Raw genomic sequence first — 115,343 nt, 5'->3', positions numbered from 1 at the left:
GCCCTGGGTCGCCTTTCCGCGCAGCGGGCCCTCGTCCAGCGAGGAGAGGAAGACGGCTCGGCGGTCGAGGGCGGCCCTGCCGGTCGCCAGGGTGTAGGCGACGTCGGCAGCCGGGACCTCCGGGTGGTCGCGGAGGAAGGTCTTCAGGCGGGTGACCTGGGTGTCGAGCGCTTCGGGGGTGCGGGCGGAGACGACCCACGGCAGCACGGCAGCGGGGGTGACCTCGCGGTCGTCCACCGGAGGGGCCTGCTCCAGGACCACGTGGGCGTTGGTGCCGCTGAAGCCGAACGACGACACGCCCGCCCTGCGGGGGCGGCCCGTTTCGGGCCAGGTCACCGACTCGGTGAGGAGGCGGCCGTTTCCGGCCGTCCAGTCGACGTGGGGGTTGGGCTCGTCGGCGTGGAGGGTCTTGGGGAGCACGCCGTGGCGCATCGCCTCGACCATCTTGATGACGCCGCCGATGCCGGCCGCCGCCTGGGTGTGGCCGATGTTCGACTTCAGGGAGCCCAGGTAGAAGGGCAGGAGGCGGTCTTTCCCATAAGTCGCGAGCAGGGCTTGGGCCTCGATCGGGTCGCCCAAGGTCGTGCCGGTGCCGTGGGCCTCGACCACGTCGACGTACGACGGGGCGAGCTGGGCCACGTCGAGGGCCTGGCGGATGACCCGCTGCTGCGACGGGCCGTTCGGGGCGGTCAGGCCGCTGGAGGCGCCGTCCTGGTTGACCGCCGAACCGCGTACCAGAGCAAGAATGGGATGGCCGTTGGCCAGGGCGTCGGAGAGGCGTTCGACCACGACGACCCCGGCGCCCTCGCCCCAGCCGGTGCCGTCGGCGTCGGCGGAGAAGGCCTTGCACCGGCCGTCGGAGGCGAGGCCGCGCTGGCGGGAGAACTCGACGAAGGCCGCGGGAGTGGCCATCACGGTCACGCCACCGGCCAGCGCCAGTGAGCACTCGCCGCGCCGCAGCGCCTCGACCGCCAGGTGCAGGGCGACCAGCGACGAGGAGCAGGCCGTGTCGACGGTGACGGCCGGGCCCTCCAGGCCGAAGGTGTAGGAGAGGCGTCCGGACACGACGCTGCCGGCGTTGCCGGTGCCCAGATATCCCTCGACGCCGTCGGGGACGGCGCCCAGCCGGGTCGCGTAGTCGTGGTACATGACCCCGGCGAACACGCCGGTCGCCGAGCCCTTCAGGGAGTGCGGGTCGATTCCGGCGCGTTCGAACGCCTCCCACGACACCTCCAGCAGGAGCCGCTGCTGCGGGTCCATCGCCAGGGCCTCGCGCGGGCCGATGCCGAAGAACTCGGCGTCGAACTCCTCGGCGCCGTGCAGGAAACCGCCCTCGAACGAGTAGGCGGTGCCCGGGTGGTCGGGGTCGGGGTGGTGGAGCGTGGCCAGATCCCAGCCCCGGGTCTCCGGCGGCAGCGAGATGCCCTCACGCCCCTCGGACACGAGCCGCCACAGGTCGCCGGGCGAGCGCACGTCACCCGGGTAGCGGCAGCCCATGCCGACGATCGCGATCGGCTCCCGGTCGGCGGCCTCGAAGTCCTGGAGGCGGCGACGGGTCTGGTGCAGGTCTGCCGTCACCCGCCGGAGATAGTCTCGGAGCTTGTCCTCGTTAGACATGGGAACCCTCTGCGATCGTCGGGGTGACTAGCTGAATTCCTTGTCGATGAAATCGAAGAGATCATCGTCGGTGTCACCGATGAGCTGCTCCGAGGTCTCGACTTCGGCGGGGGCGAGGCGGGCGAGCAGCGCCTGGAGGTGCCCGGCGATCCCGGCCCGGTCGATCTCGTCGGCGGACATCGCGGCGAGGTGCAGTTCCAGGCGGTCGAGATCGGCCAGGGCGGGGGTGCCGCCGGGGCCGTCGTCGGTCAGGCGGGCCGACAGGTGCCCGGCCAGGCCGAGCGGCGACGGATAGTCGAACATGACCGTGGCGGGCAGCCGGAGCCCGGTGGCCGCGCCGAGCCGGTTGCGCAGCTCGACCGCGGTGAGCGAGTCGAAGCCCTGCTCCATGAACGGGCGCCCCGGCTCCACGGCCGACGGTCCGGCGTGGCCGAGCACCCCGGCCACGTGGGTGCGGACCAGTTCGAGCACCAGCCGGTCGCGCTCCCCCTCGGGCAGTCCGGCGATGCGGTCGCGGAACCCGGAGGTCTCGGCCCGCTTCCTGACCGGCCGGGCCAGCCCACGCAGGATCGGCGGTGCCTCGTCGGCCGGGCCGAAGGCGATCCGGGCCGGGACGAGCAGCGCCCGGTCGGCCCCGAGCGCGGCGTCGAACAGGGCCATGCCCTCTTCGGTCGTGAGCGGGGCGACCCCGGCGCGGGCCATCCGGGCGAGCGCTGCGTCGTCGAGGTGGCCGGTCATGCCGCCGTCCTGGCGCCACAGGCCCCAGGCGAGCGAGAGGCCGGGGAGCCCCTGCGCGCGGCGGTGTTCGGCGAGGGCGTCGAGGGCGGCGTTGGCGGCGGCGTAGTTGGCCTGGCCGACCGCGCCCATGACCCCGGCGAGCGAGGAGAACAGCACGAACAGGCCGACGTCTCCGGCGAGCTCGTGCAGGTTGACCGCCGCCTGGACCTTGGGGCGCCAGACGGTCTCCAGGCGCTCGGGGGTGAGCGACTCGATGACGCCGTCGTCGAGCACCCCGGCCAGGTGGATCACGCCGTCGATCGGGTGGCGGGCCAGCAGACCGGCCAGTGCGGTGCGGTCGGCGACGTCACAGGCGGCGATCGTCACCGCCGCGCCCAGCGCCGTCAGTTCACCGTGCAGTTCGGGGGCGTGGCCGGTGCGGGAGACCAGGACGAGGTCGCGTACACCATGGTTGCGGACCAGGTGGCGGGCCAGGGCCGCGCCGAGCGCGCCCGTGCCGCCAGTGATGAGGATGCGGCCGGTGACCTGCCCGGGAGCGGCTGCCGCGCGGGCGAGCCGGGGCACGAACGCCGCGCCGTCGCGGAACACCACCTGCGGTTCGCCGGCCGGGATCGGCCCGTCGCCGTCGACCAGCACGAACCGGCCCGGATGCTCCGACTCGGCGGCCCGCACGAGCCCCCAGACGGCGGCGGCGTCGAGGTTCCCCGCGAACGCACCCCGCGTGGCGACCACCAGCGGGCCGTCGCCGGAGTCGAGCAGCCGGTTCTGCACCTCGGCCAGCGCCTCGGACGCGGTCGCCGGGTGGATCGTCGTCGCGGTCAGCGTCTCGGCCGGAGCCGCCGGGATCCAGTCGACCTGGAACAGCGCGTCGGGGGCGGCGATCCGGCGCAGGGCCAGCGCGCCGATGGAGACGACGGGCCGCCCCTCGGTGTCGGCCAGGTCGATGGCGTAGGTGTCGTCGGCGGTCGCCGCGATCCTCACCCGGGCGGCGGTCGCACCGCGGGTGTGCAGGGCGACGTCGGTCCAGGAGAACGGGAGGCGGGCGGGGCCGCCGGTGACGGCGATCGTGTGGAGGGCGGCGTCGAGCAGGGCGGGGTGGAGGCCGAAGCCGCCCGCCTCGCCGTCGAGGGCGACCTCGGCGAACAGTTCGTCGTCGCGCCGCCAGACCGCCTGGAGTCCCTGGAAGACCGGGCCGTATTCGAGCCCGGCGGCGGCGAGACCGTCGTACACGCCCTCGATCGTCACCCGCTCGGCGCCCGGCGGCGGCCAGACGGTCAGGTCGGCGCCGAGCGCGGCGGTGGCCGGGGCGACGACGCCCGAGGCGTGCCGGGTCCAGTCGTCCCCCGTGCGTGAGTGGATCGCGACCGCGCACCGCCCGGCGCCGTCGGGCGCCTCCTTGGAGATCTGGATCTGTACGGCTCCCGCCTGAGGCACGACCAATGGCGCCTCAAGGGTCAGTTCCTCCACCAGATCGTCGAGCAGCATCTCGACCAGCGCCGCGCCCGGGACCACGGCCTGGCCCATGACCAGGTGGTCGGCCAGCCACGGGTGGGTGCTCAGGGACAGGCGTCCCGAGGTGACACTGCCGCCGTCGGCGAGGTCGATCTCGGCGCCGAGGAGCGGGTGGGATCCGGGGGTGGCGGCGGGCTCGCCGGTGGGCCAGAAGGTCGTGCGCTGGAAGGCGTAGGTGGGGAGGTCGACGCGCGGGGTTTCGACGACGGGCCAGGTGACCTTCGCACCGTGGGTGTGGAGGGTGGCGAGGGCGGTGTGGAAGTCGGCGATCTCGTCGCCGTCGCGCCTGGCCGTGGGGACCAGGAGGGCGGGGTCGTCGAGACAGTCGGCGGCCATCGCGGTGAGCACCGCGTCAGGCCCGACTTCCACGAACGCGTGCCCGGCCAGCCGCTCGATCGTGTCCTTGAAGTGGACCGTGTCCCGGACGTGCCTCACCCAGTAGCCGGCGTCCCTGCCGCCCTCGAACGGGATGACCGGTTCGTTGTAGGTGAGTGATTCGCAGACCTGGCGGAACTCTTCGAGCATCGGGTCCATCAGGCGGGAGTGGAAGGCGTGCGAGACCTTGAGGCGCTTGGTGGTGGCGAAGCGGGCGGCCTCGGCGAGAACGGCGTCTTCCGGGCCGGCGATGACGACGGAGCGGGGGCCGTTGATGGCGGCGATGTCGACATTTCCCGAAATTTCGCCTGACGTGGCCTGTATGGCGACCATCGCCCCACCGCCCGGAAGCGCCTGCATCAACGAGGCACGGGCGGACACGAGTGTGCAGGCGTCCTCCATCGACAGGATCCCGGCGACATGGGCGGCCGCGATCTCCCCGATCGAGTGCCCGGCCACGACCTCGGGCCTGACGCCCAACGACTCCAGGAGGCGGTAGAGCGCCACCTCGAACGCGAAGATCGCAGGCTGCGCGACCCCGGTCTCATCAAGAGATCCGCTGCTGTCGGCTTTCCCAGAGAGGTGGCCGTTGACCAGGTCGAACGTCTCGGCGAACACGGGGAAGCGGTCGTAGAGGCCGCGCCCCATGCCCGTCCGCTGCGCACCTTGGCCGGTGAAGAGGAAGGCCAGGCGGAGCTCTGGACGTACACGACCCCGGACCACGCCCGGAGCCTCGCCACCCGCCGCGAGGATGTCGAGAAGGTCGAACCTGCCGGCGGGCACGGCGGCCCGGTATTCGTGGTGGGCCCGGGTGGTCAGGAGCGCCTGGGCGACCCCGTTCGGGGAAGCGTCGGCGGGCAGGTGGTCGCGGAGGCGCGCGGCCTGAGCTCGCAACGCCTCGGGCGACTTGGCCGAGAGCAGCCACGGAACATCAACGGGCGGCATATCCGAAACGGGCGCCTTATCCGGCCCGGTCGACATGCCAGAAGCGGGCGTCATGCCGGAAGCGGGCGGTGCTTCCAAGACGGCGTGGGCGTTGGTCCCGCTGAAGCCGAACGACGACACCGCGGACCGGCGCGGGCGGCCCGTCTCGGGCCAGGTGGCCGCCTCGGTCAGGAGCGCCACCGATCCGGCCGACCAGTCGACGTGCGGGGAGGGCTCGTCCACGTGCAGGGTCTTGGGCAGGACCCCGTGCCGCATCGCCATGACCATCTTGATCACGCCGCCGACGCCAGCGGCCGCCTGTGTGTGGCCGATGTTCGACTTCAGGGAGCCCAGCCGGAGCGGTTCGGGGCGGTCCTGACCGTAGGTCGCGAGGAGGGCCTGGGCCTCGATCGGGTCGCCCAGGGTGGTGCCGGTGCCGTGGGCTTCGACGGCGTCGACGTCAGCGGGGGCCAACCCCGCGTTGTCGAGCGCGGCCATGATCACTCGCTGCTGCGAGGGGCCGTTGGGCGCCGTCAGGCCGTTGGAGGCGCCGTCCTGGTTGACCGCCGAGCCGCGCAGGACCGCGAGCACCGGGTGGCCGTGGGCGAGCGCGTCGGAGAGACGTTCGACGAGGAGCATGCCCGCGCCCTCCGACCAGCCCGTACCGTCGGCTCCGGCCGCGAACGAGCGGCAGCGGCCGTCGGCCGAGAGGCCGCGCTGGCGGCTGAAGTCGAGGAACGCCGCCGGGGTGGCCATCACGGTCACGCCACCGGCCAGCGCCATCTCGCACTCGCCGCTGCGCAGCGCCTGGGCGGCCCAGTGCAGGGCGACCAGCGACGACGAACACGCCGTGTCGACGGTGACCGCCGGGCCCTCCAGCCCGAAGACATAGGAGACGCGACCGGACACGACGCTGGCCGCGTTGCCGGTGCCGAGGTAGCCCTCGCTGCCGTCGGGCAGCGCCGACAGCCGTGAGGCGTAGTCGTGGTACATCACGCCGGTGAACACGCCGGTCCGCGAGCCGCGCATCGCGCGCGGGTCGATCCCGGCCCGCTCGAACGCCTCCCACGAGGTCTCCAGCAGGAGCCGCTGCTGCGGGTCCATGGCCAGCGCCTCACGGGGCGAGATCCCGAAGAACGCCGCGTCGAACTCGCCCGCGTCGTGCAGGAAACCGCCCTGCTTCGTGTACGTCTTCCCGACCCGCCCGGGATCGGGGTCGTAGAGCGCGTCCACGTCCCAGCCCCGGTTGGCCGGGAACTCGGTGATGCCGTCGTGCCCCCCGGCGACCAGCCGCCACAGGTCCTCGGGCGAGGCGACCCCGCCGGGGTAACGGCAGGCCATGCCGACGATCGCGATCGGCTCGTCGGACGCGACGGTCTTCGTGCGGACCCGCTCCTGTGACTCGCCGAGCAGCTGCTTCTTGAGGTAGGCCGCGAGTAGTTCGACGGTCGGGAAGTCGAACACCAGCGTCGCCGGCAGCCGCAGCCCGGTCGCCGCGTTGAGCCGGTTCCGCAGCTCGACCGCGGTCAGCGAGTCGAACCCGAGCTCGGTGAACGCCTGGTCGACCCGGACCACGGCGGCGTCCCGGTGCCCGAGCACCAGCGCGACCTGCGTCCGGACCAGCGCGAGCACCTCGGCCTCGTCGGCGGGCGGCTTGACGGCCGTGTTCTTCACCGCCCGGCGCGGCCGGACCAGGCTCCGGAGCAGCGCCCCCGCCACTCCCCCACCGGCGGCCAGCGCGGCCGGGTCGATCTTGGCGGGGATCAGCACCGCCTCGTCCGAGGCGAGCGCGGCGTCGAACAGGGCGAGCCCCTCGTCGTCGGTCAGCGGCGCGATCCCGGCGCGGGCGATGCGCTCGCGGTCGTCGTCCGTCAGGGTCCCGGCCATGCCGGACTCCCACAGGCCCCAGGCCAGCGAGACGGCGTGCCGCCCGGCCGCGCGGCGCTCCTCGGCGAGCGCGTCGAGGGCGGCGTTGGCGGCGGCGTAGTTCGCCTGCCCCGCCGCACCGATCACCCCGCCGATCGAGGAGTACAGCACCAGGAACCCGTCGCCGACGAGCTCGGCGAGGTTGCGCGCGGCCTCCGCCTTGGGTCGCATGACCCGCGCCAGCCGCTCGCCGTCGAGCTGCTCGATCACGCCGTCGTCGAGAACACCCGCCGCGTGTACGGCCCCCGCCAGACGTCGCCCTCCTATGGCTCGGTTCAAGGCGTCCCGGTCCGCGGCGTCGCAGGCGATGACCGTGACCTGGGCGTCGACCCCGAGTTCGACCGCACCGCCCGACCTGGAGACCAGGATGAGCTCCCGGACTCCGTACCGCTCGACCAGATGACGAGCCACGACGCGCCCGAGCGCCCCGGTCCCACCGGTGACGAGCACCGGCCCGTCGACGGGCGTGGGGACCCCCGCCGGAACCGACGCCCTGACCAATCGGGGAGCGTGGGCGACGCCGTCGCGGAAGGAGACCTGCGGCTCCCCCGCCGGGATCGGCCCATCGCCGTCGACCAGGACGAACCGCCCCGGGTTCTCGGTCTCGGCCGACCGGACCAGACCCCAGACGGCGGCGTCGGCGCTGTGCACGGCCAGCCTGGCCGTGGTGTCCGCCCGCAGTCGTTCCTGTACGAGCTGGAGAGCATCATGGGCGGATGCCACCGTCACGTGGTCGACGTCGGTGTCGGTCTCGCCGGTGACCGGGACCCAGGTCAGGCGGTAGAGCGAGTCGACCGGGCGGTGCGTGAGGGCGCGCAGGGTGAGCGAACCGACGGTCGCGACCGGGTGGCCGTGCTCATCCCAGACGGACAGGCCGATCGTGGTGCCCTCGGCGCGAGTGAGACGTACCCGAAGAGACCGCGCGCCCGCCGTGTGGAGCGACAGGTTCGACCAGGAGAACGGCAGACCGGCCAGGTCGTCGAAGAGGGCGACGCCGTGCAGGGCGGCGTCGAACAGGGCGGGGTGCAGGCCGTATCCGTCGCCGCCGGGAAGGGAGACCTCGGTGTAGACGTCGCCGTCGCGCGACCAGGCGACGGTGACGCCCCGGAAGGCCGGGCCGTAGTCGAGCCCGCCGCGCGACATGCGGTCGTAGAGGTCGTCGAGCTCGATCGGCACTGCACCCTCGGGCGGCCAGACGCCGATGGGGGTGCCGTGGGGCGCCTCGGCGGCGAGCAGGCCGGTGGCGTGACGGGTCCACGGGTCGTCGTCGGAGATCCGGGAGTGCACGGTGACCGTGTTCCGCTCGGACACCGCCACCTGGACCTGCACCGCGCCCCTCACGTAGAGGGGCGTCTCCAGCGTGAGCTCCTCGACGAGCGCGCAGCCCACCTGGGCGGCGGCGTGCAGCGCGAGCTCGGCGATGGCAGTGCCCGGTACGACGACCTCGCCGCCGACGACGTGATCGGCCAGCCAGGGGTGGAGGTGCGTCGACAGTCGCCCGGTGAGGATCAGCCCGCCGTCGGCGACGGCCACCGAGGCGCCCAGCAGCGGATGCCCGGTGGCGGCGAGCCCCGCCGCCGTGACATCCCCGGCACCGGCGGGGGCCTCCAGCCAGTAGGGCTCGTGCTCGAACGGGTAGGGCGGCAGAGCGACGCGACGGCCTGTCGTGGGCCAAGTGACCTTGACGCCCGTGGTGTGCAGTCTGGCCAGGGCGGCGACCAGGGCGTCCCGCTCGGGCCGCCCCTTGCGGATGGCGGGCACCGCACCGTCGATCAGCGCGGCGAGGACCGCGTCGGGCCCGACCTCGACGAACGTGGTCACCCCCGCGCCGGCGAGCGATTCGGCGGTCTCGGCGAAGCGCACGGTGTCACGGACGTGCCGGACCCAGTAGCCGGGGTCGGTGACGTCGGCCGTTCCCGGGCCGGAGACGATCGGGATGCGCGGCTCGTGGAAGCTCAGCCCTTCGACGATCCGGCGGAAATTCTCCAGCATCGGGTCCATGAGGCGGGAGTGGAACGCGTGCGAGACGGTGAGCCGCTTGGTCTTGCGGCCCATCGCGCTCAGGCGCGCAGCCTCGGCCTCAACGGCGTCTTCTGACCCTGAAATGACCACTGCCTGCGGGCCGTTTATGGCGGCGATGTCCACGTCGGGCGAAATTTCGGCATGTGCGGCCTGAACGGCGACCATCGCACCGCCTGCCGGAAGCGCCTGCATCAGCGCGCCCCGCGCCGTCACCAGCGTGCAGGCGTCCTCCAGCGAGAGGACCCCGGCGACGTGAGCAGCGGCCAGCTCACCGACGGAGTGCCCGGCCAGGTAGTCGGGCTGAACGCCGAACGACTCCAGCAGCCGGAAGAGAGCGACCTCGAAGGCGAAGAGCGCGGGCTGCGTAACCCAGGTCTCATCGAGCCGCTCACCAGCGAAAACCGCCCCGGCGACATCGAGACGACCAGGCCCGGATGGAGAACCCTGGCCGCCCCCATCAGAGCCACCGGCCACGCCGGACACGCCCGCGTTAAAAGCGCCATCCACACTGGCCGTGCGTAGATCTGAGGTGCCAGCCACACCAGGAGTGCCTTCGCCGACGCCACCGGCGACACCCGACGCGTCTGGGCCGAAGACCGGGGTCTGGCCGAATGTCTCAACGCCGAAGCCGCCATTGGCGCCCATTACTTCTGGGCCGACGATCCCGGACGAACCGCCATAGCTGCCATCCACGACTGACGTGGCCGCCTCCAGCTGTTCGCGGACCGTGTCGAAGGCTTCGGCGAAGACCGGGAAGGCGTCGTAGAGTTCGCGGCCCATTCCAGCGCGCTGGGCGCCCTGGCCCGTGAACAGGAAAGCGATCTTCGAGTGGCCGGCCGTGCCAGTGACGACATCCACGTGATCGTCGCCGTGGGCCAGGGCCTCCAGGGCTGCGCGGATTGCGGCCCGGTCGGTGGCGGTGACGACGGCGCGTTCGCCCAGTAGCGGGCGGGTGGCAAGGGTGTGCGTGAGGTCGGCCAGAGCGGCCTCTTCCGCCAGAGCGGCCAGGTTGCGCTCTTCGGCCAGAGCTCCCTGGAGTTGCTCGGCCTGTGACCGCAGGGCTTCCTTGGTTTTGGCCGACAGGAGCAGGGGCGTACCGGAAGAGGAAGTGCCTGTGGGTTCGGGGGCCTGTTCGATGATCGTGTGGGCGTTGGTGCCGCCGATGCCGAAGGACGAGACGGCGGCGCGGCGGGGCTGGCCCGTTTCGGGCCAGGGGGTGGGCTCGGTGAGGAGTTCGACGGCGCCGGCCGACCAGTCGACGTGGGGAGAGGGCTCGTCGACGTGCAGGGTGCGCGGGAGAACTCCGTGGCGCATCGCCATGATCATCTTGATGACGCCCGCCACTCCGGCGGCGGCCTGGGTGTGGCCGAGGTTCGACTTCACCGAGCCCAGCCGCAGCGGGTGGGGACGGGTCCCGCCGTACACCTCGATCACGGCCTGGGCCTCGATCGGGTCGCCGAGGACGGTGCCGGTGCCATGAGCCTCGACCGCGTCGACCTGGTCGGGGCGCAGCCCGGCGCCCGCGAGGGCCTGCCGGAGGACCCGTTGCTGAGACGGGCCGTTGGGGGCGGTGAGGCCGTTGGAGGCGCCGTCCTGGTTGACCGCCGAACCTCGGACGATGGCGAGCACCTCGTGGCCGTTGCGCACCGCATCGGACAGCCGCTCCACGAGCAGCATGCCGACGCCCTCCGACCAGCCGGTGCCGTCGGCCCCGGCCGCGAACGACTTGCAGCGGCCGTCGGCGGCCAGGCCCTTCTGGCGGGAGAAGTCGACGAAGGTCGACGGGGTGGACATCACGGTCGCACCGCCCGCCAGCGCCATCGTGCACTCCCCGCGCCTGATCGCCTGCACGGCCAGGTGCAGCGCCACCAGCGACGACGAGCACGCCGTGTCGACGGTGACCGCAGGCCCTTCGAGCCCGAAGGTGTACGCGATCCGCCCCGACGCCACGCTCCCCGAGTTCCCGGTGCCGAGATACCCCTCGACCCCGTCGGGCAGCGCGGGCAGCCGGGAGGCGTAGTCGTGGTACATGATCCCGGCGTACACCCCGGTCATCGAGCCCTTCAGCGCCGCCGGATCGATCCCAGCCCGCTCGAACGCCTCCCACGACGCCTCCAGCAGAAGGCGCTGCTGCGGGTCCATCGCGAGGGCCTCACGCGGCGAGATACCGAAGAAGGCGGCATCGAAGCCGGGGGCGTCGTGCAGGAAACCGCCCTTCTTCGTGTACGTCTTCCCGGTGCGCCCAGGGTCGGGGTCGTAGAGCGCGTCCACGTCCCAGCCCCGGTTGACGGGGAACTCGGTGATGCCGTCGCGGCCCTCGGCGACCAGCCGCCACAGATCCTCGGGCGACCGCACCCCGCCGGGATAGCGGCAGCTCATGCCCACGATGGCGATGGGTTCGTCCGTGTCGGTGGCCGTGCGTGTCTCGACCTGCCTGCGCGTACCGGAGAGCTTCTCCTCCAGATGCGCCGCCAGCGCGGCGGGCGTCGGATAGTCGAAGACCAGCGTCGCCGGAAGCCGGATCTCGGTGACCGAGGCCAGCCGGTTGCGCAGCTCGACCGCGGTCAGCGAGTCGAACCCGAGGTCCGAGAACGCCCGATCGGGCGCGACGTCGTCGCCGTCACGATGCCCGAGCACGAGCGCGACCTGCGCCCTGACCAGCCCGAGCAGATCCCCGGTCGAAGGCGACGCTGCGGCGACCTGACGGCGAGCGGGGCGCACCAGCCCCGACAGCAACGCTCCCGGCACTCCCCCGGCGGCGTGCAGCACCGTGGCATCGATCCGGGCCGGAACCAGCAGCGCCCGGTCACTGACCAGAGCGGCGTCGAAGAGGGCGAGGGCGTGATCGGCGGCCATCGGAGCGACCCCGTTACGGGCGATGCGCGCCCGGCCGGCGGCGTCGAGCCCGGCGACCATGCCGTGGTCCCACATGCCCCAGGCGAGCGAGACCGCGTGCCGTCCCTGCGCGCGGCGGCGGGCGGCGAGCGCGTCGAGGGCGGCGTTGGCGGCGGCGTAGTTCCCCTGCCCGGCCGCGCCGAGCACTCCGGCGACCGAGGAGAACAGTACGAACAGCGGCACGTCGGGCAGCACCTCGTCGAGGTTCCGCGCGGCGGTGGCCTTGGCGGCCAGCACGGCGTCGAGCCGTTCGGGGGTCAGCGCCGAGACCAGCCCGTCGTCGAGCACTCCGGCGGCGTGGATCACCCCGGCGACGTTCTCCCCGGCGAGCAGCGCCGCGAGAGCGCCCTTGTCGGTGACATCACAGGCGGCGGTCCGCACGCCGAGCCCTGAGGGTCCCCCACCCGTGCGGGAGATGAGCAGCAGATCACCGACACCCTGAACGTCGATGAGATGCCGCACGACCAGCCCCGCCAGCGCCCCCGACCCTCCGGTGATGACGATGACGCCATCCCCGAAAACAGGACGCGCCTGCGACACCGGCACCCGGACCAGCCTGGGCACGAAGACCTTGCCGTCCCGGAGGAAGACCTGCGGCTCCCCCTTCGGCACCCGCACCAGCCCACCGGAACCGCCGTCGATGAGCCTGGACCGACCAGAGCTGTCGTCAGGCGAACCGGCGACCAGACCGTCGATCAACGCGGAACGGCCGGAGTCCCTCTCGGTGGCCAGGCCGTCGACCTGCGCGGACCGACTGGAGCTCCCCTCGGCTAGGCCCTCGTACCGACCAGAGGTCGGCTCGGTGGCCAGGCCGTCGATCAAGGTGAAGCGGCCGGGGTTCTCGGCCAGGGCCGTGCGGACCAGGCCCCAGGCGGCGGCCTGGTCGGGGTCGGTCTCCGCGCCGTCGGTCACCAGGGCGAGGGTGCCCGTTCGGGGTAGCCAGTCGTGGATGAGCGCGAGCGCCTCGTGGGGCGTGCCGACGCGGGCGGCGGTCGCCTCGACGTCCTCCGTGGTGGTGACCTCGACCAGGTCGACGCCGAACATGGTGCCCGGGGTGCCGCCGAGCTGTTCGGCCGTGACCGGGCGGAGCATCAGCGCGCCGACGGTGGCGACGGGGCCGCCGTCGAGGTCGGTGACGTGCAGGGAGACGGCGTCGGTACCCGCCGGGGAGAGGCGCACCCGCAGGGCGCGGGCGCCCGTCGCGTGGAGGGTGACGTCGTTCCAGGAGAAGGGCAGGTGCCCCCGCGACGGGTCGCGGACGAACCCACCCAGACCAATGGCGTGAAGAGTCGCGTCGAGAAGGGCCGGGTGGAGCCCGTAGCCCCGCGCGTCGACGTCGTCGGGCAGGACGACCTCGGCCCAGATGTCGTCGCCCACCCGCCAGGCGGCGCGCAGCCCCTGGAACGCCGGGCCGTAACCGAGCCCGACGGCGGCGGCGTCGTCATAGAGGGAGGTGAGGTCGATCGGGTCGGCCTCGGGCCGGTCGGCGGGCCGCGTCGCGGCGGGTTCCGCCGACAGGACGCCCACCGCATGGCGGGTCCACTCAGCGGTGTCGTCGCCACGGGAGAAGATCGCCACTTCGGTGCCGGACACGGTCACCTGGACCGACACGCCGCCCTGCTCCGGCAGGATCAGCGGCGCTTCGAGGGTGAGCTCGTCGAGCACCCCGAAGCCCGCCTGGTCACCGGCCCGGGTCGCCATCTCGACGAACGCGGTGCCCGGCAGCAGAATCCGGCCGTGGATGACGTGGTCGGCCAGCCACGGCTGTGTCCGCACCGACAGCCGCCCGGTGAGCACGGTCCCACCCCCGGCGAGCGCGACGGCCGCGCCGAGCAGCGGATGCCCGGCGGCGTCCAGCCCCAGCCCGGCGACGTCACCCGCACGGGCCGTCGGAGCGGGCCAGTAGCGGCGCCGCTCAAAGGCATAGGTCGGCAGCTCGACCCGGGGCCCCGCCGGATAGACGGCGTCCCAGTCGACCGGAGCGCCGGAGACGTGCAGCCGGGCGAGCCCTTCGACGGCCGCCCGGGCCTCCCGCCCGGCCAGCACGAGCGGAATCCAGGCGTGCTCGCCTTCGACGCACTCCTGCCCCATCGCGGTCAAAACGGCCTCGGGCCCGATCTCGACGAACCGGGTGACCCCTTCGGCCTCCAGCCAGGAGATCCCCTCGGCGAACCGCACCGCCTCCCGGACATGGTCGACCCAGTAGCCGGGGTCGGCGACGTCGGCGAGCTGCCCGGAGACGATCGGAATCTCCGGCTGGTTGTACGTGAGCGACTCCGCCACCCTGCGGAAGTCCTCCAACATCGGGTCCATCAGCCGCGAGTGGAACGCGTGCGAGACCGTGAGCCGCTTGGTCTTGCGCCCCATCGCGGTGAACCGAGCAGCCTCGGCGTCCACGATGTCCTCGGGCCCGGAGATGACCACCGACTGCGGACCATTAATGGCGGCAATGTCCACGTCAGGCGAAATTTCGCCATGTGTGGCCTGTACGGCAACCATCGCGCCCCCGGCCGGAAGCGCCTGCATCAGCGCACCCCGAGCCGTCACCAACGTGCACGCGTCTTCGAGCGACAGCACTCCAGCCACATGCGCGGCAGCGATCTCGCCAATGGAGTGCCCGGCCAGGAAGTCGGGCCGCACCCCCCACGACTCGGCCAGCCGGTAGAGGGCAACCTCGAACGCGAACAACGCCGGCTGCGTCACCCAGGTCTCGTCGAGACTTTCCCCCGTCGCGATGGCAGCAGCCACATCCAGACGCGCACGAACCGACCCCGATACGCCAACACCTGCGTCGCCGATTGCATCCGCGCCGGGAACCGCATCATCAGGCCGGGTATGAATTGACCCGGAAACACCGACACCCGTGTCACGGAACGCATCCGCACCCGAATTCTGGCCACCCGGCCGGGCACGAACCGACTTGTACACACCGACATCAGCGTCGCCGACCGCATCAGCACCCCGGACCTCACCATCGGGCCGGGCATGAGCCGACCCGGAAACACCGACATCCGCGTCGCCGATCGCATCCGCACCCGAATGCCGACTATCCGGCTGGGCGTGGGCCGATCCGGAAAGGCCGGCCAGCGCGGCCACGTCGAGCTGGGCGCAGACCTCGTCGAAGGCCTGCGCGAAGGCGGGGAAGGTCTCGTGGAGTTCGCGGCCCATGCCCGCCCGCTGGGAACCTTGGCCGGTGAAGAGGAAGGCCATGCGTCCGGCGGTAGCCGTACCGGAAATGACCGAAGGTGCGGTGCGGCCAGCCGCGACGGCGGCGAGCCCCTCGCGGAGCTCTTCTTCCGTGGCGCCGACCACGACGGCGCGCTCGGTGAGAGCGGCCCGGGTGGTGGCCAGAGCGCGGGCGAGGGCGACCGCGCGCCCCGGCGGCAGCGTGGCAGGGCCGACGCCCGGAATCCGCGCAGCTGTGCCCGGCCCTATCACCCGGTCCGCTCCGGTCGCCCGGTCCGCTTCAAGTGCCTGACCCGCTCTAAGCGCCAGGTCTGCTTCAAGCGCCAGGTCTGCTCCGAGCGCCTGGTCCGCGCCGATCGCGCGGTCTGCCTCAAATGCCTGACCCGCTCTAGGCGCCAGGTCTGCTTCAAACGCCCGGTCCGCTTCGAGGGCCTCGGTCAGGCGGGCGGCCTGGTCGCGGAGGGAGGTCGCGGTCGCGGCTGTGATGGGCCAGGCCAGGGGGCCGGTGAAAGGCGGGGCCGCGACAGGGTCTGCGGATGGGGCCTGTTCGATGATGGTGTGGGCGTTGGTGCCGGAGATGCCGAACGATGAGATGCCCGCACGCCGGGGAGCGCCCGTCTCGGGCCAAGGCGCGGCTTCGGTGAGGAGGTCGATCGAGCCCGAAGACCAGTCGACGTGCGGGGTGGGGGCGTCGACGTGCAGGGTGCGCGGGAGTACACCGTGGCGCATGGCCAGGACCATCTTGATCACACCGGCCACGCCGGCCGCCGCCTGCGTGTGGCCCAGGTTCGACTTGATCGAGCCCAGCCCCAGGGGGCGGGGCCGGTTCTGGCCGTAGGTCGCGAGGAGGGCCTGGGCCTCGATCGGGTCGCCCAACGCGGTGCCGGTGCCGTGGGCCTCGACGACGTCGACCTGTGCAGCGTCGAGACCGGCCGAGGCGAGCGCCTGGCGGATCACCCGCTGCTGGGACGGGCCGTTCGGGGCGGTGAGGCCGTTGGAGGCGCCGTCCTGGTTGACCGCCGAGCCCCGGACGATCGCCAGCACGTCGTGCCCGTTCGCCCGCGCGTCGGAGAGGCGTTCCAGCACCAGCACGCCGACACCGTCGGAGAACCCTGCCCCGTCGGCCTGGGCCGCGAAGGCCTTCGAGCGGCCGTCGGCGGCGAGACCGCGCTGGCGGGAGAACTCCAGGAACAGGCCCGGCGTGGCCATCACGGTCACCCCGCCCGCCAGGGCAAGGGTGCACTCGCCCTGCCGCAGCGCTTGCGCGGCCATGTGCAACGCGACCAGCGACGACGAACAGGCCGTGTCCACCGTCACGGCGGGGCCTTCCAGGCCGAGCGAGTAGGACACCCGCCCGGACAGCACCGACGCCGTGTTGCCGGTGCCGACGTAACCACCCTCGGCCTCGGGGCCGTCGAGCAGCAGGTTCACATAATCCTGGCCGTTGGTCCCGGCGAAGACGCCCGTGGACGAACCCTTCAGCGACGACGGGTCGATCCCGGCCCGCTCCAGCGCCTCCCACGACGTCTCCAGCAGCAAGCGCTGCTGCGGGTCCATCGCCAGCGCCTCACGCGGAGAAATACCGAAGAACGCCGCGTCGAAATCGGCCGCTCCGGACAGGAAGCCGCCTTCGAGGGAGTGGGAGCGCCCGGCGAGGTCGGCCAGGTCCCAGCCACGGTCCTCCGGGAACGGACCGATGGCGTCGCCGCCGTCGGCGAGGAGCCGCCACAGGTCCTCGGGTGAGGCGACGCCGCCGGGGAACCGGCAGCTCATTCCGACGATCGCGATGGGATCGCCGTCCACGGCGCTCACCTGGGCGACCGCAATCCCATCATCACTACCGAGCAGTTCGCCGGTCAGATGCCGGGCCAGCGCAGCCGGGGTCGGGTAGTCGAAGACGAGCGTCGAGGCCAGGCGCAGGCCGGTCGCGGCGCCGAGGCGGTTGCGCAGTTCCACGGCGGTGAGCGAGTCGAAGCCGAGTTCCTTGAACGCCCGGTCGGCCGCGACCGCGTCGCGGCCGGTGTGTCCGAGCACGCCGGCGACGTGGGTGCGGACCAGGTCGAGCAGGCGCCGTCCGGTCTCGGCCGCCGGGAGGCCGCGCAGGGCGGAGACGGCGTCGTCCTGGGCGGCGGCGAGGATGCGGCGCATCTCCGGCAGGTCGGTGAGCGACGGGACGGGACGCGCGGAGGCGAAGACGTGGGTGAGGTTGTCCCAGTCGATGTCGGCGACGGCCAGGAAGGTCTCGTCGGCGTCGATGGCCTGGCCGAGGATCGTGAGGGCCGCCTCGGGGTCGAGGGACTTGGCGCCGCGGCGCTTCATCTGCTCCTCGACGACCCCGCCGTCGGCCATGCCGCCGCCGCCCCAGTGTCCCCAGCCGATCGAGGTGGCCCTGAGGCCGAGCGAGCGGCGGTGCAGAGCGAGGGCGTCGAGGAAGGCGTTGGCGGGGGCGTAGTTGCCCTGACCGGCGACGCCGAACGACCCGGCGAACGAGGAGAACAGGACGAAGAACTCGACGTCGCCGACGAGTTCGTGCAGGTTGACGGCCGCGTCGGCCTTCACGCGCAGCACCCGGTCGACCTGGTCGAGGGTGAGGTCGTCGACGACGGCGTCGTCGAGGATCGCGGCGGTGTGGACGACGCCGGTCACCGGGTGCTCGGCCAGCAGCGCGGCGAGCTGGTCGCGGTCGGACACGTCGCAGGCGACCACGGTCGCGCCGAGTTCCTCCGCCAGTTCGGCGGCGCCCGGCGCGGCGGGGCCCGACCGGCTGACCAGCAGCAGGCCGGTCGCCCCGCGCTCGTGGAACCAGCGGGCCACCTGCGCGCCGAGCGCACCCGTGCCGCCGGTGATCAGCACGGTGCCCGAGGGGGTCCGCACCGGCAGTTCGCGCCGTCCGAGAGGGGCGCGGGTCAGGCGCCGGGCGGTGACGCCGGTCGTCCCGATGACGAGTTCCTGCTCGGCCGACTGGGCGATCACCGACGCGAGGCGTTCGGCGGCCCGGTCGTCGAAGGTTTCGGGGATCTCGACGACGCCGCCCCAGCGCTGGAGGTGCTCCTGCGCGACGACCCGGCCGAAGCCCCAGACGAGCGCCTGTTCCGGCGCGTCTCCCCTGGTGACGCACCACAGCGGGGCGTCTATCCCGGTCGCGCCGAGTTCCTGGACGAGCCGCAGGGTCGCGGCGAACGCGGCGGGTGTCGAGGGGTGGCCGGGCTCGCGGGAGTCGTCCAAAGCGGCGAAGGAGATCACTCCGGCGAGGCCGTCGCACGGCTCGGTCACCAGGTCGACGTGACGGCCGAGCGTCTCCACCAGGCCGGGCTCACCGCCGACGACGAGGACGGGCCCGGCGGGACGGCCGGTGAACACGACCGGCTTCCACGTGACGGTGTAGCGCAGCTTGTCGGTGCCGCTCACCCGCCTGCGGCGGCGCCGCCACTCGGACAGCGCCGGAAGCGCGTCGCCGAGCCCGCCCGTGACCTCGACGTCGAGGGCGGCCAGGGCGTCGAGGTCGGCGGTTTCGACAGCCTCCCAGAAGGCGGCGTCCTCGACGGCCACGACGGGTTCGGCCGGGGTGGGCCAGTAGCGCTGCCGCCGGAACGGGTAGGTCGGCAGGTCGACCCGGGCGCCGCCGTGGAAGGCGGCCGTCCAGTCGACCCGCGCCCCGGCGGCCCACGCCTCGCCGAGGGAGGCGTAGAAGCGGGCGAGCCCGCCGTCGTCGCGGCGCAGGGTGCCCACGACGGCGGGGGCGTCGTCGATCTCCTCCAGGGTCTCCTGGATGCCGACGACGAGCCCCGGATGCGGGCTGACCTCGACGAACGCGCTGAACCCCTGGGCGGCGAGCGCCCGCACGGCCTCCTCCAGCCGCACGGTCTTGCGCAGGTTCTCGTACCAGTACTCCGCGCCCATGCACGACGTGTCGAGCCATTCGGCGGTCACCGTCGAGAACAGCGGCACCTCGGAAGCGCGCGGCGAGATCCCCGCCAGCGCGGTCAGCACCGCCTCGCGGATCTCCTCCACGTGATGCGAATGCGACGCGTAGTCGACCGGGAGAATCCGGGTGCGCGCGTCGATGCGATCCCGCAGCTCCTCCAGCGCCTCGACATCCCCCGACACCACGACCGACGAAGGCCCGTTGACGACGGCGACGCTCAGCCGGTCGTCCAACGCCAAAGCCGAGGCGGGCAGCGCGACCGACATCATGCCGCCGCGCCCGGCCAGCGGACGCAGCGCTCTGGCCCGCAGCACCACCACGGCAGCCGCATCAGCCAAGGTCAGCGCCCCGGCCACACATGCGGCGGCGATCTCACCCTGCGAATGACCGACCACGGCTGCGGGCGTCACGCCATAGGACTTCCACAGCTCGGCCAGCGACACCATCACCGCCCACAACGCCGGCTGCACGACCTCCACGTTCTCCAGCGAACCGCCGCGCACCACGTCCAGCAGCGACCAGTCCACATAGGGCGCGAGCGCCTCGGCGCACTCGGCCATCCGGGCCGCGAACACCGGCGCGGTGTCGAGCAGTTCCGCCGCCATCCCGGCCCACTGCGACCCCTGGCCGGGGAACACCATGACCACGCGGCCGTCACCGGAACCGGTCACCCCGCGCGCGACCTCGGCGCCGTCGATCAGCACGGCCCGGTGGTCGAGCATGGCGCGGGTGGTGACCAGCGAGTGGCCGACGTCGGCCAGCGGCGCCCGCACACCCCGCAGCCCGGCGGCGATGTCCCGGAGGGCCTCGGGCGAACCCGCCGACACGATCAGCGGCACCACCGGCCCGGCGACCCCGGGAGCGGCGGGCGCCACGGCGGGGGCCTCTTCGATGACGGTGTGCGCGTTCGTCCCGCTGAAACCGAACGACGAGATCCCGGCCCGGCGCGGGCGGTCCCCGGCGGGCCACGGCACCGGCTCGGTCAGCGGCGCCACCGATCCGGCGGTCCAGTCGACGTGCGGTGAGGGGGCGTCCACGTGCAGGGTCTTCGGCAGGAGACCGTGCTTGAGCGCCAGGATCATCTTGATGACCCCCGCCACACCGGCGGCGGCCTGGGTGTGGCCGATGTTCGACTTCACCGAGCCCAGCCAGAGGGGCGTCTCCCGCTCCTGCCCGTACGTCGCCAGCAGCGCCTGCGCCTCGATCGGGTCGCCCAGGGTGGTCCCGGTGCCGTGGGCCTCGACGACGTCGACGTCCTGGGAGGAGAGCCCGGCGTTCTCCAGGGCGGCCCGGATGACCCGCTGCTGCGAAGGACCGTTGGGCGCGGTGAGCCCGTTGGACGCGCCGTCCTGGTTGATGGCCGAGCCGCGCACGACCGCGAGCACCGGGTGGCCGTTCGCTAGGGCGTCCGACAGCCGCTCCACCAGCAGCACGCCGACGCCCTCGCCCCAGCCGGTGCCGTCGGCCGCGTTCGCGAACGCTTTGCAGCGCCCGTCGGGGGCCAGGCCGCGCTGCCGGGAGAAGTCGATGAACGCCCCGGGCGTCGACATGATCGTCACCCCGGCCGCCAGCGCGAGGGAGCACTCCCCCGACCGCAGCGACTGGACGGCCATGTGCAGCGCCACCAGCGACGAGGAGCAGGCCGTGTCGACGGTGACCGCCGGGCCCTCCAGGCCGTAGGTGTAGGCGAGGCGGCCCGAGGCGACGCTGGCCGCGTTGCCGGTGCCGAGGTAGCCCTCGACGTTCTCCTCGCCGTCGAGCAGGAGGTTGACGTAGTCCTGTCCGTTGGTGCCGACGAAGACCCCGGCCCTGCTGCCCTTCAGCGACTCCGGATCGATCCCCGCACGCTCGAACGCCTCCCACGACGTCTCCAGGAGAAGACGTTGCTGCGGGTCCATCGCCAGGGCCTCGCGGGGCGAGATGCCGAAGAACTCCGCGTCGAACCCGGCGACGTCGTCGAGGAAGGCACCCTTGTCGACGTAGGAGGTGCCGGGCGCGTCGGGGTCGGGGTCGAACAGCGACGCCAGATCCCAGCCGCGGTCCCGGGGGAAGCCGGTGACCGCGTCCGCGCCGTCGGCGACGAGCCGCCACAGGTCCTCCGGCGACCGGACTCCGCCGGGGAACCGGCAGGCCATCGCGACGACGGCGATCGGTTCCCTGGCAGCGTCCACGAGCCGCTTGTTCTGGCGGCGGAGCCGTTCGGTCTCTTTCAACGAGGAGCGCAGGGCCTCAACGACCTGGCGATCGGGCGTAGTCATCATCAGCTCCACACGTCGGGCGTCATCATGAGTCGGTGGTTTCGAGCGCCATGCGGATGAGCGCCTCGGTGTCCATCTCGTCGATCAGCTCGGAGTCGTCGGTCTCCTCGGCCGCGCGCCCCTCGGCGAGCCGCAGCAGCGTCTCGGCCAGCCCCGCCTCGCGCAGCCGCGCGAGCGGCAGGCTGAGCAGGGCCGCGCGTAGGCGCGCGTCCTCGGGGTCCTCGGCTTCGAAGAGCAGCCCGAGAATGTACGAAGCCAGCGCGGCCGGCGTCGGGTAGTCGAAGATCAGCGTCTTGGGCAGCGGCCGTCCGGTCGCCCGGCGCAGCCGGTTGCACAGGTCGACGGCGGTGAGCGAGCTGAAGCCCAGGTCCTTGAACGCCCGGTTCGGCCCGATCGCCGAGGCTCCCGCGTGCCCGAGCACGGCCGCGGCCTGCGCCCTGACCAGGTCGAGCACGGCGCGCTCGCGGTCGTCGGTGCCCAGCGGGGCGAGCCGCTCGGCCAGGCCGGGGCCCTCGTCGCGGGCGGCCGGGGTGAACAGCCCGGAGATCAGCGGGCTCGGCCGGGCCGCGGTGAAGGCGGGGCCGAACACGTCCCAGTCGACGTCGGCGACGATCGGGGCCGCGTCGTCGCGGTCGATCGCGTGCCGCAGCGCGGTCAGCGCGGTGTCGGGGTCGAGCCCGGTCATCCCCGCCCGCCCGAGCCGGTCGTGCCCCGCGGCCATGCCGCCGCCCGCCCACGGGCCCCACGCGATCGAGGTCGCGACCTCGCCCCGGGCGTGCCGCTCGGCGGCCAGGGCGTCGAGGTAGGCGTTGGCGGCGGCGTACCCGGCCTGGCCGGCCGAGCCGATCGCGCCCGCGACGGAGGAGAACAGCACGAAGGCGGTGAGGCCGGAGGTCAGTTCGTCGAGGTTGCGGGCCGAGGCGCACTTGGCCGCATGGACGGTGGCCAGCCGCTCCGGGGTGAGCGCGTCGATGACGCCGTCGTCGAGCACGCCCGCCGTGTGGAAGACCGCCCGGACGTCGTGGTCGGCCAGCAGCGCCGCGAGGGCGTCGCGGTCGGCGACGTCGCAGGCCACGACGGTGGCGCCCAGCTCGGCGGCGAGGTCGGCCGCGCCCGGCGCCTCCGGCCCCGAACGGCTGACGAGGAGGAGGTCGCGGGCGCCCTGGTCGTACAGCCACCGAGCGACCCTGCGCCCGATGGCGCCGGTGCCGCCGGTGACCAGCACGGTGCCCTCGGGCCGCCAGTCGCGCACGGCCCGCGTCGGCACGCCCTTCTCGATCCGCCGGACCCGGATGCCGCCGGGCCCGATGGAGATCTGGTCCTCACCGGCGGGATCGGCCAGCACGTCGGCCAGCCGCTCGGCCCCACCGGTGAGGTCGATCAGACCGCCCCAGCGTCCGGGGTGCTCCAGGGCGGCGGCGCGGCCGAGACCCCAGACCATGGCCTGCTCGGGGTCGGTCGCGGCGTTCCTGGTGACACACCAGAGAGGGGCCTCGATGTCGGCCTGGAGGAGATCGAGGGTGGCGGTGACCGTACCGGAGGAGATGATTCCGGCCAGGTCGGCGGTGGGCGTCGTGACCACCTCGGCCCCCGCGTCCGCGACGACGGCGGCGAGCTCGGGGTCGGTGACCAGCCACTTTCCGGAGAGCGTGCCGGTGCCCGGCTCGAACGGCGCCCACACCACCCGGTGCCGCAGCGCCTCGGAGCGGTCACGGCGGCGGGCCGGGAGCCGGTCGATGAGGGCGCTGATCGGCTCGTCCGGGGAGAGCGCGTCGACGGCGTCCCAGAACTCGTTCTCGACCGGCGCGAGCCAGTAGGAGCGGTGCTGGAAGGCGTAGGTCGGCAGCGGCACGCGGGCGGCCTCGGGGAGCACGGCGTCCCAGTCGAGCCGCACTCCGGCCACGTGCAGCCCCGCGACCAGCAGGGCAACCGATTCCGTCTCTGTACGACCCTCGCGACACCCCGGCAGCCAGTGTGCCCCCTCGCCGGTGACGGAGTCGGGGCCGATGGCCGTGAGGATCGGCGCGGGCCCGATCTCGACGAAGGTGGTCACACCCTGCCGCTCCAGCTCGGCGATCGCGTCACCGAAGCGGACCGTGGCGCGCACGTGCTCGACCCAGTAGTCAGGCGAGCCGGGCCGCGCGCCCACGATCGGGATGCGGGGTTCGTGGTAGGTGACGCTCTCGGCGACGAGCCGGAAGTCGTCGAGCATCGGGTCCATCAGGCCGGAGTGGAAGGCGTGGGAGACCTTGAGCCGCTTGGTCTTCCCGAACCGGGCGGCCTCGCGGAGAACGGACTCTTCGTCTCCGGCGATGACGACCGCCTGGGGCCCGTTGACGGCAGCGATATCGACATCAGACGAAATTTCGCCCGGCGTGGCCTGTATGGCGACCATCGCCCCTCCGGAGGGAAGCGCCCCCATGAGCGCGGCCCGCGCGGTGACCAGCCGACAGGCATCCGGCAGCGACAGCACCCCCGCGCAGTGTGCGGCGGCGAGCTCACCCACGGAGTGCCCGGCGAGGAACGCGGGAGTGACCCCCCACGACTCGACCAGCCGGAACAGCGCGACTTCAAAAGCGAAAAGCGCAGGCTGCGTGTACGTGGTGTCGTCGAGCCCCTCCCCCGAAAGGATCACCCGGGGGATGTCGGGGTCGAGATGGTCACAGACCGCGTCGAACGCCTCGGCGAACACGGGGAAGGCGTCGTAGAGCTCACGCCCCATCCCGGCCCGCTGCGCCCCCTGCCCGGTGAACAGGAACGCCACCCCACCCGTCGCGACCTCGCCCTCCAGCGGAGCCATCCCGGCCGCGACCGCCCGCAGCCCCTCGACGAGGCTCGCGGTGTCGGCCCCGACGACGGCTGCCCGATGCGCGAACCCGGTCCGGGTAACGGCCAGCGAGTAGGCCACATCGGCCGGCACAAGGCCGGTGACCTGCTCGGCCAGCTTGGCGGCCTGCTCCCGCAGCGCCTCCGGGGTCCGCGCCGAGAGCACCCACGGCACCACTCCACCGTCCGACGAACGGTTCGATTCGGTCGCCGGGGCTTCTTCGAGGATGGTGTGGACGTTGGTGCCGCTGATCGCGAAGGACGAGATCGCCGCACGCTTCGGCCTGCCCGTCTCGGGCCAGGCGACCGGATCGGTCAGCAGGTCGATGGCGCCTTCGGTCCAGTCGACGTGGTCGCTGGGGCGGTCGATGTGGAGGCTGGCGGGCACGGTTCCGTACCGCATGGCCTGGATCATCTTGATCACGCCGCCGACGCCGGCGGCGGCCTGGGTGTGGCCGACGTTCGACTTCAGGGAGCCCAGCAGGAGCGGGTGCTCCCGGTCCTGGCCGTAGGTCGCGAGGAGCGCCTGCGCCTCGATCGGGTCGCCCAGCGTGGTCCCGGTGCCGTGCGCCTCGACGACGTCCACCTCGTCGGGACGCACCCGCGCGTTGGCCAGGGCCTGCCGGATGACCCGCTGCTGGGCGGGGCCGTTCGGGGCGGTCAGGCCGTTGGAGGCGCCGTCCTGGTTGACGGCCGAGCCTCTGACGACGGCGAGCACCTGGTGGCCGTTGCGAACAGCGTCGGAGAGGCGTTCGACGAGGAGGACGCCGACGCCCTCGCCCCAGCCGGTGCCGTCGGCGGCGTTGGCGAAGGGCTTGCAGCGGCCGTCGGTGGCCAGCCCACCCTGCCGGGCGAACTCGGTGAACATGCCGGGCGTGGCCATCACGGTCACCCCGCCCGCCAGCGCCAGATCGCACTCGCCCTGCCGCAGCGCCTGCACGGCCAGGTGCAGCGCCACCAGCGACGACGAACACGCCGTGTCGACGGTCATCGCCGGACCCTGGAGCCCGAAGGTGTAGGCGACCCGGCCGGAGACCACGCTCGTCGCACCACCGGTCAGCAGGTGGCCTTCGAGGTCGCCCCCCGCTCCGGCGCCGTAACCGCTGGTCGCGGCGCCGACGAAGACGCCGGTCTCGCTGCCCTTCAGTGTCTCGGGGTCGATCCCGGCGCCCTCGAACACCTCCCAGGAGGCTTCGAGGAGGAGCCGCTGCTGCGGGTCCATCGCGAGCGCCTCGCGGGGGGAGATGCCGAAGAAGTCGGCGTCGAAGGCGTCCGCGTCGTGGAGGAAACCGCCGTTGAAAGCGAGCCCGGGGTCCCAGCCCCGGTTGACCGGCATCCCGCCGACCGCGTCGCCGCCTTCGGCGACCAGCCGCCACAGGTCGTCGGGAGTGCGTACCCCGCCGGGGTAGCGGCAGCTCATGCCGACGATCGCGACCGGTTCGTCCAGGACGGTGGAGGCGGTGGCCCGCGCGACCGGCGCGGGCGCGCCGACCAGGCCGATCGCCAGGTAGGCGGCCAGCGCGTTGGGGGTCGGATAGTCGAAGACCAGCGTCGCCGGGAGCCGCAGGCCGGTGGCCGCGTTGAGGCGGTTGCGCAGCTCCACCGAGGTGAGCGAGTCGAAGCCGAGTTCCTTGAACGCCTTCGCGACCGGCACCGCCTCGGCCGAACCGTGCCCGAGCACGGCGGCGGCCTGCGCGCGGACCAGCTCGGTGAGATGGTCGTGCCGGTCGGCCTCGGCCAGCCCCGCCAGCTTGGTGGCGAGCGAGGAGCCGTCTCCGGCGGCGGCGGTCGCCCGCTTGGCCGTCGGCCGGACCAGCGCCCGCATCAGGTGCGGAACCGGACCTTCTCGCAGTCCGCGCAGGTCGAGGTGCATGGGAATCTGGTGCGGCGCACCCGACCGGACGGCCAGGTCGAACAGCGCCAGCCCGTCGGCGTGTGAGAGGGCGGCCATCCCACCCCGGGTGATGCGCCCCCGCCCGTCGGCGCCGAGCGCCTCGCCCATGCCGCCCGACCACAGCCCCCACGCGAGCGAGCTGCCGGCCAGGCCGTGGGCGTGCCGGTGCGCGGCCAGCGCGTCGAGGACGGCGTTGGCGGCCGAGTAGTTGCCCTGTCCCGCCGACCCGAACACTCCGGCCGCCGAGGAGAACATCACGAACAGCGGTACGTCGCCGAGCAGCTCGTGCAGGTGCCGCGCGGCGTCGGCCTTCGGCGCGAGTACGGCGTCGAGCCGCTCCGGCGTCAGCGATTCGACGACCCCGTCGTCGAGCACCCCGGCGGCGTGGACGACGCCCCGGATGTCCTCGGCCTGGACGAGTTCTTCGAGCTGGGCGCGGTCGGAGACGTCACAGGCCCGGGTCCGGACCCCTTCGAGGTCGCAACGGCCCGACCGGCTGACGAGCAGCAGGTCGGTGAAGCCCTGGTCGAGGAGGTGGCGGGCGAGCACCTGGCCGAGTCCCCCCGTGCCGCCGGTGATCAGGACGGTGGCGTCCTTGTCGACGTACGGGATCGTGAGCACGACCTTGCCGATGTGGCGGGCCTGGGAGACGAACCGGAAGGCGTCCTTGGCCTTGCGCACGTCCCAGGTCGTGATGGGCGGCGGTGTGAGCACCCCGGCTTCGAAGAGGCTTTTCAACTCAGAGAGGAGCTCTTGAGTGCGCTCGGGACCGGCCTCGACGAGGTCGAAGGCCAGATATCCGGGGATACCGTCGCGGATGTCGGTCTTGCCCATCTCCAGGAACCGGCCGCCCTCGTTCAGCAGCCCGAGTGAGGCGTCCACGAACTCGCCCGCGAGGGCGTTCAGGACCACGTCGACCTTGGGGAACGTGTCGGCGAAGTCGAGCGTGCGCGAGCTCGCGACCCCCGCCAGCCCTTCGAGCACGTGCTGCTTCGACTCGGACGCGGTGCCGTAGACCTCGGCGCCCAGGTGCCGGGCGATCTGGACGGCCGCCATGCCGACCCCGCCGGCGGCGGCGTGCACGAGCACCTTCTCGCCGCTCTTGACCTGGGCGAGGTCGGTGAACGCGTACAGGGCGGTGAGGAAGACCAGAGGGATCGCGGCCGCGGTCTCGAACGACCAGCCGTCGGGTATCCGGGCGACGGTCCGGGCGTCGGTGACGACGCGCGGCCCGAAGCCGCCGTTGGCCATCCCGAACACGCGGTCGCCCACGGCGACGGAGGTCACGTCGGGGGCGGCCTCAAGCACGACCCCGGCGACCTCGCCGCCCAGCGGCCCGGCCTCTCCCGGATACATCCCCAGCGTGTTGAGGACGTCGCGGAAGTTCAGCCCCGCCGCCCGCACCCCCACCCGCACCTGACCCGATCGCAACGCAGCATCCCCCTCGGCGGCCGCGGCCAGCACGAGGCCGTCGAGCGTGCCCTTCGAGGCGATTTCCAGACGCCACCCAGCCTTGCCGTCCGGAGGCGTCAACCCCACCCCAGGGACACCATTGACCCGCCCCGGCGTCACCCCTGCACGCACCAGCCGCGGCACCAGCACCCGCCCGCCCCTGACGGCGACCTGCGGCTCGTCCCCCGCGAGGAGTGGAACGTCGTCGGTGTCGACGAGGACGAACCGCCCCGGGTTCTCGGTCTGCGCCGACCTGACCAGCCCCCACACGGCGGCGGCGTCGAGGTCGTCGACATCCTCGTCCGGTACGGCACACACGGCGCGCCGCGTCACGACCACCAGCGGTGTCCTACTGTCCCGGGCCAGCCAGTCGCGGACCGTGGCGAGCGCCTCGTGCGCGGTGCGCGGCTCGGCGACGACGCCTTCGAGGGCGGTGGCGACGGCGGGCACCCAGTCGAGCCGGTACATCGAGTCGGCGGCCGTCTCGACCGTGGCCGGGGGCCGGGTGGTGAGGCGGTCGATCGTGATGACCGGTTCGCCTCGGCCGTCGGCGGCCTCGACCGTGCCGTCCTTGGTGAGCCTGACGCGAAGGGTGGTCGCGCCGTCGGCGTGCAGCGTGACGCCCTGCCAGGAGAAGGGGACCCCGGGCTCGGCGCCGAGGAAGGCGGCGGCGTGGAGTGCGGAGTCGAGCAGCGCCGGGTGGATGCCGAACCCTTCGGCCTCGTCGAGCCCGACCTCGGCGAAGACGTCGTCTCCCCGTCGCCAGGCGGCTTTCAGCCCCTGGAAGGCCGGGCCGTAGTCGAAGCCGTCGAGGGTGGCGTAGAAGGTTTCGATGTCCAGAGCGGTCGCGCTGTCGGGCGGCCAGGTCCTGAACGAAGTCCCCTGGCCGGTTTCCGGGCTCAGTGAGCCGGTGGCGTGCCTGGTCCAGACCTCGGCTTCTGTACGTGTATGGATCGCGACCGCGCCATCCGCGTCGACCGTGACCTGAAGCCGCACCGCACCCGTGGCCGGGACCACCAGCGGGGACTCCAGCGTGAGCTCCTCGATCCGGGGCAGCCCGGCCTGGACGCCGGCCCTCAGCGCCAGCTCGGCGAAGCCGGTACCTGGGAAGATCACCCGGCCGCCGACGACGTGGTCGGCCAGCCAGGGGTGCGACTGGAGGGAGACGCGGCCGGTGAGGAGGTGCCCGCCATCGGGGAGGGCGACGGCGGCGGCGAGGATCGGGTGGTCGGCGTCGGCCAGGCCCATGGCCTCCGGGTCGCCGGATTTCACGACGGGCTCGGGCCAGTAGCGGCGGTGCTGGAACCGGTAGGTGGGGAGGTCGACCCTGGTCCCTTCGAGGTGCCAGTCGACGTCGGCGCCCGAGGCGTGGATGGCGCCGAGCCCCTCGTAGAAGGCGGTGACCTCATCGCGGCCGGGCTTGGCCAGCGGAACCCAGACGTTCTCACCGGAGGCCATCGCGGTGAGCACCGGCCGGGGACCGACCTCGACGAACCGGGTGACCCCTTCGGCCTCCAGCCACTCGACACCCTCGGAGAACCGAACGGTGTTCCTGACGTGCGCGACCCAGTACTCGGGGTCGGTGACGTCGGCGCCGACGATCGGGATCGAGGGCGCATTGAACGTGAGCCTTGTGACGACCTGACGGAAGTCATAGAGCATCGGGTCCATGAGCGACGAGTGGAACGCGTGGGAGACGGTGAGCCGCTTGGTCGTCTCGAACCGCGCCGCCTCAGCCAGAACGATGTCCTCCGGCCCGGAGATCACCACCGCCCGCGCCCCATTTATCGCGGCAATGTCCACGTCGGGCGAAATTTCGCCAGGTGCGGCCTGAATGGCGACCATCGCCCCACCAGCGGGAAGCGCCTGCATCAGCGCCCCACGAGCCTTGACCAACGTGCAGGCATCCTCGAGAGAAAGCACCCCGGCCACATGCGCAGCCGCGATCTCCCCAACGGAGTGACCGATCAGGAAGTCCGGCCGGACCCCGAAGTGCTCCAGCAACCGGAACAACGCCACCTCGAACGCGAACAACGCTGGCTGCGTGTTGCCCGTCTCGTCGAGCCCTTCACCCGAGGCGATGACATCCGCGACCCCGAGCCGCCCGGAAATATCCGCATAAATCTCCCCGAAGACCGAGAACGCAGCCGCCAGCTCCACGCCCATGCCCGCCCGCTGCGCACCCTGCCCGGAGAACATCACCGCCGTCCGACCGGCCACCGACTCCGTGGCGGTAATCGCCGACAGCCCGGCCAGGAAGTCCTCCACGGTCCGCCCGACCACAACGGCACGCCGCTCCAACGACGCCCGCAACGACAGCGAATAGGCGACATCCGCTGCGGCTGCGGTTAAAGCCTGAGCCTGGGCAGGCAACCCCGTGACGTCGACAGACCGATATCCGCCCGCTGCACCATCCCGGCCGTCATCCACCGAACCGGCCACCATGGCGGTGGCCTCTGCTGCGGCAACGGACCGACACTCACCCGCTGCGGCTTCCCGGCCAGCGGTCGGCAGGGCAGCCATCACGGCAGCGCTCTGACCGGCGGGCCGATACTCGTCCGCTGCAGCGGCCCGGCCACTGATCGGCTGGGCAGCCGTCACGGCAGTGTCCTGACCGGCGGCGGTCGCCAGCGCTGCGGCCAAGGCCTGTGCTTGGGCGTGTAGTCCGGCGGCGTCCTTCGCCGACAGGATCCAGGGCACGACTGGAGTGTCTGTCGGGTCCGCAGGTGACACCGGCTCGGTCGGCCACTGTTCGATGATCGTGTGGGCGTTGGTGCCGCTGATGCCGAAGGATGAGATGCCCGCGCGGCGGGGGCCTTCCTTTTCCGGCCAGGGCTGCTGGTCGGTGAGGAGGTCGATGGCGCCGGACGTCCAGTCGACGTGGGGTGAAGGCTCGTCGAGGTGGAGGGTCTTCGGGACGATGCCGTGGCGCATCGACTCGATCATCTTGATGATTCCGGCGACACCCGCAGCGGCCTGCGTGTGGCCGATGTTCGACTTGATGGAACCCAGGAGGACGGGGGTCTCCCTGTCCTGGCCATAGGTGGCCAGCAGTGCTTGGGCTTCGATCGGGTCGCCCAACCGGGTACCGGTGCCGTGGGCCTCGATCACGTCCACATCGGAAGCCCTGAGGCCGCCGCTGGCCAGCGCTTGACGGATCACCCGCTGCTGCGACGGGCCGTTCGGGGCGGTCAGGCCGTTGGAGGCGCCGTCCTGGTTGACCGCGGAGCCTCGTACCACCGCCAGGATTCGGTGGCCCTTCGACTGGGCCTCCGACAGGCGTTCCACGACCAGGACGCCGACGCCCTCGCCCCAGCCGGTGCCGTCGGCCGCGCCCGCGAAGGCCTTGCAGCGGCCGTCGGTGGCCATGCCCTGCTGGCGGGAGAACTCCACGAACAGGCCCGGCGTCGACATGACGACCACGCCGCTGACCAGGGCCAGGCCGCATTCGCCCTGCTTGAGTGACTGGATCGCCAGGTGCAGCGCGACCAGCGACGACGAGCACGCCGTGTCGACCGTGACCGCCGGGCCTTCGAAGCCGAAGGTGTACGACACCCGGCCCGACATGACGCTCGCGGTGTTGCCGGTCGCGACGTAGCCGGCGACGTCCTCGGCGGCGTCGACCAGCAGGTTGCCGTAGTCCTGGGAGTTGGTGCCGGTGAAGACGCCCGTGCGGGTGCCCTTCAGGGCGTGCGGGTCGAGGCCCGCGCGTTCCATCGCCTCCCACGACACCTCCAGGAGCAATCGCTGCTGGGGGTCCATCGCGAGTGCCTCGCGGGGGGAGATGCCGAAGAAGGAGGCGTCGAAGTCGCCCGCTTCGTACAGGAAACCGCCTTCGAGGGTGTGGGAGCGGCCGTCGGCGAGGGAGTCGACGTCCCAGCCTCGGTCGGCGGGGAAGCCGCCGATGGCGTCGCGGCCGGTGACGACCAGGTCCCAGAGGTCCTCGGGTGAGCGCACGCCGCCGGGATAGCGGCAGGCCATGCCGACGATGACGATCGGGTCGTCGTCGGTCGCGGTGGTGACGGTCGCGGGGATCTCGCCGGAGGTCTCGCCGAGGATCTCGTCGTGCAGCCACGCGGCGGCGACGTCGGGGGTCGGGTAGTCGAAGACCAGGGTCGACGGCAGCCGCAGGCCGGTCGCCGACGACAGCCGGTTGCGCAGCTCAACGGCGGTCAGCGAGTCGAAACCCAGGTCCTTGAACGGGCGGTCGGCGGCCAGCGTGTCGGCGGAGGCGTGCCCGAGCACGGCCGCGGCCTCCCGGCGCACGAGACCGGTCAGCAGTCGGAGCCGGTCGGCGGGGGGCAGCGCGCGGAGTTCGGTCGTGAACGTCGACTCGGTGGAGGTGGGGGCGAGCGGTTCACGTACAGAAGGAAGATCGTCGAGCAGTGGACGACGGCGCGCGGCGGCGAAGATCGGCGCGAAGGTGGCCCAGTCGACGTCGGCGACGATATGTGGCGCCTCGCCGGATTCGACGGCCTGCCGGAGTGCGGCGAGGGCGAGGTCGGGCGGCAGCAGGGGCAGGCCGTGGGCGCTGAGGAGGTCCTCGGCCTCGCCGTCGGCGACCATGCCGCCCTCGGCCCACGGGCCCCAGGCGACGGAGGTCGCGGCCAGCCCGCGCGCGCGGCGGTTCTCGGCGAGGGCGTCGAGGTAGGCGTTGGCGGCGGCGTAGGCGCCCTGACCGCCGCTCCCCCAGACCCCGGCGATCGAGGAGAACAGGACGAAAGCGTCGAGGTCGCCGCAGAGCGCGTCGAGATGGGCGGCCCCGGCGGCCTTGGCGGCGACGATCCGGTCGAACTCCTCGGGGCCGACCTGGTCGAACGGGAGATACTGACTGGCTCCCGCGGCGTGGACGACCGAGGTGACCTCGATCCCCCGCAGCAACTCTTCGACGGCCGCCCGGTCGGACACATCGCAGGCGGCGATCGTGACCCGCGCGCCGAGCGCGGTCAGTTCCGCCTCCAGCGCCTCGGCTCCGGGAGCGGACCGCCCGCGACGGCTGGTGAGCACCAGGTGCGCGGCCCCCTGAGCGGCCAGCCACCGGGCGACCCGCGCGCCGAGCGCACCGGTCCCGCCGGTGACCAGAACGGTCCCGCGCGTCCAACCGTCATCGACCCGCTGACTCGCCGGGGCGGGGGTCAGCCTGCGGACCTTGATCGCGCCCGCGCGGATCGCGACCTGGTCCTCGTCGGTGGCGAGCACGTCGGCCAGACGGGAGTGGTCGGCGCCGGTCGGGTCGGCGGGCAGGTCGATCAGGCCGCCCCACAGGTGCGGGTATTCGAGGGCGACCACCCGGGCGAGCCCTTGAACCTGCGCCTGTACGGGGGAAGTCACCTCAGCCCCCGCAGAAACCGCCCCCTGGGTGACGAACCAGATCGGCGCGGTGACGCCAAGGGTGCGGACCAGGTCGATCGTGGCGACCGTGCCCTCGGTCAGGCTGCCGTGGGGCCGCTCGTCGAGGGCCAGGAGCGAGACGATGCCGCTGATCGGCTCGGGCGGCATGGGGTCACCGGCGCTGACGCTGACGACCTGCGCACCCTTGGCCGCCAGGGCCGCCGCGACGTCGGCGCCGCGTTCGCCGACGACGACCCAGCGCCCGGTGAGTTTGGCCGGTGGGGGGCTGAAGGGCTTCCACGTGATCGTGTACCGCCACGCGTCGACGACGCTCTCCTCCCGGAGCCTGCGCCGCCAGGCGGACATCGCGTTCAGGGTGGGCAGGGCTGCGGTCAGCGAGGCATCGTCGACCTGGAGGGTGCCGGCGAGGGCGGACAGGTCGGTGCTCTCGATGGCGTCCCAGAGCCCGGAGTCGGCGGCGGTCTCCACGACGCCGGCCTCGCGGGGGGCGGGCCAGAAGGTCTCGTGCTGGAAGGGGTACGTCGGCAGGGCGATCTTCTTCGCCCCTTCGAAGAGCTTCTCCCAGTGGACGGGGACGCCGTATTCGAAGATCCGCCCGAGGGCGCTGACGAAGGCGTCCCGCTCCCTGTTCTTGGCGCAGGCCGGTACGCCATCCTCGACCAGCGCTGACAGCACGCCGTCGGGCCCGATCTCCAGGAACACATCCGCATCGGCGGCGGCGATGCCGTCGGAGAACCGGACGGTGGCTCTGACGTGGTCGACCCAGTATTCGGGGTCGGTGAAGTCGGCGTCCGGGCCGACCATCGAGGCCAGCGGGATCTGCGGCGCGTTGAACGTGAGACCGGCGATCCGCGAGCGGAACTCGTCGAGCATCGGTTCCATGAGTGCGGAGTGGAAGGCGTGGCTGACGGTCAGCCGCTTGGTCTTCTCGAACCGCGCGGCCTCGGCCAGGACCACATCCTCGGGCCCGGAGATCACCACCGACCGAGGCCCATTAATGGCGGCAATGTCCACGTCGGGCGAAATTTCGGCAGATGTGGCCTGGATGGCGACCATCGCCCCACCACGCGGCAACGCCTGCATCAACGATCCACGGGCATCGACCAGCGCGCACGCGTCAGCCAGCGACAGCACCCCGGCAACGTGGGCGGCGACGATCTCCCCGACCGAATGCCCACCGACCACCTGCGGCACCACACCGAACGACTCCGCGAGCCGATAGAGCGCGACCTCGAACGCGAACAACCCGGCCTGGGTGAAACGCGTCTCATCCAGCCCATCCCCCGAAGCCACGACCTCAGCCAGCCCCGGGAAGAACGCACAAACCTCGTCATAAGCGGCGGCGAACACCGGGAACTCCCGGTACAGCTCCGACCCCATCCCCGCCCGCTGCGACCCCTGCCCGGTGAACAACACCCCGAGCCGCACATCCCGGGCGACCCGCCCCCGCACGTCGGAGAGGTCGTTCGTCACCACCCGATGCGGATAGGTCCCCCGAGTGGCCACCAGCGAATAGGCCACATCGGCAGCCGAGACCCCCGGCCGCTCAAGGAAGCGGGAAACCCGCTCGGCCAGCGCCCGAAGAGCGTCTTCCGACTTGGCCGAAAGCACAAACGGCCCGGAAGCGCTCCCAGACACTAGGCCACCGCCGGATGAAGGCTTCCCATCCGGAACCACACGCGCGCCCGAACCGGCTGCAGACGAAACACCCGCTACCGGGACCGAACCGTCCGGCACCTCCGCAGGCGTAGGTCCCGCTTCGAGGATGACGTGGGCGTTCGTGCCGCTGACGCCGAAGGCCGATACCGCCGCGCGTCTCGGTTCTCCCGTCTCCGGCCACGCCCGTGACTCATCCAGCAGGGCGACCTCGCCCGCCGACCAGTCCACGACGGGTGTCGGCTCGTCCACGTGCAGGGTCTGGGGCATGAGGCCGTGCCGTATGGCCTGGACCATCTTGATGACGCCGCCGACACCGGCCGCCGCCTGGGTGTGGCCGATGTTCGACTTCAGCGACCCCAGGTAAAGAGGCCGAGGGCGCTCCTCACCGTAAGTGGCCAGCAGCGCCGTGGCCTCGATCGGGTCGCCGAGCCGGGTCCCCGTCCCGTGCGCCTCGACCACGTCCACCTGGTCATACGTCAACCGCGCATCCGCCAGCGCAGCACGAATCACCCGCTGCTGGGCGGCACCGTTGGGCGCCGTCAGCCCGTTGGAGGCGCCGTCCTGGTTGACGGCGGAACCGCGTACAACAGCCAGGACCTCATGCCCGGCCGCCACAGCATCGGAGAGCCGCTCGACCACGAGGACGCCCACGCCCTCGCCCCACCCCGTCCCATCGGCCGAGGCCGCGAACGACTTGCAGCGGCCGTCGGCCGCCAGGCCCCCCTGACGGCTGAACTCCACGAAGATGTCGGGGGTCGCGATCACGGTCACGCCGCCGACCAGCGCCATCGTGCACTCGCCGCGCCGTAACGACTGAACGGCCAGGTGCAGCGCCACCAGCGACGACGAGCACGCCGTGTCGACCGTCACCGCCGGACCTTCGAGGCCCAGGGTGTACGCCACCCGCCCCGACACGACGCTCGCCGCGTTGCCCACCGCCCGGTGGCCTTCGAGGCCCTCGCCGCCGAGCAGGGAGACGTAGTCGTGGGTGTTGGTGCCGACGAAGACGCCGGCCCGGACACCGCGCAGCGACGCCGGGTCGATGGCGGCGCTCTCGACCGCCTCCCAGGCGGTCTCCAGAACCCAGCGCTGCTGCGGGTCCATCGCCAGGGCCTCACGCGGGCTGATGCCGAAGAAGGCCGCGTCGAAGCCGCCCGCGCCGTCGACGAAACCGCCTTCGGTGGTCGTGGACGACACCACGTCGTACCGATAAAGACCTGAGACGTCCCAGCCCCGGTCGGTGGGGAAGCCGCCGATGGCGTCGCGGCCCTCGGAGACCAGGGACCACAGGTCCTCCGGCGAGCGGACCCCGCCCGCATAGCGGCACGCCATGCCCACGATCGCGATCGGATCGTGGTCGCGGTCCTCGGCCTCCTGGAGCTGGCGGCGGGTACGGCGCAGGTCCGTGGTCACCCACTTGAGGTGCTCCAGAAGCTTCTGCTCGTCTGCCATTGGACGTCAGCTCCTCACGACTTTCCGAACTCTTTTTGGATGATGTCGAACAGGTCTTCGGCGGAGACCTCGTCAAGGTCGTCCTCGGCCGGGGCGCCGCTCCAGCGGGCCAGCAGCGCCTGGAGCCGGGCGGTCACCTCGTCGCGTTCGGCGCCGTCGGGGGTCAGCCCGGACAGCGCGCGCTCCAGGCGCCCGACCTCGTCGAGGGCCGTGGCGGTCACGGCGGGGAAGAGCTCGCCGGTGAGCCGGGCCGCGAGCGCGGCCGGGGTCGGGTGGTCGAAGACGACCGTCGCGGGCAGCCTCACCCCGGTGGCGGCGTAGAGGTTGTTGCGGAGGTCGACGGCGGCCAGGGAGTCGAAGCCCATGTCCTTGAACGCCCGGCCAGCGTCGACCGCCTCGGTGCCGTCGTGGCGGAGCACGGCGGCGACCTGGGCGCGGACGAGATCGAGCAGCGCCTTCTCCCGGTCGGCCGGAGACAGCGGCACGAGCGTCTCGACCAGCGCGGATCCTCCGGCGGCGGTGTCCACGGCCAGGGCGTCCATGGCCGCGCGCACTTCGGGGAGGTCGCCGAGCAGCGGGCTCGGGCGGCCTGAGGTGAACGTGGGGGCGAACCGCTCCCAGTCGACGTCGGCGACGGTGATCGTGGTCTCGTCGAGGCTGAGCGCGGTGCCGATGGCGGCCACGGCCGCCGCGGGTGCCATGACCCGCAGGCCCTGACGCAGCAGATGCTCCTCGATCCCCTCGGACGCCGCCATCCCGCCCTCGGCCCAGGGCCCCCAGGCGATGGACGTGGCCGACACCCCCCGGGCCCGTCGGCGTTCGGCGATCGCGTCGAGGGCGGCATTGGCTGCGGCGTAGGCCGACTGGTAGCCGCTCCCCCAGATCCCGGAAATGGAGGAGAACAGCACGAGAGGTGTGTCCACCAGCAGTTCGTCCAGGACGAGAGCACCGGTGACCTTCGCGCCGAGCACCTCGGCGAAGATCTCCGGCGTGGTGTCGGCCAGCAGCGAGTGATGGCCGATCCCGGCGGTGTGCACGACAGCGTCCGGCGGATACGCAGCGAGCAACCGCGCGACCGCATCGCGATCGGTGACATCGCAGGCCACGACGGTCGCCCCGAGCTCTTCGGCGAGCTCGACCGCGCCGGGTGCGGAGAGCCCGCGCCGCCCGGTGAGGACCAGCCGTTCGGCGCCGTTGGCCGCCAGCCAGCGAGCGGTGTGGGCACCGAGGGCGCCGGTCCCACCGGTCACGATCACGGTCCCGCGCGGACGCCACACCGTCTCGATCCGAGGTGCGGGCGCCCGCAGCACCCGCCGGGCGAGCAGCCCCGACGGCCGGATCGCGACCTGGTCTTCGGCACCGGCCAGCGCCGCGCAGAGGTTCTCGAAATCGCGGTCACCCGGCTTCGCCGGAAGGTCGATCAGTCCGCCCCACCGAGTGGGCGCCTCCAGAGCGACCACCCGGCCGAGCCCCCATACCTGCGCCTGCTCGATATCAGGCGCCGCGTCGCCGCGTTCGGCCACCACGGCGCCCTGGGTGACGGCCCAGATCCGCGCCTCCGTCACCCGCGCGAGCCGCGCGGTGCCGTCCAGATCCAGCAGCGAGACCACCCCCGCGCACCCGCCGACAGCGGGCACCTCGCCGTCGCCGATGATCATCGTGCGGGTCCGCGCACCGTGGTCTTCCAGGGCCTGTACGACCCCCGTCACCACCCCCGACCCCGCCCGCGCCACCACGACCCACTCACCCGGCAGGAAGACCCCGCCGGATCCGGAGACCGGCTTCCAGTCGACCCGGTAACGCCAACCGTCGGCCGGATCGGCCCGCCGCGCCCGCCAGGACGCCACCGCGCCCCGCAGCCCTTCGACCTCGATGTCGAGCTCGTCCGCGAGCCCCGCGAGGTCGGCGGAGTCCCATCCCGTGTCACCGGCGGCGACGGGCTCCAGCCAGTGCCGCTGCCGCTGGAACGCGTAAGTGGGCAGATCGGCACGGCGAGACCCGCCGAAGACCGACCCCCAGTCGGGACTGACTCCATGCACGTGCAACCGGGATATGGCCGTGATCAGGGTCTCGGCCTCGTCCCGGCCCGAGCGCAGCGCGGCGACCAGAACCGTGTCATCGGCACGCTCACTGAGGCACTCGGCGGCCATGGCGGTGAGCACGGCATCGGGCCCGATCTCCAGGAACGCGGTGACCCCATCGGCCTCCAGCGCCTCGACGGCGTCCCGGAACCGAACGGTGTCGCGCACATGCCGAACCCAGTAGTCGGCATCCCGCCCGCCCGCGAACGGAATGACCGGCTCGTGGAACGTGAGCCCCGCGATGGCGCTACGGAACTCCTCCAGCATCGGATCCATCAACCGCGAGTGGAACGCGTGCGAGACCTTCAGCCGCTTGGTCGTAGCGAACCGCGCAGCTTCAGCCAGTACGACGTCCTCCGGCCCGGAGATGACCACCGACGTGGGCCCATTGATCGCCGCGATATCCACATCAACCGAAATTTCGGCATCCGAGGCCTGAACGGCCACCATGGCGCCACCGGGAGGCAGCGCCCCCATCAGCGAAGCTCGCGCCGCGACCAGCGCACACGCGTCGTCGAGGGAAAGAACCCCGGCACAGTGCGCAGCGGCCAGTTCCCCCACCGAATGCCCCGCGACGTGATCGGGCACAAGCCCCCACGACTCGACAAGCCGATAGAGAGCCACCTCAAAGGCGAAGATCGCAGGCTGCGCGACCCCGGTGTCATCCAGGTCCCCGTTGCTGATCACACCCGCCGTAGCCAACCGGTCGCGGACCTCGTCGAAGGCTTCGGCGAAGGTGGGGAACGTTTCGTAGAGGCGGGTGCCCATACCAGGGCGCTGTGAGCCTTGGCCGGTGAAGAGGAAGGCGAGCTTGCCGTCCGGCCTCGCGACGCCCCGGATCACCGACGGGTCGCCCTGGGCGATGGCGGCCAGGCCTGTGAGGAGGTCGTCTCGGGTGGAGCCGACCACGACGGCGCGGTGGTCGAGGGCGGTGCGGGTGGTGGCCAGTGCATACGCCAGGCCGGGTGCGGGGTCCTCCCCCGCGAGGTGGGCGCGGAGTCGAGCCGCCTGGGCCTTGAGGGCTTCGGCGGTCTTTCCGGAGACCGTCCACGGCTGGATCGGCAAGGTGCAGGGTTCCGGCTGGTGAGCGGGTTCGGCGGGGGCCTCTTCGAGGATCGTGTGGGCGTTGGTGCCGCTCACGCCGAACGACGACACCCCGGCTCGGCGCGGGCGGCCCGTGACCGGCCATGGCCGGCCCTCGGTGAGGAGTTCGACGCGGCCGGCGGTCCAGTCGACGTTCCCCGATGGCGCGTCGGTGTGGAGGCTGGCGGGCAGGACGCCGCCGCGCAGGGCCATCACCATCTTGATGACCCCGGCCGCGCCCGACGCCGACTGGGTGTGGCCGATGTTCGACTTCACCGAGCCCAGGTAGAGCGGGGTCTCGCGGTCCTGGCCGTAGGTGGCGAGCAACGCCTGCGCTTCGATCGGATCACCCAACCGGGTGCCGGTGCCGTGGGCTTCGACCACGTCGACATCGCGCCCCGACAGGCCCGCGTTGGCCAAGGCTTGGCGGATCACGCGCTGCTGCGACGGGCCGTTCGGGGCGGACAGGCCGTTGGAGGCGCCGTCCTGGTTGACGGCGGTCGCGGCGACGACGGCGAGGACGGGGTGGCCGTTGGCCCGCGCGTCGGACAGGCGCTCCAGGAGCAGGAGGCCGACACCCTCGCCCCAGCCGGTGCCATCGGCGGCGTCGGCGAAGGGCTTGCAGCGGCCGTCGGCGGCCAGCCCGCCCTGGCGGCTGAACTCGATGAACGCGTCGGCGGTGGACATCACGGTCACGCCACCGGCCAGCGCCAGCGAGCACTCGCCGCGCCGGAGCGCCTGCGCGGCCCAGTGGAGGGCCACCAGCGACGACGAGCAGGCGGTGTCGACCGTGACGGCGGGCCCTTCCAAACCGAGGGTGTACGCCACCCGCCCGGAGATCACGCTCGTCGCGTTACCGGTGAGGAGGTAGCCCTCCGCGCCCTCCGACGAGTCGCCGCGACCGTAGTGCGAGGTGGCGGCGCCGACGAAGACGCCCGCCTGGGTGCCGCGCAGCGACGCCGGGTCGATGCCGGCCCGTTCGATCGCCTCCCACGACGCCTCCAGGACGAGCCGCTGCTGCGGGTCCATCGCGACGGCCTCGCGGGGCGAGATGCCGAAGAAACCGGCGTCGAAGTGGTCGGCGTCGTAGACGAATCCGCCTTCGGTGGCGACGCTGCGGGCGGCCAGGTCGTCCAGGTCCCAGCCCCGGTTCCGGGGGAACGGGCCGAGCGCGTCGGTTCCGGCCAGCACCAGCTCCCACAGTTCCTCGGGGGTGCGGACACCACCAGGGAAGCGGCAGCTCATCGCCACGACGGCGATGGGTTCGCCCTCGTCGACGGCGGCGGCGACCGGCGCGGCCGGGACGGTGGCGCCGAGGAGGTGGTCGGTCACGGCGGCCGGGGTCGGGTGGTCGAACACGAGCGTGGCGGGCAGCTTGGCCCCGAGGGCGGCGCTGATCTTGTTGCGGAGTTCGACGGCGGTGACCGAGTCGACGCCCAGCTCCTTGAACGCCCTGCCCGGCGGGATCGCGTCGATCGAGGCGTGTCCGAGCACGTCGGCGGCCTGCTGCCGGACCAGGGTGAGCAGCGCGGCCCGGTCGAGCGTCACCTCGGCCGCGCAGTCCTCGACCGCGAGCGCCTCCTGCACCTCGGGCAGGTCGGCCAGGAGCGGGCTCGGGCGGCCCGAGGTGAACGAGGGCGCGAACCGCTCCCAGTCCATGTCCGCGACCGCCATGAACGTCTCGTCGGCGCCCACGACCTGCCGCAACGCGGCCAGTGCGAGCTCCGGACGCATCTCCAGCACACCCCGGCGCCGCAGCTCCTCTCCGACGTCGCCGGTGGTCATGCCGCCGCTCGCCCACGCGCCCCAGGCGATGGAAGTCGCTTTCCCGCCGTTGGCGCGGCGGTGGTGGGCGAGGGCGTCGAGGTAGGCGTTGGCCGCCGCGTAGGCGGCCTGGCCGCCGCCGCCCCAGACTCCGGAGTTGGACGAGTAGAGGATGAAGGCGTCCAGGTCGGGAAGCAGTTCGTGCAGGTGGAGGGCGCCGGCGACCTTGCCCTCGAAGGTCTCCGCGACGAGGCCGGCAGTGGTCTCGGCGATCGGAGCCGGTCGGGCGACCCCGGCCGTGTGGACCACGGCGTCGATCGGATAGGCCGCGACGAGCTCCTCGACCGCACGGCGGTCGGCGAGGTCGCAAGCTACCACGGTCGCCAGGTCACCGAGCTCGGCGACCAGGTCCGCCGCACCCGGGGCGTCGAGTCCCCGGCGCGACACCAGGATCAACCGCGAAGCGCCCTGAGCGGCGAGCCAGCGGGCGACGTGCCCGCCCAGCGCGCCGGTGCCGCCGGTGACCAGGACGGTTCCGCGCGGTGTCCAGCCGCCCGATCCGGTGGGCTTCGGCGCGTGGACCAACCGCCGCGCGAACACCCCGCCCGCGCGGATCGCCACCTGGTCCTCCGCCCCGGCCAGGACCGCGACCAGGCGGGCGGCCGCCTTCTCGTCCAGTTCCTCCGGTACGTCGATCAGCCCGCCCCACATCTGCGGGTGCTCCAGTGCGGCCACCCGGCCGATGCCCCAGAGCTGGGCGCGGGAGGGGTGGTCGACCCGGTCGGCGGAGCCGGTGGAGACCGCGCCCGAGGTGACGACCCAGATCTTCGCCTTCGGCCGCCGGAGCTCGGACAGCAGCTCCTCGACCGACGGGTTGTGCAGGATCACGCCTTCGAGGTCGCCCTCGGAGGGAAGGTCCAGCGAGAGCGACGCGGGCACCTGCCAGCGCCCCGCCGGAGCCCCGCCGACCTGCACGGGCTTCCAGGTGATCGTGTACCGCCAGCCGTCGAGCATCGCGAGCTCGTCGCGGGAGCGGCGCCAGGCGGTCAGCGCGGGGAGGACCTCGTCGAGGGCCTCGCGGGAGACGTCGAGGTCGAGGGAGCCGCTGTCGACGGCCCGCCAGAACGCGCCGTCCTCGGCGACGGCCTTCTTCCCGGCCACCGGCCAGAAGCGCTGCCGCTGGAAGGCGTAGGTGGGCAGGTCGACCCGCTCACCCGTGATCTTCCAGTCGACCCCGGCGCCCCTGACGTAGGCCTCGGCGAGGGAGGTGCGGAACCGGTCGAGGCCGCCCTCGCCGCGGCGCAGGGTGCCGGTCACGGCCGCCCCCGACTCCATCGCGTCGAGGGTCTCCTGGATGCCGACCAGCAGACCGGGATGCGGGCTGACCTCGACGAACGAGCCGTAACCCTGCTCGACGAGCGCCCGGGTGGCCTCCTCCAGCCGGACGGTGCTCCGGAGGTTCCGGAACCAGTAGTCGCCGGTCATCGTGGTCGTGTCGAGCCACGACGCGGTCACCGTGGAGAAGAACGGGACATCGCTGACACGTGGTGAAATTTCCGACAGCAGCGCGAGCAGCTCGTCGTGGATCTCCTCCACGTGATGCGAGTGCGAGGCGTAGTCGACCGGGATCACCCGGGTCCTCGCCGTCAGAGACCCTCGGAGTTCTTCGAGAGCGTCCACATCGCCCGAGACCACAACCGACGACGGGCCGTTGATCGCGGCGATCGACAACCGGTCGTCCAGCTCGAGTTCCGAAGCGGGCAGGGCGACGGACATCATGCCGCCACGCCCGGCCAGCGCCAGGATCGCCTTACTGCGGAGCGCCACGACTGCGGCGGCGTCCTCGATCGACAGCGCCCCCGCGACGCAGGCCGCGGCGATCTCGCCCTGGGAGTGGCCCACCACTGCGGCGGGTTCCACTCCGTGGGACCGCCAGAGTTCGGCCAGGGAGACCATCACCGCCCACAGCACGGGCTGGATCACGTCCACCCGTTCCGGCAGTCCGTCGCCGATCACGTCGAGGAGCGACCAGTCGACGTGGGGTTCGAGGGCCGCCGCGCATTCGGTCATCCGGGCCGCGAACACCGGTGAGGTGTCCATGAGTTCGGCGGCCATGCCGGGCCACTGCGAACCCTGGCCGGGGAAGACCATCACGACGCGGTCGCCGCCGGGGACGACCGCTCCCGTCACGGTCCGGTCGCCCAGGTCGACCGCCCGGTGATCGAGGCGGGCTCTGGTGGTCAGCAGCGAGTGGGCGACGTCGGTCGTGCGGGGAAGGGAGGTGCGAAGCCGTACAAGACCCGCTTGAAGCGCCTCGGACGACCGGGCCGTCACGATGAGCGGGACGTCGGCCTCCGCGGCGGGCGGGGGTTCCGGCGAGTCGAAGGACTCGATGATGGTGTGGGCGTTGGTGCCGCTCATGCCGAACGACGAGACGGCGGCGCGCCGCACGGGGGCGGTCCAGTCGCGGGCCTCGGTGAGCAGTTCGACGCTGCCGCCGGCCCAGTCGACGTGGGGGGTGGGCGCGTCGACGTGGAGGGTCTTCGGCAGCACGCCGTGGCGCATCGCCATGACCATCTTGATGACGCCGCCGACGCCCGAGGCCGCCTGGGTGTGCCCGATGTTCGACTTGAGCGAGCCGAGCCAGAGCGGGTCGTCGCGGTCCTGGCCGTAGGTCGCGATCAGGGCCTGGGCCTCGATCGGGTCGCCCAGGGTGGTGCCGGTGCCGTGGGCCTCGACCGCGTCGACCTCCCGGGGCGCGAGACCCGCGTCGGCGAGGGCCTGGCGGATGACGCGCTGCTGCGACGGGCCGTTCGGGGCGGTCAGTCCGTTGGACGCGCCGTCCTGGTTGATCGCCGAACCCTTGATCACGGCGAGCACGGGGTGGCCCTGGGCGAGCGCGTCGGAGAGGCGTTCGACGACGAGCAGCCCGGCGCCCTCACCCCAGCCGGTGCCGTCGGCGGCGGCCGAGAACGCCTTGCACCGGCCGTCGGCGGCGAGCCCGCGCTGCTTGGTGAACTCGACGAACGCGGTCGGCGTCGACATGACGGTCACGCCGCCCGCCAGCGCCATCGAGCACTCGCCGCGCCGCAGCGACTGGACGGCCAGGTGCAGCGCGACCAGCGACGACGAACACGCCGTGTCGACGGTGACGGCCGGGCCCTCCAGCCCGAACGCGTAGGAGAGGCGGCCGGAGACGACGGCGCCCGCGTTGCCGGTGGCGAAGAAGCTGTCGGTCTCGTCGCCGCCGGTCAGCAGGGTCGCGTAGTCCTGCCCGTTGGAGCCGGCGAAGACGCCGGTCGGGGTGCCCTTCAGGGCGAGCGGGTCGAGCCCGGCGCGCTCGAACGCCTCCCAGGCGATCTCCAGCAGCAGCCGCTGCTGCGGGTCCATCGCGACGGCCTCACGGGGCGAGATCCCGAAGAAGGCGGCGTCGAAGGAGGCCACGTCGTCGAGGAACCCGCCGTGGTGCGCCGACGACCGGCCGGAACGCAGGTCGTCGAGGTCCCAGCCGCGATCGGCGGGGAAGCCGGAGACGACGTCGCCGCCGGTCGCGACCAGCTCCCACAGGTCCTCGGGCGTGCGCACGCCGCCCGGGTAACGGCAGGCCATGCCGACGATGGCGATCGGCTCGTCGGCGGCGGTCGTCCGGACGGCGGCCTCCGCCTCGCGGCTCTGCCCCGCCAGGTGACCGGCGAGCGCCGCCACGCTCGGGTAGTCGAAGACGAGCGTCGCGGGCAGCTTCAGCCCGGTGGCCGTGGTCAGGCGGTTGCGCAGTTCGACGGCGGTGAGCGAGTCGAACCCGAGCTCCTTGAACGGCCGGTCGGGCTCGATCGTCTCGGGCGTGGCGTGGCCGAGGACCGCCGCCGTGGTGGCGCGGACCAGCGCGAAGAGCTCGGCGGGGCTCAGTTCGGTGTGCTGGTCGCCTTCGGCCTCGGCGAAACCGCTGAGCAGCGGGCTCGGACGGCCCGACATGAACGACGGCGCGAACCGGTCCCAGCGCACGTCGGCGACGGTGACCGTGGGCCGGCCGCTCTCGACCGCCTCGCGGAGCGCGGTGGTGGCCAGGCCGGGCGGCAGGCCGGTGAGGCCGCGTCTGGCCAGGTGGTCGCGGGCGTCGCCGTCGGCGGCCATGCCGATCTCGGCCCACGGGCCCCAGGCGACGGAGGTCGCGGCCAGCCCCCGGGCGTGCCGGTCGCGGGCGAGTCCGTCGAGGAACGCGTTCCCCGCGCTGTAGGCGGCCTGGCCGCCGCTGCCCCAGACGCCGGAGATCGAGGCGAACAGGATGAACGCGTCGACGTCCGGGAGGAGTTCGTCGAGGTGGGCGGCGCCCTTCGTCTTGGCGTCGACGACCCGCTGGAACTCTTCGATGGACGTGTCGCTGAGCGGGGCCATGTGGCTGACTCCGGCGGCGTGCACGACGGTGGTGATCTCGTGCTCGGCGACCAGCGCGGCCAGGGCCTCGCGGTCGGCGGCGTCGCAGGCGGCGAAGGTCACCCTCGCGCCTCTGGCCGTCAGGTCGGCGGCCAGGTCGGTGGCGCCCGGCGCGTCGGCGCCGCTTCTGCTCACCAGGAGCAGGTGGCCGGTGCCCTGGTCGGCGAGCCAGCGGGCGACGTGCCCGCCCAGTGCGCCGGTGCCGCCGGTGATCAGCGCGGTGCCGGTGGGCCGCCAGTCGCGCATCCTGCGGGGGCGCGGGGCTCGGATGAGCCTGCGGGCGAACGTGCCGTCGGGGCGGACCGCGATCTGGTCTTCGCCGCCCGCTCCCAGGATCACCGGGAGGGGGTCTCCGGTGGTGTCGATCAGGCCGCCCCAGCGGGCGGGGTGTTCGAGGGCGGCGGCGCGGCCGAAGCCCCAGATCATCGCCTGTTCGGGGTCGGTCTCGGCGTTCTCGGTGTGGATCCACAGCTTGGCCGTGCTCCCGGAATCGCCGAGCGCCTGAACCAGAGTGACGTGCTCTGCCAGGGTTCCCGTGGCGATGATGCCGTCGATGTCCCTGTACGAACTGAGCACCTCCGCCAACGCCGCCCGGTCTGTCGTGGGGGCGAAGTCGCGGAGCCAGGTGCCCGTGGCTGGAGCGGTTGCGGGGGTGAAGGGGGTCCAGGTGGTGTCGTAGCGCAGGTCGTCGGGGAGGCCGTCAGGTTCGCTGGTCAGCCAGTAGCGCTCGCGCTGGAACGGGTAGGTCGGTAGGTCCGCCTTCGGCCCTTCGCCGAGAACGGCGGGCCAGTCGACGTGCTGCCCGGCCTGGTAGAGGCCCGCGAGCAGGTCGGCGACGGTCTGCCTGCCCGCCCGGAGGGCGCTGACCCAGGTGTACGGCTCGTCGACGGCCTGCTGGGCGAGGGCGGTCAGCGTGGCGTCGGGGCCGAGTTCGGCGAACCGGGTGACGCCGCGTTCGGTCAGGTACTGAAGGTCGTCCCAGAACCGGACGGTGCCTCTGACCTGGTCGACCCAGTACCCGGCGGTGTCGCCGCCCCGGAACGGGATCGTGGCGGGGTGGTAGGTGACCGATTCGGCGACGCGGCGGAAGTCCGCCAGCATCGGGTCCATCAGCCGCGAGTGGAACGCGTGGGAGACCTTGAGCCGCTTGGTCGTGGTGAACCGCGCGGCCTCGGTCAGCACGGCCTCTTCGTCCCCGGCGATGACGACGGCGTTCGGCCCGTTGATCGCGGCGATATCGACATCGGACGAAATTTCGCCCGGCGCGGCCTGTATGGCGACCATCGCGCCGCTCTTGGGCAGCGCCTGCATCAGCGCGGCGCGGGCGGCGACGAGGGTGCAGGCGTCCTCCAGCGTGAGGATGCCCGCGACGTGGGCGGCGGCGAGTTCGCCGATGGAGTGGCCCGCCACGTGGTCGGGCGTCACGCCCCACGACTCCAGCAGCCGGAACAGCGCCACTTCGAGGGCGAAGATCGCGGGCTGGGTGTGTCCCGTCTCGTCGAGGTCCTCGCCGGTGCGGACGATCGCGTCGAGGTCGAGCCCGACCAACTCGGCGATGCGGTCGAAGGTCTCCGCGAACACGGGGAAGACCCGCAGGTCACGCCCCATGCCCACGCGCTGGCTGCCCTGCCCGGTGAACAGGAACGCCAGCGCTCCCGGCCTGGCCGTCCCGGTGGGCGCGTCGGCGGCCAGGGCGCGCAGCCCCTCGATGTCGTGGACGACCGCGCGGTGCTCATGGGAGGTCCTGGCGGCCAGGGCGCGGGCCGTCGCGGGGAGGTCGCGTTGGACGTACGGAAGCAGCTCACGGGCCTGAGCACGGAGCGCCGGGACCGTCTTCGCCGACAGCACCAACGGCACGATCGGCGCTTCAGAGGCGGGCGGCGTCTGCTGTTCGGGGGCCTGTTCGAGGATCGTGTGGGCGTTGGTGCCGGAGATGCCGAACGACGACACGGCCGCCCGTCTCACCGGGGAGGTCCAGTCGCGGGCCTCGGTGAGCAGTTCGACGGCGCCGTCGGCCCAGTCGACGTGCGGGGTGGGCGCGTCGATGTTGAGCGTGCGCGGCAGCACACCGTGGCGCATCGCCATGACCATCTTGATCACACCCGCCACACCGGCCGCGGCCTGGGTGTGCCCGATGTTGGCCTTCAGCGAGCCCAGCAGCAGGGGCCGCTCCCGGTCCTGGCCGTAGGTGGCGATGAGGGCCTGGGCCTCGATCGGGTCGCCGAGCTTGGTGCCGGTGCCGTGGGCCTCGACGGCGTCCACGTCCTGGGGCGTCAGCCCGGCGTCGGCGAGCGCCTGCCGGATGACGCGCTGCTGGGAGGGCCCGTTCGGCGCGGTCAGGCCGTTGGACGCGCCGTCCTGGTTGACCGCCGAGCCCCTGACCACCGCCAGCACGGGGTGCCCGTTGGCCGTGGCGTCGGAGAGCCGCTCGACGAGCAGCATGCCGACGCCCTCACCCCAGGCGGTGCCGTCGGCGGCGGCGGCGAACGGCTTGATCCGCCCGTCGGGCGCCAGCCCGCGCTGGCGGCTGAACTCGGTGAACATGCCCGTGTCCGCCATGATCGCGGCGCCGCCCGCGAGCGCGATCGAGCACTCCCCCGACCGCAGCGACCGGACCGCCAGGTGCAGCGCGACCAGCGAGGCCGAACACGCGGTGTCGACCGTGACGGCCGGACCTTCCAGCCCGAAGGTGTACGAGAGGCGCCCCGACGCGACGCTCGTGGTGGTGCCGGTCAGCAGGTGGCCTTCGACGCCTTCGGGCACGCGGGTGAGTCCGGTGGCGTAGCCGTGGGCGCTGAGCCCGATGAACACGCCGCCCGGCGTGCCCTTGAGCGTGCCGGGGTCGATGCCGGCGCGTTCGAAGACCTCCCACGAGGTCTCCAGGAGGAGCCGCTGCTGCGGGTCCATCGCCAGGGCCTCACGCGGCGAGATGCCGAAGAACCCGGCGTCGAACGCGGCGGCGTCGTCGAGGAACGCGCCCTTCTCGACGTAGGTCGCGCCCTGCCGGTCGGGGTCGAGGTCGAACGGGACCGACCAGCCCCGGTCGGCGGGGAACCCGGAGACCGCGTCGCGCTCGTCGGCGACCAGCCGCCACAGGTCCTCGGGCGAGCCGACCCCGCCGGGGAACCGGCAGGCCATGCCGACGATGACGATCGGGTCGTCGTCGACGCGCTTCCGCGTGACGGTCTGCTTGGGAGTCGCGCCCTGGAGGTGTTCGACCAGCGCGGCCGGGGTCGGGTAGTCGAAGATCATGGTCGCCGGGAGGCGGAGGCCGGTGGCGGCGTTCAGCCGGTTGCGCATCTCGACGCTGGTCAGCGAGTCGAAGCCGAGCTCGCGGAAGGTGCGCGCGGGCTGGATCGCGTCGGTGTCCGAGTGGCCCAGCACGGCGGCGGCGTGCTCCCTGACCAGGTCGAGCAGGTCGAGCGTCGCGGTGGGCTTCGCGGCGGCGGTGGTGCGCCGGGGGGCGACGGTGAACAGGCCTCTGAGCAGCGGCGGGACCTGGCCCGACTCGACCACCGACGGGTCGAGCTTGAGCGGCAGCAGGTGCGCCTCCGGTCGGGCGACGGCCCGGTCGAACAGGGCCAGACCTTCGTCCGGGGGCAGCGGGGCGATGCCGGTCCGGGCCATCCGGCGCACGTCGGTGGCGTCGAGCGTCTCCCCCATGCCGCCGGCCCACAGGCCCCAGGCCAGCGAGGTCGCGGCGAGTCCCTGGGCGCGCCGGAGTTCGGCGAGGGCGTCGAGCTCGGTGTTGGCGGCGGCGTAGTTGCCCTGACCCGCGGTGCCGAACGCGGCGGCGGCCGAGGAGAAGAGCACGAAGAGAGGGATGTCGCCGAGCAGTTCGTGCAGGTGGAGGGCGGCGTCGAGCTTCGGCTTGCGGACCTCCCTCAGCCGCTCGGGGGTGAGCGAGGCGATCACGCCGTCGTCGAGGATCCCGGCGGCGTGGACGACGCCCCGGATGTTCTCGGTCTGTACGAGTTCTTCGAGCCGGGCGCGGTCGGTCACGTCGCAGGCCCTCGCGCGGACGCCTTCGACGGTGGTGCGGCCGGTCCGGCTGACGAGCAGCAGGTCGGTGAAGCCCTGGCGCTGGAGGTGGCGGGCCAGCAGGGTGCCGAGCGCGCCGGTGCCGCCGGTGATGAGGACGGTGGCGTTCCTGTCGACCGGTTCGGGGACCGTGAGGACGACCTTGCCGATGTGCTTGGCCTGGGAGACGTAGCGGAAGGCGTCCTTGGCCTCGCGGACGTCCCACGCCTTGACGGGGAGCGGCGTGAGAATCCCGGCCTCGAAGAGGCCGCACAGGTCTTCCAGCAGTTCGCGGATGCGGTCGGGCCCGGCTTCGGACAGGTCGAAGGCGCGGTAGCCCGCGCCGTCGCGGATGTCGGTCTTGCCCATCTCCAGGAAGCGGCCGCCCTCGTTGAGCAGCCCCATCGAGGCGTCGACGAACTCGCCCGCCAGGGCGTTGAGGACCACGTCCACCTGCGGGAACTCGGTGGCGAAATCGAGCGTGCGGGAGCTGGCGATCCCGGCCAGGCCTTCGAGGACGTGCTGCTTCGACTCGGAGGCGGTTCCGTAGATCTCGGCGCCCAGGTGCCTGGCGACCTGGACCGCGGCCATGCCGACGCCGCCGGCCGCCGCGTGGATGAGCACCTTCTCGCCGCGCTTGAGGTCGCCGAGGTCGGTGAAGGCGTACAGGGCCGTGAGGAAGACGATCGGGATGGACGCCGCCACCTCGAACGACCAGCCCTCGGGCACCTTCGCGAGCAGGCGTCCGTCGGTCACGACCTGAGGGCCGAAACCGCCCTGCGCCATGCCGAACACCCGGTCGCCCGGTGCGAACGGGGTGTCTTCGCCCGCTTCCAGGACGACACCGGAGACCTCCGCGCCGAGCAGGCCCGCCTCGCCGGGATACATGCCGAGCGCGTTGAGCACGTCGCGGAAGTTCAGCCCTGCCGCCCGGACACCGACACGGACCTCGTTCGGGGCGAGGTCCGGGGTGTCGACGGGCCGGAAGGCGAGGCCGTCGAGGGTGCCCTTGCGGGTGATCTCCAGCCGGTGCGGGCCGTCGGGAAGGTCGAGGCCCGCTTCGACCCGGGCCAGGCGCGGGACGAAGGCGCGGCCGTCGCGGAGCCTGATCTCGGGTTCGTCGAGGCGGAGCGCGTCGTCGATGGGGGTGCCGTCGGTGTCGACGAGGACGAAACGTCCGGGCGTCTCCGACTGCGCCGACCGGATGAGGCCGCGAGATCCGGCGGTCTCCAGGGTGTCGCCCCGGCTGACGAAGACGAGCTTTTCCGGCCGGTCCCACTGCTGGAGCAGGGCGAGCGTGGTCTCGGGGTCTTCGAGGTCGACCACCACGGCCGGGGCGGCCTCGGTGGCCGGGATCGGCACCGGTCGCCAGTCGATCCGGAACAGGGAGTCGCTCCGGGGCCCGGCCGCGATCGGCCGCAGCACCAGCTCGCCGATCGAGACCACGGGGCGCCCGCTCAGGTCGGTCGCCTCGACGGCTATGGCGTCGGGGCCGGTTCTGGTCAGCTTCACCAGCAGCGACGACGCGCTCTCCGCGTGGAGGGCGACGTCGGTGAACGAGAACGGCACCATCCCGCCGCGGGCGCCCTCGCCCAGCAGCCAGGCCTGGAGGGCGGCGTCGAGCAGGGCGGGGTGCAGGGCGAACCCCTGCGCGTCGCGGGGGCCGTGGATCTCGGCGTAGACGTCGTCGCCGTCTTTCCATGCCTTCTGTACGCCCTGGAAGGCCGGGCCATACCCGAAGCCCAGGTCGGTGAGGCCGTCGTAGAAGGTGGTGACGTCGATCGGGTCGCCCGCGCGCTCCACCTGGTGAGGCGTCGCGGGGGTCGGGCTGAAGGTGCCGGAGGCGTGGCGGGTCCAAGTGTGGGTGTCGTCGGAGCGGGCGTGGATCGCGAAGGCGTGACGCCCGTCGTCGCCCGGGGCCGCCACGACGACCTGGACCTCCGCGGCCGGGGCGATGACCAGCGGGGCCTCGACGGTCAGGTCGTCGACGAGGGCGCATCCGGCGTGGGTGGCCGCCTGGATGGCCAGCTCGACGAAACCGGTGCCCGGGAACAGGACGGTGCCGTTGACGACGTGGTCGGCGATCCAGGGGTGCTTGGTCAGCGAGAGCCTGCCCTGGAGGAGGAGACCGCCGTCGGCCAGCTGGACCGGGGGGTTGAGGAGGGGACGGCGGGGCCAGAAGTTCCTGCCCTGGAAGGGGTAGGTGGGGAGGTCGACCCGGGTGCCGTGGAGGTGCCAGTCAACGTCGGCGCCCGAGGCGTGGATGACACCGAGTCCCTCGTAGAAGGCGGTGACCTCATCGCTTGCGGGTTTGGCGAGGGGCACCCACACGTTCTCACCGGAGGCCATCGCGGTGAGCACCGGCCGGGGACCGACCTCGACGAACCGGGTGACGCCTTCGGCTTCGAGGGCCTGGACGCCGTCGTGGAACCGGACGGTGTTCCTGACGTGGGCGACCCAGTATTCGGGGTCCGTGACGTCGGCCCCGATGATCGGAATCTCTGGTGCGTTGAACGTGAGCTCCGAGACGACCTGACGGAAGTCAGCGAGCATCGGGTCCATGAGCGACGAGTGGAACGCGTGCGAAACGGTGAGCCGCTTGGTCGTCTCGAACCGCGCCGCCTCAGCCAGCACGATGTCCTCCGGCCCGGAGATCACCACCGCCCGCGCCCCATTTATCGCGGCAATGTCCACGTCGGGCGAAATTTCGCCAGGTGCGGCCTGGATGGCGACCATCGCCCCACCGGCGGGAAGCCCCTGCATCAGCGCACCCCGCGCCTTCACCAGCGTGCAGGCATCCTCCAGGCTGAGCACCCCGGCCACATGCGCAGCCGCGATCTCCCCAACGGAGTGACCGATCAGGAAGTCCGGCCGCACCCCGAAGTGCTCCAGCAGCCGGAACAACGCCACCTCAAAGGCGAACAGCGCGGGTTGCGTGTTGGCCGTCTCGTCGAGTCCTTCACCGGAAGCCATGACCTCCGAGACCCCGAGCCGCCCGGAAATATCCGCATAAATCTCCCCGAAGACCGGGAACGCAGCCGCCAGCTCAACGCCCATGCCCGCCCGCTGCGCACCCTGCCCGGAGAACATCACCGCCGTCCGACCGGGTACCGGCTCGGTTGACGTGATCGCAGCCAGTCCGGCCAGGAAGTCCTCCACGGTCCGCCCGACCACAACGGCCCGCCGCTCCAACGACGCCCGCAACGACAGCGAATAGGCGACATCCACGGGCCGATGCCTGCCAACGGAGACACCCTGATCGGCGGTGCTCGCCACCACTGCGGCCAAAGCCTGGGCTTGGGCGCGCAATCCGGCATCGTCCTTCGCCGACAGCACCCACGGCACGACCGGAGCGCCTTCGGATTCCGCACTCGGTGCCACCGGCTCGTCCGGCCACTGTTCGATGATCGTGTGGGCGTTGGTGCCGCTGATGCCGAAGGACGAGATGCCCGCGCGCCGCAACCCGCCCGTCGTCGGCCACGCCATATGGGTGGTGGCGAGGTCGATCGCACCGGACGTCCAGTCGACGTGGGGAGAGGGCTCCTCGACGTGGAGGGTCCGGGGGACCTGGCCGTACCGGATGGCCTGGACCATCTTGATGATCCCGGCGACACCCGCGGCGGCCTGCGTGTGGCCGATGTTCGACTTGATCGAACCCAGGACAACCGGCGTCTCCCGGTTCTGGCCATAGGTGGCCAGGAGGGCCTGGGCCTCGATCGGGTCGCCCAGGCGGGTGCCGGTGCCGTGGGCCTCGATCACGTCCACGTCGGAGGCCCGGAGGCCACCGCTGGCCAGCGCCTGGCGGATCACCCGCTGCTGCGACGGGCCGTTCGGAGCCGTCAGGCCGTTGGAGGCGCCGTCCTGGTTGACCGCCGAACCCCGTACCACCGCCAGGATCCGGTGCCCCCGTGCCCGCGCGTCGGAGAGGCGCTCGACCACGAGAACGCCGACGCCCTCGCCCCAGCCGGTCCCGTCGGCGGCGCCGGCGAACGCCTTGCAGCGGCCGTCGGCGGCCAGGCCGCGCTGGCGGGCGAACTCCTCGAACAGGCCGGGCGTCGACATGATGGTCACGCCGCCCGCCAGGGCCAGGTCACACTCTCCCTGCCTGAGCGACTGCACGGCCAGGTGCAGCGCCACCAGCGACGACGAACACGCCGTGTCGACCGTGACGGCGGGCCCCTCGAAGCCGAACGTGTACGACACCCGTCCCGACACCGCCGACGCCGCCGCCCCGGTGACCGCGTAACCCTCAGCGCCACCGAGGCCGTCGAGAAGGGCCGCGTAGTCCTGCCCGTTGGTACCGGCGAAGACGCCCGTCCGGGTCCCCTTCAGTGCAAGGGGGTCGAGCCCGGCCCGCTCAAGGGCCTCCCACGACACCTCCAGCAGCAGCCGCTGCTGCGGGTCCATCGCGACGGCCTCACGCGGCGAGATGCCGAAGAACCCCGCGTCGAACACCCCGGCGTCAGCGACGAATCCGCCCACCTGCGCGTAGGAGGCGTCGGCGGGAATGTCCCAGCCACGGTCGGCCGGGAAGTCACCGAGCGCGTCGCGCCCGTCGGCGAGCAGGTCCCACAGGTCCTCGGGCGAGGTGACCCCGCCGGGGAACCGGCAGCCCATCCCGACGATGACGACGGGTTCGTCGTCCCGCGCGACCGTGCGGGTCTCCTCGGCGGGCGCGTCGGTCCCGGTCAGCGCGGCCGCGAGGTCGGCGGGGGTCGGGTGGTCGAAGATCAGAGTGGACGGGAGCCGCCGCCCCAGTGCCGTACTGAGACGATTGCGCAGTTCGACGGCGGTCAGCGAATCGAACCCGAGCGCCTTGAACGTGCGGGACGCGTCGACCGCCTCCCCGCTGGCATGCCCGAGCACGGCCGCGACCTGCTGACGCACCAGCCCCCGCAGCGCCTTCTCCCGCTCGGCGCCGACGAGCCCGTCGAGGCCACCGGTCGGCGTGGCGGGCGCGGCGAAAGCGGCCAGCAGCGGACTGGGCCGACCCGACGTGAAGGCGGGCGCGAACACGTCCCAGTCGATGTCGGCGATCGTGACCACCGGATCACCGTGGTCGACCGCCTGCCGCAGCGCGGCCACCGCCTTCCCGGGATCGAGCCCGGCCAGACCGCGACGGCGCAGGATCTCCTCGGCGGGCCCATCGGCCGCCATCCCCCGCCCCGCCCAGGGCCCCCAAGCGATCGACGTCGCGGGAAGCCCGAGCGCATGCCGTTCCTCGGCCAGCGCGTCGAGCCGGGCGTTGGCGGCGGCGTAGTTGGCCTGGCCGGGCGTCCCGAAGGTCGCCGCGATCGACGAGAACAGCACGAACGCCTTCAGGTCAGAAGTGAGTTCGTGCAGGTGACGGGCCGACTCGGCCTTGGCCGCCAGCACCGTCGCGAGCCGCTCGGGCGTGAGCGTGTCGATCACCCCGTCGTCGAGCACCCCGGCGGCGTGAGCAACGGCGGTCGGCGGATGCTCGGCCAGCAGCGCGGCGAGGGCGTCCCGATCGGCGACGTCACAGGCGACGACCGCCACCTCCGCCCCCAGCGCCTCCAGTTCGGCGGCGAGCTCACGAGCCCCCGGCGCCGCGGCCCCACGCCGCCCGGCGAGCACGAGCCGAGGGGTTCCGGTGGAGGCGAGCGACCGCGCGAGCCACGCCCCCAGCGCCCCGGTCCCCCCGGTGATCAGCACGGTCCCGTCGAACGCCCCGCTGTCGGCCGGCGGCGCTCCCAGGGGCGCCCGTTCGAGACGGCGTACAAGAACACCAGCGGCCTTGATCACCGCCTGGTCCTCACCGCTCGCGAGCAGCGCCCGCAGCCGGGTCCGCGCCCGCGCGTCCAGCGTGGCCGGGATCTCGATGAGCCCGCCCCACCGCTCCGGCCGCTCCAGCGCCGCCACCCGCCCGAACCCCCACACGGCGGCGTCCCCGGTCAGGCACCACAGCGGCGCGTCGACCGCGTGAAAAAGCTCAAGCACGTCCTGTACGTCGTCCAGCAGCGACACCACGCCCGTGAACTCACGCCCGTCGGTCTCGTGCATCGAGGTGGCGTACACGGCGGACGCGGGAAAAACCTCCCGCAGCCCCTCGGGCAGCGGCGAGTCGTGCACGATCAGCCAGTCACCGGCGAGCTCCGGCGCCGGCCCGTCGGCGACCGGCTTCCAGACCGCCCGATACCGCCAGTCGTCGATGACGGCCTGCTCCCGATGCCGCCGCCCCCATGCCGCGACGGTCTCCAGGTCCCCCCGCTCGACCGCCTCCCAGAACGCGGGCTCCAGCGGCTCGGCCTTACCGACCGACTCCAGCCAGTACGTCTGGCGCTGGAACGCATACGTCGGCAACTCGACCCGCTCGACATCGAGCCCGAGAAAGGCCTGCTCCCAGACGACCGGGACACCCTTGGCGTAGAGAGCCCCGAGCGCGGCGAGCAACGCCTCACTCTCCCGGCCTTTCCGACATGCCGGTACGCCATCCTCGACGAGCACCGACAGCACACCGTCGGGCCCGATCTCCAGGAACACATCCGCCTCGGCGGCGGCGACCCCCTCGGAGAACCGGACCGTGGCCCTGACATGCCGCACCCAGTACTCCGGGTCGGTGACATCGGCGTCCGGCCCGACCATAGAGACCAGCGGGATCCGCGGCACATTGAACGTGAGACCGGCGATCCGCGACCGGAACTCGTCGAGCATCGGCTCCATCAGCACCGAGTGGAAGGCGTGACTGACGGTCAGCCGCTTGGTCTTCTCGAACCGCGCGGCCTCGGCCAGCACCACATCCTCGGGCCCGGAGATCACCACCGACCGAGGCCCATTAATGGCGGCAATGTCCACGTCGGGCGAAATTTCGGCAGATGCGGCCTGCACGGCGACCATCGCCCCACCACGCGGCAACACCTGCATCAACGATCCACGGGCATCCACCAGCACACACGCATCGGCCAGCGACAGCACCCCCGCCACATGAGCGGCGACGATCTCCCCGACCGAATGCCCACCGACCACCTGCGGCACCACACCGAACGACTCGACCAGCCGATACAGCGCCACCTCGAACGCAAACAACCCGGCCTGGGTGAACCGCGTCTCATCCAGCCCCTCACCGGAAGCCACCACATCGGCCAGCCCCGGGAAGAACCCACACACCTCGTCATAAGCGGCGGCGAATAGCGGGAACTCCCGGTACAGCTCCGCCCCCATCCCCGCCCGCTGCGACCCCTGCCCGGTGAACAACACCCCGAGCCGCCGCTCGGTAGCCGCCACTCCCCCATCGACATCGAGCAGCCGGGCCAGCACCTCATCCCGATCCCGCCCGACAACGACGGCGCGGTTCTCCAGCGCCCCCCGAGTGGTGACCAGCGAATAGGCGACATCCCCAAGTGCGAGATCGCCCCGCTCCTCAAGAAAACCCCGCAACCGGAGCGCCTGCCCCCGAAGCCCTTCGGCCCCCCGCCCAGAAATCACTAAGGGCAACACCCCACCCCGAAGGCCACCAGCCTCGACTTCGACCGTCTGGCCCGACGCCCCTTGATCTCCAGCCGATTCCAGGATCAGGTGGGCGTTCGTGCCGCTGATGCCGAACGACGACACACCCGCGCGTCTCGGCTCCCCCGTCTCCGGCCAGGACACCGACTCCCGCAGGAGTTCCAGCGACCCCGCCGACCAGTCCACGTGAGGGGTCGGCTCGTCCACGTGCAGGGTCTTGGGGAGGACGCCGTTGCGCAGCGCCATCACCATCTTGATGACCCCGCCCACACCGGCAGCCGCCTGGGCGTGCCCGATGTTCGACTTCAGCGACCCCAGGTGGACCGGCCGCTCGCGATCCTGGCCGTAGGTGGCAAGAAGGGCTCCGGCCTCGATCGGGTCACCGAGACGGGTCCCCGTCCCGTGCGCCTCGATGGCGTCGACCTGCGCCGGAGACAGGCCCGCGTCCGCGAGAGCGAGGCGGATCACCCGCTGCTGAGCGGGACCGTTCGGGGCGGTCAGGCCGTTGGAGGCGCCGTCCTGGTTCACGGCGGAGCCGCGGACGACGGCGAGGACCCGGTGCCCGGCCGCCACCGCGTCGGAGAGCCGCTCCAGCACGAGCATGCCGGCGCCCTCGCTCCAGCCCGTCCCATCGGCGGAGGCGGCGAAGGAGCGGCAGCGGCCGTCGGGGGACAGCCCACGCTGGCGGCTGAACTCGACGAAGATCTCCGGGGTCGCCATGACGGTCACCCCACCCGCCAGAGCCAGCGAGCACTCCCCCGCGCGCAGCGATCGCACCGCCAGGTGCAGCGCCACCAGCGACGACGAACACGCCGTGTCCACCGTCACCGCCGGGCCCTCCAAGCCCAGGGTGTACGCGATGCGCCCGGACACCACGCCGGGAGTGGTGCCGGTCAGCAGGTGACCGTCGAGGCCCTCGGGCTCGCGGAAGCGCAGGGCGCCGTAGCTCTGGGTGACCGCGCCGACGAATACCCCGGTCCGGGTCTCCTTCAGCGACGCCGGGTCGACGCCGCCCCGCTCCAAGGCCTCCCACACCGTCTCCAGGAGCACCCGCTGCTGCGGGTCCATCGCCAGGGCCTCACGCGGGGAGATGCCGAAGAACGCCGCGTCGAAGTCGCCCGCGTCGTGCAGGAACCCGCCGTGGCGCACATAGGTCGTGCCGGGACGGGACAGCGACGGGTCGTACAGGCCGGCGTCCCAGCCGCGTCCTTCGGGGAACGCGGTGATGGCGTCGCCCTCGCCGGCGACGAGCTCCCAGAGCTCTTCCGGTGAGGTGACGCCGCCGGGGAACCTGCAGCCCATGCCCACGATGGCGATCGGCTCGCGGTCGCGGTCCTCCAGGTCCCGCAGGCGCCGCCTGACCTGGCTGAGATCGCCGGTGACGCGCTTGAGGTAGTCGCGGAGCCGCTGCTCATTGCTCATCTGGTGTCTCCTGGACGCGATCAGGCGATGCCGAGTTCGTTGTCGATGACGTCGAAGAGTTCGTCGTCGGAGAAGGAGCCGAGGTCGGCGCCGGGGCCCTGCCACTCGGCGAGCAGGTCGGCGAGCCGGGCGGTGATCCGGTCCCGGTCGGGCCCTCCGGCGTCGAGCCGCCCGAGCACGGCCTTCAGCCGGTCGAGCTCACCGAGCACCCCGAGGGCGTCGGTGGACGACCCCGTGGGGGTGAGCCGCTCGTACAGGTGCCGGGCCAGCGCCACGGGCGTCGGGAAGTCGAAGATCATGCCGCCGTCGACGGCCAGCCCGGTCGCGGCGGCCAGCCGGTTGCGCAGTTCCACCGCGCCGAGGGAGTCGAAGCCGAGCTTCTTGAAGGTGTGCGCGCCGTCGATCTCGCTCGCCGTCCCATATCCCTGTACGGCTGCCGCGTGCCCCTTCACCAGGGCGAGCACATCGTCATAGGAGGTGGCCGAAACAGGCGCGACCGGAGCTTCGGCCGGCTCGACGGCGGTCCGCTCGCGGGCGGCGCCCTCCAGCCAGTGGTCCGTGCGCTGGAACGCGTAGGTGGGCAGCTTGACCCGCCGCCCGGCGAACCCGAAGTCGACCGGAACCCCGGCGACGCGGGCCTCGGCGAGCGAGGTGAGGAAGCGCCGCGCCCCCTCGCCCCGGCGCAGCGTCGAAAGCTGCTGCGACAGAATCGGATGCGGGCTGACCTCGATGAACGGCCCGTAACCCGCCTCCGTCAGCGCGGTCACGGCGTCGTGGAACCGGACGGTCCCGCGAAGATTGGCGTACCAGTAAGAGGCGTCGAGCCCTTCGGTCCGAGCCCAGCCGACGGTGACCGACGAGAAGAACGGCACCCGCGCGGGAACCGGCTCGATGAAAGCGAGTTCGGTGAGGAGCGCCTCGCGCACCTGCTCGATCTGGGGGCCGTGGGAGGCGTAGCCGATGGGCAGCAGCCGGGCGCGAACCCCGAGCGCGACCGCTTCGGCCTCGATCTCGGCGAGCGGTTCGAGGTCCCCGGAGAGCACAACCGAGCCGGGCCCGTTGTCGACCGCGAGCCCGACCCGCTCGGAGAGATAGGGCCCGGCCTCCTCGGCCGACATCCCGAGCGCCAGCATCGCGCCCCGCCCAAGAACGGCCCGCAATGCCCGAAGCCGCGCGACGACCAGCCGGGCGGCGTCGGCCAGCGAGATCGCCCCCGCGACGACGGCGGCGGCCACCTCGCCCTGCGAATGCCCGACGACGGCGGCCGGTTCCACGCCATGAGACCGCCAGAGCTCGGCCAGCGAGACCATCACCGCCCACAGAACGGGCTGGACGATCTCGTCGTCATCGAGCTCCCGCCCCGACCGCAGCACCTCGATCAGGTCCCACCCGACGTGCGGCCGCAAAGCCTCGGCACACGCGCCCATCCGGGCGGCGAACACGGGCGAGGCGTCGAGCAGCTCGGCCGTCATCCCCGCCCACTGCGACCCCTGCCCAGGAAAGACCATGACGACCCCGGACGCGGACCCCGCCACTCCCTGCACCACATTCGGAGCGGGCACCCCGCCGGCGAGCGCCCTCAGCCCTTCGCGCAGCTCATCGCCCTCACCGACGACCGCCGCCCGATACTCCAAGGCGACCCGCGAGGTCACCAGCGAGTACGCGACGTCCCGCTCGTCGTACCCATCCACCGATGCCAGCAGCCGGCCGGCCTGGTCGCGAAGCGCGGCGGGAGTGTGGCCGGAAAGCACCCAAGCGGTCGGCCCTTCAGACCGCATGAATTCATCCGAAGCGACTGGAGGTTCGGCCACGACCACGTGACAGTTGGTGCCGCCCATGCCGAACGAGCTGACACCCGCGACCAGCCGCTCCTCCGGGAACGGCCACGATCCCGTGGACGTCTGGACCACGATGCCGGCCGGGATCGCGGGGTGACGCACCGAGTGGTTGAGGGTGGCGGGGAGTTCGCGGTGGTGGATGGCGAGGACGGTCTTGATCAGGCCGGTGATGCCGGCGCCGCCCTCCAGGTGGCCGACGTTGGTCTTGGCCGAACCCACGACGAGGGGCGGCGACCCGGGAGCGCGGGCGGCGCTCAGAGCGGCCGCCTCGATCGGGTCACCGACAGGAGTTCCGGTGCCGTGGAGTTCCACGTACTGGACGGAGGAGAACGCCACCCCGGCCCGGTCGCACGCGAGCCGGATCAGCTCCTCCTGGGCCACGGCCGACGGCACGGTCAGCCCGGCGCCCTGCCCGTTGTTGACCGCGCCGCCGAGCAGCACGCAGTAGACGTCGTCCCCGTCGGCGACCGCGTCGTCGAGCAGCTTGAGCACGACCACGCCGCCGCCCTCGCCACGCGCGTAGCCGTTGGCACGGGCGTCGAAGAGGTGGACGCGCCCGTCGGGCGACAGGCCGCCGAACTCCTGGCAGGCCAGCGCGCTGTCCGGCGACAGGTTGAGGTTCACGCCACCGGCCAGCGCCAGGGCGCACTCCCCACGGCGCAGGCTTTCGGCCGCCATGTGGACGGCCACCAGCGACGACGACTGCCCGGAGTCGACGACCAGGCTGGGACCCGACGCCCCCAGGAAGTGGGACACCCGGTTGGCGATGGCGGACCGCTGGGTCCCGGCCAGGGTGTGGCGGCCGATCAGGGTGGTGTCGCGCTGGCGGGTGAGGGTCGCGTAGTCGTCCCAGATGGCGCCGTAGAAGACGCCGGTGCGGCGCGTGCCCGGCAGGCCCGCGTCCTCCAGCGCCTCCCAGCTCAGTTCGAGCATGAGGCGCTGCTGGGGGTCCATGGCGGCGGCCTCCCGGGGGGAGATCCCGAAGAAGGCCGCGTCGAATCCGGCGACGTCGTCGAGGAAGGCCCCGGCCCGGGGAGCGGGGACGGTGTCGTCCCATCGTCCGGGCGGGACCTCGGTGACGGCGTCGACGCCGTCGCGGAGCAGCCGCCAGAAGGCCTCCGGATGGGGGGCCTGCGGTAACCGGCAGGCCAGCCCCACCACGGCGACGGGCTGGTACGTCATCACGCTCCTCGCAGGTGGGCTAGTCGCGCGTGCGGCGCAGGAACCCCGCGACGCCGATGACGGCGAACAGCAGGCAGCAGCCGCCGAGCACGCTGAAGTCGAGCCACAGCGGGATCGAGGTCACGTCGGGCACCAGAACGGCCCGCATGCCCTCGCTGACGTACGTGAGGGGGTTGGCCGCCGACAGCCACTGGAACCATTCGAGGTCGGCGATCGAGTGCCACGGATACTGGGTCGACCCGGTGAACGCGATGGGCGTGAGCAGCACCGCGAACATGATCTCGATCCGCTTGGGCTGGACCGACGTGCCGATCGCGAGCCCGATCGCGGCACCGGCCACGGCGCCGACGAACAGCACGCCGAACGCGGGCAGGAGCCCCTCAAGAGGCCACGACACGTTGGGGAACAGCAGGAAGCCGAACGGCACCATGACCAGCGCGGCGAGCGTGCCGCGCAGCCCGCCGAAGAGGATCTTCTCCAGCGCGACCGCCCAGATCGGCAGCGGCGCCATCAGGCGGTCTTCGATCTCCCGCGTGATCGCCAGGTCGAAGACCAGCGGCAGCGAGGTGGCGTAGACGCCGCCCAGCAGGGCGTTGAGCGCGATGATGCCGGGCAGCAGCACGGAGGCGAAGCCGTCGCCGGTGAAGCCGACCTCGGCGAGCACCATGCCGAAGATGAACAGCATGAAGAACGGCTGCACGATCGACTGCGCCAGGAAGTCGAACGGCTCGCGGGCCATGACGTACAGGTCGCGCCAGAGCACCGAGCCGAAGGTGCGCAGCGGGCTGGTCCGCACGTCCGGCGCGGGCGGCGGCGTGGTCTCCTCGACGCTCTCGGGCGCCGACAGCGTCGCGGTCATCTGACTTCCCGTCCGGTGATGTGGATGAAGACGTCTTCAAGGCTGAGGCGGCCGACGGCCACGTCGCGGACCTCGCGGTCCCTGTCGGCCAGCAGCCGCAGCGCGGCGGGGAGGATCTCGCCGCTGGGCAGGTCGGTGAACACCCGCACCCGGCCCTCGCCGAGGTCCTCGGCCCGCTCGACGCCGGGCAGGCCGGCCAGCGCCTCGGGCAGCCCTTCGACGTCGCCGCCGATCGTGAGGGTGACGGTGGTGGCGCCCTGGATGTCGCGGGCGAGGTTCTCGGGCAGGTCGCAGGTCAGCAGCTTGCCGTGGTCGATGACGCCGATCCGGTCGCAGAGCTTCTCGGCCTCGTCCATGTCGTGGGTGGTCACGACGACGGTGACGCCCTCGTCGCGGAGGGCCGCGACCCGCTCGTGGACGAACAGCCGCGACTGCGGGTCGAGCCCGGTCGAGGGTTCGTCGAGGAACAGCACCCGGGGGCTGTGCATGAGCGCGCGGGAAATCATCACGCGCTGCACCTGGCCGCCGGAAAGGAAATCGATTCGTGCTTTCGCCTTGTCGGTCAGCCCCATTCCCTCAAGCACGGAATCGGCCCGCCGATTTCTTTCCGCACGCGGCACGCCATGATATGCGGCATGAAAAAGGAGATTCTGCCGGACATTGAGCGACCGATCGAGGTTCACTCTCTGGGGGACGACTCCGAGAACGCGCTTGGCGCTCGTGGAATTGCCCACTACGTCGACTCCATCGATGGTGACCTGGCCTGACGTGGGCAGGACACGCGTCGTCAGCACCCCGATGGTGGTCGACTTGCCGGCGCCGTTCGGCCCGAGGAGACCGAACACCTCGCCTTTCGCGACGGAGAAACTCAATCCGTCGACGGCGGGGGGCGCGATGTTGTTATATCTCTTGACGAGATCCCTTACCACGACAGCATCGTTCACAGCGCTCAGGCTAATCGCGGTGCTCCAGGCGATCACAGCCGCCGGAATGGGGGTTAGGGGTGCCCCGGGCAGGCTTACGGGTTTCCGAGGATGCGGCGCAGAACGTCCATGTAGTTGGTGAACGCGGCGCGGCCCTGGTCGGTCAGCGACAGCCAGGTGCGGGGGCGTTTGCCCTCGTAACCCTTGGTGGCGTTGACGTAACCCGCCTCTTCGAGGGCCAGCAGGTGTTTCGACAGGAGCGAGTCGCTGACCTCGATCGTCTCCTTGAGGAAGCGGAAGTCGGCCTCGTCGGCCGCCGCCAGCGCGGCCATGATCGACAGCCGGACCGGCGCGTGGATGACGTCGTCGAGGTCGAACCTCGGGTGGGTGTGCTCCTCGGGCGGCTTGGCCGTGCTCATCGCCCGCTCCGCATCCGCAGGCTGAGGTAGATCGTCGGCAGGCCACACACCACGCACAGGGCCGTCACCAGCCAGTTCGCACTCTCCACACCGGCGATTTTAAGACCGGTCGCGACGAACGCGGGGGCGATGAACGCCACCGTCGACAGGAGGCCGATCCCGGACCAGGTGTTCGCCGGTGTCCTGATCATTCCCCGCACGCCCGAGCGCGCGGGGATGACGAACAGCCAGACCATCAGAGCGAGCCAGACCACGCTCGCCACGGCGTAGGCCCAGGCGGGGCCGAGCAGCACGGCCCACCAGAACGGGCCGGCCGCCACGCCCATCGACAGGAAGACCTTCGCGTAGGCCCGGCGCGTCTTGCGCACCGTTTCTTCGACCCGCCGAACCTCGTCGAACGCCGAGCTGGCAGACAGTTCCATTACTCCTCCTCGATTCCGGTACTCAAACCATAGCGACTACTCAACCGCCGTTCAAGTTAATGGACAGAGATCCGATCTTTTCGAGTAAATCGAAGGGTTCTTTACAGAAGTTGCCAAGCTGGACCGGTCCACCAAGGCACTCTGACCTGCAAGGTCTTGCCGACCATTCATCTGGAAGTTACCAACCGGGGGCGGAATGTTGCATTCGTGTGTCGACGGCTGTCAAGATGACGCCGAGCCGTCCGATGTTACGCGGCGATAACACCGCGGCGCTCACGTTCTTTCAGCCTGACCGAAGGAGTCCAACGTGGCCGTCTCCCGCCGGGGGTTCATGACCTCCGCCGTAACCGGCTCCGCCCTCGCCGCGGTGTCCTCGACCGGTGTGCTGTCCGCGCTCTCCAGCCCGGCACACGCGGCGAGCCCGCCCGGCGACGTGGTGGGCAAGATCACCGTCGGCTACCAGGGCTGGTTCGCCTGCCGTGGCGACGGGTCCCCCATCGACCGCTGGTGGCACTGGAGCGGACAGGACAACACCGTGCCGCCCTCGCCGTCGAACAACACGATCGTGTCGTGGCCGGACAACCGCGACTACACCCGCACCTACCCCACGCTCTACCAGAACCTCGGCAACGGCCAGACCGCCAACCTGTTCTCGTCGTGGGACCAGCAGACCATCGACACCCACTTCCGGTGGATGCGCGACTACAACTGCGACACCGCGGCCCTGCAGCGCTTCAACCCGAACGGCGCCGAAGGCCCGATCCGCGACGCCATCACCGCCAAGGTGCGGCAGGCCGCCGAGGCCTACGGCCGCAAGTTCTACATCATGTACGACGTCACCAGCTGGACCAACTTCCAGTCGGAGATCAAGACCGACTGGACGTCGAAGATGTCGGCGTACACCTCCAGCCCGATGTACGCCAAGCAGAACGGCAAGCCCGTCGTCTGCATCTGGGGCTTCGGCTTCAACGACCCCGGCCGCCCGTTCACCCCGGCGCAGTGCCTCGACGTCGTCAACTGGTTCAAGGCCCAGGGCTGCTACGTCATCGGCGGCGTGCCGACCTACTGGCGGCAGGGCATCAACGACTCGCGCGCCGGGTTCTCCGGCGTCTACCACGCCTTCAACATGATCTCGCCGTGGATGGTCGGCCGCACCGGCTCGATCTCCGGCCTCGACAGCTTCTACACCAACCTCGTCGTGCCCGACGTCGCCGACTGCAACGCCAGCGGCATCGACTACCAGCCCTGCGTCATGCCGGGAGATCTCCAGTCGCGGGCCCGCTCGCACGGCGACTTCATGTGGCGCATGTTCTACAACACCATCCGCGCCGGATCGCACGGCATCTACATCTCCATGTTCGACGAGTACAACGAGGGCAACCAGATCGCCAAGACCGCCGAGACCCAGGCCTGGGTTCCGGCCGGATCGGGCATCCTCGCGCTCGACGAAGACGGCACCTTCTGCTCCAGCGACTACTATCTGCGCCTCACCGGCGACGGCGGACGCATGCTCAAGGGCCAGATCCCGCTCACCGCGACCCGGCCGACCCAGCCGGTGGTGTCGGGCGACACCCAGGCGCCGTCGGTGCCGGGCAACCTGGTGGTGACCGCCCGCACGGCGACCTCGGTCACCCTGTCGTGGACGGCGTCGACCGACAACGTGGGCGTGGCGTCGTACACGATCAACAGAGGAGGTACGGCGGCCGGTTCGACGGCGGCGACGAACTTCACCGTGACCGGGCTGACCCCCAACACCGCCTACACCTTCACCGTCCAGGCACGCGACGCGGCCGGGAACACCTCCGGCGCGTCGAACCAGGTCTCGGCGACCACCCTCGCGCAGACCACCGCGTTCGTGGCGCTGCGGGCCCGGGTGAACAGCAGGTTCGTCACCGCCAACGCGGGTCAGGCGCTGATCGCGAACGCCACGACGGCCGGCACCGCCCAGCAGTTCGAGCGCGTCAACCTGGCGAACGGCCAGATCGCGCTGCGGGCCCGCTCCAACAACCAGTACGTCTGCGCCGACAACGCGGGCGCCGCGCCGCTCATCGCCAACCGGGCCTCGGTCGGCCCCTGGGAGACCTTCACGCTGGTGACCAACCCGAACGGCTCGGTCAGCCTCCGCGCCCAGGCCAACAACCAATATGTGTGCGCCGAGAACAACGGCGCCGCCGCGCTGATCGCCAACCGGGCGGCCATCGGCGGATGGGAGCAGTTCGACATCGTGCCCGTCTAATCGGAACTGTCGCCCGGGGCTCCTAGAGTTGCGCCCGTGGAGGCGACGGTCGAGCGGCTGGTGTTCGTCCGTGACGACGAATACACGGTCGCGCGGATGAGCGACGGCGGCGGCGGTTTCGTCGCCGCCGGTCGCGCGCTGGCGGGGGTGCAGCCCGGCGAGACGCTCCGGCTGATCGGAGCGTGGTCGGAACATCCCCGTCATGGGCGCAGGTTCGCGGTCGAGGCGTGCGAGCGGGTGACCCCGGCGACGATCCCGGCGATCCAGGCATATCTGGGGTCGGGGCTGATCCGGGGCATCGGCCCGAGGCTGGCGGCGGCGATCGTCGGGCACTTCGGCGCGGACACCCTGACCGTGATCGACGCCGAGCCCGACCGGCTGACCGAGGTGATCAACATCGGCCCGCAGCGGCGGGCCCAGATCGTCGAGGCCTGGCTGGACCAGAAAGCGGTCGCCGCCCTCATGGTGACGTTGCAGGGCTTCGGCGTCTCCCCGTTGCTCGCCGCCAAGATCTATCAGGCGTTCGGGAGCGACGCGGAAGAGGTCGTCACCACCGATCCCTACCGGCTGATCGGCCGCGTGCGCGGCATCGGCTTCGGCATCGCCGACCGCATCGCGCTCAAGTCCGGCGTGCCCGAACGCAGCCCGCAGCGCGTCAAGGCGGCGATCCTCGACCGCCTCGAATCGGCCGCCGCGCGGGGCGGCCACTGTTATCTGGCGATGCCCGCCGTGCTGGCCCAGACCGCCGAGCTGATCGAGCAGGATCCCGAGCTGGTGCGGTCGATGGTCGACGTCCTCACCGCCGAACGCCGCGTGGTCGTCGAGGCCGGGGAACAGCCCGGCAGGGTCATCGTGTACGAAAAGGAGCTGCACAGCCGCGAGGTCGCGCTCGCCGGGCACCTCCAGCGCCTGATGTCGGCCCGTTCGGGCATGCCGATGCGCCACTACGACGAAGACGCCTCGCTCCACGACGACCAGCGGGCGGCGGTGACCCTGGCGCTGACCTGCCCGGTCACCGTGCTGACCGGCGGTCCCGGCTGCGGCAAGAGCCACACGGTCCGGTCGATCGCCCGCGCGGTCCGCGCCATGGGCGGCACCGTGACGCTGGCCGCGCCGACCGGGAAGGCGGCCAAGCGCCTGTCAGAACTGACCGGCCTGCCGGCGATGACCGTCCACCGCCTGCTGATGGCCCCCGACGACGACGGCACGACCCTGTTCGCCGAGGCCCCCGCGAAGGCCGACCTGGTCGTGGTCGACGAGGCGTCGATGCTCGACCTCCACCTGGCCGTGCGGCTGACCGCCGCGATCCCCGACGGCGGCCACCTGCTCCTCGTCGGCGACACCGACCAGCTCCCCTCAATCGGGCCGGGCAACGTGCTGGGCGACGTGCTGAAGGTCCCCGAGGTGCCCCGGGTGCGGCTGACGAAGGTGTTCCGGCAGGCCGAAGGCAGCGGGATCGTCCGGGCGGCCCACCTCATCCGATCCGGCGACCTGCCCGATCTGCCCGGGGGCGGCGGGTTCTGGTTCGAGGAGGTCGGCGACCCCGAACTGGTCGCCGACCGGGTCGTGCAGCTCGCGACCGAGGGCATTCCGCGCAAGCAGGGCGTGCCGCCCGACCAGGTGCAGGTGCTCTGCCCGATGCGGCGCGGCGTGACCGGCACGGTCGAGATCGGCCGGATGCTGCAGGAACGCCGCAACCCCGCGCGGGAGGGGGTGGCCGAGTTCTGGTCGGGGCCCGAGGTGTTCCGGGTCGGCGACCGGGTCATGCCGGTACGCAACAACTACGACAAGGGCGTCTTCAACGGCGAGACCGCCACGATCACCGCGATCGACCTGCCCGGCCGCACCGCCTCCCTCCGGGTCGACGACGGCCGCGAGGTCGACTACGGCTTCGACGAACTCGACGACCTCACCCACGCCTACGCGATCAGCGTGCACCGGGCCCAGGGCAGCGAATATCCGTTCGTGGTGGCACCGCTGGTGGCCGAGTCGGGCGGCATCATGCTGCGGCGACGCCTGCTCTACACCCTGGTGACCAGGGCCCGGTCATGGGTCGTACTGGTCGGCCACCGCGAGGCCCTGGAACAGGCGGTCCACCAGCTGGGCGTGGCACGCAACACGGGCCTGGCCAGGCGACTGAACGCGTGAACGGGCACCGGCGCTCGGAGTGGCCGGGCACCGCCTCAATCAGGATTCGCCGTCACCCTGTTGCCCGTGGCGGATGAGCGGGCGTGGACGCGGGTGCCGATCGGCTCGCCCGTGGTCAGCAGGCCGGGGTCGGCGGTGGCGACGAAACGGCGGCCGTCGTCGAGGCGGGCGACGACCATGCCGGTCCGGCGGCCGTCGCGGCTGTGTCTGATCGTGTACGTCTCGATGGTGGCCTCGCCGTTCGCCTCCGAGACGGTCTCCACCTTCGGCCAGGCGTCGACCTGACTCTGGAGGTCTGACTGCTCGCGCCAGGGGGCGGGGGTGGTGGCGTACAGGCCGACCGAATATTTGCTCAAGAGGCCGCCGTTGGCGCCGACGAGAACCAGGGCGCCGGGGTGGGCGCGGCAGTAGGTCACGGTCTCGGCGATGGCGTGGAGCGAGTAGTCGTTGCCGGGGCCGCCGAAGAACGGGAGGCCGCCGGTCAGCGTGAGGGGGCAGGTCAGCGGGATCGCGTCGATGACGTTGGAGACGGCGATCGGGAAGCAGCTGTAGAGGTCGGCGGCGGCGACGTCGCCGGGGGTGGCGCCCGCCTGTTCAAGGGCGTCGGTGATCGCCAGGACCGCGGCGGGGCCGCGGCCGAGGTCGGGGCGGGCGAGGATGTCCTGTTCGCGGATGTCGGCGTGGCCCTGGAGATAGACCCACTGGTCTTCGGGGATGCCGAGACTCCGGGCCTTCCCGCTCGACATGAGCAGCACGGCGGCGGCCTGGTTCACCTTCTCCCTGGCGACCACGTAGCGCGGGTAGGGGTCGGCGATCATCCGGTTCAGGGGCGTCACCGTGACCAGCTCTTCCGCCGACCGTTCGGTGGGGGCGGCGGCATGGTGGTTGCGGGCGGCGACACGGGTGAACGGGGCGAACAGGGCACCCATGGCGAGGGCGTAGTCGTCGCGGGTCTGGCGCAGGCGGGCCCGGCGGGCGTTCTCGAAGAGGGCATATTGCGCGGTGGCGCTGGTCAGGCCGTGACGGGCGAGTTCGAGGTCGATCAGTCCGTCGAGACCGTGACCTCGATCTTCCAGGCTTCCCGGTACGTGTTCCGTGAAGTCGGGCCTGTCAGGATTCTTGGCCAGATGGGCGATCGTCGAGATGGCCTCCGCGCCGACGACCAGCGCGACCTGCGACTCCCCCGCCGCGATCGCCGCCGCCAGTTCCGTGACGAGGCGCTGCGGCGACTGGCCGCCCGTGACGTCGAGGATCGCCCGCCCCGGGTCGGCGCCGATGCGGGCCGCGACCGAGCGGGGCACGTTGTCCGACCGGCCCAGCGGGGCGACCGCCTGCGGGGTGGAGGTCTCGAACTGGCGGACCACCGCGATGGTGTCGATCGCACGGGGGTCGAGGTCGGTGATCGCCAGGGCGGCCGCCGCTGCGGCCAGGTCGACCGGGGAAAGGCCCTGGTAGGCGGGGTCGCCGATGCGTTCGGAGACCTGTGCGGCCCCGACGAGGACAGGCGTGCGGGGATCGAGCATCGGTTTCCACGCTAGCAGCCGACGCCTGACGTCACACGTGACCAGCGGAATCGTCAAGTTGACTGAAACGCCGTTCATCTCACCGCCCGGACCCCTCGGCGCTGGCCGCCCGGGAAGGCCGGTTCTGCCGGACTTTCCGGAGTTAACCTGCTGACCTTGTGAGCAGCGACCCCGGTATGCCCATTCCGGGACCCGGCCGTCCGCGCGACGCCGAGGTCGACCGGAAGGCCCTCAGAGCCGCTCTGGCCCTGTACGCCGAACTGGGCTGGGCGAAGTTCACGCTCGACGCGGTCGCCCGCCGGGCGGGGATCGGCAAGGCCGCGCTCTACCGTCGCTGGCCCAGCCGGGAGCGGCTCATCGCCGACGCCATCGACTCGGCGCTGGTCGGGCCGTCGTTCGACATCGACACGGGCACGCTGCGCCAGGATCTGCGGGAGCTCACCGGGGCGATGATGGCCCACTACCTCGGGCCCTACGGCCTGGCGGGGCTGCGGCTGATCGTCGAGGCGAAGGCCTATCCCGAGCTGTTCTCCCCCGTGACGGGGGTGATCCGGCGGTCGCGGGTGCTGGAGGCGCGGGCGATCATCCGGCGGGCCATCGCCCGGGGTGAACTGGGTGCCAACGCCTCACCCACGCTGATCCTCGACACCCTGCTCGGGGCCGTGCTGCAGCACGTCATGGCGACGCCGGAGGAGCTCCGCGAGGAGATGCGGACGCAGGCGTCGGCCTACGCCGACCGGCTGATCGAGTTCGTGATGACGGCGGCGATCGCGCTCTATCCCCCACCGGCCGACTGAAGCCGATCGTACTGTTCATCGCCGAGTTCCACCTCGGCGGCGGCCAGGTTCTCCACCAGGTGCGCCTCCGAACTCGTGCCGGGGATGGGCAGCATGTTGGACGCGCGCCGCAGCAACCACGCCAGCGACACCTGCGCCGGCGTCGCGCCGAGCTCCCCGGCGACCTCCCTCACCACGGGGTTCGAGGCGGCGACGGGATAGAACGGAACGAACGCGATGCCCAGTTTCGTGGTGCGATCGAGCACCGCCTCATGGGCACGGTCTCCCACGTTGTACGCGTTCTGCACCGCCGCGATGCCGGTGACGCGCAGCGCGGCGTCGAGCTGCGCGACGCTCACCTCGGACAGCCCGATGGCCCCGATCTTTCCCGCCTCGCGTAACTCGACCAGCGCGCCGAGCTGGTCTTCCAGCGCCACCAGCGGATCGATGCGGTGCAGGTAGAAGAGCGGGATGTGATCGACGCGCAGCCTCCGCAGGCTGAGCTCCGCCTGCTGCTTCAGATAGGCGGGATGCCCGACCGGCACCCACTCGTGGGGGGACGGACGGGTCTCCCCGGCCTTGGTCGCGATCAGCAGCCCGTCGGGATAGGGGTGCAGCGCCTCGGCGATGAGGGCCTCGTTGTCTCCGAGCGCGTAGACGTCGGCGGTGTCGATGAGCGGCACCCCGAGTTCCGCCACCCTCCTGAGCAGCCGGACGGCCGCCGGACGGTCGGCGGGGCCGTACCAGATGTTCGGATCGGCGAGCCGCATCGCGCCGAAGCCGATCGCGCCGGTCGGAATCGTCATGACAGTTCTCCCAGGTGTTCGCGCACGACTTTCTTGGGGACGCACATCCGCCAGGCGTCGACGACCAGTTCGGCCATCTGCTCCGGATCGAGCGTGTCGAGGCGGCACTCCACCCACTGGTAGCGCATGTCGACCGGGCCCGGCAGGAAGAAGGTCTCGGGCTGGGCGGCGACCAGGGCCGCACGCTCCTCCTTCGGGTAGCCGAAGCCCATCGTGGTCTCGTCGCGGGAGAACGCGACGTAGACGATGCGGCCCACCCGGAACTTGACCCGGTCGCGGATCAGGTGCTCGGTCGTGCGCGGCAGGGGTAGCGCGACCCGGCGTACGTCGTCGACGTCGACCATCGAAATCCTCCTTGAACGCGACCGTCTCGATCACCGTATCTGGGTGTACCGACAACTAAATGACGGTGTTGACCAACGCCCTGACAGGAGGCCCCTTACACCATTTACTCTTAGGAAACTTTCTTTTACATTGCTCGGAAGCCCCCCAGGAAAAGGAGAGCTTCGCATGAAGAAAACGATCTTGTCGATCGTCACGACGCTTGCCGCCGTGGCCTCGACTCTGGTCGTCCTCAGCGCCCCCGCCAACGCCCACGGTTACATCTCCTCGCCGCCCAGCCGGCAGGCGAACTGTGCGCAGGGCCGGGTGGCCAACTGCGGCCCGATCATCTACGAGCCGCAGTCGGTCGAGGGCGCCAAGGGCCAGAAGAACTGCCACGGCGGTCTGTCTCAGTTCGCGCAACTGAGCGACGAGAGCAAGCCGTGGCCGGCCACGTCGGTCGGGCAGAACGTGACCTTCAACTGGGTCCTGACCGCCCGCCACGCGACCAGCACGTGGGAGTACTTCATCGGCAACACCCGGGTCGCCGTCTTCAACGACGGCGGACGCCAGCCGGGCGCCACGGTCTCCCACAACGTGAACCTCGGCGGCTTCTCCGGACGTCAGCGCCTGCTGGCCGTCTGGAACATCGCCGACACGCCCATGGCGTTCTACAGCTGTGTCGACCTCCAGATCGGCGGTGGCGGCGGCAACCCCAACCCGACGCCGACCCCCACGCCGACCGTCACCCCGCGTCCGCCGTCGCCCACGCCCACCGTCACTCCGCCTCCGGCGGGTGGCACCTGGCGTGCCGGTGTCTCGTACGCGACCGGTTCCACCGTGACCTACGGCGGCGCCACCTACCGCTGTCTCCAGGCGCACACCTCGCTCACGGGCTGGGAGCCGCCGAACGTGCCCGCACTCTGGGCGCGCGTGTAACACCGAGCTGAACCCGAAGACCGCCGGCACGGCGCAGTCCGCGCGCCGTGCCGGCTTTGATCAACGATGAGGGATAGATGAAGCGTCTGGCAATCGTCCTGGCCCTAGTGGCCGGATGTTCCGCGGCTCCGCCGCCGCCGTCGTTCAACGCGGCCGACGTGATGTTCCTGCAGATGATGATCCCCCATCACGAGCAGGGCATCGAGATGGCGAAGATAGCCGAGGAGCGCTCAAGCCGCCCCGAGGTGAAGGCCCTGGCCTCGGCGATCCGCGCCACCCAGTCGGACGAGGCGAAGACCATGACCACCCGCCTGACCAGGTGGGAACAGCCGATGGACGCCGCCCCCGGCTCCCACGACGCCCACGGCGGCCTGCACGACACCCGCCCGTCGGACATCCTGTCGCTCAGGGACGTCCCGGCCGACCAGTTCGACACGAACTTCCTGAACCTGCTCACCGGCCACCAGCACAACGCCGTCGACATGGCCCGCACCGAGGTGAAGACCGGCCAGGACACCTCGACGAAGGATCTGGCCAAGCGCATCGAGGAATCGCGCAACGCCCAGATCAAGGAGATGCTCCGGCTCCTGTCGGCACCACAGCGTTAACCCGCCCGACAGATTGGTCGGGCACGCTCACACGCGTGAAAAGCACCCCCAGAGCCGCGCTGGCGCTCGGCGTCCTCGCCACCGTCCTGCTCTCCGCCGCCCCCGCCTCGGCCGAGGGCCCCAAGGTCGTCACGACCGACAACGAGACCCCCGTCCTGTACGACGACGACAAGGGCGGCAACGCGTCCGGCGACGACCCCGCGATCTGGGTGCACCCCCGTGACTCCCGCAAGTCGATCGTGATCGTGACGGCCAAAGAGGGCGGCCTGCGGGTGTACGACCTCACGTCCCGCGAGCTGCAGTCGCTCAAGGCGACCAAGGCACCCCGCAAGGACGCGGTCGACGGCCGCTACAACAACGTCGACATCGCCTACGGCGTGCGGCTGGAAGGCCGGAAGGTCGACGTGGCCGTCGTCTCCGACCGCTACAACGACCAGATCCGCTTCTTCGCCATCGACCCGTCGGGTTCCTCGGCGCGCAAGCCGCTGCGCGAGGTGACCGCACGCGACCAGAAGTTCCTCTTCAGCAAGGACCGCGACGAGGCCGACGAGGAGCACACCGCCTACGGCCTGGCCGTCTACCAGCCCAAGCCCGGCGTGTCCTACGCCGTCGTGACCCAGGAGGGCGCGACCACCATCGCGACCGCCCGGATCGTCGAGAAGAACGGCAAACTGGGCTACAGCGACATCAGGCGGAAGACCATGCCGGCCCGCTTCCCGCTTCCCGACGGGTCGATCTGGAAGCCGTGCGACGAGCCCGGTGCCCTTCCGCATTTCGAGGGGCTGTCGGTCGACCAGCGCTCCGGGACCCTGTACGCGGCCCAGGAGGACATCGGCCTGTGGCGCATGCAGTTGCCGCTGGGCTCCACCGAGCCGAAGCTGATCGACAAGGTGAAGAACTTCGGCATCGAGGCGACCTACGACGAGAAGACCGAGGAGTGCACTCCCGTCGACCCGAAGGCCACCGGGTTCGGCGGCGACAACCTCACGGCCGACGCCGAGGGCGTCGACATCTACTACGCGGGCGGCTCGGCCGGGTATGTGATCGTGTCCAGCCAGGGCGACGACACGTTCACGGTCTATGACCGGCGGGGGGCGAACAAGGCGCTGGGGACGTTCCGGGTGAAGGGCGTCAAGGGCGCCGACGACATCAACGGGTCGGACGGGCTGACGGTGACGAACCGTCCGGTCGGGAAGTACACCAAGGGTCTCCTCGTCACCCACGACGAGCCGGACACGGGCTCCAACGTGAACGAGGAGCGCGACGCGACGAACTTCTCGTACGTGTCGTGGGGCGACGTGGCCCGCGCACTGAAGTTGAAGGTCGACACGGGCCGGGGCAACGGCCCGAGGTTCTGAGGTCCACATGTCAGGGGCGTGACCTACGAGGTCACGCCCCTTCTCACGAACCGTTCTCCGGCGTGATGACCGAAGTGAACCAGTCGAGCGTCGCCACGACGACGTCGAAGACCGCGGCGTCGGACAGACGCGTGATGGGGATCGACGGATAGAGGTTGAGCTTCGCCACCGGGATGTCCACACCCGGTGCGTCGTTCAGGCGGGTGCGGAGCTCCTCGCGCAGGGCCAGGTCGTCGAAGGGCGGTCGCTTCATCAGCGCGCCGAACGGGATCTCGAAGGTCTTCGCGTAGACCCTGCCGATGATGACGTCGCGATTGCCCGATTTCCTGGACAGGCCGCAGGACGCGCCGGCCGAGGTGCCGTGGATGAGGTTGCCCCCCGTTTTGACCCAGTGGTCGATGACGCGTTGCGCGGCGCCGGCCGCCTGCGGGCCGCTCGCGTCGTTGAGCTGTGCCAGCAGACGCAGCACCTCGTCGGAGGTGGGATCGAACTCGCCGACGTCGTCGACGATGTCCGCACCCGGCAGACCGACGAGCTCGGCGAGTTCACGAGCGGTCAGATGGCGCGCGGGGTCGGCCTTTCCCGCACCGTCGAGGGGAACGCCTTCGGCGGCCAGCACCTCGGTGACATCACGGGTGTCCTCAGGGTCGGGCCAGCGGAAACCCTCGGAGACCTGGCCTGATTTGGTGAGCACGCGGTGACCGTTGAGCACCGGGACACTTCCCAGGTGGACGCCGACCGGGACCGCGTGGGATCCGATGAGCTCCGCCAGGTCTGAATAGGACGTCCAGGTGCCCGGGGGCAGCGCGGCCAGGGCGCTGTGCAGGAGGGTCCAGTCGCGGGAGGCGGCGGAACCCCGGCCGGTCTCCTCCGGGCCGGGCCAGATGACGATCGCCCGGTCGGCCAGCACCTCGGCGCGGGCCCGTACTTCGGCCTCGCCCCAGGTCTCGTTGGCGGCGATCTCCTGGTTCATGACGAGACCGCTCAGCCCCAGCTGCGTGCGCTTGACCGCGAACGAGTTGTTGCTCAGTTCGGAGTTGTAGCCGCTCAGCGTGAGGTTGCCGAGTGTGTGCACCAGACTGCTGTGGACCCCTTCCGGATCCTGCGCCGCCAGTTCCGCCCGCCACGCGGGGGTCAGGGTCTGCGGGAGCACGTGCTCGATCGTGATGCGGCGGTCGGCGAGGTCGACCTTCTCCTTGCTTCCGAGGGACTCCTCGATGCGGCGCAGGACGAGTTTCTGCTGAACGGCGCGGCCCTGCCAGTAGAAGGACCGGTTTCTGATCTCCGTGCGCAGCAGCTCGTCGTCGGCCCAGTAGAGGCGTGCGGCCGACAGCTCACGGCGGACCTCTCCGGCCGGGTCGTCCGCCGTGACCGTCGCGGCGAGACGCTGGAAGATGCGGTTGAGGTTGCTCGTGGACACGGCGGCGATCAGGCGGCGTACGAGGAAGCTCTCGACGTAGCGGAGGGTCTCGACGACCTCCTCGTCCCCCACCAGGCCGTCGTCCCGGAACTCCAGCAGGCGCATGACGAGCGGGTAGGTCGTGGTGGCCTGCCACTCGTTGAGGAAACGCAGCCTGTCGGCGATCTCGCCATCGCCCTTGGGGTCGAGGATCGCGCGCAGATGGCGGGCGCGCCGGTGCAGGCCGGCCACGTAGTCCTCGATGCGCGACTCGTCTCTGCCCATGTCCTGCAGAAGACCCTGGTGGCCTCGGTAGACGGCGTTGTACTGGGCGGCGTCTCCGCGGTCGAGCACCAGGACCAGGTACATCAGCTGTTCCATGGCCTTGGCGTCGAGCAGGTCCTGGATCGGCTTCCAGTGGTCGTCGTAGACCCGCTGCCCTCGCGTGGGGAGGCACATGAAGACGTAGTTCCGGATGAGGTCGACCTGGCTCAGCCGCATGCCCGTGTTGTTGATCGATTCGAAGATGCGGAAGGCGTTGTCGTCCTTCTCCACCGTGATCTGCACCAGATTCAGCCGGTCGAGGAGCACCGACTCCACCCGCGCGACGTCGTGGGGGTCGGCGGGGTCGTCGAACTCCTCGATCACGGTCCGGAAGAACTGGTAGGCGTTCCCCACCAGACTGCCCGACCTGCCTTCCGGCACCTGATCGACGCAGGCCTTGAACGCGTCCCTGTCCGCCTGCGTGGGCAGCAGGCGGTAGCGCAGGTCACCGCTCTGGAACTTGTTGATCAGGTGGAGTTCGTTGATGCGCTCGCGGTGACCGGGATCCTCCGGGACGAGATGATCGCGCAGGGCACACAGGGCCAGCATGAGGGTGGTCAGGCGTTGCTGACCGTCGACCACGATCCACTGGGAACGGTTCGGCGCGAGATCGGGACCGGGAGCCAGCACGACCGAACCCAGGAAATGGCTGGGAGCGTCCAGCCGCTGATCGGCGAGCAGATCCACCTGCGAGCGGATGTCGGCCCAGAGCTGGCCGAGCTGCTGTCGCTCCCAGGTGTACTGGCGCTGATAGAGCGGGACCAGCAGCTGCTGGTCACCCTGGATCAGTCGGCGGAGAGTGATCTCGGTCGCTTTCACGCCCACTACTTCGTGGCGGGCACGGTCTCCGTTACGTGCCGGCGAGCGGTACCGCTCGCCGGCACGAAGGCTGCCACCGATGGCTACATCGGCATCAGGACCTTGTCGATGATGTAGACGGTCGCGTTGCCGGTCTGCACGCCGCCGCACACGATCTTGGCCTCGTTCACCGTGAAGTCCTCGCCCGCACCCGTCACCGCCAGACTCCCGCCCTGGAGCGTGGCGGGCGTCGCGCCCGGGAGGGACGAAGGAGCCAGGCGTCCGGAGACCACGTGGTAGGTGAGGATCTTGGTCAGCGTCTCCTTGTCGGCCAGGACCTTGTCGAGCTGTCCCTTCGGGATGGCGGCGAACGCGTCGTTGGTGGGCGCGAACACGGTGATGTCCTTGGCCGAGTTGAGGGTGTCGACCAGGCCGGCCTTCTTCACGGCGGTGACGAGGGTCGACAGGACCGGGTTGTTCGAGGCCGCCGTGGCCACCGGGTCGTCGGCCATGCCGGTGAAGCTGCCCTCGCCGTCGGCCGGGACGGCCGCGCAGGCCGGGCCGAACGGGGCCGCGGCCATCGGCTCGGCGGGAGCGGCGGCGGGGGTCGAGGCGGGCGCCTCGCTCGGGGCCTCCGCAGCGGTGCCCGCGGTTCCGGCTCCGCAGGCCGAGGTCGCGGCGATGGCGGCGGTGGCCATGGCGAGCAGGAACGTCTTCTTCATCAGATCCTCTTTCTTGTACGGGTCACGGGACCGTGACCACGATCGAGTGGTGGCCGGTGGCGCCGTCCGGGAAGGGCGGCACGCGGGCCACCTGCTGGGTTCGTCCGGCGCCGTCGGTGGCGCGGACCTCCAGGCGGTGGGTTCCCGGGGTGGCCTGCCAGGTCCAGGTCCACTGGCGCCAGGTGTCGATGCCGGGCACCTCGGCCAGGCGGGCCGGTGACCAGGGGCCGTCGTCGGCGCGGACCTCGACGGCGGCGACGCCTCGGCGCTGGGCCCAGGCGACCCCGGCGACCTGGACGGGTCCGGGCTGCACCCTGGCTAGTGGGGCGGGGACGTCGATGCGGGACATCGTCTTGATCTCGCCGTCGGGGGCCCAGCCCCGGCGGACCCAGTAGGCCTGTTCGGCGGCGAACGTGGTGAGCTTCAGTTCGACGACCCATTTGGTGGCGGAGGCGTAGCCGTACAGGCCGGGGATGACCATGCGGGCGGGGAAGCCGTGCTCGGCGGGCAGCACGTCGCCGTTCATGGCGACGGCGAGGAGGGCGTCGCGGCCGTCCATGACGGCGGTGAGCGGGGTGCCGCAGGTGAAGCCGTCGGCGGAGGTGCTGAGGAGCTGGTCCGCCCCTCTCCGCACTCCGGCCTCGCGGAGCAGGTCGAGGAGGGGCGCGCCGAGCCACCGGGCGTGACCGGCGTAGGGGCCGCCCACCTCATTGGACACGCAGGTCAGAGTGATGTCACGTTCCACGAGCGGGCGCGCGAGGAGGTCGGCGAAGTCGATCTCCAGGGGGCGGTCGACCATTCCGGTGATCCGCAGCGTCCAGTTACGGGGGTCCACCCTGGGGACGACCAGGGCGGTGTCCACCCGGTAGAAGTCCCGGTTCAAAGTGGTGAACGGAGTGAGCCCGGGGACCCGCAGATCGACTCCGGCGGGCAACGGCTTCGCGGGGCTCGCGGGCCGGGGCAACCGGAACGTCGCCGCCACCGCCTGCCCGGCACCGGCCACCCGCCCGGCCACTCCCCCGACCGCCGCCGCAATGAGTAGCCCGAACGAGCCGACCAAAAGAATCCGGCGGCCCTCCGATCCAGGGCCTCTCGACGCCCACCCCTTCGACGCTCGCCTCTCCGCCCAGGAGCTCTCCGGCACACGCTCGTTGAACCTCCGGCCTCCATACGATCCAGCCGCCGAAAGTGATGCGGCCGCCAAACGCGGCCCCTCCGGTGCGGAACTCTCCCCCGGCGGTCGCACGCGTTGGCCATCTGACGCCACGGCCAGCCACAACGCCGCTGATCCGGCCAGGCCTGAGACGACTGAAGGGACCACGTCGAGCAGGTCCGCCCCCGGCCGACCGGCCGCCACCAACGCGGCGAACCCAGCGCCGCACCCGATGGCCACCCCTGCGAAAAGGGGTCGGCGCCCGAGGGCCAGCATCACGGCCCCGACCACCACGACCATCGCGCCGATCAGGACGGCCTTGTCGTAGACGCCGAACGTCCGGATCGCGAAGTCCTTCACGCCAGCCGGGGTCGCGTCGATGACCGCTCCGCCCACCGCGACCAGCGGGGACGCCGACGGCCGGACCGCGATCGCGGCCAGCTCCCCCACGCCCAACGCCACGGCCGCCGCGAACGCCCCGCGCCACCCACCCCCGATGCCTTTCACGCCAGGTCTTCGGAGCCACCCCCGCCTCGGATTGCCCTGACTTCACAGATCGCAGCCAGCAGACGACAAAACGTGATCGACAAGGCCGGGGAAGGGTACGCAAGCCGGGTGGCCACCACGTGTTCCCGGCCCGGCGTCGTGCTGGCCATCTGCTGTGTCAGCGTGTTCATCGTCGGTATGGACAGCAGCATCCTCAACGTCGCGCTGCCCTCGATCCAGCACGCCTTCGGCGCCTCGATCTCGGGCGCCCAGTGGACGCTGGACGCCTACACCCTCACCCTCGCCTCGTTCCTGATGCTGTCGGCCTCCACCGCCGACCGGATCGGGCGGCGGAAGGTGTTCCAGACCGGGCTGGCCATCTTCACCACCGGTTCGCTGCTGTGCAGTCTGGCCTCCAGCCTGGAGACTCTGATCCTGTTCAGGGTGCTCCAGGCCGTGGGTGGCAGCATGCTCAACCCGGTCGCCATGTCGATCATCACCAACACGTTCACCGAGCCCAGAGAACGGGCCAGGGCGATCGGGGCGTGGGGTGGCGTGGTCGGGGTCAGTGTCGCGGCCGGGCCGCTCATCGGCGGGGCGCTGGTCGAGTTCATCGACTGGCGGGCGGTGTTCTGGGTGAACGTGCCGATCGGGATCACGGCGTTCGTGCTGGCGATGCGGGACGTGCCGGAGTCGAAGGCGGCGCACACCCGCAGGTTCGATCCGGCGGGGCAGATCCTCGTCATCGCCACGGTCTTCCTGCTGACGTTCGGGATCATCGAGGCGCCTCGGGTGGGCTGGGGGTCACCGCAGACCGTTCTGTGTCTGCTCGCCGCGGCGGCGGCGCTGCTCGCGCTCATCGCGGTGGAGCTGCACAAGACCGAACCGCTGCTGGACATCAGGTTCTTCAAGGCTCCACCCTTCGCGGGGGCCACCTCGATCGCGCTGATCCTGTTCACCGCCCAGGGCGGGTTCCTGCTGCTGAACACGCTGTACCTGCAGGACATCCGGGGGTTCTCACCGCTGCAGGCGGGGGTGACGATCCTGCCGATGCCCGCGCTGATGGCGCTGTCGGGGCCGATCTCGGGGCGGGTCGTGGGGAGATACGGGCCGCGGCCGTCGATGGTCACCGGCAGCATCGCCGCGATCTGCGCGGGACTGCTCGCCGCCGTGCCGGCCGAGCTTCCCACGGGCCTGCGCATGTACGTCTGTTACGCCCTCATGGGGATCGGCATCGGCTGGATGAACGCCGCGATCACGACGACGGCCGTCTCGGGGATGCCGAACGCGCAGGCGGGGGTGGCGGCGGGGATCACCTCGACCATGCGGCAGACGGGGGTCTCACTCGGGGTGGCGATCGTCGGGAGTGTCCTCGCCTCGCACCTTCCGGTGCTGGTGCCGGGTCCGGAGTTCACGGCGGCCTACCGCACCAGCTGGGCGATCATCGTGACCTGCGGGGTGCTGGTGCTGACCATCGGGGTGCTCACGACGGGGCGGTGGGCGCAGCGGGCGGTCTACAAGCAGGTGCACAAACATCCGATGGAGAAGATGTGGCATCCGTAAGTATGCGCCCATAATGTCCGCATGGGGCGCGCCGTTCCGCTGGGGCCCGACGATCCCACCGTCGTCGGGGAATACCGGATCACCGGAAAGATCGACGAGCCGGGGCCGGAGGACGCCTACCTGGCCACCGATCCACACGGGACGCCGGTCGTCATCCGGCTGCTGGCGGCCGTCGCGGAGCCGGAGAGGGTCACGGCCGCGGTCGGGCCGCTCAAAGGGGTGCCCGCCTTCTGCGTCGCGCAGGTTCTGGGGAGCGGGACGCTCGGCGATCGGCCCTTCGTGGTCTCCGAACATGTGGACGGCCCCACTTTGGCGGAAGCCGTACAAGAAAACGGGGTTCTGAGCGGGGCGGCGCTGCACCGGCTCGCGGTGGGGACCATGAGCGCGGTCGTCGCCATCCACCAGGCGGGGGTGCTGCACGGCGACATCCGGCCCGGGACGGTCGTGCTCGGGCCCGACGGTCCCCGAGTGGCCGATTTCGGATTGAACGAGGCGCTGCGCAGCTCCGAGACCACGGTGACGCGGCACGTGGGGAAGCCCGCCTACCGGGCACCCGAGGAGTTCACCGACGCGGAGGCGGGTGCCCCGGCCGACGTGTTCGCGTGGGCGGCGACGATGGTGTTCGCGGCCACCGGGCGCGATCCGTTCGCCGGAGACTCGGTCGCGACGACGGTCAACCGGGTGCTGCACGACCCGCCGGATCTCGGCGGGATCGACGCCGACCTGCGGGCCGTCCTGTCGGCCTGCCTGGCCAAGCGGCCCGTCGACCGGCCGGTCGCCAGCGACGTGCTGTTACGTCTCATCGGTGAGGAGTCGCTGTTACAGGTCACCGGGCGGGTGGTGCCGCCGGTGACGCGGCGGCGCCGGCCTCCGTGGCGGCTCGGCGCGGCGTTCCTGGCGGGGGCGGTGGTCGCGGGGCTCGTGGTGTTCCTCGCCGTGCCGCCCCGGGTCGAGGTCGTGCGTGTGCCGATGGCGCAGCCCTCGGTGACGACGGCGGCGACCGTCTCGGTGGAGCTCGACTCGGTGCCCGAGAAGACGACCGAGGTCAAGATCCCCGGCACCCCGATCGTGCTGCACGAGAGCCCCGACGACCCGGTGCGGCTGAACAGCTACCTGCAGCTCGACGACCCGTTCGCCGCGTACGTCCGGCGCGCCGACGGCACGGTGACGGAGGTCGGGCGCGGGGTGGAGCCCGTGGTGTCGCCCGACGGGAAACGGGTGGTGACCAGCCCGTGGATCAAATACCTGAACTCCGACTACGACCACGTCACCATCCGCGACCTCGCGACCAGTGCCGAGTTCACCGTGAACACGGTGCAAAAACCGCTCCAGACGCTCGTGCCGAACTGGTCGCGCGACGGGACGAAGGTCCTGCTCACGGTTGAGGACTCGAAAGAGGAACGCACGGTCGGGTTCGTCGTCGTCGACGTCAACGCGCGGACGGCGAGCTTCGTGGAGACCGAGTACACCAGCGCGGAGAACTTCCCGTTCTCGTTCACCCCCGACGGCCAGGTCGCGCACGGTTACACCGACGGCCGCAGCCGCGGCATCGAGATCTACGACACCAAGGGCCTGGTGATCCGGACGCTCCACTGGGTGGGCATCCCCCGCGACCGGAGCTGGTTCAGCCCGTCGGGCAAGAGCCTGGCCACGCTCTGCCCGAACTCCGACGACATCTGCGTCTGGGACATGGGGTCCGGCGCCCGGGTGGCGACGGTGCCGACCCCGAAGGACGCCTTCTGGCAGGGGTGGTTCACCGACCGCCACTTCCTCGTGCGGGTGCCGACCAAGAAGGGCTACGAACTCCGGGTCATGGACCTGCTCGGCGCGGTCGAACGGGTACTGGTGACCGTCGAGCAGGAGAAGGAGAGCGCCTTCTTCCGCTTCGGCGTACTCCCATGATGATCGGCGGCCACCGGATCGTGGGGCAGCTCGGATCCGGCGGCCAGGGGGTCGTCTACCTGGGCGAATCGCCCTCCGGGGAGCAGGTCGCGGTCAAGGTGCTGCGCGGCGGCGACGTCGGGGCGTTCCTGGCCGAATCGGAGATGGTCCGCCGGGTGCGCACCTTCTGCACCGCGCAGGTGCTGGAGACCGGCGTGGCCGACGGGTCGCCCTACATCGTCAGCGAGTACGTCGAGGGGCCCAGCCTGGCCTTCGCGCTGGCCGAACGCGGGCCGATGAAGGGCGCCGAACTGGGGCGGCTGGCCATCGGGACGATGACGGCGCTCGCGGCGATCCACCGGGCCGGGGTGGTGCACCGCGACTTCAAACCCGCCAACGTGCTGCTCGGGCGCGACGGGCCGCGCGTGATCGACTTCGGCATCGCCCAGCTGGGCGACTCGACCGCTTCCGATGTCGTCGGTACGCCGCCCTACATGGCCCCCGAGCAGTTCAGGGGCGGCCCGGCGGGGCCACCGTCCGATCTGTTCGCGTGGGGGTCGACGATCGTGTGCGCGGCGACCGGACGGCCGCCGTTCGGGACCGGACCCGTGCCCGCCGTCATCAACCGCATCCTCAACCGGGAACCGGAACTGGGCGAACTCGACGGAGAGCTGCGCGACCTGGTGACGGCCTGCCTGGACAAGGACCCGGCGGCCCGGCCGACGGCGCAGGCGGCGCTGATGCGGCTGCTCGGGGAGCAGACCCTCCCCCCGCAGGAAGCCCCGGCCCGGTCCGGGAGCAGGAGGTGGTGGCCCGCGGTCGCGATCGGGGCCGCGGTCGCGGTGACCGTGGCCGTGGTGGTGACCCGGCCGGAACCGCCCGCGCCGAAGCCCGCGCCTCCTCCGGCCGTCGCGCCGGTCGTGGCGAGGCCGATGGCCGCGACCTCCACGGTCGACGTGGAGATCGAGTCGCTCGGCATCACGCTGCACGAGAACCCCGACGACGGGCTCTGGGTCTCCTCCTATGAGGACTCCCGGGGCGACGGCGAAGCGAGCTATGTCCGCGACCCCGCCACCGGGGAGTTCACCTCCATCGGCAACCTGGCCGACCCGCTGGTCTCCCCCGGCGGCCGGTTCGTGGCGATCCTGCCGGGGAACCGGGTGCTGGCCCCCGATTCCGACTTCGTCAGGTTCACCGACCGGCTGACCGGCACGACCCGTGAGGTGAAGACGGTCGCCCGGCCCGCGCTGGGCCGGACGCCCGTCTGGTCGGCCGACGGCACGCGGCTGCTGATGACCGTCAGGGGGAGCGAGGCGGACTCCCCCGCCACCGGCTTCGTCGTCGTCGACCCGGTCACCGGGGTCTCGGTTGCCGAGGACCTCGCGGTGCCCGGTTCTGAGCCGTTCCGCTGGGGGCCGGAGAGCGGCACGCTCGCCCGCGAGACCGGCGGCACGACCACGATCTACTCCCTCACCGGCGAGGTCGTCAGAGAGCTGAAGGACACCGGCGACCTCTACGCCACCCGCGACGGCGCCCTGCTGACCGGCTGCGACGACGGCCGGGTCTGCGTGCTCGACGCCCTCACCGGCGAAGAACGCAGCCGGTTCGCCCTGGCCGAAGGGCTGAGCGTCGACGGCTGGCTCGACGGCGAGCACGTCCTGGTGAGCCGGCGCGGCAAGGAGAGGTTCGAGGTCATGCTGTACGACCTCACCGGCAAGCGGACCAGGATCATCGCCGACGGCCCCGACGAGGTGTTCCCCGACATGCGCCTCATCTGGACGGCCCGCTAGATCGTGCGGAAGAAGGTGCGGATGTCGTCGGCGAGCAGCTCCGGCTCCTCCATCGCCGGGAAGTGACCTCCCTCGGCGAACTCGCTCCAGTGGCCGATCGCCTTGTCCGGGTCCATCGTGCGGCGCAGGAGCGGGTGGGTGTCGAACACGGCCCATCCGGTCGGCACGCCGAAGCCCATGAGGATGTCGACCCCGGAGTGCTCGGACTCCCAGTAGAACTGCGCGCTCGACTCACCGCTGCGGGTGAACCAGTAGAGGCTGATGTTCGTGAGGAGCTGGTCGCGGTCGACCGACTCGTCGGGCGTCCGGAGGTCGCCGCGGCGCCTGGTCTTGAACTTCTCGGCGATCCACGCGAGCTGGCCGACCGGTGAGTCGGTGAGCGCCGCGCCGATCGTGTCGGGACGGTGGTTCTGCATCAGGAGATACCCGTGGTCGGCCGCGGCCTCGGCGCGCACCGCCGTGATCTGGGCGATCTCGTCGTCGGACAGGTCGTCGGGGTAGGGGAACTTGACGCCGACCAGCCCGAGCAGCAGGGGGTCGGCGCCGATGTGGGTGCCGATGACGCGCTCCGGATAGAGCGCCGCCAGGCGGCCGACCGTGCCAGAGCCCATGTCGGTGCCGTGGGCCGCGAACCTCTCGTAGCCGAGCCGCGTCATGATCTCGGCGAAGGCCTCCGTCGTCCGGGCCAGTTCCCAGCCGGTCGACGACAGCGGGGTGGAGAAGCCGAAGCCGGGCGGCGACGGGATGACCACGTGGAAGTCGTCGGTGAGCAGCGGGATGAGCCGCTGGTATTCGACGAACGACCCCGGCCAGCCGTGGTTGAGCATCAGCGGGGTGGCCTCCGGGTTCGCCGACCGCACGTGGACGATGTGGAACGTCTGGCCGTCGACGACCGTGGTGAACTGGTCGTAGGCGTTGAGCTTCGCCTCCTGCTCCCGCCAGTCGAAGCCGTCGCGCCAGTAGTCGGCGAGCTCGTCCAGGTAGGCCTGCGGGATGCCGCGGCTGAAGTCGGCGCGGTCGTCCCGGCCCGGCACGGCGATCGGCCGGCGGGTGTGGGTCAGGCGGTGGCGCAGGTCGTCGAGGTCGGCCTGCGGGATGTCGATGCGGAAAGGTCTCATGGCGGAGACGGTTCCAGGCAATGCGGAAGGTTTGCTTCCGCGATCGGCGGCAGGATGGGGAACATGCTGGAAACCTCGACCCGCCTGCTCGAACTGCTGTCCCTGCTCCAGCTCAAACGCGACTGGACGAGCTCCGAACTCGCCGACCGCCTCGGCGTGAGCACGCGGACCGTCCGGGCCGACATCGGCAGGCTGCGGTCGATCGGCTACCCCGTCGACGCGCGCCCCGGCGTCGCGGGCGGCTACCGGCTGGCCGCCGGAACGGCGATGCCCCCGCTCCTGCTCGACGACGACGAGGCCGTGGCCGTCGCGGTCGGGCTGGGCGCGGTGGCGACCCAGCGGCTCGGCGTCGAGGAGACCTCGCTCACCGCGCTCGCGAAGCTGGAGCAGGTGCTGCCCTCGCGCCTGCGCCGTCGCGTCGAGGCGGTCCGCGAGGCGACGAGCGTCGTTCCGGGGGCCGGGCGTCCGCTCGACCTCTCGGTGCTCGGCGCGGTCGCCGCCGCGATCCGCGGCCGTGAACGGCTCCGCTTCGGCTACACCAAGCCCGGCGGCGACGAAGAGGCCCGGCACATCGAACCGCAGCGGCTGGTGACCTGGGGAACGCTCTGGTACCTACTGGCGTGGGACCTCGACCGCGACGACTGGCGGGTCTTCCGGGTCGACCGCATGGCACCGCGCCCGCCGACGGGTGCCCGGTTCCGGCCGCGCGCGCTCCCGGCGGACGACGTCGTCGAGTACGTCGTCGAACGCGTCAGCAGAGGGACCTGGAAGTACCGCGCCCGCATCCTCGTGTACGCACCCGCCGCCGAGGTCGCCGCGAAGATCCGCATCCCGGTCGACATCGAGGCGGTCGACACGACCACGTGCCGGGTCGAGCTGGGTTCCGACGACCCCCACCGGCTCGCGCTGTGGCTGGCCCAGCTCGACGTCGACCTCGAGGTGATCGACGGAGCCGAGCTCGCGGCGGCGTTCGACCGCCTCGCGACGAGGTTCCGGCGCGCGGCCGGCTAGTCGTCGGTGCCCCGGCTCACCGACGCGACCGGTCCGGGGCAGCGGACCGTCACGGTGGTCGTGCGGTCGTCGTCCGACTCGAAGGTCACCGAGGCCGAGGGGGCCGGGCCGCGTTCGACGTCCTCCACGCCGTGGCCCTGGCCCGGGGTCCACGACAGCAGCACGGCCCGGCCGCCCGAGCAGGCGGCGGTGACCGACCCCTCCTCGTAGGCGAAGCTGCCTCCGGCCCGCAGGGTCACGCCCGGTGGCGGTGGGGGCAGCGCCGAGGCGGTGACCAGGATCCTCTCCGCCTCCGCCTGGCTCAATACGTCACCGGGCGCGATGAGGGAGACCGCCCAGACGCCCACGCTCGTGGCGCAGGCCGCGGCCAGCAGCCATCCGGCCCATCCCGCTGCGCGCATCGTCCGCCTTTCCGAGGGAACTGGGCAGGGACTACCCCGGAAAGGCGGTCGGATGGCACACCTGCTTCTCGTCGAGGACGACCCCCAGGTCAGATCGGCCCTCACGCGGGCGCTCACCGGTCTGGGGCACGCCGTCAGCTCGGCGCCGCAGGGCATGGCGGGGCTGACCCGGGCGCTGGAGGACAGGCCCGATCTCGTGGTGCTCGACCTCGGGCTGCCCGACGTCGACGGGTGTGAGGTGCTGCGGATGTTACGGGCGGTCAGCGCGGTCCCGGTGATCGTGGCGACAGCCAGGGACGCCGAGCCGGAGATCGTGAAGGCGCTCGACGCGGGCGCCGACGACTACCTCGTGAAACCGTTCGGCGCGGCCCAGCTCGACGCGCGGGTGCGCGCGGTGCTGCGGCGCGGCCGGGAGCAGGGCGAACCCGAGGTGATCGTCGTGGGCGGGCTGCGGGTGGAACCGGCGGCGCGGGAGGCCACGCTCGACGGGCGGCGGCTCGACCTGACGCCGAAGGAGTTCGACCTGCTGCACCACCTCGCCGCCCGCGCCGGGCAGGTGGTGCAGAAACGCGAACTGCTGGCGGAGATCTGGCGGATGGCCTACGGCGGCGGCGACAAGACGGTCGACGTGCACCTGTCGTGGCTGCGGCGCAAGCTCGGCGAGACCGCGCAGACCCCGCGCTACCTGCACGCCGTGCACGGGGTCGGCGTGAAGATCGTCGACCCGACCCGGTGAGGCGGCGGCTGGCGTCGCTGGCGCTGGCGACGACCTCGCTGGTGCTGGTGGCGTTCCTGGTCCCGCTGGCCGTGCTGGTGCAGGCGCTGGCCGCCGAACGCGCCACCGCCACGGCGGCGGCGTGGGCCGGTTCGGTCGCCGCGACGGCCGCGTTGGGCGACCGCGACGCGCTGGCCGCCGCGATCGCGCAGGCCGACGTGCCCGTGACCGTGTTCCTGCCCGGCGACCGGTTCGTCGGCGCGCCCGCCGCCAGGGGGCCGGGCGTGCGGCTGGCGGAGCTCGGCCGGAGCCTGACCGTCGACACGCCGCAAGGGCGCGAGGTGCTGGTGGCGGTGCAGGGCGACGGCACGACGGTGGTCAGGGCGCTGGTCTCCCCCGAGCGGCTGCGCGAGGGCGTGACCCGGACCTGGCTGGTGCTCGGCCTGATGGGGCTGGCGCTGCTGGCCGTGGGGGCGCTGGTCGCCGACCGGCTGGCCCGGTCGCTGATCGGCCCGGTGGCCGACGCGGCGGGCGTGGCCCGGCGGCTGGGCGGTGGAGATCTGGCCGCGCGGGTGACGCCCGGCGGCCCGCCGGAGGTCCGCGACGTCGGCGCGGCGCTCAACCAGCTCGCCGGCCGGATCGACGGCCTGCTGCGGCGCGAGCGCGAGTCGGTCGCCGATCTGTCCCACCGGCTGCGCACTCCCGTGACGGCGCTGCGGCTGGAGGTCGACGCGATGCGCGACCGGGAGGACGCCGCCCGGGTGGGCGCGGCGGTGGCCGGGGTCGAGCGCATGGTCACCCAGGTCATCACCGAGGCCCGCCGCTCGGGCGCGGAACCCGGCCCGGCCTGCGACGCGGCGCTCGTGGTGGCCGAGCGGGTCGCGTTCTGGTCGGCGCTGGCCGACGACCAGAACCGCCCTCGTTCTGTACGGCTTGCGCCGGGACCCCTGCCCGTCCCGGTCCGCGCCGAAGACCTCGCCGCGCTCGTCGACCTGCTGCTGGAGAACGTGTTCGCGCACACCCCCGAAGGCACGCCCTTCACGGTCGAGCTGACCGCCCGCCCCGGCGGCGCGGTGCTGACGGTCGCCGACGAGGGGCCCGGGTTCGGTCGTGACCTGGTCGAACGGGGGGCCAGCGGGGCCGGGTCGACCGGGCTGGGGCTGGACATCGCCCGGCGGACCGCCGAGGAGTCGGGTGGCGAACTGCGGGTGCGGAACGGGGCGGTCGGCGCGGAGGTGGTCGCGGACTTGGGGATTCGTTAGGGAATCGGCAGGGCGCCGATAGGGCGCGCTCTCCGATGGTGGAGGAACGGAACGACACCAGAAGGAGAACCGATATGCGCAGGAAGACCGTCATCGCCACCGGCGTGCTCGCCGCCGCCCTGGCCGCGGGCGTGGCCGGGGTCGGGATCGCCTCGGCCGACAGCGAGGACACCCCCGACCAGGCGCCCACCACCCGCCCGGCCGTGCTGGTCGACGCCGCGCAGCGCACCGCGCTCGGGCAGGTCGCAGGGGGCTGGGTCGTCTCGTCCGACCTGGAGGGCACGACGTGGGAGATCGAGGTCGCCGGTACCGACGGGGTCGTCAAGGAGGTGTACGTCGACGCCGCCAAGGGTTCGATCGTGCAGGAACCGGCCGACGACGACAACGATGACGACTGATTCGGCTTCAGGCCGTGGATCGCCTGACCTCAGGCGGGAGCCGTAACGGAAGTCAGGGCTTGTGAAGACGGCGGCCGGCCCGGTCCGGCCGCCGCTTCGAAGCTGAGGCCCGCGCGCGACGGTGCCTGAAATCGAACGCTACGGCTTCCGCGCGACGGCGCCGTAGGAGTCGATGGGGCGTTCGTAGAGGTTGGGGTGCCACTGCGACAGCGGGACCAGGCCGGGCTCGACGAACTCGAGGCCGTCGAAGACCGACTTCAGTTCCTCGACGCTGCGCAGGTAGTAGGGCACGCCGCCCGATTCGACCAGCTTGTCGGCGCCGTCGCCGATCTCGTCGCCCTCGGTGCTGTCCCAGAAGATCATGTAGCTGCCCGACGGGACCTCGTTCATGACCCGGTCGACGATCGACTTGAGCTCGTCGAGCTTCTCGACGTAGCCGAGCACGCCCATGAACATGACGCAGATCGGCTGGGTGAAGTCGAGCACGTTCTTCGCGTCGGAGATGATCAGCTCGGGGTCGTGGTAGTCGGCCTCGACGTAGGTCGTGACGCCCTGCGGGGTCGTGTTGACCAGCAGCGCGCGGGCGTGCACCAGCACCATCGGGTCGTTGTCGACGTAGACGATCCGCGCGTCGGGGTGCACGCCCTGGGCGACCTCGTGGGTGTTCTGCATGGTCGGCAGGCCGGTGCCGATGTCGAGGAACTGCTTGACGCCGCCCTGCTCGGCGACCCAGCCGACGGCGCGGATGAGGAACTTCCGCGACTGCTTGGCCATCGTCACGATGTCGGGGTAGACCGACGCGACCGCGTCACCCGCCTGGCGGTCGGCGGCGTAGTTGTCCTTGCCGCCCATCCAGTAGTTCCAGATGCGCGCGGCGTGCGGCACATTGGTGTTCAGCTTGGCCGCGTAGTCGGCGCGCGGGTTCGTTAAGTCGTCGGCCATTTCGGCTCCCTGTACGGAAAATGTTCCGGGACGTCAAGATCATACTTTCTGTGGCACAGAGCGTTACAAGCGAACCCCAAGTCGAGTCCGCCACGATGGGCGATATGAGCGAGTTCACCGATGTGTTCACCGGAGTCACCCCTGGCCGCAGGGGTCCCGGCCCCCTGGGGAAAATCATCCTGATCGTGCTGTGGCTGATCGTCTGCGCCACACCCGTCTACTTCGCGGTGCCGTCGCTGCAACTCGCCACCGGCCAGATCGGCACACCGGGCCTGCTGACCGTGGTGTCGTGCGAAAAGCTCGGTCAGGGCCGGTACGACTGCAAGGGCTCCTTCCAGCCCGACACGGGCGGCCCGGCGATCCCGGTCGACGCCTCCCCCGACTCGAACGCGGGCGACGTCGAGCGAGCCCAGCTGACCCCTGCGGGCGACCGGGCCGAACCGACCGGGACGAAGGGCGTGTTGGCGGCGCTGGCCCTGGTCGGGGTGGGGCTCGGCGGGCTGGGCTACCTGCCCTACGTGCTCATGTACTGGGCGGGCCTGCCGGGCCGCCGGTTCGCGGCCATCGCCGGCGCGGTACTGACGGCGGCCGGCCTGCTCTTGGCCATCGTGGGCGTCGGGGCCGCGGTGGCTTAAAGCTGCTCGTGCGTGCGGGGGCCGCGTCAGTCGGGGCTCACCTCGGTGCCGGTTCGTCTTGAGCGCAGGTTCGTCTTGGCGGCGCCGGTGCGGCGAGGGGTGTCACCTGCGTAGGCGGCGCATGGGAACGGTGAGCGCCTTCTCGCGCGGGTCGGCGCGCGAGAAGGCGTGACGCATCAGCTTTCGGCCGCGATCGTGGTGTCCGGGCCGTGGCCCGTTTTCACGACCGTCTCGGGCGGCAAGGTGAGCAGCCTCGCCCCGATCGAGGCCACGATCGTGTCGTGGTCGGAGAACGACCGCCCGGTCGCGCCGGGACCGCCCTGGAACAGGGTGTCGCCCGTGAAGACGACGCCCAGGTCGGGGGCGTGGAAGCAGCAGGCGCCGGGTGCGTGGCCCGGGGTGTGCAGGACCGTCAGGGTCGTGCCGCCGACCTCGATCGTCTGGCCGTCGGCCAGTTCGCCGTCGGGAGCCCGGTCGGGGTGGGTGAGCTCCCACACCGGCAGGTCGGCGGGGTGCAGCAGGATCGGGGCGCCGGTCGCCTCGGCCAGCGCGGGAGCCTGGCGCACGTGGTCGTCGTGGGCGTGGGTGGCCAGGATGGCCTTGACCCGGCGGCCGCCGACCACCTTCAGGATCGCGTCGACGTCATGGGGCGCGTCGAAGACGACGCACTCCTCGTCGTCGCCGAGGACCCAGACGTTGTTGTCGACGTCGAAGGTCTGCCCGTCGAGGCTGAACGTCCCCGACGTCACCGCGTGATCGATACGGGTCACTTCCAGACCACCACGGACCGCAGCACCTCACCGTGGTGCATCTTCTCGAACGCGCCCTCGACCCCGTCGAGCGGGATGGTCTCCGACACGAACGCCGCCAGGTCGATGCGCCCCTGGAGGTGCAGGTCGATCAGCATCGGGAAGTCGCGCGAGGGCAGGCAGTCGCCGTACCACGACGACTTGAGCGAGCCACCGCGCCCGAACACGTCGAGCAGCGGCAGTTCCAGCTTCATCTCCGGCGACGGCACGCCGACGAGGACCACGGTCCCGGCCAGGTCACGGGCGTAGAAGGCCTGCTCGTACGTCTTCGGGATGCCCACGGCGTCGATCACGACGTCGGCGCCGTGCCCGCCGGTCAGCTCGCGGATCGCCTCGACGGCGTCGGCCGACGAGGAGTCGACCGTGTGGGTCGCGCCCAGGTTCTTCGCCCATTCGAGCTTGCGCCCGTCGATGTCGACCGCGATGATCTTCGCCGCGCCGGCCAGCCGGGCGCCCATGACCGCCGCGATGCCGACCCCGCCCGCGCCGATGACCGCGACCGAGTCGCCCCGGCCGACGTTGCCGGTGTTCATGGCCGCGCCGAAGCCCGCCATGACCCCGCAGCCCAGCAGCCCGGCGACCGCCGCGCCTGCGGACGGGTCGACCTTGGTGCACTGCCCGGCGGCGACGAGCGTCTTGTCGGCGAACGCGCCGATGCCCAGCGCCGGGGACAGCGGTGTCCCGTCGGCCAGGGTCATCTTCTGCGTGGCGTTGTGGGTGTTGAAGCAGTACCAGGGACGTCCGCGCAGACAGGCGCGGCACTGCCCGCAGACGGCGCGCCAGTTGAGGATGACGAAGTCACCCGGCTCGACCTCGGTGACCCCTTCGCCGACCGCCTCGACGATCCCGGCGGCCTCGTGGCCGAGCAGGAACGGGAAGTCGTCGTTGATCGCGCCTTCCCGGTAGTGCAGGTCGGTGTGGCAGACGCCGCACGCCTCCACCCGGACCAGGGCCTCACCCGGGCCCGGGTCGGGCACGAGAATCGTCTCCAACGTCACCGGGGCGCCTTTGGCCCGGGCCACCACTCCGCGTACTTCATGTGTCATGGACCGATTGTGATGGACTGGATCTCCGACCGGAAGGAGCGCGACGTGCCCCCGAGAGACGACGATCTGTTCAAAGGCGCGGCCGACTACTACGAACTCGGCCGCCTCCCCTACGCCGCGCAGCTGCCCGAGGCCCTCGCCAAGGACCTCGGTCTCGGCCCCGAGTCGGTGCTGGCCGACATCGGCTGCGGTCCGGGCCTGCTCGCGGTCGGGCTGGCGCCCTACTGCGGCCGGGTGATCGGCGTCGATCCCGATCCCGACATGCTGGCCAGGGGGCGCCGGCGGGACCCCTCGATCACGTGGCTGCGGGCGCGGGCCGAGGATCTGGCGTTCGAGCCGGGCGAGCTCGACGCGGTCGTGTTCGGGCGGTCGTTCCACTGGACCGACCGGCCGCTGATGGCCGCCCGGCTGCGGGGCTTCGTCCGCCGGGGTGGCCATCTGGTGCTGGTCTCCGAGATCCACCGTCCGGCCCGCATTCCGCAGCAGGTCAAGGAGCTGATCGCCGAGTTCCTCGGCGCCTACCGGCTGCCGAAGCTCGGCGACGAGGAGGAGATCCTGGCCGAAGCGGGGTGGCAGGGGCCGAAACGGCTGACCCTGCGCACCGAGGGGACGCTGACGCGCGATCCGGAGACCCGGATCGCCGAGATCTACTCGATGTCGACGTCCACCCGCCACCGCTTCGGCGAGCGGCTGCCGGAGTTCGACCGGCGGCTGCGGGAGCTGCTGTCGGAGCCGGAGGTCATCCCTTTTCCGGCGACGCTGGCTCGGATCTGGACCAACCCCTGACCAGATAACCGAAGATCAATGTTGTCGCGAACATCAGCACTCCGTACACCGCGGGGGGCACGGCCATCGTCGAGTTGTTGAGCAGCGACGGGCTGAGCGCGATCGTGATGGCCAGGGTGCTGTTGTGGATGCCGATCTCCATGCCCGACGCGATGGCCTGGCGGCGCTCGACGCGGAACAGCCGGGGCAGCCAGTAGCCGATCGTCAGGCTGAGGGCCGAGAACAGCACCGCCACGGCGCCCACTCCGGCGAGGTGGTCGAGGAGGCGCTCGCGTTCCTGGACGATCGCGCCGACGATCACGATCGCCAGCACGACGGCCGAGGCGATCCTGACCGGTCTGTCGGCCCGCTCGGCGAAGCCCGACTTCCAGCGGCGCACCAGCATGCCGATCACGACCGGGATCAGGACCAGCGCGAAGACCTGGATGACCTTGTCGGCCTGGAGCCCGAGTTCGCTCCCGCCCTCGACGAAGTGGCCGATCGACAGGTTGACCACGAGCGGGAGGGTGAACGCGGCCAGCACCGAGTTGACCGCCGTGAGGGTCACGTTCAGGGCGACGTCGCCGCCGAACAGGTGGCTGTAGAGGTTGGCGGTGGTGCCGCCGGGTGAGGCGGCGAGCAGCATCATGCCGACCGCCAGGAGGGGTTCGAGGTCGAACAGGACGACCAGCCCGAAGCAGAGCGCGGGCAGGATGAGCACCTGCGCGACCAGGGCGATCACGACGGCCTTGGGCCGGGAGGCCACGTTGGCGAAGTCCTGCCAGGTCAGCGACAGGCCGAGGCCGAACATGATGAGGGCGAGCGCGGCGGGGAGCGCGACGGTGGTGAGGATCGACTGCTGCAAGCGGAACACCGCATTTCTCAGGGGGTTCGCCCGGTTGTAACAGCAGTCGCCGCGACGATCAAGGGTCAGCGGATCTTACTGAACCGGTTGACACGATTCGTGTTAGCGATAACAGTCAGACCATGAAGGACGTGAGATTCCCCCGAATCACCGCCACCCTCGTCCTGGCTCTCGCGTTGGCCGCGTGCGGTTCCACCGAGAAGACCGTCGACGTGGAGGCGTCCCAGTCGGCCGCCGCCGGTAACGCCGGTGCCCTGGTCGGGGTGACGATGCCCACCAAGTCGTCCGAACGCTGGATCTCGGACGGCGACAACGTGAAGGCGGGGCTGGAGAAGCTCGGCTACCAGGTCGACCTCCAGTACGCCGAGAACGACATCCCCACCCAGATCAACCAGATCGAGAACCAGATCACCAAGGGCGCCAAGCTGCTGATCGTCGCCTCGATCGACGGCACCGCGATCACCACGCAGCTCCAGGAGGCGGCGGACAAGAAGATCCCGGTCATCGCCTACGACCGGCTGATCCGCAACTCCCCCAATGTCGGCTACTACGCCACCTTCGACAACTTCAAGGTCGGCGTGCAGCAGGCGACGTCCCTGCTCAAGGGCCTCAAGGTGGACGACTCCACCAAGGGCCCGCTCAACGTCGAGCTGTTCGCCGGGTCGCCCGACGACAACAACGCGACGTTCTTCTTCAACGGCGCGATGTCGGTGCTCCAGCCGTACATCGACAAGAAGGTCCTGTCCGTGAAGAGCGGGCAGACCGATTTCTCGACGGTCGCGATCCTGCGCTGGGACCCGGCCACGGCGCAGAAGCGCATGGAGGACATCCTCACCAAGACCTACAGCGGCGGCGACCACGTCGACGGCGTGCTGTCCCCTTACGACGGACTGTCGATCGGGATCCTGTCGGCGCTGAAGTCGAACGGCTACGGGACCTCCGACCAGCCCTACCCGATCGTGACCGGGCAGGACGCCGAGCTCGCCTCGGTGAAGTCGATCATCGCGGACGAGCAGTACTCGACGATCTACAAGGACACCCGCCAGCTCGCCGACGTGACGGTGAAGATGACCGACGCCCTGCTCAAGGGCCAGACCCCCGAGGTCAACAACACCACCGACTACGACAACGGCAACAAGGTCGTCCCGTCGTACCTGCTCGAACCGGTGATCGTCGACAAGTCCAACACCCAGACGCTCGTCGACTCCGGCTACTACGAGGCCTCCGAACTGCAATGACCGCCGACATCCTGCGCATGCGGGAGATCACCAAGACCTTCCCCGGCGTACGGGCGCTTCAGGACGTGAACCTGTCCGTGCGCCGGGGCGAGATCCACGCGATCTGCGGCGAGAACGGCGCCGGGAAGTCGACGCTGATGAAGGTGCTGTCGGGCGTCTACCCGCACGGCTCCTACGACGGCGAGATCACCTTCGACGAGCGCGAGTGCCGTTTCGGCGGCATCCGCGACAGCGAGCAGCTCGGCATCGTCATCATCCACCAGGAGCTGGCGCTCTGCCCGCAGCTGTCGATCGCCGAGAACATCTTCCTCGGCAACGAGCGCTCGCGGCGTGGCCTCATCGACTGGAACCGCACCAACCACGAGGCGAAGGAGCTGCTCGACCGGGTCGGCCTGCGGGAGAACCCCGTCACCACCGTCTCGGACATCGGGGTCGGCAAGCAGCAGCTCGTCGAGATCGCCAAGGCGCTGTCCAAAGAGGTCAAGCTCCTGATTCTGGACGAACCCACCGCCGCCCTCAACGACGAGGACTCCACCCACCTGCTCGACCTGCTCCGGGGCCTGCGCGCCGAGGGCATCACCTGCGTCATCATCTCGCACAAGCTCAACGAGATCGCCGCCATCGCCGACCGGGTGACCATCCTGCGCGACGGCCACACGATCGACACCCTCGACATGCGCGCGGGCGACGTGACGGAGGACCGCATCATCTCCCTCATGGTCGGCCGCGACCTGGAACACCGCTTCCCGCCGCACGAACCGTCGATCGGCGACGAGGCGTTCCGCATCGAGGACTGGACCGTGCACTCCGCCGACCGGCTCGTGGTGTCGAAAGCCTCTTTGTCGGTACGCCACGGCGAGATCGTCGGCCTCGCGGGGCTCATGGGCGCGGGCCGGACGGAGCTCGCGATGAGCGTCTTCGGCCGGTCGTACGGCGTCGACATCTCCGGCCGCATCTACCGCGACGGCCGCCTCGTGGAGATCAAGACCGTCCGCGACGCGATCAGCAACGGCATCGCCTACGCGACCGAAGACCGCAAACGCTACGGCCTGAACCTCATCGAGGACGTCAAGCGCAACATCTCCGCCGCCGACCTGAGCCGCCTCGCGAAGAGGGGCTGGGTCGACGACAACGAGGAGTACCGCGTCGCCGAGGGCTACCGCCGTGACATGAACATCAAGGCCCCGAGCGTGCTGAGCGTGACGGGCAAGCTGAGCGGCGGCAACCAGCAGAAGGTCGTCCTGTCCAAGTGGATCTTCACCGACGCCGACGTGCTGATCCTCGACGAACCGACCCGGGGCATCGACGTCGGCGCGAAGTACGAGATCTACTCGATCATCAACCGGCTGGCCGACGCGGGGAAGGCCGTCCTGGTCATCTCGTCGGAGCTCCCGGAGCTGCTCGGCCTCTGCGACCGCATCTACGCCCTGTCGGCGGGCCGCATCACGGGCGAACTCCCCCGGCACGAGGCCACCCAGGAACGCCTGATGACGCTCATGACCCATGTGACCAGCAAGGACCCGACCGCATGACCGCCACATATTCCCGAGGCCCCCGCCTGGAGTTCCGATGAGCAGCGTTTCGCCCGCTGACGCGCCGACCGCCCCCGCCGGGCCGCCCCCGGCCGGCCCGGCGCGGACCACGATCTTCGGGGTCTCGCTCAACATCCGGCAGAGCGGGATCTACATCGCGTTCGCGCTGATCGTCGTGCTCTTCACGGTGCTCACCGAGGGCGCGCTGCTCCAGCCGCAGAACATCTCCAACCTCATCGTCCAGAACTCGTACATTCTGATCTTGTCCATCGGGATGATCCTGATCATCATCGCCGGGCACATCGACCTGTCCGTCGGGTCGGTCGTGGCCGTCACCGGGGCGATCGCGGCCGTGCTCATGGTCGACTACGGCGTGCCGTGGCCGGTCGCGCTGCTGCTCACGCTCATCGCGGGCGGGATCATCGGGGCCTGGCAGGGCTACTGGATCGCCTATTTCGGGATCCCGGCCTTCATCGTCACGCTGGCCGGGATGCTGCTGTTCCGGGCGCTGACGCTGACCGTGCTGGGCAACCAGGGCATCGGGCCGTTCCCCGACCCGGTCAGGACGCTCTCGAACGGGTTCACCGACGGCTACCTCGGCAACATCGGGCTCGGGGTGCTCGGCGGGGCCGACCTGTTCTCGCTGCTCATCGGGGTGCTCGCGGTCGGGGGCATGGCGCTGTCGCAGTGGCGGACCAGGGCCGCCCGGCTCGGCTACCGCCAGGCGGTCGATCCGCTGCCGGTCTTCCTGCTGAAGATCGTCACAGCGGCGGCGGTGATCCTGTTCGTGGTGGTCCAGCTCGCCCGGTTCCGGAACCTGCCGTGGGTGCTGGTGCTGCTGACGCTGCTCGTGCTGGCCTACTCACTGATCACGACCCGGGCGGTGTTCGGGCGGCAGATCTACGCGATCGGCGGCAACCTCCAGGCGGCGGTGCTGTCGGGCATCAAGGTCAAGCAGGTCGTGTTCTGGCTGTTCGTGAACATGGGCGTGCTGGCCGCGCTGGCCGGGGTGATCTTCGCCGGACGGCTCAACCAGGCCGGGCCCACCGCGGGCAACACCTTCGAGCTCGACGCGATCGCGGCGGCGTTCATCGGCGGCGCGGCGGTGCAGGGCGGGGTCGGGAAGGTCGTGGGAGCGATCACCGGCGGCCTGATCATGGGTGTGATCAACAACGGCATGTCGCTCATCGGGTCTCCGAGCGAGCGCGTGATGCTTGTCAAGGGCGTTGTTCTGCTGGTGGCGGTGGCATTCGACGTGTGGGCGAAGCGGCGAGCGGCCCGATAGGTCCTACGCTTGGACACTATGACGACAACTTCCGGCGGCGGGCCGGCCGAGCGCACCAAAGCGGCCGTTCTCGAAGACGTCGCCGGCCTCGCGGGAGTGTCGGCGATGACGGTCTCCCGCGTCCTCAACGCTCCCGAGAAGGTGCGCCCGGAGACCCGCGCTCGGGTGCTCGCGGCGGTTCAGGAGCTCGGCTACCGACCCAACTTCGCGGCCCGTTCCCTGGTGACGGGCCGCTCGGGCGTCCTCGGCGTGGTCAGTTTCGACACGACCCTCTACGGCCCGGCCTCCACCCTCTACGCCATCGAACGCGCCGCGCGCGAACACGACTACCTGGTCAACATCGCCAGCCTCGGCACGATGACCCGGCGGTCGATCGCCGAGGGCGTCGACCGGCTCAGGCAGCAGTCGGTCGACGGCGTGATCGTGATCGCGCCCCACGAGTCGGCCGTCGAGGGCCTGCGCGACCTGCCACCCGACCTGCCCGTGGTCGACGTCGGCGGCGGCGAGCGCCTGGCCATCCCTGCGGTCGCGGTCGACCACCACTCGGGCGCGTTCCGGGCCACCCGGCACCTGCTCGACCTGGGCCACGAGACCGTCTACCACCTGAGCGGGCCGGTCAACTGGATCGACGGCTACCACCGCATCCAGGGCTGGAAACACGCCCTGCGCGACCGCGAGGCGCCACCGCCGCTGGTCGGCGACTGGTCCGCCAACAGTGGCTACGAACAGGGCAAACGGCTCTCGCGCGACCCGTCGGTGACGGCGGTGTTCGTGGCCAACGACCCCATGGCGCTGGGCCTGATCAGGGCCTTCCGCGAGGGCGGGCGCCGCGTGCCCGAAGACGTCAGCGTGGTCGGCTACGACGACGTGCCGGAGGCGGCGCACTTCTGGCCGCCGCTGACCACGGTCCGGCAGAACTTCGCCACTCTGGGCCGCCAGGCGTTCCAGCTCCTGCTCGACCGCATGGTCGGCCTCGACACCACCGAACGCCGCACGGTCGAACCCGAACTGGTGGTGCGGGAGTCGACCAGCCGCAGGTGAACGCGTATCACCTGGTCACCCAGTGGGCAACGATCTTCCATGAACGACGTGTGGTTGATCGTGGCCCGGGGGGTGTTCGGGGGCGTGCTCGTGATGGGCTTCGCCCTGCTCGGTGAGGCGACCTCGCCGAAGCGCTTCGCCGGGATCTTCGCCGCCGCCCCGGCCGTGGCCGTCGGCGGCATGACGGTCACCGCGCTGAGCAGGGGCGGCCACGCGCTGAGCCAGTCGGGGCTCGGCATGGTCGTCGGCGCGCTGGCGCTGGTCGCCTACTGCGCCCTGGCGGTGCCGCTGGTCCGCCGGTTCGGCGCGCTCAAGGGGTCGGCGTGGGCGCTGATCCTGTGGGCGGCCGTCGCCGGGCTGGGCTGGACGGTGATCTCGTGAAGGTGCGGTTCAAGGCCTCGCGGCTGCGCCACACCCGCCCCCGTGACCTGGGCATCAGGTTCGCGTTCGGCGCGCTCATCTCGGTGATCGCCGGGCTCGTCGGCGAGAGGTGGGGCACCCTCGCGGGCGGCGTCTGGCTCGGGTTCCCGGCCATCCTCGGCGCCACGCTCACCCTCATCGAAGAGGAGGAGCACAAGCGCGGCCCGGCCGCCAAAGACGCCATGGGCGCGGTCTTCGGAGCGTGCGGCCTGGTCGCGTTCGCCGCCTGCGTGTGGATGTTCGCGACCCGCCTGCCGACCTGGCTCACGCTGGTCGGCGCGCTGGCCGTGTGGGCGGTCGTCGCGGTTCTCCTGTACGTGATCAGCGAAGCGAGCAGATCGCGTCTTCGATCACGTGGCTCACGGCCTCGGGGTGGGAGACCAGAGCCAGGTGGGAGCCGCCCTTGAACTCGGTGACCTTCGACTTGGCCCGCTTGGCCATGGCCCGCTGCGACTCCGGGACGATGATCTTGTCTCCGGTCGCGATGAAGTACCACGACGGGATCGTCTTCCAGGCCGGTTCGCCCGACGGGGTCGTGAACGCCGCCGTGGCGGCGGCCCGCTGTTCGGCCCAGAGCACGGCCGACTGGACCTTCGGCAGGTCCTGGGCGAAGGAGTTCTGGAAGACGTCCTGCTTCAGGTAGAGGTCGGAGCCGACCTGGTCGTAGAGGGTGGCCCCGTTCGCCCCGAGGGCCGAGCCCGTGCCGCTGAGCTCCGCGGTGGTCTCGCCGGTGTCGGGGGCGGCGGCGTCGACGTACACGAGCGCCTTCACGTTCTCGTTGCCCGTGGCGGCGTTGGTGATCACCGAGCCGCCGTAGGAGTGGCCGACCAGGACGATCGGGCCCTTGATCGTGTCCAGGAAGTCGCGCACGGTCTCGGAGTCGGTCGTCAGGTCGCGCAGCGGGTTGCCGATCGCGCGCACCGGATATCCGGCCCGCTGGAGGTCGGTGACCTGGGCCTGCCAGCTCGACGCCCCGGCCCAGGCGCCGTGGATGAGGACGACGGTGGGCACGACCGGGCACTCCCGCTGCCGCTCCGCGTGAGCCGGGACGGCTGCGGTCGTGAGGATCATCGCGATGGCCAGGAGTGTTTTCGGCACTTCTCCCCCAAGATCAACGCTGGTCGACGAGCACGAGCCGCGGTTCCTCCGCGTGGGCGCCCTCGTGGACGAACTCGGTGAGGTCCTTGAGCGTGTCGGCGTGGTGGGTCTCCAGGCCGTAACCGCGGGCGACGGCGAGCGGGTCGATGCCACCGATGTCGAGGTAGTCGCCGTGCGGGACCTCCATCAGGTCGGCGAACTCCTCCAGCGCGCGATAGCGGTGGTTGGCGCAGATCACGAAGGTGACCGGCACGTGGTGGCGGGCGGCGGTCCACAGGGCGGCCGGGGTGTAGTGCATCGCGCCGTCGCCGATCAGGGCGATCACCGGGCGGTCGGGACGGCCCAGCGACAGGCCGATCGCGGCCGGGAGGCCCCAGCCGAGGCCGCCCGCCGCCGGGTAGAACAGGGACTTCGGGCGGGTGATGGTGAGGCGGTCGCGCAGCAGGTCGGCCGACGTCCACTCGAAGGCGATCATCGCGTTGGCGGGTTTGCCCTGGTCGACGGCGTCGAGGATGGCCTCGGCGGTGAACGGCTCGGCCTCGGGCAGGAAGTGGCTCCTGGGCAGCGGGCGGTCGCTCCTGCCCACCATCGCGACCAGCCTGACCAGGGCGTCGGTCGGGTCGCCGACGAGGAAGACGCCCATCGGAGCGCGGGCGGCCTCGGCGGGGTCGTCGGTGACGGCGTACAGGCGGACTCCGCTGGGCAGGAAGTCGGCCTGACTGGGGGCGTGGTAGCGGAAGACGGGCGCGCCGACGCAGAGCACGACGTCGTGGCCCTGGAGCTTCTCGGCCACCGCGCCCACTCCCGACGGGAGAACGCCCTGGTAACCCGGGTGGCGGGTCGGGAACGGCGCCCTCGGGGCGCTCGGGGCGGTCCAGACCGGGAGGCCGATCTTGTCGGCCAGCGCGACGGCGGCCTCGAAGCCCGCTTCGGTGTCGGCGCCGGGGCCCAGGACCAGCACGGGGCTCGACGCCTCGTTCAGCGCGGTCACGACGGAGTCGAGGTCGTGGACGAGCGAGACACCGTCGACGCTCCGGTCGAGCAGGTGGGTCAGCGCGGGCTCGTCGGCGGGCTGGCCCCAATCGTCCAGCGGAACGGACAGGTAGACCACACCACGCGGTGAGCTCCGGGCGAGCAGGAGCGCGGTGGAGAGCAGGGCGGGGCCGTCTTGGGGGCGCAGGGGCTCGCCCGACCACTTGACCAGCGGATCTGCCAGCTTCGTGGGGTCGGTGTTGGTCAGCATGGCCTCGACGGGGACGTAGCGGCGGGCCTGCTGCCCGGCCAGCACGACCATCGGGGTGTGGCTCGCGGCCGCGTTGGTGAGGCAGCCCATGGCGTTGCCGGTGCCGGAGGCGGCGTGCAGGTTCACGAAGGCGGTCGTGCCGCCGGCCTGGGCGAATCCGTCGGCCATCGCGATGGCGGCGCCTTCCTGGAGCGCCAGGTAGTAGGGAAGGTCGGCCGGGAGGCCCGTCAGGAAGGACAGCTCGTTGGAGCCCGGGTTACCGAAGACCGCCTTCACGCCGTGGTGGCGCAGCACCCGGTAGAAGGCCTCGCGAACGTCAGCCATTAAGAGAACATATCCGGATTTATCGGAATTGCGCAATTCGCGCACTCGCGTTTCACGACTGACCAACCAAGGGAACATTTGACTCGGTGTGGCGATTTCCAAAACCTATCAAACAAGGAAATCACTGTGATTGCTCGCCCCAATCTCGTTAAATCCGGCATACGTCCATCAAATTGGAAAGTTGCCCCCATGCTGGGGCCCGCTTTCGTGGCCGCGATCGCCTACGTCGACCCGGGGAACGTGGCGACCAACCTGACCGCCGGAGCGACCCTCGGCTATCTGCTCGTCTGGGTCGTCGTGGCCGCCAGCCTCGTCGCGATCCTGGTGCAGTTCCAGGCGGCCAAGCTGGGCATGGCGACCGGGCTGAACCTGCCCGAGCTGTGCCGCCGGCGGTTCACCCGGCGCGGCAGCCTGCTGCTGTGGATGCAGGCGGAGATCGTCGTGCTCGCCACCGACCTGGCCGAGTTCGTCGGGGCGGCCATCGGGATGCAGCTGCTGTTCGGGATGCCGGTGTGGATGTCGGCGATCACCACGGCGGTGATCTCGCTGGCGCTGCTGGAGCTGCGGCGCAAGGGGCGCACCCGGCCGTTCGAGCTGATGAGCGCGGCGGCGCTGATGTTCGTCGGCGCCGGGGTCGGCTACGACATCGTCGCGACCGGCCACCAGTCGGCGGGTGGGCTGGCCGCCGGGCTGATCCCCAATCTGGGCGGGGCGGGCGCGTTGCTGCTGGCCATGGGGATCGTCGGCGCCACCGTCATGCCCCACGCGGTCTACCTGCACTCCGCGCTGGTGCAGGGGCGCGGGATGACCACCGAGGCGGCCCGCGCGCAGCCGGGGCTGGTGCGGCGGATCCTGCGGTGGGACTGCTCGCTGGCCCTCGGGGTGGCCACGGTCATCAACGTGTCGATGATCGCGCTCGGCGCCGGGCTCGGCGTGGCCAGCGGCGGCACCTGGACCGGCGACCTGACGGCCGCCCACGCCCAGCTCGGCACCCTGGCGGGCGGGTTCGCGGCGCTGGCGTTCGCGGTGGCGCTGCTGTCGTCGGGGCTGTCGTCGTCGGGCATCGGGACGCTCGCCGGTGACGTCGTGATGCGCGGGTTCCTCGACGTGCGGGTGCCCGTCCACCTGCGGCGGATCGTGACGATGACCCCGGCCGTGCTGGCGCTGCTGTCCGGGGTCCCGCTCACCGATCTGCTGGTGCTGAGCCAGGTGGTCATCTCGCTCGGCGTGCCGGTGGTGCTGTTCCTGCTGGTCTACTTCTGCCGCGACCGCGACCTGATGGGCCCGCTGGTCAACGCGCCCCTCACGACGTGGATCGCCGGCAGCGCCGCCGCCGTGGTCGCCCTGCTGGGCTGCTCGCTGCCGATCACGATGCTGCTGTGAGGAAGGCCCGGGTCTGCTGGCTGCTAGCCGCCGTCGTCTTCCTGCTGGACGCCGACCTCCGGCTCACCCTGACGCTCTTTCTGCTGGCGTCACTTACTTACGGGGTCGCTGGGATTGACGCGCTTCACGAAAAGCGGGTCGACCGGAGTGAAGGGGAATTGCGGGAGCTCCCTTTCCGGGATGGCGAAACTCGCGGCGAGGACTTCGCGTGAGAACGCCGTCGCGGTGGCCCGATATCCGATGTCGGCGGGCATCGGCTGGTCGAAGAAAATGAGGAAGTGGATTTCCTCGTCGCCGATGACCTCGATGTGGTGCGGGTACGCCCTCGGCACGAAATAGACGTCGCCGGGGCCGAGGAGATATTCGTCCATGCTGAGATCGGGGTCGAGCACGCGCATCCGCGCGTGGCCCTTGGCGACGTAGCCCATCTCGGCGGTGACCGGATGCCAGTGCGGCTCCCGCATGCCGCTCTCCCTGACCCGGAGCGAGTACATCGAGATGTCGTCGAGGGCGGCCCAGAACTGCGAACGCGCCATCCGCGCGTCGCCGTACGAATAGGTCAGCACCGGCGCCTGGCTCTCGATGTCGAACAGCCGCGCGTTGGGCAGCCCGGCGTTCGACGGCACGTCGAGCGAGCCGTTGCGCCGCACGATCTGCTGCGCCGGTGACCGCTCGAAGTTCTTGAACGCCGAGGCCTGGAGGTCGAAGGTGTTGCCGAGCACGGCGTCGGTCATCGCGGTGAAACTGTCGCGCACCGAGAAGTGCTGCGGCCGCTCATTGCGCAGGGCCAAGACGAGTTCGGCGCGGTCGTCGCCGATGTTCTCGATGTGATAAACCGCGCCCGACTCGACGTGGTACATCTCCCCCGGCCGCACGATGAACGACGCGAACGTGTCGAGGTTGCCGAGAATCGACACCAGCACCGTGCCGGAGACGCAGTAGGCGAGCTGGTTGGCGTTGATGTTCCACTGCGGTTCGCGGATCGCGCCCGGTTCGAGGAAGAGCCGCTTGAGCGACAGCTTGTCCAGAATCGGCATCACCTTCTCGTCGACCATGGTGACGGAGCCGAGATCGTTCTCGAACATGGGCCGGACGTTCGCCAGCGAGGTGATGTGCGGCGACTTGCGCATGGAGTTCCCCCAGGATCCGAACTGTTTTCCCAGGTTAAGCAGCATGTGTCCGAGATCTGCGGATGGACACGCGTGGGGTAGGGTGCCGACCGCACCGTCCAAGCGCGCCGGTTCGATTCCGGTCGGCCGTGCAATTCGCGGTATTCGCGAACAAGATCCGGAATGTCGGTGGGGTGCGCTAGCCTTTCGGCGGCACGGTCGTAGCGCAGAGGTCGTCGCGCCCCAATTCGATGCGGAGGACGCCGGTTCGAATCCGGTCGGCCGTGCACTTTTCTTTGCCGGAGGGGGGACGCGTGGCTTCTGACGTGGAAACCTGCCTGCGGGTGCTCGAAGAGGCCCGCACCGCCGACCCCGGCGATCCCCGCTGGACGAAGGTGCGTGAGGCCGCCGCGCAGGTCTACCGCGCGGACAAGAAGTCCCGCAAGGCCGCCCGCCACGCCGACCGCAGGCAGCGCGACGACCTCGCCAGCGCCGCGACCGAACGGCACCGCAGCCAGAACCCCGATTCCGCGCCCGTCGAGTCCGCCCCTTCGTCGGGCCCGCGCCCGTTGGTCGGCACCCGCCGCTGCTACACCTGCAAGTCGGTGTACGACCTGGTCCACCCCGTCTACCACCTGCTGTGTCCCGAGTGCGCCGAGGAGAACCTGGCCCGTCGCGTCGCCCGCTGCGACCTGCGCGGACGCCGGGCCCTGATCACCGGCGGCCGGGTGAAGATCGGCTTCCAGACCGCGCTGAAGCTGCTGCGCGACGGCGCGGAGGTCCTGGTGACCACCCGTTTCCCCGCCGACGCGACCCGCCGTTTCGCCGCCGTGCCCGACGCGGGCGAGTGGCTCGACCGGTTACACGTGCACGGGGTCGACCTGCTGGACCTGCCGGGGGTGGCGGGCCTGCTGAAGGTCGTCCACGAGCGGTTCGACCACCTCGACATCCTCGTCAACAACGCCGCCCAGACGATCCGCCGCCCCGCGGCCTACCACCGCGAGGTGCGAGCGGCGGAAAGCCTGCCGTTGGACGGCCCGGCGGCCCGCATCCGCATCACGGGCGCCGCCATGACGGCGGTCACCGCCACCTCCGATGTAGCCGTCGGCGCTCCCGGGGTGGCCAACGGCTCTTTCGGGGTGGCCAACGGCTCTTTCGAGGTCGGCACCCGGCCGGCCTGGCCGGAGGCCGTCGGGACGGCGCGCGACCTCGCGGCGGGTCCCTCTCGATTCGGTGGGTCGGATGCCCTCCTTTCCGCCGACGAGATCGAGGCGCTCTTTCCCGCCGGGCTGCTCGACGAGAGCGGGCAGCCGCTCGATCTGCGGGAGCGCAACAGCTGGAGTCTGCGGTTGCACGAGGTCGACGCGGCCGAGTGGCTGGAGGTGCAGCTCGTGAACTCCTTCGCGCCGTTCCTGCTGACCTCGCGGCTGCGGGGGCTGCTGGAGGCCTCGCCGCACCCCGATCGTTACGTCGTGCAGGTCTCGGCGATGGAGGGCAGCTTCTCGCGGCCCAACAAGACGGTCCGCCATCCGCACACGAACATGGCCAAGGCCGGGCTGAACATGCTGACCCGCACCGCCGCCCCCGACTACGCCGCCGCCGGGATCCACATGAACAGCGTGGACACCGGCTGGTGCACCGACGAGCGGCCCCACCCGGAGAAGGCGAACAGCAGGTTCCGGCCGCCGCTCGACGTCATCGACGGGGCCGCGAGGGTGTACGACCCGATCGTCCGGGGGGTCGGCGGCCAGCCAGTTTCCGGATATTTCCTGAAGGACTTCCGACCGGTGGAGTGGTGACCGTGGAACCTGTGCCCGTACGCTGCCCGGCCATCGAGCACCCCGACGTCCCCCTGGCAGCGTCGGCAGACCTCGACCCGCTGCTCGCCCGGCTGGCCGACGATCGCGCGGTCGCCGCCGACGAGGTGTTCCCGCTCGGCGCTCTGCGCCCCGACGGGCGGGTCGACCTGTGCAAGCAGGGATTGGGCGTGCCCGGGGTGGCCCGGCTGCTGCCGGTGGCGACGGCGTCGCCCCATGCCGTCCACCTGCTGCTGGGCACCAACGCCATCGGCGACGACGGGGCGCGCGCGGTCGCGGGCGCCCTCGGCGAGGGGCACCGCCTGCGGACCCTCTACCTCGGCTGCAACCGCATCGGCCCCGACGGCACGGCGGCCCTGGCCGACCGGCTCGGCGGCGACGGCACCGTGCGGGCGCTGTGGCTCAAGCGGAACCCCGTCGGCGCGGCGGGTGTGCGCGCGCTGGCGGCGATGCTCGGCCGCAACACCACGCTCCGCACTCTCGACCTGTTCAACACCGGCCTGACCATGGCCTCCCTGGAAGTGCTGGTCAGCGCGCTGCTGACCAGGGAGACCCCGCTGGAGCGGCTGTTCCTCGGCGGCAACGGCCTCGGCCCCGGCGCCGCGCCGCTGCTGGCCGCGCTGATCACCGGCACCGGCCTGCGGGAGCTGTACGTGCAGTCGAACCACCTCGGCGACGAGGGCGCCGCGATCCTCGCCGCGGCGAGCGACCCTGATCGCCCGGTGCGGCTCGGCCTCGGCGGCAACGGCATCGGCCCGAACGGCGCGACCGCCCTCGCCGACGCTCTCGCGGGCATCGATTCCCTCGATCTCGGCCGCCCCCTCTCCGAGCGCAGCCTCGGCGCACCCCCCAACACCACCGGCGACCTCGGAGTGAACGCCCTGGCCGGAGCCCTGTCGGGCAGCCCGCTGCGCCGCCTGGAGCTCCGCCACACCGGCCTCACCGGACGCGGCGCCAAGGCCCTGCTGGCAGGGGTGCCCGAGGACACCCGGCTGGAGTACGTCGGCCTCGGCCCCGGCCTCCCCCGCAGGGTCAAGCGGTCGTTCACCCCGCGCCTGCGCCCCGCCGCCCCCGCCCACCCCGACCTGGTCGCGATCGGAAGCCTCTACCGATGACCACCGTGTTTCCGCGCTCGGTCCGCGAGGAACTGGCCCACTGGCACCAGGCCCGCCGCTACGCCGTCCCCCGCTGGATGATCGAGAAGGCCACCGAACGCCGCCTGTCCGGCGACTGGCAGGGCGCCTGCGAGGCCGCGGGCGTGGACCTCGCCTTCGACCCTTCAGGGCTTCCCGCCGAGGTCGTGGACGACCTGCGGCATCTCGTCCCCGACCTGCTGCGCTGGCACACGCCCCGGGGCGGTCACAGCGCCGGGACGATGGCCGTCCTCCAGCGCATCACCCTCGTCAGCTACGGCGCCGACGAACTCCAGGTCACCACGCCCCTGCTGAACGAGGGCCCGCAACGGCTCACCCTGCGCCTCGCCCCCGCCGACGAAGAGGGCGACCACTACGGCCTCGAAGACGTCGACTGGACCAACGCCCGCCACCTCTGGGACGCCCGCCACACCGCCGAGCTGCCCGTCGGGGGCGGCAGGGCGACCGGACTCCTCATGGCGGGCCGGGTCGAGGAGGCGTTCGCGGCGGCCGGCATCGAACTGGAGCTCGTCCCGGGCGGCGCGAGGAAGGAATGGCGCCTCGACCATCTCGGACTGCTGGCCGACATGCCGCTGGACCTGTCGCGCCTGACCGACGAGGTCGCCCGGCTCACCGCACGAGGTGTGGACAAGCGCTTCCGCATCGAGAGCGCCGACTATCCGCACCACATCCTGCTCGAACCCTGGGGCGAGGGCCTCAAAGCGCGCAGTATCCGCGACCGCGCCGACCACCCCCACACCGAACTGGCCGAGGTCCACTGGCGGCGGCTGCCCGACCTCGACCTGCTGCACGCCGGCCTGCTGACCCCCGACGACCTGCACCCTCTCGTCCGCGAGGTGCTCCGCCCCGACCTCCCGGCCGGGGAGTCGGGCCCGAGCGGCGTGCCGCTGCCCTACCCGGTCCGGGTGAAGTGCTCGGGAGAGTGGCACGAGGTGCTCTCCGGCGGCGGCACCCTCCAGATCCCGCACAGCGACGACGAGCAGCGCCGCGAACGCGCCATGCGCGCCCTGGGCGGTGCCGTGTCCGGTTGTTTCGCGGCCCAGCAGTCGTGGACGACCGGCAAGGGCCGCGTGCCCAAGAAGCTGCGGTTCCAGCGCCGCGACCTGTTCATGACCGCCCAGCACGGCGACACCCAGGGCGTGATCCGGCTCCTGGACGCCGGGGTCGACCCTCGCGTCCGCGACGGCCGTCAGCGCACTCTCCTGCACCTGCTCCACCTGGTCGACCACGAGCTCCTGCTCCCCCGCCTCCTGGAAGCGGGTCTCGACGTGAACGCGACCGACTACCAGGAACGCACCCCGCTGCACCACGCGGTGGCCGCCTACGGCACCCCGGCGCTGGTGGCTGCGCTCCGCGCGGCGGGTGGCGCGATCGACGTGGTCGACTGGGAGGACTGGTCCCTGGCCGACCTGATCCGTCGCCGCCGCCGCAAGGACCTGCTGGAACTCCGCAAGGAGATCGAACGCGACTTCCCGGACATCGGCGTCGGCTACGAGGACTATGACGACGAAGATGAAGACGACGACTGACGGTCCGCACCGGTGATCATGTCGCCGGAACTGACCCGCTGGCAGCGGGTCCGCCGCTTCGCGGTGCCGGGGTGGATGATCGAGCAGGCCACCGAACGCCGCCTGGCCGGCGACTGGCAGGGCGCCTGCGAGGCCGCGGGCGTCGGCCTCGCCTTCGACCCTTCAGGGCTTCCCGCCGAGGTCGTGGACGACCTGCGGCATCTCGTCCCCGACCTGCTGCGCGCTGGCCGGTTGTCCCCCGGCGAGTTGCATCCCCTGGTCAGGGCGGCCCTCTTCCCCGCCCTTCCGCCGACCGCTTCAGGACCACGCGGCCCGGAACCCCTCCTTCCGGTACGTGTCCGCTGCGGCGGCGAATGGCACGAGGTCACCCACGGCAACGGCGCACTCCTGATCCCGCACAGCCCAGAGGAACAGGGCCGCGAGTTGGCGATGGGCGCCTTCGGCGGCGACGTGAACGGGTGCTTCCTGGCGCAGCGGGCGTGGAGGTCCAGGGAGGGCCGTCTACCCAAGAGGCTGGGCCGCCAGCGGCAGGACCTGCTCCTGTACGTCCAGCACGGCGACACCTCGGCCGTGCTGGAGCTCCTGGACGCCGGATTCGACCCCCACGTCACGGACGGCGACCACCAGACCCTCCTCCACCTGCTCTACCTGGTCGACCACGCCGACCTGCTGCCCCGCCTCCTCGCGGCCGGACTGGACGTGAACGGCCGCGACAACCTGGGCCGCACCCCGCTGCACACCGCGGTCGTGTCCGGCGGCTCACCCGAACTGGTCGCCGCCCTCCGCGCGGCCGGAGCGCGCCTCGACCTGACCGACGCGGCGGGCCTGACCCCGGCCGACCTGATCCCCCGTGGCCAGCGCACCGACCTGGCCGCCCTGCTGACCGAACCCGCCCGCGACCACTCCGGCATCGGAACCGGCCGGGACGACTAGGAAGACGACGTGAACCACAATCTGGCTGCGGCCGACGACATCAACCGGCGGCTGCGAATCTCCCGGACCGAACCGGTCGCGAGCGCGCAGCTCGAAGCGCTCGCGCTGGCCGTTTCGGCGAACCTGCCCGTGCTGCTGTGGGGTGAGCCGGGCATCGGGAAGTCGGCCGGGCTGGAGCAGCTCGCGCGCGGGCTCGGGCTGCCGATGGAGACGGTGATCGCGAGCGTCCACGAGCCCTCCGACTTCGCCGGGCTGCCGATCGTCGGCGACGACCCGGCCGTGACGGGGGTGCCGATGGCGCCGCCCGACTGGGCGGTGCGGGTGAGCAGGGCCGGTGAGGGGCTGGTGTTCTTCGACGAGCTGTCGTCGGCGCCCCCGGCCGTGCAGGCCGCCCTGCTGCGGGTGGTGCTGGAGCGCAGGGTCGGGAGCCTGACCCTGCCCGACCCCGTGCGGATCGTGGCGGCGGCGAACCCGCCGTCGAGTGCGGCCGACGGGTGGCATCTGAGCCCGCCGCTGGCCAACCGGTTCGTCCACCTGCGCTGGACGCACGATCCCCGGACCGTCGCCCGGGGGCTGGCCGGGACCTGGCCGACGGCGCCGATCCCGGCCATCGACCCCCACCGGGTCTCGGGCGCGGTCGCGCGGGCCAGGGGCGCGGTGTCGGGGTTCCTCACCGCCCGGCCGGGGCTGACGCACCACCTTCCGGCCGACGCGGAGAGCCGGGGTGGGGCCTGGCCGTCGCCGCGTACGTGGGAGATGGCGCTCAAGCTCCTCGCGGTCGCCTACGCGAGCGGCACCGGCCGCGAACCCCTGGCGGCGGCGATCGTCGGCGCGGTGGGCGACGGCGCGGGCGTCGAGCTCATCTCCTACCTGGAGGAACTCGACCTGCCCGACCCCGACCGGGTGCTCGCCAACCCCGACGCGTTCAAGCTCCCCGACCGCGGTGACCGCCAGCTGGCGTTCCTGACCGCCGTCGTGGCGGCCGTGCAGGGCGACCTCACCCAGCGCCGCTGGGAGGCCGGGTGGGTGGTGCTGGCCAAGGCGGTGGACGCGGGCGTCCCCGACGTCGCGGCCCGCGCCGCGATGGACCTGGCTTCGATGCGCGACCTCACGTGGCCGGTCCCGCCGGGCATCGACGCCTTCGTCGACCTCCTCCAGCTGTCGGGCGCACTCTGACGATGCCGGACCTGGATCGGGTGAAGCTGCTCGCCGCCCGCTATCGCGCGGCGACCGATCGGCCCTACTTCGCCCCCGCCCTGTACGCCCTCTCGATCGTCCCCAGCGATCAGGTGCCCACGATGGGGGTCGACCGGCACTGGCGCTGTTACGTCTCCCCCGCCTTCGTCGAGGCCACGCCCGTCAACGAGCTGGCCGCGGTCTGGATCCACGAGGTCTCCCACCTCCTCCGTGACCATCACACCCGGGCCGATCGGCTGCCCGCGGCCGAGCAGCGCGATCGGCTGAAGGTCAACGTCGCCCAGGACTGCGAGATCAACGACGACCTGCTCGCCGACCGGCTCCCCCTGCCGGCGGGGCGGATGGAGCCCCGCCTGTTCGGGCTGGAGACGGGCGGGCTGTTCGAGGAGTACGTGCCGAAGCTGCCCGCCATGTCGCACACGGTCGACTGCGGTTCCGGCGCCCATGGGCGGCCCTCCCCGTGGGAGGTCCCGGGCGGTGCGCCCGTGGTCGGGCCGGTCGAGGCCGAGTCGCTGCGGCGGCACACCGCCGAGGCGATGCGGGCGCACCAGCGCAGCCGGGGGACGCTGCCCGAGGGGTGGAAGCGATGGGCCGAGCAGGTGCTCGAACCGGTCGTCGACTGGCGGCAGGTGCTGACGGGGGCGGTCCGCGAGGCGGTGGCGTGGGCGGGTGGCGCGGTCGACTACACCTACCGGCGACCCTCCCGCCGGTCGGCGGCCATGCGCGGGGTGGTGCTGCCGAGCCTGCGGCGTCCGCTGCCGAGGGTGGCGATCGTGGTGGACGCGTCGGGGTCGATGGGCGACGACGAACTCGCCGCAGCGCTGGCCGAGGTGACGGGGGTGCTGCGGGAGGTCGGCGTGCACGGCAACCGGGTGACGGTGCTGGCGTGCGACGCCGACGTGCACGCCGTCTCGCGGGTGACCTCCGCCGAGCAGGTCACCCTGGCGGGCGGGGGCGGCACGGACATGCGGGTCGGCATCTCGGCTGCCCTGGCGGGGCCCGACCGGCCCAACGTGGTGATCGTCCTCACCGACGGATACACCCCGTGGCCGGACGAGCCCGAGTCGTGCCGGTTGATCGCGGCCCTGATCGGCCTGAACGCCCCGCCTCCCCCGGGCTGGGTGGAGACGGTGCGCATCCCCCGGTGAAGTCGTTGCGGCGCGGGTTCTGAGCGGGTGCGGAGCGCCGGACTGCCGCCCGCCACCAGGGGCGGCGGGCGGTGCCGTGGTAGGCGGAGCCGTAACGGAAGAAAGAGCTTTTACCAGGCCACAGGGAACTTGGTCAGGCCGTAGACGACGTTGAACGAGCGGAACTCCGGCTCCCCGGCCTCCCGCAGGTCCGGGAAGCGGTCGAACAGGGCCGGGAAGGCGATGCGCATCTCCATGCGGGCCAGCGGGGCGCCGATGCAGTGGTGGGCGCCGTAGCCGAAGGCGACGTGGGGGCTGTCGGGGCGGGTGATGTCGAAGACGTCGGGGTCCTTGGTCAGGGCGGGGTCGCGGTTGGCCGCCGGGAGGGAGACGACGACCGGGTCACCCTTCGCGATCTTGACGCCGGCGATCTCGGTGTCGGCGGTGGCGACCTTGAGGGCGCCCGAGTGGATGATGGTGAGCCAGCGCAGCAGTTCCTCGACCATGCCGTCGACGCGGGCGGGGTCCTCGCGGAAGAGGGCGAGCTGGTCGGGGTGGCGGAGCAGGGCCAGCGTGCCGAGGCCGATCATGCTGGCGGTCGTCTCGTGCCCGGCGAGCAGGAGCAGGCCGCCCAGGCCGATCAGTTCGACGTCGGTCACGTCGTCGCCGTGGTCGCGCACGAGCATGCCGAGCAGGTCGTCGCCCGGTTCGACCCTGGCCCGCGCGACCAGTTCGCCCATGTAGGCGGCCGATTCCATCTGGGCCTTGCCGCGCGCCTCGGGTGGCAGGTTGAAGTCGAGGAAGACCTTGCCGCGTTCCTGGAAGTCGTCGCGGTCGTCGTAGGGGACGCCGAGCAGTTCGCAGATGACCAGCGACGGGATCGGGTAGGCGTACTGGGTGACCAGGTCGGCGGGGGCGCCGGTGCGCTCCATCTCGTCGAGGTGGTCTTTCACGATCTCGACGACCCGGGGTTCCAGGCGGCGGATGCGACGCATCGTGAACTCGGGGGTGAGCATGCGGCGTAAGCGGGTGTGGTCGGGCGGGTCCATCATGAGCAGGGCGCCCGCTTTCAGGCGCCGGGTCTGTTCCTCGTTCATCGGCGGGATGTTGATCCCGTGCCCGTAACTGAACAGCTCGGCGTTCCTGAGCACGTCACGCACGTCGTCGTAGCGGGTGACCAGCCAGGCCTCGCGGCCGTAGGGCGTGGGCACCCGCGTCACGCCCTGCTCCTCGCGGGCGGCGGTCAGCTCGGGATCGGGGTCGAACCCCTGGCGGCGCAGGTGAAGAGGCATCATCGTGAGGTCTCCTGAGAAAGATCGGCTTACCCCAGCAAGATCCCTCTCCATCGTGACCCGCGCAACCACAACGGCGGAGCCGGGCGCGGACACGCAAGAACTAGCCGAGCAGTGCGCGCACGTGCTGGACGATCTCCTCGTTGGTGTACGCGTGCCCGCCGATCCCCCACCCGCCGGGCACCGCCTCCAGCAGCGTCACCCAGGTCCGCGCGGCCAGGCCAGGGTCTCCGGCCGCCTCGGCCACCAGGCCGGTCAGCTCCCGGACCACGCCGAGCTGCTGCTCCCGGTCGAGGGCGCCCGCGTTGGTGGTGACGGTCACGCGGATGTGGTCGGTGTTCCCCGCCGCGTCGGAGAAGCCGTCGATTTCGTGGACGAAGGCCGCGGTGTTGTCCAGGAAGAAGGGGATGACCGGGACCTTCTCCCAGCGCATCAGCGCCTGGGCGAGCCGGGCCGCCAGCTCGGCGCGGTTCGTGATGAGTCCCTTGGGCGCGTACACATCGATCATGGGCATGGCGTCCACTGTCGTCGCGGCCGGGTGGCGGGGCGATCCCGTGGTGTACGTAGTCTTGGGCGTCGGGCACTACGAACCGAGGTCGGCGGGTTTGGGCGAGCTGGTGGGCCGGGAGGAGGAGTGCGCGCGGCTGCGCGCGGTCCTCGGCGAGGCGCGGCGGGGCATGAGCGGGGTGCTGGTCCTGCGCGGCGGTCCCGGTTCGGGCAAGACCTCCCTGCTCCGGTACGCCTCCACGATCGCCGCCGGGGAGTTCGAGGTGACCCGGTTCGAGGCCGTCGAGTCGGAGGCCGAACTGGGCTTCGCCGCCCTCCACCACGTCCTGCGCCCCTACCTCGGCCACCTCGACACGCTGCCGTCACCGCAGGCCGACGCGCTCCGGCAGGTG

Annotated in this window: 55 protein-coding genes, 1 tRNA gene and 1 pseudogene (2 of these 57 running past the window's edge); 30 read left to right on the top strand and 27 right to left on the bottom strand. The window is 71.6% G+C overall.

The window, feature by feature from the left end; all coding sequences use genetic code 11:
- From ACYQ78_RS05990 to ACYQ78_RS05945, 10 genes and pseudogenes are all read right to left on the bottom strand, one after another.
- Positions 1-1,617: the 5' end (the start) of an SDR family NAD(P)-dependent oxidoreductase gene (locus ACYQ78_RS05990; RefSeq protein ID WP_459799657.1), read on the bottom strand. It extends 12,300 nt beyond the left edge of the window; 1,617 of the gene's 13,917 nt are visible here — the first part of the coding sequence; its start codon is at positions 1,615-1,617; its stop codon lies off the left edge, out of view.
- 27 nt (positions 1,618-1,644) lie between these two features.
- On the bottom strand, positions 1,645-21,378 hold the full coding sequence (locus ACYQ78_RS05985) for a type I polyketide synthase (protein WP_459799656.1): 19,734 nt from the start codon (positions 21,376-21,378) through the stop codon (positions 1,645-1,647).
- Positions 21,379-21,403: 25 nt separating this feature from the next.
- Positions 21,404-36,013 carry a type I polyketide synthase gene (locus ACYQ78_RS05980; RefSeq protein ID WP_459799655.1) on the bottom strand — a complete coding sequence of 4,870 codons (14,610 nt, stop codon included), beginning with the start codon at positions 36,011-36,013 and terminating at the stop codon, positions 21,404-21,406.
- A 14-nt stretch (positions 36,014-36,027) separates the two neighbouring features.
- On the bottom strand, positions 36,028-58,281 hold the full coding sequence (locus tag ACYQ78_RS05975; protein ID WP_459799654.1) for a type I polyketide synthase: 22,254 nt from the start codon (positions 58,279-58,281) through the stop codon (positions 36,028-36,030).
- A 20-nt stretch (positions 58,282-58,301) separates the two neighbouring features.
- A complete protein-coding gene (locus tag ACYQ78_RS05970; RefSeq protein WP_459799653.1) occupies positions 58,302-61,301 on the bottom strand; it encodes a type I polyketide synthase in 3,000 nt (999 codons plus the stop codon).
- A gap of 19 nt (positions 61,302-61,320) precedes the next feature.
- A complete protein-coding gene (locus ACYQ78_RS05965) occupies positions 61,321-62,160 on the bottom strand; it encodes an ABC transporter permease (RefSeq protein WP_459799652.1) in 840 nt (279 codons plus the stop codon).
- Entirely contained in the window at positions 62,157-62,669 is a 513-nt protein-coding gene (locus ACYQ78_RS05960; protein ID WP_459799762.1) for an AAA family ATPase, read from the bottom strand. Before ACYQ78_RS05960 ends, ACYQ78_RS05965 begins: the two co-directional genes overlap by 4 nt.
- Positions 62,670-63,005, bottom strand: a pseudogene (locus tag ACYQ78_RS05955) (ATP-binding cassette domain-containing protein); the annotation flags it as partial. It abuts the gene before it with no gap.
- 173 nt (positions 63,006-63,178) lie between these two features.
- On the bottom strand, positions 63,179-63,502 hold the full coding sequence (locus ACYQ78_RS05950) for a winged helix-turn-helix domain-containing protein (RefSeq protein ID WP_459799651.1): 324 nt from the start codon (positions 63,500-63,502) through the stop codon (positions 63,179-63,181).
- Positions 63,499-63,924: a hypothetical protein gene (locus tag ACYQ78_RS05945; protein ID WP_459799650.1), complete on the bottom strand. Its 426-nt coding sequence runs from the start codon at positions 63,922-63,924 to the stop codon at positions 63,499-63,501. The genes ACYQ78_RS05950 and ACYQ78_RS05945 overlap by 4 nt, the downstream gene beginning before the upstream one ends.
- A gap of 307 nt (positions 63,925-64,231) precedes the next feature.
- Here ACYQ78_RS05945 and ACYQ78_RS05940 point away from each other — a divergent pair, with 307 nt between their 5' ends.
- Together ACYQ78_RS05940 and recD2 are read left to right on the top strand one after the other, a co-directional pair.
- Complete coding sequence (locus ACYQ78_RS05940; protein WP_459799649.1) at positions 64,232-66,160, top strand: fibronectin type III domain-containing protein; 1,929 nt, start codon at positions 64,232-64,234, stop codon at positions 66,158-66,160.
- A 36-nt stretch (positions 66,161-66,196) separates the two neighbouring features.
- Positions 66,197-68,308: an SF1B family DNA helicase RecD2 gene (recD2, locus tag ACYQ78_RS05935; protein ID WP_459799648.1), complete on the top strand. Its 2,112-nt coding sequence runs from the start codon at positions 66,197-66,199 to the stop codon at positions 68,306-68,308.
- A 35-nt stretch (positions 68,309-68,343) separates the two neighbouring features.
- Here recD2 and ACYQ78_RS05930 read toward each other — a convergent pair whose 3' ends face one another.
- Positions 68,344-69,831, bottom strand: a complete 1,488-nt coding sequence (locus ACYQ78_RS05930; protein ID WP_459799647.1) for a hypothetical protein — start codon at positions 69,829-69,831, stop codon at positions 68,344-68,346.
- A 176-nt stretch (positions 69,832-70,007) separates the two neighbouring features.
- On the opposite strand from ACYQ78_RS05930, the gene ACYQ78_RS05925 reads away from it, so the two are divergent.
- Positions 70,008-70,628 (top strand): TetR/AcrR family transcriptional regulator, encoded by a 621-nt coding sequence (locus ACYQ78_RS05925; protein WP_459799646.1) that lies wholly within the window; start codon positions 70,008-70,010, stop codon positions 70,626-70,628.
- Here the strand turns inward: ACYQ78_RS05925 and ACYQ78_RS05920 are convergent.
- Together ACYQ78_RS05920 and ACYQ78_RS05915 are read right to left on the bottom strand one after the other, a co-directional pair.
- The gene (locus ACYQ78_RS05920; RefSeq protein WP_459799758.1) at positions 70,607-71,467 is read right to left on the bottom strand and encodes an aldo/keto reductase; all 861 of its coding nucleotides are present in this window, start codon (positions 71,465-71,467) and stop codon (positions 70,607-70,609) included. The genes ACYQ78_RS05925 and ACYQ78_RS05920 overlap by 22 nt on opposite strands.
- Positions 71,410-71,757: an MmcQ/YjbR family DNA-binding protein gene (locus ACYQ78_RS05915; protein WP_459799645.1), complete on the bottom strand. Its 348-nt coding sequence runs from the start codon at positions 71,755-71,757 to the stop codon at positions 71,410-71,412. Before ACYQ78_RS05915 ends, ACYQ78_RS05920 begins: the two co-directional genes overlap by 58 nt.
- A gap of 166 nt (positions 71,758-71,923) precedes the next feature.
- Here ACYQ78_RS05915 and ACYQ78_RS05910 point away from each other — a divergent pair, with 166 nt between their 5' ends.
- The 3 genes from ACYQ78_RS05910 (at position 71,924) to ACYQ78_RS05900 (ending at position 74,639) form a co-directional block, all read left to right on the top strand.
- The gene (locus tag ACYQ78_RS05910) at positions 71,924-72,673 is read left to right on the top strand and encodes a lytic polysaccharide monooxygenase (protein ID WP_459799644.1); all 750 of its coding nucleotides are present in this window, start codon (positions 71,924-71,926) and stop codon (positions 72,671-72,673) included.
- A 77-nt stretch (positions 72,674-72,750) separates the two neighbouring features.
- The gene (locus tag ACYQ78_RS05905; RefSeq protein ID WP_459799643.1) at positions 72,751-73,281 is read left to right on the top strand and encodes a DUF305 domain-containing protein; all 531 of its coding nucleotides are present in this window, start codon (positions 72,751-72,753) and stop codon (positions 73,279-73,281) included.
- 35 nt (positions 73,282-73,316) lie between these two features.
- Positions 73,317-74,639, top strand: coding sequence for a phytase (locus ACYQ78_RS05900; protein WP_459799642.1), 1,323 nt, complete (start codon positions 73,317-73,319; stop codon positions 74,637-74,639).
- 43 nt (positions 74,640-74,682) lie between these two features.
- Here ACYQ78_RS05900 and ACYQ78_RS05895 read toward each other — a convergent pair whose 3' ends face one another.
- The 3 genes from ACYQ78_RS05895 to ACYQ78_RS05885 all read right to left on the bottom strand — a co-directional run bounded on the left by ACYQ78_RS05895 (position 74,683) and on the right by ACYQ78_RS05885 (position 79,542).
- The gene (locus ACYQ78_RS05895) at positions 74,683-77,181 is read right to left on the bottom strand and encodes a GmrSD restriction endonuclease domain-containing protein (protein WP_459799641.1); all 2,499 of its coding nucleotides are present in this window, start codon (positions 77,179-77,181) and stop codon (positions 74,683-74,685) included.
- An 83-nt stretch (positions 77,182-77,264) separates the two neighbouring features.
- Positions 77,265-77,882, bottom strand: a complete 618-nt coding sequence (locus ACYQ78_RS05890) for a fasciclin domain-containing protein (protein WP_459799640.1) — start codon at positions 77,880-77,882, stop codon at positions 77,265-77,267.
- 22 nt (positions 77,883-77,904) lie between these two features.
- Entirely contained in the window at positions 77,905-79,542 is a 1,638-nt protein-coding gene (locus tag ACYQ78_RS05885) for a molybdopterin-dependent oxidoreductase (protein WP_459799639.1), read from the bottom strand.
- A gap of 72 nt (positions 79,543-79,614) precedes the next feature.
- Here ACYQ78_RS05885 and ACYQ78_RS05880 point away from each other — a divergent pair, with 72 nt between their 5' ends.
- From ACYQ78_RS05880 to ACYQ78_RS05870, 3 genes are read left to right on the top strand one after another with little or no spacing between them, the layout of a single operon-like run.
- Positions 79,615-81,084 (top strand): MFS transporter, encoded by a 1,470-nt coding sequence (locus tag ACYQ78_RS05880; RefSeq protein ID WP_459799638.1) that lies wholly within the window; start codon positions 79,615-79,617, stop codon positions 81,082-81,084.
- Positions 81,085-81,105: 21 nt separating this feature from the next.
- Positions 81,106-82,986 carry a protein kinase domain-containing protein gene (locus ACYQ78_RS05875; RefSeq protein WP_459799637.1) on the top strand — a complete coding sequence of 627 codons (1,881 nt, stop codon included), beginning with the start codon at positions 81,106-81,108 and terminating at the stop codon, positions 82,984-82,986.
- Positions 82,983-84,755: a protein kinase domain-containing protein gene (locus tag ACYQ78_RS05870; protein ID WP_459799636.1), complete on the top strand. Its 1,773-nt coding sequence runs from the start codon at positions 82,983-82,985 to the stop codon at positions 84,753-84,755. Before ACYQ78_RS05875 ends, ACYQ78_RS05870 begins: the two co-directional genes overlap by 4 nt.
- Here the strand turns inward: ACYQ78_RS05870 and ACYQ78_RS05865 are convergent.
- Entirely contained in the window at positions 84,752-85,873 is a 1,122-nt protein-coding gene (locus ACYQ78_RS05865) for an epoxide hydrolase family protein (RefSeq protein ID WP_459799635.1), read from the bottom strand. The two genes, ACYQ78_RS05870 and ACYQ78_RS05865, sit on opposite strands and share 4 nt — an antisense overlap.
- A gap of 63 nt (positions 85,874-85,936) precedes the next feature.
- Between ACYQ78_RS05865 and ACYQ78_RS05860 the strand changes: the two genes are divergently transcribed.
- Complete coding sequence (locus ACYQ78_RS05860) at positions 85,937-86,884, top strand: helix-turn-helix transcriptional regulator (protein ID WP_459799634.1); 948 nt, start codon at positions 85,937-85,939, stop codon at positions 86,882-86,884.
- Here the strand turns inward: ACYQ78_RS05860 and ACYQ78_RS05855 are convergent.
- Entirely contained in the window at positions 86,881-87,285 is a 405-nt protein-coding gene (locus tag ACYQ78_RS05855) for a hypothetical protein (protein ID WP_459799633.1), read from the bottom strand. The two genes, ACYQ78_RS05860 and ACYQ78_RS05855, sit on opposite strands and share 4 nt — an antisense overlap.
- A gap of 52 nt (positions 87,286-87,337) precedes the next feature.
- On the opposite strand from ACYQ78_RS05855, the gene ACYQ78_RS05850 reads away from it, so the two are divergent.
- From ACYQ78_RS05850 to ACYQ78_RS05840, 3 genes are all read left to right on the top strand, one after another.
- A complete protein-coding gene (locus ACYQ78_RS05850) occupies positions 87,338-88,021 on the top strand; it encodes a response regulator transcription factor (RefSeq protein ID WP_459799632.1) in 684 nt (227 codons plus the stop codon).
- Positions 88,018-89,262 (top strand): sensor histidine kinase, encoded by a 1,245-nt coding sequence (locus ACYQ78_RS05845; RefSeq protein WP_459799631.1) that lies wholly within the window; start codon positions 88,018-88,020, stop codon positions 89,260-89,262. The genes ACYQ78_RS05850 and ACYQ78_RS05845 overlap by 4 nt, the downstream gene beginning before the upstream one ends.
- Positions 89,263-89,336: 74 nt before the next feature.
- Complete coding sequence (locus ACYQ78_RS05840) at positions 89,337-89,660, top strand: PepSY domain-containing protein (protein WP_459799630.1); 324 nt, start codon at positions 89,337-89,339, stop codon at positions 89,658-89,660.
- A gap of 138 nt (positions 89,661-89,798) precedes the next feature.
- Here the strand turns inward: ACYQ78_RS05840 and ACYQ78_RS05835 are convergent, their stop codons facing one another.
- On the bottom strand, positions 89,799-90,602 hold the full coding sequence (locus ACYQ78_RS05835) for an SAM-dependent methyltransferase (protein ID WP_459799629.1): 804 nt from the start codon (positions 90,600-90,602) through the stop codon (positions 89,799-89,801).
- A gap of 104 nt (positions 90,603-90,706) precedes the next feature.
- Here ACYQ78_RS05835 and ACYQ78_RS05830 point away from each other — a divergent pair, with 104 nt between their 5' ends.
- Positions 90,707-91,237 carry a hypothetical protein gene (locus ACYQ78_RS05830; RefSeq protein WP_459799628.1) on the top strand — a complete coding sequence of 177 codons (531 nt, stop codon included), beginning with the start codon at positions 90,707-90,709 and terminating at the stop codon, positions 91,235-91,237.
- Between the two features lie 176 nt (positions 91,238-91,413).
- Here the strand turns inward: ACYQ78_RS05830 and ACYQ78_RS05825 are convergent, their stop codons facing one another.
- Positions 91,414-91,998, bottom strand: coding sequence for an MBL fold metallo-hydrolase (locus ACYQ78_RS05825; protein WP_459799757.1), 585 nt, complete (start codon positions 91,996-91,998; stop codon positions 91,414-91,416).
- A gap of 5 nt (positions 91,999-92,003) precedes the next feature.
- Entirely contained in the window at positions 92,004-93,092 is a 1,089-nt protein-coding gene (locus tag ACYQ78_RS05820; RefSeq protein WP_459799627.1) for an S-(hydroxymethyl)mycothiol dehydrogenase, read from the bottom strand.
- Between the two features lie 12 nt (positions 93,093-93,104).
- Here ACYQ78_RS05820 and ACYQ78_RS05815 point away from each other — a divergent pair, with 12 nt between their 5' ends.
- Positions 93,105-93,878, top strand: coding sequence for a class I SAM-dependent methyltransferase (locus ACYQ78_RS05815; protein ID WP_459799626.1), 774 nt, complete (start codon positions 93,105-93,107; stop codon positions 93,876-93,878).
- On the opposite strand, the gene ACYQ78_RS05810 is transcribed toward ACYQ78_RS05815, so the two are convergent.
- The gene (locus ACYQ78_RS05810; protein ID WP_459799625.1) at positions 93,832-94,731 is read right to left on the bottom strand and encodes a bile acid:sodium symporter family protein; all 900 of its coding nucleotides are present in this window, start codon (positions 94,729-94,731) and stop codon (positions 93,832-93,834) included. The genes ACYQ78_RS05815 and ACYQ78_RS05810 overlap by 47 nt on opposite strands.
- A 113-nt stretch (positions 94,732-94,844) precedes the next feature.
- On the opposite strand from ACYQ78_RS05810, the gene chvE reads away from it, so the two are divergent.
- Genes chvE through ACYQ78_RS05780 form a run of 6 tightly spaced genes read left to right on the top strand, consistent with a single transcriptional unit; the run spans position 94,845 to position 100,645 of the window.
- The gene (gene chvE / locus ACYQ78_RS05805) at positions 94,845-95,960 is read left to right on the top strand and encodes a multiple monosaccharide ABC transporter substrate-binding protein (RefSeq protein ID WP_459799624.1); all 1,116 of its coding nucleotides are present in this window, start codon (positions 94,845-94,847) and stop codon (positions 95,958-95,960) included.
- Entirely contained in the window at positions 95,957-97,492 is a 1,536-nt protein-coding gene (gene mmsA / locus ACYQ78_RS05800) for a multiple monosaccharide ABC transporter ATP-binding protein (RefSeq protein ID WP_459799623.1), read from the top strand. Before chvE ends, mmsA begins: the two co-directional genes overlap by 4 nt.
- A gap of 37 nt (positions 97,493-97,529) precedes the next feature.
- Positions 97,530-98,777, top strand: coding sequence for a multiple monosaccharide ABC transporter permease (gene mmsB, locus ACYQ78_RS05795; protein WP_459799622.1), 1,248 nt, complete (start codon positions 97,530-97,532; stop codon positions 98,775-98,777).
- A gap of 18 nt (positions 98,778-98,795) precedes the next feature.
- On the top strand, positions 98,796-99,818 hold the full coding sequence (locus ACYQ78_RS05790; protein ID WP_459799621.1) for a LacI family DNA-binding transcriptional regulator: 1,023 nt from the start codon (positions 98,796-98,798) through the stop codon (positions 99,816-99,818).
- 39 nt (positions 99,819-99,857) lie between these two features.
- On the top strand, positions 99,858-100,199 hold the full coding sequence (locus ACYQ78_RS05785; RefSeq protein ID WP_459799620.1) for a DUF3147 family protein: 342 nt from the start codon (positions 99,858-99,860) through the stop codon (positions 100,197-100,199).
- Positions 100,196-100,645 carry a DUF3147 family protein gene (locus ACYQ78_RS05780; RefSeq protein WP_459799619.1) on the top strand — a complete coding sequence of 150 codons (450 nt, stop codon included), beginning with the start codon at positions 100,196-100,198 and terminating at the stop codon, positions 100,643-100,645. Before ACYQ78_RS05785 ends, ACYQ78_RS05780 begins: the two co-directional genes overlap by 4 nt.
- Here ACYQ78_RS05780 and ACYQ78_RS05775 read toward each other — a convergent pair.
- Both ACYQ78_RS05775 and mdlC read right to left on the bottom strand, forming a co-directional pair.
- Entirely contained in the window at positions 100,560-101,336 is a 777-nt protein-coding gene (locus tag ACYQ78_RS05775) for an alpha/beta hydrolase (protein WP_459799618.1), read from the bottom strand. The genes ACYQ78_RS05780 and ACYQ78_RS05775 overlap by 86 nt on opposite strands.
- A 13-nt stretch (positions 101,337-101,349) precedes the next feature.
- A complete protein-coding gene (gene mdlC / locus ACYQ78_RS05770; protein ID WP_459799617.1) occupies positions 101,350-102,903 on the bottom strand; it encodes a benzoylformate decarboxylase in 1,554 nt (517 codons plus the stop codon).
- A 189-nt stretch (positions 102,904-103,092) separates the two neighbouring features.
- Here mdlC and ACYQ78_RS05765 point away from each other — a divergent pair, with 189 nt between their 5' ends.
- A complete protein-coding gene (locus tag ACYQ78_RS05765; RefSeq protein WP_459799616.1) occupies positions 103,093-104,286 on the top strand; it encodes an Nramp family divalent metal transporter in 1,194 nt (397 codons plus the stop codon).
- Between the two features lie 89 nt (positions 104,287-104,375).
- On the opposite strand, the gene ACYQ78_RS05760 is transcribed toward ACYQ78_RS05765, so the two are convergent.
- Positions 104,376-105,416, bottom strand: coding sequence for a cupin domain-containing protein (locus ACYQ78_RS05760; protein ID WP_459799615.1), 1,041 nt, complete (start codon positions 105,414-105,416; stop codon positions 104,376-104,378).
- Between the two features lie 194 nt (positions 105,417-105,610).
- Here ACYQ78_RS05760 and ACYQ78_RS05755 point away from each other — a divergent pair.
- The 7 genes from ACYQ78_RS05755 (at position 105,611) to ACYQ78_RS05725 (ending at position 113,173) form a co-directional block, all read left to right on the top strand.
- Positions 105,611-105,682: transfer RNA gene (locus tag ACYQ78_RS05755), tRNA-OTHER, on the top strand.
- Between the two features lie 27 nt (positions 105,683-105,709).
- Positions 105,710-107,194 (top strand): SDR family NAD(P)-dependent oxidoreductase, encoded by a 1,485-nt coding sequence (locus tag ACYQ78_RS05750; protein ID WP_459799614.1) that lies wholly within the window; start codon positions 105,710-105,712, stop codon positions 107,192-107,194.
- Between the two features lie 2 nt (positions 107,195-107,196).
- Complete coding sequence (locus ACYQ78_RS05745) at positions 107,197-108,327, top strand: leucine-rich repeat domain-containing protein (protein ID WP_459799613.1); 1,131 nt, start codon at positions 107,197-107,199, stop codon at positions 108,325-108,327.
- Positions 108,324-109,895: an ankyrin repeat domain-containing protein gene (locus ACYQ78_RS05740; protein WP_459799612.1), complete on the top strand. Its 1,572-nt coding sequence runs from the start codon at positions 108,324-108,326 to the stop codon at positions 109,893-109,895. Before ACYQ78_RS05745 ends, ACYQ78_RS05740 begins: the two co-directional genes overlap by 4 nt.
- A gap of 18 nt (positions 109,896-109,913) precedes the next feature.
- Positions 109,914-110,828 (top strand): ankyrin repeat domain-containing protein, encoded by a 915-nt coding sequence (locus ACYQ78_RS05735; RefSeq protein WP_459799756.1) that lies wholly within the window; start codon positions 109,914-109,916, stop codon positions 110,826-110,828.
- A 9-nt stretch (positions 110,829-110,837) separates the two neighbouring features.
- Entirely contained in the window at positions 110,838-112,004 is a 1,167-nt protein-coding gene (locus ACYQ78_RS05730; protein ID WP_459799611.1) for an AAA family ATPase, read from the top strand.
- A gap of 2 nt (positions 112,005-112,006) precedes the next feature.
- Positions 112,007-113,173 carry a vWA domain-containing protein gene (locus tag ACYQ78_RS05725; protein ID WP_459799610.1) on the top strand — a complete coding sequence of 389 codons (1,167 nt, stop codon included), beginning with the start codon at positions 112,007-112,009 and terminating at the stop codon, positions 113,171-113,173.
- 110 nt (positions 113,174-113,283) lie between these two features.
- On the opposite strand, the gene ACYQ78_RS05720 is transcribed toward ACYQ78_RS05725, so the two are convergent.
- Positions 113,284-114,447 (bottom strand): cytochrome P450, encoded by a 1,164-nt coding sequence (locus ACYQ78_RS05720; protein WP_459799609.1) that lies wholly within the window; start codon positions 114,445-114,447, stop codon positions 113,284-113,286.
- A gap of 100 nt (positions 114,448-114,547) precedes the next feature.
- Positions 114,548-114,958 (bottom strand): tautomerase family protein, encoded by a 411-nt coding sequence (locus tag ACYQ78_RS05715; RefSeq protein WP_459799608.1) that lies wholly within the window; start codon positions 114,956-114,958, stop codon positions 114,548-114,550.
- On the opposite strand from ACYQ78_RS05715, the gene ACYQ78_RS05710 reads away from it, so the two are divergent.
- Positions 114,957-115,343: the 5' end (the start) of an AAA family ATPase gene (locus ACYQ78_RS05710; protein ID WP_459799607.1), read on the top strand. Its footprint extends 2,286 nt past the window's final position; the window shows 387 of its 2,673 coding nt (coding positions 1-387); its start codon is at positions 114,957-114,959; the stop codon falls past the right edge of the window. The genes ACYQ78_RS05715 and ACYQ78_RS05710 overlap by 2 nt on opposite strands.

The sequence above is a fragment of the Herbidospora sp. RD11066 genome, from assembly GCF_054661255.1.
This window is presented reverse-complemented; position numbering and strand designations above follow the sequence as displayed.

What these genes read in the sequence shown, in the direction of transcription:
- ACYQ78_RS05720 (WP_459799609.1), bottom strand. Translation starts at nt 114,447, where the DNA reads ATGATGCCTCTTCACCTGCGCCGCCAGGGGTTCGACCCCGATCCCGAG.
- chvE (WP_459799624.1), top strand. Translation starts at nt 94,845, where the DNA reads ATGAAGGACGTGAGATTCCCCCGAATCACCGCCACCCTCGTCCTGGCT.
- mmsB (WP_459799622.1), top strand. Translation starts at nt 97,530, where the DNA reads ATGAGCAGCGTTTCGCCCGCTGACGCGCCGACCGCCCCCGCCGGGCCG.
- ACYQ78_RS05820 (WP_459799627.1), bottom strand. Translation starts at nt 93,092, where the DNA reads ATGACACATGAAGTACGCGGAGTGGTGGCCCGGGCCAAAGGCGCCCCG.
- ACYQ78_RS05760 (WP_459799615.1), bottom strand. Translation starts at nt 105,416, where the DNA reads ATGCGCAAGTCGCCGCACATCACCTCGCTGGCGAACGTCCGGCCCATG.
- ACYQ78_RS05855 (WP_459799633.1), bottom strand. Translation starts at nt 87,285, where the DNA reads ATGCGCGCAGCGGGATGGGCCGGATGGCTGCTGGCCGCGGCCTGCGCC.
- ACYQ78_RS05860 (WP_459799634.1), top strand. Translation starts at nt 85,937, where the DNA reads ATGCTGGAAACCTCGACCCGCCTGCTCGAACTGCTGTCCCTGCTCCAG.
- ACYQ78_RS05790 (WP_459799621.1), top strand. Translation starts at nt 98,796, where the DNA reads ATGACGACAACTTCCGGCGGCGGGCCGGCCGAGCGCACCAAAGCGGCC.
- ACYQ78_RS05850 (WP_459799632.1), top strand. Translation starts at nt 87,338, where the DNA reads ATGGCACACCTGCTTCTCGTCGAGGACGACCCCCAGGTCAGATCGGCC.
- ACYQ78_RS05830 (WP_459799628.1), top strand. Translation starts at nt 90,707, where the DNA reads ATGAGCGAGTTCACCGATGTGTTCACCGGAGTCACCCCTGGCCGCAGG.
- ACYQ78_RS05725 (WP_459799610.1), top strand. Translation starts at nt 112,007, where the DNA reads ATGCCGGACCTGGATCGGGTGAAGCTGCTCGCCGCCCGCTATCGCGCG.
- ACYQ78_RS05975 (WP_459799654.1), bottom strand. Translation starts at nt 58,281, where the DNA reads ATGAGCAATGAGCAGCGGCTCCGCGACTACCTCAAGCGCGTCACCGGC.
- ACYQ78_RS05950 (WP_459799651.1), bottom strand. Translation starts at nt 63,502, where the DNA reads ATGAGCACGGCCAAGCCGCCCGAGGAGCACACCCACCCGAGGTTCGAC.
- ACYQ78_RS05890 (WP_459799640.1), bottom strand. Translation starts at nt 77,882, where the DNA reads ATGAAGAAGACGTTCCTGCTCGCCATGGCCACCGCCGCCATCGCCGCG.
- ACYQ78_RS05930 (WP_459799647.1), bottom strand. Translation starts at nt 69,831, where the DNA reads ATGCTCGATCCCCGCACGCCTGTCCTCGTCGGGGCCGCACAGGTCTCC.
- ACYQ78_RS05970 (WP_459799653.1), bottom strand. Translation starts at nt 61,301, where the DNA reads ATGACGTACCAGCCCGTCGCCGTGGTGGGGCTGGCCTGCCGGTTACCG.
- ACYQ78_RS05865 (WP_459799635.1), bottom strand. Translation starts at nt 85,873, where the DNA reads ATGAGACCTTTCCGCATCGACATCCCGCAGGCCGACCTCGACGACCTG.
- ACYQ78_RS05910 (WP_459799644.1), top strand. Translation starts at nt 71,924, where the DNA reads ATGAAGAAAACGATCTTGTCGATCGTCACGACGCTTGCCGCCGTGGCC.
- ACYQ78_RS05765 (WP_459799616.1), top strand. Translation starts at nt 103,093, where the DNA reads ATGCTGGGGCCCGCTTTCGTGGCCGCGATCGCCTACGTCGACCCGGGG.
- ACYQ78_RS05875 (WP_459799637.1), top strand. Translation starts at nt 81,106, where the DNA reads ATGGGGCGCGCCGTTCCGCTGGGGCCCGACGATCCCACCGTCGTCGGG.
- ACYQ78_RS05835 (WP_459799629.1), bottom strand. Translation starts at nt 90,602, where the DNA reads ATGGCCGACGACTTAACGAACCCGCGCGCCGACTACGCGGCCAAGCTG.
- ACYQ78_RS05715 (WP_459799608.1), bottom strand. Translation starts at nt 114,958, where the DNA reads ATGCCCATGATCGATGTGTACGCGCCCAAGGGACTCATCACGAACCGC.
- ACYQ78_RS05985 (WP_459799656.1), bottom strand. Translation starts at nt 21,378, where the DNA reads ATGACTACGCCCGATCGCCAGGTCGTTGAGGCCCTGCGCTCCTCGTTG.
- ACYQ78_RS05945 (WP_459799650.1), bottom strand. Translation starts at nt 63,924, where the DNA reads ATGGAACTGTCTGCCAGCTCGGCGTTCGACGAGGTTCGGCGGGTCGAA.
- ACYQ78_RS05785 (WP_459799620.1), top strand. Translation starts at nt 99,858, where the DNA reads ATGAACGACGTGTGGTTGATCGTGGCCCGGGGGGTGTTCGGGGGCGTG.
- ACYQ78_RS05915 (WP_459799645.1), bottom strand. Translation starts at nt 71,757, where the DNA reads ATGGTCGACGTCGACGACGTACGCCGGGTCGCGCTACCCCTGCCGCGC.
- ACYQ78_RS05925 (WP_459799646.1), top strand. Translation starts at nt 70,008, where the DNA reads ATGCCCATTCCGGGACCCGGCCGTCCGCGCGACGCCGAGGTCGACCGG.
- mdlC (WP_459799617.1), bottom strand. Translation starts at nt 102,903, where the DNA reads ATGGCTGACGTTCGCGAGGCCTTCTACCGGGTGCTGCGCCACCACGGC.
- ACYQ78_RS05980 (WP_459799655.1), bottom strand. Translation starts at nt 36,013, where the DNA reads ATGGCAGACGAGCAGAAGCTTCTGGAGCACCTCAAGTGGGTGACCACG.
- ACYQ78_RS05740 (WP_459799612.1), top strand. Translation starts at nt 108,324, where the DNA reads ATGACCACCGTGTTTCCGCGCTCGGTCCGCGAGGAACTGGCCCACTGG.
- mmsA (WP_459799623.1), top strand. Translation starts at nt 95,957, where the DNA reads ATGACCGCCGACATCCTGCGCATGCGGGAGATCACCAAGACCTTCCCC.
- ACYQ78_RS05815 (WP_459799626.1), top strand. Translation starts at nt 93,105, where the DNA reads ATGGACTGGATCTCCGACCGGAAGGAGCGCGACGTGCCCCCGAGAGAC.
- ACYQ78_RS05840 (WP_459799630.1), top strand. Translation starts at nt 89,337, where the DNA reads ATGCGCAGGAAGACCGTCATCGCCACCGGCGTGCTCGCCGCCGCCCTG.
- ACYQ78_RS05965 (WP_459799652.1), bottom strand. Translation starts at nt 62,160, where the DNA reads ATGACCGCGACGCTGTCGGCGCCCGAGAGCGTCGAGGAGACCACGCCG.
- ACYQ78_RS05870 (WP_459799636.1), top strand. Translation starts at nt 82,983, where the DNA reads ATGATGATCGGCGGCCACCGGATCGTGGGGCAGCTCGGATCCGGCGGC.
- ACYQ78_RS05905 (WP_459799643.1), top strand. Translation starts at nt 72,751, where the DNA reads ATGAAGCGTCTGGCAATCGTCCTGGCCCTAGTGGCCGGATGTTCCGCG.
- ACYQ78_RS05735 (WP_459799756.1), top strand. Translation starts at nt 109,914, where the DNA reads ATGTCGCCGGAACTGACCCGCTGGCAGCGGGTCCGCCGCTTCGCGGTG.